The organism is Streptomyces sp. NPDC015125 (assembly GCF_043080045.1).
Taxonomy (GTDB): Bacteria; Actinomycetota; Actinomycetes; order Streptomycetales; family Streptomycetaceae; genus Streptomyces.
The window spans coordinates 1-105,626 of the sequence record NZ_JBIBVF010000032.1; the positions used below are offsets into that span (position 1 = coordinate 1).

Genomic DNA, 105,626 nt, shown 5'->3' on the forward strand with positions numbered 1-105,626 from the left:
CCCGCGGAGCGGGTACCACATCGCTGCGCGATGTGCAAGGGGGGCGGTCGCTGCGCTCCCGCTGCCCATGCGATGCGTGGGCCAACTCCCTTCGCTGCGCTCCGGGAGTTGAGGGGGCCGGCCGCTGCGCGCCCGGTGGGCCGCGCGATGCGCGGCCGGTCCGATCGGGTCCTGACGGTGCGGCTAGTCGGCTTCCTTGTGCGGGAGTTGAGGGAGTGTGGGATGCTCCCGGGCGGGTTCGCTGCGCTCCCCCGCCTGACGGTCCTTCCGACTGCGCCTCCAGGACCGTTGAAGGCCCGCTGCGCGGGCCGGGCTGACTATCGGGGGTGTGGGTCGCTCGTTCGTGTGGGTTCCAGTGTAGCGCATGCATCAGGCTGATGCAGCATGTACCGTTGGCGGAAACACGGGACACCCCCAACCATCAGGGAACCTCCCCGGAATTCCGAGAGGAACGACCGCAGATGACCGGTCACCACGAATCTACCGAACCCGATCCTGCGCTGAGCAGCGATTCTGTGCGCCGGGTGGGTCAGTATCAGACGGCGGGTACCAACGCCCGGCTGCGCGTGTTCGCGCTCCTCCAGGCGCAGGGCGTGCCCGCGAGCGAGGCGGACGATCTGGTGGCCGCGCTGCAGGCCGGAGCTGTCGCCGGGGCGCAGAGCGAGGTTGTGGAGCTGGAGGGCATGGCGTCGCGCTCGCGGGGCCCGGTGTTCGAGGACGGCTGGGACGACGGGGTGAGGACGGTGAGCGAGGCCCTGGTGGGCATTGCGGACCGGGACTGGTCCCGGCGCGGCGGCCGGTCTGCCGGGGCCGCTGAACTGACCGTACACATCGCGGACGTGAGGCAGCGTGAACGGGCCAGTCTTGCACGGCTGGAGAAGTTCGTCCGGGAGAGCGTGCTGCCGCGCACCCACCCGCACACCATGGTGCGGCGCCGGGCGCTGGAGGCGCTGGGTGAGGCCAGCGGTCTGTGCACCGCGCGCACGCGGAACGCAGACGGAGACGTCATCGTCTGCACGCTCGACGCCGGGCACTACGACCCGGACGACAAGCTGCCCTTCAAGGACGGAAAGCCCGGCGGCTGGCACAAGGCGGATTCGTCGATCTGGAACGACTCGGGCGCGGCCTGCATTCCGCACGCGGCCCTCTGAAAGACCACAGGAAATTAGCACTCGGGGAGGCATGGAAATGTCGGCGATTCCGCTGAAGGAACACCAGGTAGACCAGAAAATGAGCTTTGGTAAGTGGGTGGGATTCCCTGCAAGATCGTCCGTGCCGCCGGAGGGTGCCCGTGCCACAGGAGTGTCAGCGACCGGGTCGGGAAAGACGATCACGGCCGCCGCGAGCGCGCTGCAGTACTTCCCCGAAGGCCGGATCCTGGTCATGGTGCCCACGCTGGATCTGATCGTGCAGAGCGCGCAGTCCTGGCGCCGGGTGGGGCACCGGGCGCCGATGGTCGCGGTGTGCTCGGTGGACAACGACCCGGTGCTGAACGAGCTCGGGGTGCGTACCACCACCAACCCGATCCAGCTTGCCTTGTGGGCCGGGAGCGGCCCGGTGGTCGTGTTCGCCACGTACGCCTCCCTGGTGGACCGGGAGGACCCCACCGACCCCACGGGGCAGCGGAAGGTCCGCGGGCCCCTGGAGACGGCCCTGGCGGGCGGCGAGCGCCTCTACGGACAGTCGATGGCGGGGTTCGACCTCGCCGTCCTGGACGAAGGACACATGACCGCCGGCGACATCGGCCGGCCCTGGGCCGCGATCCACGACAACAGCCGGATCCCCGTCGACTTCCGCCTCTACCTCACCGCGACCCCCCGGATCCTGGCCGCGCCGCGACCGCAGCGCGTCCGGGACGGCCGGGAGCTGGTGATCGCCTCGATGGAAGCCGACTCGGCCACCTACGGCCCCAGGATTTTCGACCTCGGGCTGGCGGAGGCTGTGGAGCGCTCGATCCTTGCCGGTTTCGAGATCGACGTGCTGGAGATCCGCGACCCCGAGCCCATCCTGGGCCTGTCCGAGGACGCGTTGCGCGGGCGGCGCCTGGCGCTGCTGCAGGCCGCGCTGCTGGAGCACGCCGCCGCTCGAAATCTGCACACCGTGATGACCTTCCACCAGCGGGTGGAAGAGGCCCGCGCGTTCGCCGAGCAGATGCCGGCCACCGCCGCCGAGCTGCACACCGCTGAAGCCTCCGCGGCCGCTCTCGCCCATGCGGAGGAGCTGCCCGACTCCTCCCTCGACGCCGAGCTCTACGAGCTGGAGGACAACCGCCACGTCCCCCCGGACCGGGTATGGGCCGACTGGCTGTGCGGGGAGCACCCTGTCGCCCGCCGGCGGGAGGTGATCGGCCGGTTCGCCAACGGCATCAACGCCGCCGGCAAGCGGGTCCACCGCGCGTTCCTCGCCTCGGTGCGGGCTCTGGGCGTCGGGGTCGACATTACGGGGCTGCGCGGGGTGGAGGCGGTGTGCATCGTCGGCTCCCGCACCTCTCAGGTCGACATCGTCCAGAACATTGGCCGCGCCTTGCGGCCGAACCCTGACGGCAGTGTGAAGACGGCGCGGATCATCATCCCGATCTTCCTTGAGCCCGGTGAGGACCCCAAGGACATGGTGGCCTCGGCCAGTTACCAGCCGCTGGTCGACATCCTCCAGGGACTGCGCTCGCACTCGGTCCGGATGGTCGAGCAGCTCGCCTCCCGCGCCCTGACCCGCGGCGAGCCGCATGGGCGCCTCCACGTCCGACCCGCCCGCGGCGTAGCCGGCGCTGCGGGGGCAGAGGGCGGCGAGACGGAGGAGGCCGACAGCGAGGTGCAGCGGGAGGTGGACCGTGTCAACGCGGTGGTGGTGAACTTCGCCCGGCCGCGCGACGCCGCCGACATCGCAGCCCTGGCCCGGTGCCGCGTCATCCAGCCGGAGTCGCTGGTCTGGCTGGAGGGCTACCAAGCCCTGCGCCGCTGGCGGTCGGAGAACGAGATCACCGGCCTGCACGCGGTGCCCTACGACGTCGAGACCACGGCCGGCTCGACGGACGCCTTCCCGCTGGGCCGCTGGGTGCACCAGCAGCGCCGGGCCCTGCGGGACGGCGAACTCGACCCGCACCGCAAGGAGCTGCTCGACGAAGCCGGGATGGTGTGGGAGCCGGGCGAGGAAGCGTGGGAGGCCAAGCTCGCCGCGCTGCGGTCCTACCACCGGGCCACCGGGCATCTCGCGCCGCGCCAGGACGCGGTGTGGGGGGAGGGCGAGGAGATGGTGCCCATCGGGCAGCACCTGGCCAACCTCCGGCGTAAGGGCGGTCTCGGCAAGAACGCGGAACGGGCGCAGGAGCGCGCGGAGCAGCTCACCGCGATCGACCCGGACTGGAACTGCCCCTGGTCGTTGAACTGGCAGCGCCACTACCGGGTGCTCGCCAGCCTGGTCGACGCCGACGGTGTCCTGCCCTACATCGGGCCGGGCGTCGTCTTCGAGGGCGACGACATCGGCATCTGGCGGTGGCGGCAGCAGGAGCCGGGCACCTGGGCGCAGCTCATGCCCGAGCAACGGGAGCGGCTGTCCGCGCTGGGCGTGCGGGGCGTCTCGCTCGCCGCGGCTCCCGCCGCCCCGGCGGAAAGCGCTCCGGCGGCGGCCGACGCGACCAAGAGCGGCGCGGCGAAGGGTGGGAGCAAGGCGCAGCAGGCGTTCCAGCGCGGCTTGGCAGCCCTTGCGCAGTGGGTCGAGCAGGAAGGAGGCCAGCCACCGCGCAAGGCGGTGGTGATCCTGCCGGACGGGACCGAGGCCAAGGTCGGCATCTGGTACGCCAACCAGAAGCAGCGCCGCGACAAGCTCACCGAAGAGCAGCTGGACGCACTGCGAGAGCTGGGCATGGAGTGGGCATGACGCCAACCGTCGGTGTCGCACAGAAGTGGCCCCAGCTGGAATTTGTGGAGGTGCATCCCACAGCTGGTGCTCTTGGGGTTGAAGCGGGCAGCGTGGGGGGAGCGCTTCGCGAGACGATGTATCAGCCTGGAGGCATGCTTGCTCATCTTTGATACCAACGCGGTCCATCTTCTGCCGCCCGGCGGCCCACGGGCTGACATACTCCGCAAATTGCGGCAGTCGGGACACCACAGGGTCGCTGTGCCTTGGATGGTGATGGAGGAAATGGCTGCTCATCAGGCGAAGTTCTACCCCGATAAGCACCGGGCGGCGGTGAAGGCCCTGAAGGAGCTGCGTGGCGCTCTGCCCTGGGAGCTGGAGAGTGAGCTAGAGCCGCTTGACCTTGAGCGGCTCCTGGACCATTGGCGAAGCGTCTACGGCGAGATCTTCGAAGTCATCGAGACCAGTGGAGAGTCCGCCCGAAAGGCTCTTTCCCGCGAGGCGACGTCTCTGCCACCGGCTAAGCGAGCTAAAGATCACTCTGAGGGCGCCCGTGACGTTGCGATTTGGTTCTCCATCTTGGAGTTCCTTAGGGAGAACCCCGACGAGCACGTCTGCTTCGTCACGAACAACACCGCCGACTTCGGGGATGGGGCCGTCTACCCGTACCCGATGAACGAGGACGTGCGTGGTCTGGAGGACCGTCTTACCCGACTCGCGGACTTTTCCGAAGTCGTTTCCCAGTTCACCAAGGAGGTGTCGGGGGCGGACGCGGCGGCTGCCGCGGAGGAGTTGCTGAGGTCGCTGCCTGTTCGGGAACGGGTTGCTCAGACAGCTGTTGAGGTCCTCAACTCCCCCACCGGGTTCACCGGTCTGGGAGCCGCCGACGCTACAGAAGAGTGGCGTGAGTGGCTGGGTTCCCCCGAGGTGGAACTGCTCAGCGTCTCGGATGTCACGGGGCACGAGATCGAAGGCGACGTCTGGTACACGGCCAATGCACGTTGGGTGCTGTACGGGCTTGCCGTCAATGGCGACGAAGCGGGCGCCCGTTATGTTGCCTGTGTATGGCAGATGAAGATCCTTTTCTCTACAACCACGGCGGATGAAGCACCAACCCTGCTCGCGACGGCGGAGCCCTCTCCGCCGGATACCGACGACGAGCCCTGCATGACGATTCTGCGCGGCCTCAAGCAGAGGGTCGCGAGCCTAACAGCGAGTGCGAAAAAGGACCTTCTCGCTGCCTGTGCACCTGCGGAGCGCTTGCTGGCCGAACAGCTCTCGGCGTCCATGCCCAAGCTCGACGTGGCCACCAGCCCGATGCAACGATTCACCCTGCAACTGGCCGCGACGCAGGCCCAGCTCTACAACCACTCAGCTCAACAATTCGCCCGGCAAATGGCCGCGACCCAGGCGCAGCTGTACGACGGCCCGGTACAGAGGCTCGCTCAGCAGATCGCCGCGACCCAGGCACAGCTCTACGACAACCCAGCGCAACGACTCGCCCGGGAATTGGCCGCCTCCATCCCGAAACTTGATATCGCAACCGCGTTGCCCCAGATGGGCGCCATTGAGAGCATGGCCGCCTCCCTACCCAAAAGGGCCGCTGCCCCTGTTGCCCCGCCGGAAGATGAAAACGAGGACGTAGATACCGAGGGAGACGCTCAAGGGGAGTGACCTGAAGGCTCCGGGCCCGCTCTCCGATTCCTCGGAGACCGGGCCCGTGCCGTATGCCGACCCGTCGGCTGCTTACCAGTCCAGGCGCGGCCGGGGCCGCTGCGCCAGTTCGGCCTGCTCGGCGACGGCAACAAGGCGCTCGGCGGTCTCTTCGCCGACCGTCTCGATGAGCTGCTCGATGCTGGAGGCGATCAGGATCCAGGACCGCCGAGGTAGCAGGCTCAGGCGGGCGGCGGCATCCGCCAGCGCTCCCGCCTCCAACGCCATCAGCGCCTGCACATCGGCAGAGTCCGTCTCCAGCGGCGTCGTCGCCTCCCGCGCCAGGTCGGCGGAGATCGTCAGATCGTCGATCACCGTGACCCTGGTCGTGTTCTCGATCATGCCGGGCTCATAGATGCCTTTGAGTTCAAGGGCTTCGTGGACGGTGATGTCCGCCTCGGGGTAGCCGGCGGCCAGGAGGCGGCGCAGCGCGGCGTAGGCGGTGTGTGACTTGCCGGACCAGTGCGGCCCCAGGAGCAGCAGGCGGGCGGTGTCGCCGGCCAGGATGGTGGAGCACCACTGGGCGATGGCGGGTGGTCGGTCTCGGCATCGCGGAAAAGGGCGGGTATGACGGGCATCGGCTCAGCGTAGCTGGGCGCGACACACCGGTGCTCAGGGCAACGGCAAGGCGTACACCTGGTAGACCGCGGTGGTTCCGTCGTCGGTGCGCCGGTCGCAGGTGCCGGTGCGGGTGAAGCCGGTCTTGATCAGGACGCGGCCGGAGGCCGGATTGTCGGGGTGGTGCATGGCTTCCAAGCGCTCCAGGCCGGCGGTGGCGAAGGCGAAGTCGGCCACGTGCTGGGCGGCTTCGGTGGCGTAGCCGTTGCCCCAGGTGTCCTCGCGGAGGATGTAGCTGAGGGTGCCCATGGACGGGGTTCGTCGCCGCAGGGAGATCAGGCCGATCATCTCGCCGGTGGCGACGATGCCCCAGCTCCACTGCGCGCGGGGGGTCTCGGTGGCGCGGGCGAGGGCGGTGCGGATCTTCTCGTGGGCCTGGTCGAGGGTGAGGGGCTTGCCGGTGGTGTGCCGGATGGAGGCGCCGCTGTAGATGCGGGCAAGGGCGGGTGCGTCCTCGAGGGCCAGGGCGCGCAGGGTCACCATGCGGCGGTCAGCTCCTTCGCGGTGGGCCGGTCGGCGGGATCGGGTGCCAGGCACGCAGTGACGGCGTCCTCGAACTCGGGGAACGGCCACGGCCGGACGTCGCGCAGGGCGGTGGTGGTGCCCTTGGCGATGGCGGCCAGCTTCTCCAGCCGGTCGGTGGTGTCGTCGTAGGAGACGGGGCGGTGGCCGGTCCAGCACCAGAACAAGGAGGCGCCCAGGCTCCAGATGTCCGCGGCCGGCTGCGCCTGGATGTGGGCGTCGGCGGGGGTGGAGAGGATCGCGGTGGCGATCTCGGGAGCGGTGGTGTGGGTGAGCGCTCCCCGGTACGGCAGGCGCGGCGGGCCGTCGGGGCCGCAGGCGAGGGCGTAGTCGATGACCCCGGCGTGGCCGTCGTTGGTGATGAGGGTGTTGGTGGGCTGGACGTCGGCGTGGGCCCAGCCGGCTGTGTGCATGCGGGCGAGGTGTTCGGTCCAGGTGCGGGCGATGCCCGCGAGCCAGGGGCGGACCGCGGGTCGGTCTCCTTCGGGACCACGGGCGAGGGCGAGGGCCCTCCACAGGGGAACACCGTCGATCCAGTTGACGGCCAGCCACCGGCCGCCCTCCCATGTCCCCGCGCTCACCCGGTAGTCGGGGCCGATCGCGTCGGCGGCGGTGAGGCGAAGGAGGTGGTCGTCCTCCTGAGCCATCTCCGCGGCCTTGTCACGGGCGTCGTCGCCGTTGGGGTTGTTCGCCTTCACCGCGACAGCTCCCCTGGGGCCTTGGACCTTCCAGGCCCGGGAGCCGCGCCGGTCGCTCAGGAGCTGCGTGTGGGTGAGCTCGCCGATCTGTCCAGTGAGCAGGGCGACGGCTTCGCTGGGGGGAGAAGATGTCGGGCCCATGTGCGGATCTCCGTCCACTCGGTGGGGATGTGCTCGAACACGTCGCGACCGTCGTCGGCTGCTGCCGCGAGCGCGGCCGCCAGATCCGGGGTCGCCCGCAGGAAGCGCGGGTCGCGGAGTCGGACAGCGGCCCTCACGGGGAGGAACGAGGCGGGGGCGGCCGGGATCCGGTGGCCGGCCGCGGTGACTTCCTCTTGGCCCGCGTAGAACTTGCCGAACATCACCCCGACCGGTCCGTAGAGGTTCTTCAGCACCCAGTGCGGCCAGGCCAGCAGGTCACGGTGCCGGGAGCCGGGCACCTCGCCCAGCAGGACGATGTTCTCGCACCGCAGGAGGCCGTGCGGCCGGTTCAGCAAAGGCCGCAGCCACTCCGCGGCCTGGACGCCCGCGTGGAACAGCTCCGCCTGGACGGCTTCGGCGTCGCCGGCGGCGCGGTAGACCGTCCAGGTCGTCAGGCCCGCCCGCAGGGACGGAGCGAGGTAGGGGCAGTGGGCGGTCATCTGCCGCGCATAGTCGCTGAGATCCACCGTCGTCGGCCGGGTGGTGCTGGCCTCGATGAGGCGCAGCGCCCCGGCGGTGGGCCGGGGCGCTGCGCTGGTGCGGCCGGTGGTCACGGGCGGGCGGTCTCCGGCCGGTCGGGCGTGACGTCGCCGCCGCCGATCGGGGCGCAGTCCCACTCGGCGACCACGGTGCCGGTCTCCCGGTAGCGGGCGAGCGCGTCCTGGTCGACGTTGCCGTCGGCGTCGGTGAACCAGATCTGCGGCAGCGGTCCGTACGCCTCCTCGTAGGCGGTGACCCAGGAGATCGGGCCGTGGCCGCTGGTGGCGGTGTGGCCGATCGGCCGGCCGGCGCTCTCCTGGCAGAGGGCCGCGTATTGCGGGGTGTCGAGCAGTTCGTGCCAGGCCGCGTCCACGGCCGGGGAGAACATCTCGGGTGCGGGCTGGCCGTTGTTGAAGCGCTGGCCGGTGATGGTCAGGAGTCTGCGCAGTTCGGTCGTTGCGGTGCTCACGGTGGTGCCCCTCTCGGTGTCGAGTGGTGCTCGCCCGGCCCGGATTGGGCGGGGCGTGGTGCCGTGCACCGCGCACCCGGGGGTTGCGGTCGCGTCCGGGTGCGCGGGGTCTCAGGAGGCCGTGGTGGCTCGGGGTGCGAGGCCGGCGACACGGTCCAGGCGCTCGTAGAGGGCGCGTACGAGCCGGGCTCTGTTCTGGCAGCAGGCGAGGGTGCCCTGTGCCGGCATCGACAGGCGGCGGTCGGCCTCCGCGAGCACCACGTCGACGAGGACACGCCGTTTGCTGTCCTCGGGCAGTGCGGCGGCGCGGCGCCGTAGGTCGGCGGCGACGATCTGGGTGTGTCCGGTGAGTTGGAGGGCGATCTGGGCGAGGTCGCTTTCGCGGAGATCGGCGGTGTCCGTCCATGCGAGGACGGCCTTGACGAGCGAGAGGTGCGGTTCGCGGTCCAGGGGGAGCTGGGCCTCGGTCGTGCCGTCGGGGTCGGACGGGACCGTGCGCGTGCTGGGCGCATCCGTCATCAGGGCCTCGCTCAGGTCATGGGCCGCATGCCGGGAATCCGGCAGTTCGACGCTAGACAGGCGGGGATGGGCGCCTCAAGAAAGTTGCTGGAAGTTGCGCCGATTCACCCGAGAGCCTCGATCGCGGCGAGAATCCGGGCACGCGCTTTCGGGCCGAACACCGCGAGGTTCTGTAGTGCGGTGAACGCCTTGGTGTAGACGGCGATCTCCGAGGGCCGGGTGATGTTGATTTCGGCGGACAGCGTCTCGACCTGCACCCGGTCGGTGTCGAAGACCATGAAGGTCTCCAGCGGCCACATGGTCCGCTCGGCGGTGAAGGGGATGACACCGAAGGCGACCGACGGCAGCGACATGAGCTCCAGCAGCTTGCCGAGCTGGCCGGCCATCACCTCGGGCGCGCCGATGCGGTGGCGCAGCACGGTCTCCTCGATGAGGAGGACGAAGCGGTGGTTGCCCTCGTAGATGACGCGGGAGCGGTCCAGGCGGGCGGTTGCGGCGTCGGGGGCGTCGTTGGGGGTGCCCTGGAAGTCGCTGATGGTGGACAGCAGGGCCTCGGCGTAGCCGTGGGTTTGCAGCAGGCCGGGTACGACGTTGGAGCAGTAGACGCGGAAGAGGCGGGTGCGCTGGTAGAGCGGGACCACGGACTGCTGGAAGTGGCGGATGCCGGTGCGGTGCAGGCGTTTCCACTCGACGTACATCTCGTCGGCGCTGCGGCTTTCGGCGATGAGGTCGTCGATGTGCTGCTCGGCGGAGCAGGCTGTGCACCAGGCGCGGATGTCGGCGTCGGAGGGCAGGACGCGGCCGTTTTCGATCCGGGATGCCTTGGATTTGTGCCAGCCGCAGCGGGCCGCCACCTCGAACGCCTTGAGGCCGGCGTTCTTGCGGATGGCCACCAGGCGTCCGGCGAGGGCCGCTCGTGCCGCCTGCGCGGCGGAGGACGGGGAGGTGGTGGTCATGAAAGGTGGCGGCCTGTTCGGTGCTGTCAGATCGCGTACTGGTCGTGCGGGACGGCCCGCTCCCACACCGACTGGAAGGCGTCGGTGCAGAGCTTGATGACCTGGGGGTCGTCGCTGTGCTCGGGGTCCTGGGCCTCGCCGTCGCCGGAGAAGATGTTGAAGCGCACCAGGCGGTCGTCGATCAGCCAGAAGTCGTTGCCCGGCAGCGACAGGTCCGAGGCGCAGCGGCGGCCCAGCCAGCGCACTTCCTCGCCCGCGCGGAGGTTGCTCGCGGTGATGGCGTGCTCGAAGCGGACGTAGTCGGTGACCGGCTCCGAGACGATCCGGGCGCGCCGGACGGCGACCCCGCGGGCGACGGTCCGCTCCACCAGCGAGACCCACGGGCGCCAGAAGGCGGAGTCGTAGGCCGGCACGGCGCCGTCGGCGAGGAACGCGTCGTAGACACCGCGTTCGTCGCCGACGGCGTAGGTGTCGCGGAGTTCGAGGTGGAGGGCTTGGTGCTGGGCTGAGTCCAGCAGTTCGTCAAAGCTGGGGGGTGTTGGCACGCTCTGCGGCATCGCACGCCTTCCTGATCAGCGGCACCATCCGTGCCGGGATACGGATGACCGTCTCGTTCTCGGCCGGCGGGCTGTCCGCAGCGCACGTCGCGCGCATCGCCTCACCCGCCGTCCATCCCTGAAGCACGAGCTCCGGCTGTTCCATGTCGGTGTCGACCCAGACCGCCGGGCAGTTGCCACCGCCTGACTCCGGGTCCGTTCCAACGAAAAGTAGTGCCATGTCCGCCTCCTGAGTCCAGAGAGTTGCGCCATGTTGCGCTGACAGTTCCGTGAGGAGGCACGGAGGGTCAAGAGGACAGTCGGTCGAACAGAGGCAGGGCTGCTATGTCAGGCACTGCTCTGCACGGTCCAGAGAGAGAAAGGGCCTCTTCCTCCTTCTGAGGAAGAGGTGTCAGCGACGCGCACTGCTTACCCCTGCGCCCTGACCTGCACGAATGCGGCTGCGGTGCGCAGGCACCTGGTACGCAGGGCGGTACTCACGGTGGCACCTACGGTGGAATGCGCGGTGGTCCGCACGGTGGAACCCACGGTGGTACCGCGCGCAGGGGTTCCTGCGACAACAGCTGTCCTCGACGAATCGCTCACGGCGGTCCGAGCACTGCGCGGCCGGCGTCCAGCATCCAGCCGCCTCGAGGGCGCGCTGCCTAGAGGAGTACCTGGTACGAGCGGCTGCGGTGCGGGGCGTGGGTGACGATCCCGTGGCCTTCCAAGGCACGCAGGTGGTAGGCGACCGTGGACGCGGACAACCCGACCGCGCCCGCGATCTCCCGTATGGAGGGCGGGTAACCGGCATCGTCGGTGAGTTCCCGTAGCGCCCGCACGATCCGCATCTGGGCGTCAGTCATGAAGGCGGTCACCGCCGGGCCTCGGCCGGGCTCGGCTCCCAGGTGTGCTGCTTGAGCGCCATCCGGGCCGCCGGCGCCTGGCCGGGGATCGTTGCCCAGTAAGGGTGCGTGGCGATCCGGACAGAGAGCCGCTGCAAGGTGCGGCGCAGGACGGTGGTCTGGGAAGGGTTGGCTTCCTCGGCGAGCTGGCGGTAGGTGGCGTACCAGGCCCGCTGGGCGTGCAGGAGGTCGTCGGGGAAGTCGTAGGAGGGCATCACCCCTGGATTGCATCACATGTTCGAATTGCGGCGCAGCACACGCACGAGTGAATCGGGGCTTCGGCCTGGAGCTGGCCGACGACCGCCCCCGGTGAGCCGAACGCGATGCCATCGACCACCCGGATCAGCGCCGCTGTCCGGCGCCGGATATGTGGCGGTCCGGCCCTGGCCAATGTGAGGTAAGCAGCGGGGGAAGCGCTCGCCGCCGGAGGGATAAGCGGTCCTACCTGCCCGGGTAAGCGGTGCGCCCACCGTGCTGACCGGCGCGTACCCGAGGACCGCCCGAAGCAGCCGGGCCGGCCAGCACCGGCGGGTGGCCGATCGACCATTTTGGCCATCGGCCACCGGCGTGCGGTGGCACCGCCACGGCTGGCTGGCCATCGGCCATGGCCGATGGCCGACGCCGGTGGATCGGCCATCGGCCACCCCGCCCGGCCATCGGCCATCGGCCACCGGCGACGTGCTCCGCCAACCGACCGGCTTGGGCAGGCCACGGCCGCGCTGGGCCGGTCGCCTCTGCAAGCGGCCACCACGACGTCCACGGTCGTGAGAGAGCAGCGGCACGGATAACGACCCGCCTGGTCGCTGGCGGACGTCGATGAGCGGCGGACCGCGGATAGGGCCTCGCGCTCCGGGCGCGTGCTCGCGCTTACCCCGTGCCGGGCGGCGGTCAGCCCACTGCTTACCCGACTGGTTACCCCAGATGACCTGCGTCTTTCCATTTCCGGGACAAGCACTTTGGTAAGGGGCGCTGAGCAGAGTTCACGGCAGTTCGATCCGGAAGGAGCCTGCCGTGAACGCAGAACCGACGTTGATCACGCGTCTGAACACCGAGTGGGAGTGGCTGTGCGCTGCGCGCGGCAACGCCGACCGGGTGCGGTCCTGGATGCTCTGCGCCGGCGTGCTGGATGCGGGCCAGGCCCCTGCGGCGCTGGATGAGCTGTGTGTCGTGCTGCGGGAGCGGGCGGCCCATGGCGGGGCGGCGGTCAGCGATGTCTGGATGGGGGTCCTGCTGCGGCGGGTGGGCGCCGGCGACGAGCGGGATGCGGCCCTGGCCGCCCGCGTGCTGGTCCAGGCGATGCTCCCCTGCGCCCAGCGGATGATGCGCCGGTCGTTGCGGGACGGCGAATGCGTTGAGGACGTGGCTCAGCTGGTGGTCGCCTCCTTGTGGGAGGTGGTGCTCACCTACCCGATCGCGCGTCGGCCCCGGGGGGTCGCGAGGGGTCTGCGGCTGGAGCTGTGGCATCGGGTCTCTCGCGAGCTCGCTCGGGAGCTGGCGCCCTCCGAGCAACTGGACGCGGAAATGCTGGCGGCCCGTCCCAGCGATGTCGACCCTTCGCTCGCCGCCGAGGCGGCGCTGCTTGCCCGGGCCGTGACGAAGGCCGGCCTCCGTCCGACGGCGGCGGAGGAACTGGAGGGCACCCGCGGCGAGCTGGTCGAGATCTTGGTGTGGGCGCTGGAGCGCGAGGTGCTCACCTCGCAGGCGGCAGCCGGCATTTGCGATCACTACCGCGAGGGCGCGCCGCAGGATGCCGAGGCCGCGGCCGTGTTGGGGGTCAGTCCCGTGGCCTTGCGGCGCAGGCGCAGCCGGGCGGTGGCGCGGTTGCGCGAGGCGGTGCCGCAGTGGGTGGAGGCGGCGTGAGGAGCGCGCCGGAACTTTTTTGGCGGTGGGTGTCACATCAGGGCCGATCCGGCTCCCCTCTCTGTGGTGTGCGGGGGGATTCCACGCACCGAGCACAGCGGAGGGAGCCGTCGTGACCGAGGGGCTGGGACATGAGGGAGAAGCGGTGGAACTGAGGGACGAGGAACTACGGCTGGTGGCGATCCGCCGGCGGGCGACGCGGTTGGCGGTCGCATTGGTGACGGAGCCGTTCTCGGTCGACACCGATGCGCAGCTGCGGTCGTACGTGGAGCGGGACGCCGATGAGGCGCAGGTGCTCGTGCGGGAGGTGCTGGCGCTTTCGCCGGCGCGGCTGCGTGAGCGGATCGCCGAGTTGACCCGGTCCAAGACCGTGCAGGGCGGGGTGACGGCGTGAAGACGACGTTCGGACCTGCGGGCTACGGCAAGAGCCAGGCCCTGAAGGCGGCCATCAAGGACCAGGCAGCAGCTGCTTGCCGCGACGGTCGGCGCATCTGGGTTCTGGACCCGACGGGTACGTGGGGTCATCTGCTGCGGAAGGGGGCGCAGTCATGAAGTGGCGCCGCGAGGAAGAGCAGGCGCCGCCCGTGGAGGAGTCCGGTGTGCCGGACACCGGGTGGGCCACCACGTCGCTGTCGACGGGCGCCATGGCCAACTGGACGGCCGTTGTGCGGTGGAGTGCCTGGGGCCTGCTGCTGGCCGGTCCGCTGATGGGCGGCTGGGCGCTGGCCTCGGCCGCCCCGCCGGTGGCCGCGCCGGTCCAGGCAGAGGCGCCGCGGGCGCAGCCGGCGTCGTCGGATGCGGCGGTGGCCTCGGCCGGCTTCGCCGAGGTGTACGTCTCCGCCTACGTGCAGGCGGGCGCCGGAGACGCGGAGGCTGCCGAGTTCGCGGCGCTGTATCCGGCGGCCCGGTCGATGTCGTGGTCGGCGTCGGGCGGTGCGGAGCGGGCGACGTCGTCGGATGCGGTGCAGGTGCGGCAGGTCTCGGCCGGCTACTGGTCGGTGACCGTGGCCGCCCGGGTCGCCGGATCGGCGAAGGACAGCGGTCGTGTCCGGTACTTCCAGGTCCCGGTGAGGTCCACCGGCGGCCGCGGCGCCGAGGCGTGGACGGCGGCGGCGCTTCCCGCCGAAGTCGCAGCCCCGGCCAAGGAGGCGACGACTCCTGAGCTGTCGTACGGCGCGGCGCACGCGCCGCTGGCCTCCGATCCGGCGGCGCAGACGGTCAAGGGCTTCTTGACGGCGTACTTGACGGGCCGGGGCGAGCTGGACCGCTACCTCTCCCCCGGCACAGCGCTGCACGCGGTGCGGCCTGCTCCGTATACGGCGGTGACGGTCGTGCAGGTCGCTGAGCACGGCCGGGCTCCGGCTGAGGGCGCCGAGCGTCAGGTCCCGCCGGACGGTGTCCGGCGCCGGTTGTTGGTCGACGTCGAGGGCGACAAGCGCGCGGGCGGGCGGCCGATGTCGTACGCGATCGAGCTGCGGGCGCGGGACGGCCGGTGGGAGGTGGCGGCTTTGGAGGCCGCGCCGGCACTGGCATCGAACGGAACTCAGAACGAAGGAGAGGGCTCGTGAACGGGCTGCAGATGGCCGGGATCATCTCGGATGCCAACAGCCTCGCGGGACAGATCAAGCAGTTGCTGCTGGTCGGTGTCCTGGGCTGCATGTATGTCGGCTTCGTGGCGGTCGTGTGGGGCCAGACCAAGTCGGTGCTGAAGGCTGCTGTCGCGGCGATCGGCGGGGCGGTGGTCATGGCGATCGTCGCCAACATGACCGTGTTGAGGGACAAGGTCGGCGAAGACCTCAAGAACCCTGGGGGAACCGCTTCGTCGGCCGCGGTACGCGTCGTCGGGCACCTTGACCAGCTGAACGGCGGCCGGTGATGAGCGCGGCCGTCCCGACCGAGCCGCTCGTCGGCCGGTGCTACACCAGGGCCCGCCGTCACCAGAACGTCGTGGGTCGTCTGCCGGGCGGCGGCCGGATCTGGGGTGGCCCGTACACCGTGCCGCAGATCGTGATCGCCGTCGTCGCGCTGGCAGCGCTGGCACTCACCCGCGGGCTGTGGGCGCACCACGGGCTGCTGGATGTCGTGCCGCTGCTCGGGGTGCCCTACGGGCTGGCGTTGGTGGTGGGCCGGATCAACATCGACGGGCGCAATCCGTTCGCGGTCGCGGCCAGCGCGGCCGGCCTCCTTCTCGGGGCGTCTGCCGCCGGCCGGATCAACGGTCGGCCCCTGCGTATGCCGCGGCGGGGGGCGCTGGTGGGGGTGTGCACCGTCACCTGGCGGCCGGAGGCGGTAGTGGCCGCCGATGCTGCGTCGCCGATTTCCCCGGCGGGCCGGCTGGTGGCTCGCCCGGCCCCGTCGGCCGGGCCTGCGGGACCGCGGGTTGCTTCGGGTGTCGGGGCGCTTCTTGCCGCACGCGACGACCGTACGAACGAGAAGGGGCAGTGATGAGGATCCCGGTCCGGCATGTGGCCGGCAATGTGGTCTGGACGAGGCACGGCACGTGCTGGGCGTTGTGGCGGGTGCAGGGAAGCGGCCAGCCGCAGACCTCGCGCGGCGCCAAGGAGCAGCGGCTGCGCGCGATCGAGTCGCTGATCAAGCAGTTGCGCGGGGAGTCGATGCTGCTGTCGCTGTGCCCGCAGATCGACCCGTCCTCGGTCGTGCGGCGTATGACCGACGACGTCGACCTGGCGAACAGCGAGCGGTATGCGGCGCTGGCGCTGCGGGTGCTCGACCAGCTGGAGGGCCTGGAGCTGACGAGCCGCGCCGACTGGCTCGCCGTCCCGCTTCCGGCTGGCGGCACCGGCAAGGCGGCGCGGATGGCGATGGCGGCCGCGCGGGCGGAGGTGGCGCAGCAACTGGGCCTGTTGCCCGCCGCGGTCAGCGCGGTCGAGGAGGTCCGGCGGCTGGAGCAGGCCCGGGAGATGGCCGCGTCCTGGCCGTCAACGGTCCGGCTTCGGCCGGCGAGCGAGGCGGAAATCCTGTGGATCTACGGGCACAGCGCGCGCCGCGGCCTGGTGGAGCCGCTGCTTCCGGAGGTCGAGGAGAGCAGCCGCGTGCGGGGCCGGGGCCGCGGGGCGGCGGCGCTGGGCGAGGTCACCCTCGCCGAGGGCGCCCTTCCCGCATCCGGTGAGGCGGGCGAGAGCTCGAATCCGTTCACGCGGCGGTGGTTGCAGGTGGGCAGCGAGTGGGGCGAGTCCTACCAGACCTTTCTGACCTTGCAGGAGATGCCCGAGCGCTTCGTCTTTCCCGGCAGCGAGTACCTGGCCCGGCTGGACGAGTTCTCCTTCCCGGTGGACTGGACGGTCCGGCTCAAGGTCACCCCCGGCAGCGTCGCCGAACGTCAGGCCCGCCGCCAGGCCAGGGTGCTGGCGCACCAGCCGGATGAGTATGACGGCGAGCCGGCCGGGACGCCCGACCGTGTCCTGGAGGCCGCCGACAGCATCGGCGACTTCAGCGCCGCGCTCACCCGCTCCAAGGGCGAAGTGGAAGTGCAGGCCCTGGCCACCCTGTGCGTGTGGGGCGCCGCGCCGGACCAGGCCGAGGCCCGCGCGGCTGAGGTCAACACCTACTTCTCCGATACGGATTACACCTTCGCCCGCCCCGTCGGCGTGCAGGAGCAGCTCTTCTACGGGATGCTGCCCGGCGCCCGGACTCCGCAGGTCCGGGTGTCCTATGCCCAGTTCCTGCTGGCGAGGGATTTCGCGATGGCCGCCCCGTTCGCCGGAGGCGCCCTGGGCGATGGCCGCGGACCGCTGTTCGGCCTGCAGCTGGTTGGCGGCGGACTGCGGCCGGTGCACACCGACTGGCTGCTGGGCCCGAAGAAGAAGGCGAGTGCCTCGGCAGCCTTCATCGGTGAGCTCGGCAGCGGGAAGTCCACGGCGATGAAGGCCGCCGTCTACGCGATCCTGGCCGCCGGTCGCCGGCTCAGCCAGCGCAGCAGCCGGGGCCGGGCGGTCATCGTCGACCGGACCCCGCAGCAGGAGTGGGTGAAATTCGCCCGGGCCTGCCCCGGCACCACGCAGGTCATCACCGTCTCCGACAAGGCGCAGGTTTCCCTCGATCCGCTGCGGATGTTCGGTGACGCCGGCGAGGCACAGCGCCGCACCGAGTCGTTCCTCACCTTGTTGCTGGGCGTGGCGCCGATGGAGGACGCGGGGGTGGCGCTGTCGGAGGCCATCGAGGCCGTCCTGGCCGCGCCGGCGCCGTCGATGTCCGCGCTGATCGCCGAGCTTCAGCAGCGCGGGAAGCATGATGCGATCTCGCAGGCGTTGGCGCGCAAGTTGCTGGCCGCGGCCCGCAAGGATCTCGCTCGCATGATTTTCGATCCGACGCTGCCGGTAGCCGACACCGGTCAGGCCGACGCTCTGGTGTTCTCCGTCTCCGGCCTTGCTCTGCCCAAGGAGCACGAGCTGTCCGGGGACCGGCTGGGGAAGCTGGAGTTCGAAAAACTCTTCGGTCGTGCCGTGCTGTACCTGATCGCCGCGGTGTGCAGGGCGGTGTGCTTCGAGAACCCAGCGGAGTTCTGCGTAGCGGTGTGGGACGAGTGCTGGTGGCTGACGTCCAGTCCCGAGGGCGAGGCGCTGCTGCTGGAGTTGCTGCGCGACGGCCGCAAGCACAATGCGGCGGCCTTCGCCGGCAGTCACGACGCCGACGACATCGGGCGCAGCAACAGCGAGCTGGGCCGCATCCTTCAGGGGCTGTTCCGCCGCCGGTTCGTCTTCCGGCAGAGCGATGTCACCCTCGCCAAGCGGGCCCTGGCCTTCCTCGGGCTGGACCCGGACGACGAGGACCTCATCGAGCGGGTCACCCGTGGCCTGTCGCCGGTCGACGTGTCCGACGACGTACGCACTCAGCGGGCCGGTGAGTGCCTGCACGGTGATCTGTCCGGGCGGATCGGTGCCATGCAGGTGCTCTTGCCGGCCGATCCCGAGGCCGCGGCGGCGATCCACTCCGACCCGGTGCTCGCGGCATGAGGGGGCTGCGCTGGGCCGGGCTGACGGCGATATGGCGGGGCGGGTGGCGCCACGTGGTGGTGGTGTGCATCGCGGCCACCCTCACGGTGCTGGCGACGACGCACGCCTTCGCCGCTCCGGTGCCATCGCCGGCGGCCACCTCCAGCCCCGGCCCGGCTCCGGCCGTGCCCGGTCCGGGCGGGTCCAGCGCAGTGCCGTCGCCGGGAGCGACGTCCTCGCAGGCGTACGAGGACACCGCGCAGGGGAAGGCGGCCGCGCGCACGGCGCAGCGGGAGCAGAGGGAGAGCCTGCGCAAGAAGCTGAAGCGGATGCACGTGGGAGATGGGGACCTGCTCGATTCCTTCCACGTCACCGACTCCCACGGCATCCCGGTCAGTGCCTTCACCGTGGGGGCGGACAGCGGTGAGTGGTCCGACTGGGAGCTGAAGATCGAGTCCTGGTTGACGAACTTGCTGTTCGTCGGCATCAAGTGGCTGGTGGCTTTTGCCTGCTGGATTTTGGTCTGGGCGCTCGGCTTCAAGTTGGCGGCGATCTTGCTCAAGCCGGCTCTCGCGGTGTCGGACTCGCTGTATTCGAGTGTGCTGGTGCAGCTGGGTTTGCCCAGTCTGTTCCTGGTGTTCTCCGGGGTGACGGCCGCCTGGTACTGGTGGTTCGGGGATCGGTCCCGCGGCTGGGGCGAGATCACGGCGTCCTTGCTGATCTCCGCTCTCGCCGCCACCACCCTTGCCTCGCCGCCGCAGACGCTGCTGGGCACCCAGGACGGAGCCGTCGGCAAGGCCCGCGAACTGGGGATCGCCGCAGCCACCATCGTCATGGGGGAAGCCGACCCCGGCCCCAGCGAGAGCGGTGCCAACGCGGTCGCCGACGTGACCACCCCGATCACGGACAAGATCGTCGAAGCGTTCGTCGTCCAGCCGTCGATGGTGCTGACCTATGGGCAGGTCTTCACCGACGACAGCGGTAAGAAGTGCCGCTCACGCTTTATCAGCACCCGTATTAACCAGGCATTTTTCAACCAGATCGTCGCTGAGCAGTCTGAAAAGATCAAGGATCTCCCCTCGGCTGGCGACATCGTGTTGCCGGGCATCGGTGGCGAGATCGAAGACGTGGTCCGGGACAAGGCCATGCAGTGGGCCGTCGACACCCTGGGCACCCAGCCGGACGAGAAGTTCGAAAAGGAATGTGTCGGCGGGGATGCCAAGGAGCTGAAGAAGGCGTCGTCTGACAAGCTCGCCGGCGCCGTGTTCATGCTCATAGGCGCCGCGCTGGTCTGTGTGCTGATCATCGCGCTCGCCGGGTCCTACCTGGCCACCCAGGCATGGCTCGCCGCGGAGGCCATGCTGCTGCGCTGCGCAATGATCGTCGGGACCCTGCCCGGCCCCGGACGAGCGTGGCTGTGGTCACGGGGGACGTCGATCCTGCGCGGACTGGGCCTGCTGGTCGCCCTCGTCCTCGGCTTGGGCATCTTCGTCGTCGCCGTGACCACCGTGGTGGCCGCCGCCCCCGCCACCATTCCCGGCGGGATCGTCGTGCGCTTCGTGGTGATCGACATCCTCTGCGTCGGCGCACTGATGTGCCGCAAGCGCCTGATGCACGTCTCGCAGCGCATGGCGGCGCGCCTGCGGGGTCGCGTTGGGGCCTCCAAGCTCGGCGGCAGCAGCTCTTCCTCGGATCTCGGGCCGGTCGGTGGCCGCAGCGGTGGCTCGGTGCGCAAGGTCATCGGCGCCGGCCTGATGCTCGGTGCGATGGCGGCGACCGGCGGCGCGGCCGGCGCGATCGGCGGCGTCGGCCGCGCCAGCAGTTCCCGGGCCCTGGCCACCCGTCTGGCCAAAGGTGCCGGGCGGATGGCCCGTGGGGCCGAGCGTGCCGTGCGGGGCGGCGCCAGGGTGGGGCGGCGAGTGGGCCGGGTCGGGCTGCAGTCCACCGTCGGGCTGCCCGTCTACGGTCCTCGAGCCGCACGCCGTGCTGCGGCCACAGCTCAGGCTCTGCCCGGTCAGTTCACCGGTGCCGCCGCCCAGCTGCGCGAGCGCCTGGACGACGCCCGCGCCCAGCACGAGCCCCGGGCACGGGACTTCGCCGACGAATACTGGCGGGGCATCGGCGGCCGATGGGTCAGCAACCGCATCCGAGCCCACCGCGGCCTGCCGCCCACGCCGCCGCGCGCTGCGCGCCGTGCCGCAGGGCGGAACGGAACACGCCCCGCATCGAGGGCGGTTCGGCCTGCCGGCCGCCTCACCCCGTCGACGGTGCGCCCGACCGCGCCGAGCCGGCGGACGCAGATGGTGCCGCAGCGTCCGGCGAGCCCGCCGGCCTCCAGCCAGCAGGCCAGCCTCCAGCAGCGCCTGCACCGCATCCGTACGCGCGCGGCCACCCGCCAGCCCCTCACCCCGGCCGCGCCGCCGCGCCGTCCGGCTCCACCGGCGCGAGCCCCGCGACCGCAGGGGCGCCCGTGAAGCGCCGCCACCTGGCCGGCGTTGGGTTCGGCACCGGCGGTGTCGTGGCCCTGCTGGGTGTGCTGGTGCTGTTCGTCTCAGCCGTCGCCAACGGCGCCGCCGGCCACCAGCAGCGCACCATCCAGGCACAGGGCGCTGCTGGCGGTCAGGTCGGCGACATTCCGCCGCAGATGCTGGCCCTCTACCGGCAGGCGGCGCCGGCCGCCTGCCGTGGGCTGGACTGGAGCGTGCTCGCCGCGATCGGCAAGGTCGAGACCGACCACGCCCGCCACCCCACCATGCGCAGCTCGGCCGGCGCCGTCGGACCGATGCAGTTCCTGCCGAGCACCTTCGAGGGGTACGCCCACCCTGTCCCGCCGGGCGGTGCGAGCCCGCCCACGCCGTGGGATGCGACCGACGCGGTGTACGCCGCGGCGCGGATGCTGTGCGCCAACGGCGCCAAGACCGGGACCAGCCAGGGGGTATACAAGGCGATCTACTCGTACAACCACGCCGACTGGTACGTGAGGAAGGTGCTCTCGCAGGCCAAGGTCTACGCGGCCGCGCAGCCCAGCAGCCCCGGGCCGGACGTCGGCGGGGCCTCGAACCCCATCGTGCAGGCGGCACTGGGCAAACTTGGTGTCCCCTATGTATGGGGTGGTGGAACGGTCAACGGGCCTTCCAACGGGGGCTTCGATTGCAGCGGTTTGACGTCGTACGCCGTCTACCAGGGCACCGGCCATCGGGTGGCGCTCCCTCGCACCTCGCAGGAGCAACGCCACGTCGGTAGGCCCGTGTCCCGCAACGAGATGCAGCCGGGCGATCTGATCGTGTTCAACAAGGACGGCTGGGGTCACGTCGGGATCTACGCCGGCGGCGGCCGCATGGTCGACGCTCCCCGCCCGGGGAAGTCGGTGGAGGTCATCGGCCTATCCGGGTACTGGGAGAAATACGCCTGGGACATCCGCCGCGTGGCATAGGCGGACGGCGCCCGACTCCGACGCCGCACGAAATAGTTCGAGCGCCTGTGTCACATCAGGGCCGATCCGCCTCCCCTCTCTGTACTGAGACGGCAGGGTGCCGCTCTCGGTTCGAGGAGGGAGGCGCCGATGAGTCCGTACGGGATCAGCACGGCGGGTCCGGAGGCAGCGGTGACCGGCATTCTGCCGCGCGGCTCGGAAATCGGCAGCTGGGTGTGGACCCTGCTGGCGGGTGGGCTGGCGCATCTGTGGTGGATCGGCGGTGTCGCCCTTATTGCTGCGGCCGGCTGGTGTGCGGCCGCCGTGTGGTGGCGTCGTTGGGCGGTGCGCGAGCTGGCTGACCGTACGCGGGTGGAGCTTGTGCCAGCGACCACGTTCGACCCCGACATGGCTGAGGTGGGGCGCGTCGCCGGTCGGCTGGCCCGGGTGCGATCGGCGGGCGGACGCCTCCCCCGGCGGGCCGCCGCGGTGCGTATCAGGGTGGCGGCCGGTGCCGAGGGGCGGCTGCAGTATGGGTGGGAGGGGCCGGAGCGGTCTGCTGGAGTGCTCCGGCTTTCGGGGTACCGGCGGGTCGAGGTCGTCGCCCCGCGCGCTCGCGCCGAGCAGCAGCGCATCCGGTTCGCTGACGCTGCGCCGCTGGAGCGGGGTGGCTCGTGGTGAACGGCATCAACCTAACCAAGCCCTCCTCCGCGGCAGCTGCCGCCTCGGACGGACCGCGGCACGTAGCACGGGCCGAGCTGGTGCTGGCAGGTCCGGACCACCGTCCGCTGGGAATGGCCGGCCTGGACCCCGATCCGCTGGAGCACCTGGCCACGGTTTTCGCCCAGGTGCGTACCGAGGCTGGCGAAGAGGCCGAGCTGATCGTCGATCTGGTGCCGGTGCCCGGCAGCCAGGTAGCGCGTCGGCGTCGTGCTTTGATGCGGCGGGCTGCTCAGCGCGGGCCGTCTGCCTTCGGGGAGCAGCTCAGTACGGGAGGCGGTCGGCTCGGTGAAGTGCTTGATGTGCTGCGCGGTGGTCTGAGCGTCTCCGGCACCGGCGGCTCGCGTCCGGCGCGGATACCTCGGCAGAGCGACCTGTCCGAGGGGGTGGGCAAACTGACCCCGGGCGCGGAGGTGTTCGCCGTCCAGGTGCTGGTGCGGTGCGTGGCCCGGCATCCGCAGCAGGCGCAGGCTCGCCTGCATCAGGTGCTGGCCGCGATGGAGGCGTTCAGCGGCGAGAACCGCTTTGTTCCGCTGGGGCCGAAGAGTGCCTTGTGGCGCGGCTACTCGAATGTGTGGTGGCTGCGCTCTTCCTTCGATCGTCGGATGGAGCGGGGGGACTTCGCGCCGGCGCGGCGTCAGTGGGTGACGTGGCAGGAGGTCGCCGGGCTGCTCAAGCCGCCCACTGTGCGCTGCGAGGCACCGAATGTGGTGCGGTGCGGCGGAGTGGTCCCACCGGCGCCCGCCGCTCTGCCGACCTGGACGGGGCAGCGTGATGTCCTGCCGCTGGGGCGGGTGACCGGCCCGGACGGCACCGAGCGGCTGGCCGGCGCGCGGACCGCCGATGTGCTCTTCGGCGCGTTCTACGGCAAGTCGGGGTTCGGCAAAACCGAGATGGGCCTGGTGCAGTGCCTGGCCCGTGCGTACGCGGGCGACGGGGCCTGGTTCCTGGATCCGCACGGGTCGGCGTGGCAGCGGGTACGGCCCTACCTGGCCCACCCGGCGGTCGCTGGCCGGGTGTGGGAGATCAACTTGGCCAGGCCGGCCCTGGACGACCGGATGGCGTGCTGGAACCCGCTGTCGATGGAGGGCCGCTCCGTTGAAGAGGCGCAGGACGTTGTCGGCTCGGTGGTGGGCGCGGTCGCCTCCGCCCATTCCTGGGGGGAGAACGCCACCCGAGCGCGGACGCTCTTGTCCAGCGCCGCACGCACGCTTGCCCTGCTCTCCCACCGTCTGGTGACCACTGGGCACCCGGAGCTGCAGCCGACGGTCTTTCAGCTCCGCACCCTGCTGGAGGACGAGGAGTGGCGCGAGGCAGTGCTCGCGGTCCTGGACCCTGCGGAGACGACCTACTGGCGCAGGTCCTTTCCCGACCTGGAGGCCGCCGCGCGAAACCCCGTGACCAGCGCTCTCTACCGGATGGACAATTCGCTGTCTCTCAGGGCGTTCCTGGGCTCGCCGCGGTCGTCCTATGACGTGCGGCGGGCGATGGACGAGCGGCAGGTCGTCTTCGTGTGCCCGTCCGGCACCGGCGAGAGCGATGAGCTGGTCACCGCGTTGCTTCTGTTCGACCTGTTCCGGGCCGGGATGTCGCGCATCGACACCCCGGTGGAGGACCTGGCGACGTTCTGGACGTGGGCCGACGAGCTGACCGCCGTCGACGGCGCCTCCCACGGCCACGTCGCCAAAATCCTCGAGCAGCTGCGCAAGTTCGAGGTTCGGTTCATGGGGATGACGCAGATGGCGATGCGGCTGTCCAACGAGACCCGGGCCGCGCTGATGCAGAACCAGAGCCTGCTGTCGGCGACGGCCGCGGACTTCGACGAGGCCGGCTTCGTCGCCAAGCGGCTGCCCGGCATCGACCCGGAGACGGTGCTGGGCCTGGACAAATACGAGTACATCCAGTCGGTGATGCTCCGCGGCAAGCGCACCACGCCGTTCCGTGTGAAGGGCGTGCCCATCGATCAGGTCTTCGCCGACTACCGCAACGAGGCAGGTCTGCCGGCCTTGGACGAGGCCATCGACCAGAACCTCAACCGCCTCACTGTCGGCGAAATCCTCGAGACGCAGCGCGGCCTGGACGACGCGATCCTCGCCCACCTCACCAAGGGCCGAACGCCCTCGCCGCGTACGCCCGGCCCCGGATCCGACGACGTGGTCCGCACACTCCGCCCGGTCTGAGTCGCTACAGAAAGGCCCTTTCGATGCCACGCCCCCGCTTCATGGACCCCACCGACCGGGGCTTGTCCACGTTCGGCCAGGAAGCCCTGCCCGCCCTCTACCGCCACCGGCTGCTGACCGCCGGCCAGCTGACGCAGCTGCTGCGACCCGCCGCCACCTCCACCCGCTACATCCGTCGGCAGCTGGAAGTGATGTACGACCGCGGCCTGGTCGATGCATCGGTACGCCGCACCAGCCGCGCCGGCGAGCTCCTTTGGTACACAACCCCGCTGGGCTGCGAGGTCGTCGAAACCGGCGGGGAGCTCGCTCCGCGGGCGTACCGCATGACCTCGGAGGCGGCCGCCAGTCAGCTGCAGGAGCACACGCTCGCCGTCAACGAGCTGGGCCTTGCGTTCGTACGGCACGCCCGGCTCCTGGAGGACGAGTGCGGCCCGCTCGACTGGAATCCCGAGGTCGCCCACCGGGTCCGTGACGGCGACAGCCGGCTCGGTGACGAGGCGTTCTTGGTGCCCGATGCGGTGCTCCAGTACGTCCACACCACCCCGGCCGGCGACGGTCAGCAGCAGCGGATGCTGCTGACGTTCTTCTGCGAGATCGACCGGGCCACGATGAGCATCGCCCGCCTGGCGGCCAAGCTGCACGCCTACGCGCGCTACGCCCGCTACGTCCCCCAGCCGGCCCCGGGCCGCGGCCGGCCGAAGGCGGCAACGGGCTACCGGCGGGAGGCGTGGCGGGCCCGCTACCCGGCCTTCCCCCGGATCCTGCTCGTGCTGGACGGAGCCTCCCCCGCCCAGCTGGCGCGGCGGACGGACGATCTGCGGGCCCTTGCGGCCGCGGACACCCGCCTGCAACCGGCCGCCCAGGACCTGCGGGCCGGCGTCACCACCCTCGATCAGCTCCGTCGCCACGGGCCACTCGCGCCGATCGTCACGCCGGTCTTCGGCGACCCCACCCCGGCCGACGCTCTGCTGCGTCCGTCCCCCGCCGCCTCCGCGGCCTGAGCACCTGGAGAGATCATGTTCCGCTTCTTTCGCCGCACTCGCCGCGGCACGCATGCACCGTCGATAGGTGGTGTAGCCGTTGTCGATGTCACCGCCTTCCCCGACCGTCATACCGAGCGGTGCGCGCAATTCGCCACGGTGGCTCAGCCACTGGGGCCGTTGGTGACCGAGATGATCGCCCTGCACACGCACACGAGGCACCTGTCGTGGCTGTCCGAGCGGGAACACTGCCCGGACTCCTACCGGCTGCTGGCCCGCTCCATCGTCCGTGAGGTGCTGGCCGGCTGGCACCACCAGACCGACGGCCACGGCACGATCGAGGACCTTCTTACCAACGACACCCGCCACGCGCACCGTCCTCGCGTGCCGGAGCAGGAGGGTGCGCCGGCGTCGGAGGCGGCTTCCTCTCACCGCGGTCCGGAGGGTGAAGGCTCGGTGCAGCGGCAGCCGGCGCCTGCGAAGTGGTGGTCGCAGAAGACGTTCGAGGCAGAAGACGCGAGCAGCCTGCCGACACCGGCGGTGTCGGATTCCGGCCCCGTCTCCCGTGGACCTGATCTTGGAGCCTGTGAACTGGCAGAATCGGCGCCCCGTCAGGACGCGACGTCCTGGTGGTCGCACGCGAGGGGGCAGCAGTGAGGAAGGCCGGATGGACCGTGCTCGGCGCGGCGGTGGCGGGGCTGGTGACGGGGTGCACCGGAAACCCTCCCGCGAAGCAGCCTCCCGCCAGTGACAGCAAGCCCAAGGCATCGCAGAAGGTGAAGCGTGAGCTGCCCGAGGGCATGCACCGGCTCGGCCAGGGCGTGACTACGGAAGAGGGGACCTGGAAGCTGACTCCCTCCGCGCTGACCCAGGTGACGCCGACCTCGAGGGCCAAGGGCCTGCCGCAGGGGTGGCGTGCGGCGAAGATGACCTGGACGCTCACCAACAAGACCGGCGAGGTCCAGCAGCTGCTGGACCTCGCCCCCACGGTCCGGTACGGGGCGCTGGGGAAGCCCGCCGCCGCCTTCACCGACACCGGCATCGAGGGGATTCCCGATGCGATCAGCGATGATCCGCCGCGGGTCAAGCCCGGCGGGGCCTACACACTGACGGTGGGGGTCGCGGTGCCGGCCGACGCGGCCGGGGAGCCGGTCACGATCACCACGCGCCCGTCGACGCTGTTCGGGGACACCGGCGACGTCGCTTTCTTCGAGGGCCCGTTTCCCGGAGCAGCTGCTCGCAAGGATGCTGTCCTCCACCCCCGGCCGGCACCGGACACCGGCAAGGCTCTGGCGTTCGGGCAGTGGAAGGCGGATCCGCAGATGACCGTTGACCACGTCCGGCCGGAGGGCACCGACGGTGGCCGGGTGATGTTCTCCGGGGAGCTGACCGTGCGCAATACCGCGGCGGTGGCGGATCTGCCCTACACGCCGATGAAGAAGAGCGTGCGCGTCTCGTACGGCGACGAGCTGAAGGAAGCCGACCTGACCCCGGGTGGGGCCGGCGCCGCGGACACAGGTTTCATCGCTCCGCAGCGGGCCGCTACCCATACGTTCCATTTCGCATTGCCCAAGGGGGCTAAGGCGGAGTCGGTGACGGTCGAGGTGACCGACCTGGGGACCGCTGAGGCCACTTTTGAGGGCAAGATCGCTGACTAGGTGTCATAGCGGGATTCTCGTCACATCTCGCGGACCCGTCCTGGGAAGTCGGCTGCCACTCCGCACCGAATTGCCGGAGATGCCGCAACCGTCCCGCAAAAACAGACTTCGTGGTCTGCAAATTCGCAGGTATCGTGCAGGTCCGGCCACCCGTATGGCTCATTCCCGCCCTTGTGGCGAGTGATCAAGAAAATCGTCTCCACAGCGACAGAACCCAAAACTGCTTGTAGATCGCGCCCTAGGGGAGGGAGCACTGATGCGAACCGCTCGGAGCCGGAGCTGGTACCGCAGGCCGCTCAGGAACAGCATGCTCGCGCTGTTTACCGCGAGTTGCGCATTGGCGGTCACCTCGTGCAGCGGCGCCTCTGACACTCCGAAGGCATCTCCTACACCGTCGGCGGCCCAGCCGACCAAGTCGGCGGACCCCACCGAGGCCGCCAAGAAGGACGCCATCGCCACCTACCAGTCCTACTGGAAGGAGGTGGAGAAGCTCTACGCCGACCCCCACGGCAAGGGCGCGAAGCTCAAGCAGTACGCCGCATCCGCCGCGTTGGCGAACGTCGAACGGGACGCGAAGCGCGCCCACGGCCGTGGCCTCGTACTCACGGGCCAAGTCACCGTCCAGGACCCGAAGGCCACCAAGGTCGTCACGCACGGCAAGCTGGACTACGCGGTCATCTCCAGTTGCCTGGACATCTCGAAGTGGAAAACGGTCAAGGCCGACAGCAAGAAGCCGGTCACGCTGCCGTCGAACCGCCTGACCAAGTACGTCATCCAGTCCACGGTCGAGCGCTGGCCCGAAGGCTGGCGCGTCACCCGTGACGAGCCCCAGGACCGGCGATGCTGAGGCGGCGCGGCGCCGCCACAACCACAGCCCTCCTGATCGCTGCCACCGTCTCCGGGAACGCCCATGCCGCGGACAAGCCGCAGCCTGGTACCGGCGGTGCAGACTGCACCATGTTCTCCTGCCGGGTGGAAGCCAAGGAGCCGGGCAGTCCCGGCCGCGGCCACCAGACGAGCACGGGCGGAAGCAACAGCGGTGACGGCAAGGGCCGCACTTCACCGGTGACCTGCACCTACAAGAAGGCGTCCCCCCAGCCTCCGGCGGGAAGTCCGGACTGGGAAGGCCACAAGCCCGGTGACGGCGCCGTGTACGAACAGACCTGCCGCTACAAGAACAGCGCCGACTTCTCAATCTCGAGGAACGTGTGGGCGGCCGACCCGCCCAAGGGCGGCGTCGACCCCGCCGTCCTGGCCCAGCGGGCCGTGGACAAGATGCGGCTGCGCGGCCCGGACATCGGCATCGTGCCGAAGTCCGGCGGCAAGGGCCTGGTGGGGCTTCCGGTGTGGATGTGGACGGCGAAGACCGCAGAGACGTACGGGCCCAATTCCGCCACGGCGAGCGCAGGTGCGGTCACGGTCACCGCCACGGCGAAGGTCGATCAGATCGTGTGGGACATGGGCGACGGCAACACCGTCACTTGCACCACTGCCGGCACCCCCTACAAGTCCTCGTACGGAAAGCAGAGTTCGCCGGACTGCGGATACCGCTACCGCCACTCCTCCAAGGACGAGCCGGGCAAGAAGTACCCGGTCACCGCGACAACGACCTGGAGCATCGACTGGCGCGGCGCCGGCCAGACCGGGCAGCTCACCCAGACCCGCCAGTCCCAGACCCAGGTCAGCATCGGCCAGCTCAAGGTCCTCAACTAGTTCCGTGGACCAGCACGAAGGACCAGCACGAACGGAAAGTCGGGCGCGATGAAGAACCCCAGCACCCCCCAGATCCCTTCCCCCACCACCGCGCCCCCGCTGCGGCCCGAGACACCCATCGGCGCCAGCCCGGCACCCCGGCGCCGCAAACGCTCCACCATGGTGCTCGGCGTGCTGATCACGCTCGTCGGCGTGCTGGGCACCTCCATGCTCGTGCGCAGTGCCGGGGACCGGGTCGACGTGCTGGCCGTGGCCCGGGACGTCCCGGCCGGGCAGGAAATCACCGCTGAGGACCTGACCACCGCGGCGCTGCCCGAAGACCCTGCCCTGCAGCCGGTGAAGGCCAGCGAGAAGAACAGCGTGATCGGCCGGCGTGCCACGGCGCCGCTGCACCGCGGTGAGCTGCTGGCCAACTCGCAGATCCACGGCGGCAAGACCCTGCCCGCCGGCCAGGAGCTCGTGGCCGTCGAGGTCCAGCGCGGCGCTGCCCCGTCCGACGCGCTCGCCCCCGGCGACCAGATCAAGGTCATCTCGACGCCCGGCAAGGACTCGGCCGCCCCGGCCTCGGGCTCGAAGTCGGCCAGCCCGGAGGAGATCGAGGCGAAGGTCGTCAAGGTCGGCTCCCCCAACGCCGCCGGGGCCGTCGTCGTCCAGGTTGCCGTCGACTCCACCGACAGCGCGCAGCTCGCCGCCCGTGCCGCCACCGGCCGGGTTGCCATCGTGCTCTCGGCGAAGGACTGAGCACGATGTCCGTGATCGCGCTGACCTCAGCACACGCGAGCGGAGTGACCGTCTCCTCCCTGGCCATGGCGCTTGCCGGGCCTCGGCCGTCGCTGCTGGCGGAGGCGGACGCCAAGGGCGGCTCCATCCGTACCGGCTACCGCATGGGTGAGTGGGGCGGCGAAGTCGGCCTGTGGCACCTGGCCCAGGCCGACCGTGAAGGGGCGCTCGCCGAGGCGTTCGAGGCGCACCTGCGGCGTCTGGATGCGTCCGGCAGCCGGTTGTGGCTGCCGGGCCTGACCGATCCGTTGCAGGCCGCTGCTCTCGCCCAGACCTGGGAGCCGCTGAGTCTGCTGCTTCAGGCCATGGACCAGCACGCCGGGTACGACGTCGTCATCGACGCCGGCCGCGTCGTGCTCGAACCGGGAGGGGTGCACCCCTCCCTCTGCCCCCGTCCGCTGCTGCACCGCGCCGACCTGGTGCTGCTGGTGATGCGCAACACCATGACCAGCGTGGCGCAGACGCTGCCCGTTGCCCGGTCCCTCCAGCAGGAGTTGGCGGAGCGGGGGACGGGCGCCGATGCCCTGCGGCTGTTGCTGGTGCAGGAGGGCGATGTCTCGGCACACGACATCGCTCACCGGTTGCAGGTCCCGGTGATCGGCACGCTGCCGTGGGAGGAGAAGACGGCTCGCGTTCTGACGCACGGTACGACCCGGCAGGTGAAGCCGGCCGCGATGCGGCTGCTCAAGCACGCTCGCGAAGCGGCCCGGGCGGCCGAGGTCGATGCCAGCACGCGGCGCCTGCGCATGCGGCTGCCCCTGCCGCCCGTGACCTCGCCGGTGGTTGCTGGTGTGGTGCAGCGGCTGACCGCCCCGCGCCAGGAGGTACCGGCCAATGGCTAACCGCAACGGCACCCCGGTGAACGGGGGCACCCCGTTGTCCGGGCTGCTCAGGAATGCGCTTGCGCAGCAGGGCCCGCACAGCCAGTCCGCCGCACCGGCCCCCGGGCCGCAGCCTGCCGCCCCGCCGGTTCAGGTCGGCAAGGACGACGCTGTCGCTCCTGGCCGCCTGGCCGAGCTTCCCGGTGTGCTGCCTGTCTCCCGGGCCGTGATCCGGGAGCTGCAGGACGCGGTGTCGCAGGATCTGGTGGAAGCCGAGCGGAGCAGCGAGAGCCGGCTCAGTGCCGAGGACCAGCTGGAGTTGGCCCGTTCCCTGGTCGCCAAGCGCGTCTCGGCCTGGGCGGTGGAGGAGGCCCGCACCGCGCGGCCGCTGTCCGGCACCCAGCTGGAGACCGTCCGCCAAGCCATCATCAATGCGCTGTTCAAGGCGGGCCCGCTCCAGCAGTACCTGGAGGACGAGCGCGTCGAGAACATCGTCGTGGACGGTGACCGGGTCGAGGTCGACTACTTCGACCGGCCCACCCAGCGCGTCGACCCGGTGGCCGACGACGACGAGAGCCTGGTGGCGCTCATCAACCGGTTGGCATCGCGCTCCGGCCACGGCGACCGCGTCCTGAACCCGGCCACGCCCATGACCAACTTCCGGCTGCCGGACCGCTCCCGCGTCGCGGCGACGCTGCTGACCACCCGGCCCACCATGGCGATCCGCCGCCACCGCGTCATGAGCGCCTCCCTGGAAGACCTCGTCGAATGGGGCACGCTCAGCCCCGCGCTCAGCGCGTTCCTCCATGGCCTGGTGGCAGCGAAGCAGACGATGCTGATCGCCGGAGACATGGGCGTGGGCAAGACGTCGCTGCTGCGGGCGCTGGTGCGCAAGGTCGGCGCGGGCGAGCGGATCGTGACGCTGGAGACCGACCGCGAACTGTTCCTCGATGAGGACCCGGACGTCGCCGCGCATGTGATGGCGATGGAGGAGCGGGCCTCCAACGGCGAGGTCGGCAAGGACGGTCGGGAGACGGGGCGGATCACGATCGCCGACATGTACCCGCACACGCTGCGGATGCTGTCCACGCGCGTGGTCGTCGGGGAGGTCCGCAGCACCGAAGTGGTGCCGATGCTCGACGCGATGAGCTCCGGCGGCCGCGGATCGATGTGCACCCTGCACGCCGCCTACCCGCGCCTGGTCCTGCCCCGCCTGGTGCAGCTGTGCCAGAGCGCCGGCAAGGACGTCGACTCCACCCACCAGCTCGTCGCCAACGCCGTGAACTTCGTGGTCTTCATCCGGCAGACCGACCAGACGCAGATCGGCGGCCGCCGCCACCGCTACGTCTCCGACGTCCTCCAGGTCACCCCCGGCGAAGGCGGGCAGCCGGCCTTCAGCCGCATCTTCGCTCCGGCCGGTGACGGAGACCCACGCGGCGTCCCGAGGGACCTGCCGACCGGTGAAGTGATGCAGGAGCTGGAAGACAGCGGCTTCGACAAGCGATGGCTGACCGAGCCGGCGCAGTACGGACGCTGGCCGCGACCGATGGAGTTGGTGCGGCGATGAGTCTGGAACAGCTCGGAATGCTCGGTGCGCTGTGCGGCCTGCTCATGGTGGCCGGCATCGTCCTGGCCGTACGGAACCCGCCGGCCGAGGCAGAGCGGCCGCGGCCGCAGCGGGTATCGCTGTGGCAGCGGATCCTCGAGTCGCTGCCTGGTGCGTGGGCGGAGCGCTACCGGTGGATCGTGGTCGCCTCCGGCGTCGTTGCGGTCGGGGTGTGGCTCTGGTCGGCCCGTCCCGTGCAGGGTCTGCTGGCCGCTGCAGTGGTGGCCGGCTTCCCCTGGATCTGGCACCCGTCGGTCACCTCCACCCGCCGCATCGTGCGCCTGGAAGCGCTGTCGCGCTGGCTGCAACACCTGGCCGGCGCGCACGTCGTCGGTCACACCCTGGAGGCCGCGATCAGCGGCGCGATGCGCCAGGTCCCCGCCGACATCCACGACCCGGTCCGCACGCTGGAGGCCCGCCTGCGGATGGGCGTCGACCCGGAAGCGGCCTACCGCGCGTTCGCCGACGACTTCGAGGACGGCGCCGTCGACAACGTCGTGCTCGTCTTCATCACCCACATCCGCGACCGCGGCCGCGGCATGGTCGAAACCCTGCAGACCCTCTCCGACCTGACCGCTAGCGAGGCCGCGTCGCTGCGGACGACGGACGCAGACCGCCAGAAGACCCGCACACAGACCCGCTGGGTGGCCATCATTGTGCTGGCCATGGGCTTCACCATGGGCAGTTCCTTCGGGCCGGCCTACAACAGGCTGGACGGACAGATGTGGCTGCTGCTCATGGGCGGCGCATTTGTCGGGGCCATGGTGTGGTTGCGGCGGTTGTGTGTCGCCAAGCTCCCGCCGCGGCTGCTGCATCCGAAGCGGGCACAGCCGACCGAGCAGGCCGCGATGGCCAGTAATGGGAGTGCCTGATGATGTCGATGGCTGGCGCCGTGTATGGCGCGATGATCGGCGGCGGCGCCTTCCTGGTGGTCCGGGAATTGCTGCCGTCCCGCCCCGACCTCGGCTCGGTGCTGGACCGCCTGGAGAACACCACCGCGGCCCCGAAGACGGAGTATGCGCCGGGTACCTCCCGCAGCGCGATCTGGACCGAGCAGGTCGGCACGCGCGTCCTGGGGTCCTTCGGCGACCAGGTGGGCGTGCCGCGCAAGGACCTGGATCTGCTGGGGATTTCGCCGGCCAAGCACGTCGGGGACAAGGTCATCGGCGCCATAGGTGGCTTCGCGATGCCGCAGATGGCTCTGGCGATGGCCGCGCTGCTGGGCATGCCGCTGCCGTTCGTGGTGCCGCTGTTCGTCTCGGTGATGTTCGCGGCGATCATGTGGGTCTCCGCCGACACCAACGTGCGGTCCAAGGCGACCAAGCTGCGGCTGGAGTACCGCTACGCGGTGGCCTCGCTGATGGAGCGGGCCCGGCTGCAGCGCGGGGCGCACTCCGGCGCCGAGCGGGCCCTGTACGAGACGGCGGCGGTCGGCGACGGGCGGGTCTACGTCCGGATCCGGGCCGCGCTCGACCAGGCCCGGCTCTCGGGCACCCCGCCGTGGGATGCCCTCAAGGCCCTGTCCGAGCAGTTGGACGTCCCCGAACTGGCCGGTCCGGCCGATACGTTCGCGCATGCCGGCGGCGAGGGCGCCTCGATCGTCGCGGCGCTGGAGACGCAGGCCAAGGCCCTGCGCAAGCGGTTGCAGACCGACGTCCAGGCCGAGGCCAACGCGGACTCCGAGAAGAGCGTGGTGCCGGGCACGGTGCTGTTCGTCGTGCTGTTCGCGACCCTCGGCTATCCGCTGTTCCAGACCCTCATCAGCACCTGATCGCTCTATCGGCGACAGCACAGCAACCGTTCACCACACAAAAGAGGGGGAGATCCCATGAAGTACACCGCCCGCACCCTGCGCTCCCGGCTGGCCGACCGCTGGCTGACCGCCGTTGCCCGCATGACGAGCACCCGCAGCGACGCCGGCCTGGAGACCCTGGAAAAGCTCATCATCGGCGCCGTCCTCATCGTCGCCGCCACCGCCTTCGGCGTCGCCTTCAACGGCAAGTTCAACGAGCTGATGAACACCTTCAAGAGCTCGTTCTGACATGTGGCGGAGCTGGAGGCAGCAGTGGCGCATACGGCGCGCGGGCATGCGGGGCGATGAAGGGATGGGGACGCTGGAGTTCACCATCATCGCCCCGGTCATCATGCTGATCCTGTGCGCCGGATTGCAGCTGGGCATGTGGTACCTGGCCCAGGAAGCCGCGCTGACCGCTGCCCGCAAGGCCGCCACCGCCGGCGCCGCCTACCAGGCATCCCCCGCCGACGGCACCGCCCGCGCCCGCAACTGGCTCAACGGAGTCCACCTCATCAAAGGCACGAACGTCTCCTCGGCCGGCTCCACCGCCGACCGGGTCCGTGTGACCGTGACCGGCACCAGCCTCTCGCTGGTGCCGGGCTGGACCCCGCAGGTCACCAAGTCCGCCGAAGTGCCCGTGGAGCGCTGGGATGTGGGGCCGTGATGAGCATGCTGCGCCGCCTGCACTGGCGGGACGACCGGGGCACCTACACCCTGGAAAACATCATCTGCGTGTGCTTCCTGCTGCCCTTCCTGGGGCTGCTCGCCGCGTTCGGCCTGGCCGGAGTGTTCGACAGCTCCGTCGACAATGCCGCCAACAGCGCGGCCCGCGCTGCTTCGCAGGCCGCCGACGCGGACACCGCGCAGGCCCGCGGCCGCGCCGCCGCCACTGCGGCCCTGCGCCAGGACGATCGCAACTGCACCAGCCGGACCGTCACCATCGACACCAGTTCCTTCAACGCGCCGCTCGGTCAGGCCGCGAGCGTGACCGCCACCGTCACCTGCACCATCCCGCTCTCCCAGCTGACGGTCCCGGGCCTGCCCGGCTCCAAGACGCTCACCGCCACCGCCACGAGCGCGCTGGACCAGTACGCCGACCGCGCGGAGTGACCATGCTGCCCCTTCCCGCCGCCGCCCGCCGTTTCCTCAGCCGCCGCTGCCGCAGCGTGGACGGTGACCGCGGTTCGGCCACCTTGTTCTGGATCGTCATCGGCATGGTCTTCCTCGGCCTGCTGGCGCTCGTCGTGGACGGCGGCGGACAACTCAAGGCGTCCGCACACGCCGATGACATCGCCAACGCCGCAGCGAGGGCGGGCGGTCAGCAGATCGACGCCGGCAAGGCCATCCCCGGAGGCGAGGTCGTCGTCGACCCCGAAGCCGCCGTCTCCGTCGCCCGGGACTTCCTGCACCAGGCCGGCGTGGAAGGCACCGTCTCTGTCTCCGGCGGCGGCAAGCGCCTGGACGTGCGCGTGAACGATACGTACCACTGCCTCATGCTCGTCGGCGTCGGCCGCCCCACACTGCCCGTCACCGGGCACGGCACCGCCCAGCTCGTCCACCAGGTCGGAGACTGACTGACATGCCCCACCCCCACTCCCCCACGCCCCGCCCCTGGCCCCTGACCCTGGTACGCGTCACCGGCAGCCTGCTGGCCCTCGCCGCGCTCGTCGCCGGCCTGCCCCTCGCGCTGCTGCGCGTCGGCACGCTGCCCGACGGCGTGCCCACGGTGGGCGACATCGGGGATGCGCTGATGGCGCCGGACGACGGGCAGGTCCTGTTCACCGCCATCACCCTGGTGTGCTGGGCGCTGTGGGCCTGGTTCATCGCCTCCCTGGTCGTGGAAGCCGGCGCCCTCCTGCGCCACCGCACCGCGCCGCGCGTGCGGGGCCTGGCCGCACCACAGCGCCTTGCCGCCGTGCTGCTGGGCGGACTACTGGTGCTGCCATCGGCCACCGCCATCGCCGCCACCCCGGCCACCGCAGTTGCCCACAGCGCCACGCCAGCACCCGGCCCCTCCGCCGCGCATGCGCCGACCCCGCAGAAGGCGTCCCCGCACGCCAGCCCCCGGCACACCGTGGGCGCGACCGGCGAGACGCTGTGGGACCTGGCCGAGCACTACCTCGGCGACGGACGCCGCCACGCCGAAATCCGTGCCCTCAACCCCGGGTTGCCGCAGAGCGCGACGCTCCCCGCGGGCACCGTCGTCAACCTGCCGGCCGACGCGAGCGGCGTGCACACCGACCTCGCCACGGCCGCCCCGGCCTCCGCCGAGACGCCGCAGGACGCGAAGGACGAGACGTACACAGTGGCGTCGGGCGATTCGCTCTCCGGTATCGCGCAGAAGGAACTCGGCGACGGCGACCGGTGGCACGACATCTACGCCGAGAACAAGGACACGATCCACGACCCTGACCTGATCTACCCCGGCCAGCGATTCGACCTGCCCCAGCAAGAGGCAACACCCGCCCCGCCGGCCGAGGACCACAAGCACCACCAGGACGCGGCTCCGCAGCACGAACGGCACACGCCCAAGCCGGACGACGCACGCCCCGCGGCACCGCATCACGAGCACCAGCAGCAGGGCACCGGCGGCGAGAAGACCCAGCCCGCACCCGACGCCTCCGCGAAGAAGGCCGACCCCGGACAGCAGCAGGGTCACGCTGAGGCACCCCAGCGCGAGCCCGCGGCCCCCGAGACCGCCAAGCCGTCCGCACCGCACTCCCCCGGCGAAGCACCCCCGGCCCCGCACCAGCCCGCCCCCGCAGCGGACTCGACGCAGGCCAGCTCCGGCCAGATCGCCGCGATCGGCGGCGGCGTCCTGGCCGCCGCTCTCCTGTCCACCCTCGCTACCCGCCGCATCCTCCAGCAACGGCGACGGCACCGCGGCCGCCGCATCGCCCTCCCCGAGGACGGCGCGGCCGCCACCGAGCAGAACCTGCGCGCCGCCGAGGCTGCACTGGACACCACCATGCTCGACGGGGCGCTGCGTACGGCCGCGGTGCATCTCGCCGAGGCCGGCCGCGGCCTGCCGGCGCTGTCCGCAGCGGTGATCAGCCCCACCGAGATCGTGCTGCACCTGACCAGCCCGGCCGAGCCCGTGGCCCCGTTCACCGCGATCGACGATGCGCAGCTGTGCTGGACCTGTCCCACCCGCGGGGGTGACCTGCTGCCCCAGGAGCAGAGCGACGACGTCGACGCCCCGTTCCCGGCGCTGGCCTCCCTCGGCTGGGACGAGCAGGGCCACCTGATCCTCCTCGACCTCGAGGCCGTCGGCCACCTCCATCTGACCGGCCCTGACCGGCACCGCGTGCTGCGCACCTTGGCCCTGGAGCTGGCCGCCAGCGAGTTCGCCGACTGCCTCACCGTCTCCCCCACCGGAGACAGCGCGCCCGGCCTGCATGAGGAGTTGCCCGAGCGGGTCAGCGGCCACGCCGACTTCGCAGCGGCCGCGCATGCCCTGCGCACGCATCACGCCGAGCAGCAGCGGGCCCTGTCCGTCCTGGAGGCGGACAGCCTGCACCGCGCCCGGACCGGGGTGGACACCGCCGCCGCCTGGAACCCCCACATCGTGCTCGGGGACCTCGACGATGCCGACGACACCGACACTGCGCTGCTGCAGCAGGTCCTCGCGCAGCACCCTCGGTCCGCGACCGTCCTGGTGACCGCGGGCGACGAGGCAGCCGCCGCTCCGGCCGGCGCCTGGGTGGTGCACGCCGACACCGCAGCCGGGCCTGTTCCCCTGCTGCTGCCGGGTACGCAGGTGGAGGTGTGGTGCCGCGTGCAGGCGCTCAGCGATGAGGACTACGCCTACGCACTGGAGGTGCTGGCCACCACCCGCAGCGACGACGTCCCGGCCCCGCAGCCCATCGCCACTCCCCCGAAGGCCGTGCCCGAACCGCCCGCGCCGGAACTCGAGGAGACCGCACCCGTCTCTGCCCCCGCGGCTTCCGTGGCATCAGAGCCGGTGGGCCCGGCCCAGGTGCCGAGCCTGATGGCCCAGTTCGCCGCCTACGAAGACGACCAGGAAGTACCCGAAGAGCAACAGCCGGCAGCAGCTGCTCTTGAGGAACCGGCCGCATCCTCCAGCAGCGGCGGTACAGGCGGCGAGGAGGCCGAGGCATCACGTCCTTCTCCGCTGCCGGACGCGCAGCCTGCCGGCCACGCTGCCGGACAGGCGCCGGCGAGTGTGCCCGCCGACGGACCGGTGGTGCTGGTGCTGGGCCCCGTGGACATCGATGGCCCTCGAGGCACCGTCGAGTCCAAGCGGCGGCGCCTGTGCACGGAGCTGGCGGCTTGGCTGGTGCTGCGCCCCGGCCTGGACCACCACGCCCTGGACGAGGCGATGTGGCCCGGCCGTGAACCCACACGCAACTCCCGCAACACCCTCGTCAGCTATCTGCGGACCTGGCTGGGCTCCGACGACGACGGAAATCTCTACTTCCCGCGCATCGCCACCACAAACGACGCCCGCTACGCCCTGGCCCCCACCGTCGACTCCGACTGGCACCAGTTCCAGCGCCTGACCTCCGCAGCCGCCCAGAGCCCTGCCCCGCAGGCCGCCGCCCAGCTGCGTGCCGCGCTCGAACTCGTTCGCGGTCGGCCGTTCTCCAGCGTCAACCGCCGCCGCTATGCCTGGGCCGAGCACCAGGCCCAGGACATGATCTCCGCGATCGTGGATGCCGCCGCCGACCTGGCCGAGCACTGCTTGGTCCTTGGCGATGCCCGCGGCGCCCTGTGGGCTGCGACCAAGGGGCTGGACGCGGCGCCCGAGATGGAGAACCTCTACCGGATCCTGTTCCGCGCCTACGCCGCTCTCGGCGATTACGACGAGCTGGAGCGTGCCGCGCAGAAACTCGACACCCTCAACATGGAGCTGGAGGTCGATATGGAGGAGGCCACCGCCGCCCTCCTGGCCCAGCTCAGCAAGTCAGCCTGATGGTCAACGTGCTCCTGGCCGTGGTCGTGGGCGTCGCGGCTGGAGCTGCCCTGCGCCCGGTGGTCGTCGCGCTCGCCGTCCCGGCCGGCGGGCAGGCCGGCTGCCTGGCCTGCTCGCCCCGGCCTGCCGCGGGTCCGACGGTGCTGCGGCTGCTGCCCAGCGGTTGTGAGAACTGCCGTGACCGGATGCTGGGTGCACCGTGGTGGCTGCCGCCGGCTGTGACCGCTGCCGCGTTTGCTGCGGTCGCGTCCGGCGGCGCCACGGGCTGGTATGCCGCCGCGCAGTACTGGATCGCGTTCATGGGCGCCGCTCTGCTGTTGGTCGACAGCGCGGTGCAGCGGCTGCCCGATGTGCTGACGTTCCCGGCCGCCGTCGGGACGCTGGTGTTGCTGGCCGGTGCCGCGGCCGAGGGCGAGCCCGGCAGTCTGCCCCGCGCGGTGGCCGTCGCGGTCGCGGCCGGTGTCCTGTTCACCGCATTCGCTCTGGGCGGCATGGGGCTGGGCGACGCGAAGCTGTCCGTCTCCCTCGGTGCCCTTCTCGGGTGGCGCAGCTGGCAGGCCGCCTGGGCCGGGCTCGTACTGGCCTTCGCGTTCGGCGCCCTGTGCGCGCTCGTCCTCTTGGTGTTCCAGCGCAGGAGCCGCAAGAGCACCCTGGCGTTCGGCCCCGCCCTGATCATCGGCACCCTGGCCGTCCTCGCCACCGGTCCCTGACAGCCGCGCGTCGACCGGGGAAGCACATATCCAGATGCTTACCCTCGGCGGATACCCGCAGGTCGGCACGGGGTAAGCGGCGCCGCGGCATCGGCCAGTGCTTGGCCGGTGGCCGACGTCGGAGCCTGCGCATCGGCCATTGGCCAAGGTGGCCGACCATTGGCCAATCGGCCATCGGCCACCGGCCACCGGCCTTGGGAGGTTCGGCAAATGTGGCCGATCGGCCACCGGCGCCTAGTTGTGGGAGTCGACCGAGCGCAGCCGTGAGCGGGCGGTCTTCCGCTGCTCCTCCGCGTGCATCCCTTCGGCCTTGCGCAGCATCCGCAGCCCGGTGCGGGTCGGGATCTCCAGCCGCCGAGCGACCTCCGAACCACTGATCTTGCCTTCCGCGGTCAGCCACTCCACGATCTGCTGCAGCTGCTGCGCGCGCGGGTCCGTGGCCTCCCCAGACTGCTCTTCCGGGGCTGTGACAGCCAACGCGGTGGCCGTCCCAGCCTGCGCCGGCACAGGGGCCTTCGGCCCCGCCGTCGAGGGCGAGGAGTGCTGGGCCGGGACTCCCCCGGCAGAGGCGGAAGGCGCGGGTGCAGAGACCACGGACGGCTCTGCGGGGACGTCGACCGGCATCTGCTGGTGGCTGCGTTCTCCCTCTGGCGCCACTCGCTGAACCAAGTCGACCTCCTGGTCCACCTGCCCCTCCGACTCGATGCCTGCCGCCGGTTCCGCCTCGAGAAGGGTGGCCGATGCCGTGGCCTGGAGCAGTTCGTCCGTCGTGTGCTTGATGGCCGACTGGGGCATCTCGTCGGTCGGGGCCGCGGCCGGTGCCGGCACGAGCTGCGGCCCCACCTCCGGGGCGCCCTTGCCGAGCGGGCGCGTCCCGCCCGCGCCGTTCGGCACCGGCACCTGCTGCTCGGACTCTGGCGCGCGCGGCGCGGGTACCGCGACCTGCTCGCACGCCGGAACCTGGTGCTCGTCGTGCGCGGCCTCGTGCTCCTGGGCCCCGGCGGCGGGCGCGGCCGGCGCCTGCGTCGTCGGCTCCAGGGCGGGGGTGGCGGCGGACGGTCGGGGCGCCGGCAGCAGCTGCGGTTCGATGCCCGCGGCGGCCAGGCCCGCGGGAGCGGTCTCCGCCAGCGGCACGCCGTAGCGGGCGAGCCGCAGCGGCATCAGGGACTCCACGGGAGCCTTACGACGCCAGCCCCGGCCGAACCGCGAACGCAGACGTGCCTGGTACACGAGCCGTTCCTGCTCCAGCTTGATCACCGCGTCGTAGGACCGCAGCTCCCACAGCTTCATCCGCCGCCACAACAGGAACGTCGGGACGGGTGCCAGCAGCCAGCGCGTGATGCGCACACCCTCCATGTGCTTGTCCGCCGTGATGTCGGCGATCCGCCCGACGGCGTGCCGGGCGGCCTCGACGGTGACGACGAACAGCACCGGGATGACGGCATGCATGCCCATGCCCAGCGGATCGGTCGCCACGGCGGCATTGAACGCCACCGTCGCGACCGTCAGCAGCCACGCCGCCTGGCGCAGCAGCGGGAAGGGCATGCGGATCCACGTCAGCAGCAGATCCAGCGCGAGCAGGACACAGATGCCCGCGTCGATGCCGATCGGGAAGAAGTAGGCGAAGGAGCCGAAGCCCTTCTTGACGGCGAGTTCGCGCACGGCCGCGTAGGAGCCGGCGAAGCCGATGCCGGCGATGGCCACCGCGCCGACGATCACCACGCCGATGAGGATCCGGTGAGCCCGGCTGAGCTGTGGTGGCCTCCCCGTTCCCTCAGTCACGCTGGCCGCTCCCCTTCTTTCGTGCGTTATGCGAGCGGCCTTCACATTCTCACGGCCACTGGGCGGTGATCTCCTCCGGTGGGGTTGCACCAGGGATCGTCAACCAAAAGTGACCTTCGGTGGGTGCCTAGACGAACCTCAAAGCCGCTTCCTCAGACAGCATCGCGCCATCCGGCGGCACCATATTTCGCCTCCTGCCCCTACAAGGGGCCGTGCACGTGCTGCGCAGCAGTCAGCCACCCACGCCTCAACACCCCACAACGGACGACTCCACCGTCAACCCACACGCACCCACGCGTGACTCCTCCGCTGATCAGCCAAAGACGCCGTTCCCTGCACCACGTCACCGCCCCCTTCAACCCGATCGAAGCACCCACACCCCCGGCGTCCGCTGGGGGTTTCGTGCTCCCTGGAGGAGTTACTGAGCCGCAACCGGCTGTCCTGGCCTTGGGACGACGACCGCACAACGGTGGCGGCCCCCACCCGCAGAGGTGGGGGCCGCCACCGTTTCCAGTGGAAACGCTCAGGACGCCGGGTCGACGAAGCCGAGGTGCGTCATCACCTTCCGGTAGTCCACGGAGGGCACCGAGTTGGGCAGGAGGATCGGCAGCGGGACCTCGTCCTCGTAGAGCTTCTTGGCGTCGGCCGAGTACCGGATGTAGGGCAGCAGGACAGAGCTGTACTTCGCCTCGGCTGCTGCGGCGGCGCGGCGGGCCGCTGCCTCGTTGTAGGTCGGCGTCGGCGTGCCAGTGAGGAGCAGGTGGTTGAGCGTCGGCCTGCCGGGGACGGATCGACGGCCGCGGTTCTTGTCCCGGATGCGCTCCAGCTCGTCCGTGAGCCGCTTGACGAGCTTGACGTCCTTGGGGTCGGCCTTGATCGACGGGATGACGGAGTCTTCCTCGTCCAGCATGCGCAGCACGGAGTAGGGCATCTTGCCGTAGCTCGCTGGGAAGTCCAGGTAGAAGACGGTGTCGTCGCCCTCGTAGGAGCGCAGGATCTCGGCGAACCAGTCGTTGCGGTCCGCGTCTTCTGCGATGGCGAGGTCCGCGCCGGCCATGGCCGGGCTGCTGGGCACGACGCGCAGGTTCGGGATGGGCGCGAAGTCTTCTTCGGGGTCGTCGCCATCGCCGATGCGGTAGCGGGCGGGCAGCGCGACCTGGTCCAGGGTGGCCTTGCCGTAGAGCAGGTCGATCGCGGTCTTCTTGCCCTTGAGCGCGTCTTCGTTGTAGCCGAGGACGGTGGTGGACGACATGTTGCTGTCCAGGTCGAAGACGACGCCGGGATATCCGCGCAGGGCGGCTGTGACGGCCATGGATGTGGCGCTGGTGGACTTGGTGGACCCGCCGCATTCGATGATGTACGCCCAGATGAGGGGCCAGTTCCGACGCTTGGGTCGGAAGCGGGGGTCGACGACGCTGGTGGTGCTCATCGGGATCCTCCTGCGTCGACCAGTCCGAGTTCGGCCTTCTCCCACTCGGTCTGCGGCTCGTAGTCGGTGTGCTCCTGGAGGACGCGGACGTGGTTGCGTTCGCGGCTCCCCCAGGACTGCCGGCGGGCGGCGGTGCGGAGTTCGGCTGCCGCCAGGGCGGCGGCGAAGGCGGCGAGGCGTTGTGCGGTTTCGTCGTCCGAATCCTGTATGGCGGCGAAGTAGGCCGGAGCGTCGGTGGCGTCCAGGCTGTGGCGGCCACTCTCCTTCAGCCAGGCGAAGGCGCGCTGCTGCGCGGCGGATTGCTGCGGAGGCGCGAGCACCGCGGCCGTCAGCACGGACAGGATGAGGTCGCTGTTTGCGGGGTCGGCCACGTCGGTGGACCCCAGCAGGGCGCGGCAGGAGGCTTCTCGGGCGGCGGCTGCCGTGCGGCGGTCGGTGTCGTCCTTGTCGCGTGGCGAGGGCTGCTTGGCCTGCTTCGACTTGCGGGGGGCCGGTGGGGCAGCGGGCGTGCCGTTTCCAGTGGAAACGGTCTCGGCGTTATCGGCTGCCGACTCCGCGTCACCGTTTCCAGTGGAAACGGTGGTCTCGGGATCCGGGGCTTCGTTTTGTCGTTGCCGGGCGAGGATCTGGGCTTGTGCCTCTGCCGGGTGGGCGCCGCCGCGCACGAGACCGAGGTAGTGCTCCTGGTCGTCGTGGTCCATCTGCTGTGCCTTCTCGGCCGCGCTGACCTTGAGGGTGCCGTCCCTCAGCGCTTCCTGGACTGGGGGCGCGAGTTCGAGGAGCTTGATCCGCTTCCAGACGGTGCCCTTGGAGACCGCGCCATTGGCGGTCTCGCCGACCTTCTCCGCGATCTGTTCGTAGGAGAGGCCGGCCTCCCGCAGGGCCTGGTAGTGCTCGGCCTCTTCCAGGGGGCTGAGCTGGGCGCGGCGCAGATTCTCGATCAGGGTGATGAGGCGCGCGTCCTCCACCTTGTCGTCGCGCAGCACGCTGGGGATGGTCTCCCAGCCGAGTTCCTGGCAGGCGAGCCAGCGATGTTCGCCGAAGAGGATCACGTTCGGGGCGGTGATCTGGTCCCGGGTCTCCGGGTAGGTCTGCAGCCAGACGTCGGCCCTGATGTGGGCGATGTTCTGGAGCAGGCCGACTTCCTTGATGGTGGCGGCGAGTTCCGGCACGCCCTTCTTCGCCCGTTTGTTGAAGGGGTTGGGGCACAGGGACGAAAGCTCCAGGTCCAGGGTGTCCCCGCTGCGGTCCGTGTCGGTGTAGAGGACCTCTTCGGGAGCCACCTCGGGCTTGGACTTGGTGCTATTACGCTTGGGCCGCGGGAGCGCGCCTGCCATAGAATCTCCAGAGACTGCAGTCGGTACGGGGGCGAGACTAGCGTTTCCAGTGGAAACACCGCGCCTCCCTCGGCTGCAAAACCGGGTCAGTGGACAATGCGGACGGTGGCAACTCGGTGGCGCCGCGTTACTCAACCCGGCGCTCGGCGGCCTCCCGCACCTACTCCAGCCGGCTCTCGGCGCGGCGCTGGCACTGTGGTCCGTGAGCAGCGTGGCCCGTCGGACGGGGAGCGGCGGGACGTGATCCAGGCCGCCCGCGAGGACACGTCCTGGACGTCGCAAGTCGCCGTGGTTCTGGCGCAGCGGGTGCGTGCCGCGTACCGCGCAGGCGCGCTGGGCGGCTGCCCCCGTTCCGCGACATCCTCGAGCGCGACGCGGGGGAGTGGCACCGCCCCAACTGGTGTCGTGGATGTTGGGCCGCGCCCGCGATCAGCTGCGCGAACAGGGTCGGCCCAACGACGAGTGGGGCTCCTGGCAGGACATCGGCACGAACGGACTTCCCGGCGAGCTGACACAAGAGGAGTTCGTCGCCTCCAGCAGCAGCCACCGGCACCTACAGACGGCCAGGCCAGAGGCTGTCGGATCGTGGGACCGCTCAGCGTCCGATGCTCCAGGGCGCGGAAGGGGCTGCCACATCCGTGGCTGGGAGCGCCGGTGCGTGCCGGATCCACCAGCGGCGCAGCAGCAGCGGCGGATGGGTGCGCAGCGCAACCACCATGGAGACGTGGCGGAGCCGCGCAGGCAGGGCCCGGCGGTCGTCCAGGAAGTGCGTCACCGTGCGAACTGCGGCGGGCCGTCCGCACTGGCGGGCCGCGATTGTGTCGCAGGCCAGCTCTGTCCACCAGCGCACGGCGATACGCAGCGCGAGAAGCGCGGCGATCGCGATGGCGGCGTGGGGGAGCGGCAGGAGTCCGGCACAGGTCACGCTGCCCGCAGCGACGACCGTGGTCCAGAGCACGTGGCGGACGGAGTCGTTGCGCTGGATGTGCGCAAGCTCGTGCTCGAGGACATGCGGCAGGCTCGCCACGCCCTCGGGGAAGAACCAGAAGTGTCCCAGCTCGATGTGGCCGAGCGTCTTCGAGGTGCGCGCGGAGTCGGCGGCGCCCACCCAGCCGAGCCGGGCGCCGGTCACGGCGAGGGTGATGCGCATGCCGTGCGTGGCGGCGAAGTGCGTGACCCGGGCATGGACTCTGCGCATCTGTTCCGCCTCGGCCGCCAGTTCAGCCTCGTGCGGCTCCCACTCCCGATCCCGGTACACGTCCCACGTCATCTGCTGGCGCCACAATCCGGTGAGCCCCGAGTTACCCAGGGCGGTGAGCTCCAGCCCGGCGTACAGCCCGCCAGTGACGAGCGCGGACACCAGGACGAAGACCGGGGACGCATGCCCACGGCAATGGGCCACGGCTACGACACCAGTGGCAATGCTCGCCACGATCTCTTTGCCCCACCGGTTCAACACCCCGTCCGTGACCATGGAGTTCACCGTATCCGTGCCACCGCCTGGTGGGGGCTGCTTTGACCGTCGACAAAAACGGCCGGTCTACTCCGATTTCATCTTCTCTCCGATCTGTGGATCTGACGGGTACGGTCAGCGGCCCAGCTCGTCGTGGACTCGCAAAAAACTCGCAGAGTCAGTTCCCTGGGCTTCCGGGCAACGAGTTGACCGGTGAAAGGGGTTGGGCTGACTCCACGGGCCACGCGTTCAGCCCAAAGGCTCCCTTCCCCGTACAGGGAAGGGAGCCTTCCGAAGGGACGCCCACCACCTGTAGGAGCAACAGGACGTGACGGGTGGGGAGGGGGTTCGTTACGTGGGATGTTCACCCCCGCCCGCAACGAGAGGTGGAACCGGATGCTGGCTCAGACCGTGCTGACGAGTTTGCGTGCCCAGCTCGCCACCATCAACGATCTTGCCTACGAGCTGGGCCCGGGGTCTTCGCTGGCGGAGGCTGCTGAGCTGCGCCGCGTGCTGCTGCAGGCCGCGGATACCGTCGGCGCGATGGCTGGGGGGACCATCTCGGGAACAGGATGCGCACGGCATCCGAAGGGGCCGGTGGACCCTGTGGCGCCGGAGGGGTGGGGGCCGTGCCTGCTGTGTAACAGCAATCGGCGCCGCGGTCAGCGCTCCCAACCGCCCGCGCCGCGGACTCCCTTCTTTTCGTAGCCCGCGCCGGCATCATCCTCTTGCTTGATCAAGAGCGGCCTGCCAGATGCCGATCTCCCGGTCATGCGCCGCTCGTCACGCACGACTTTCCGTCCCGACCCAGCTTCTGCCTGGCCCCACGTCATCCATGATCACGAGGTGGGAAACCGGCCGCAAGACTGTCAGTACTGTGGATCTCCGCGTGTCTTCGTGGCGGGGGGTGTACGGCTGTGCGCCTCGTGTGGCTATCAGCAGAAGCCCTCGGACATTTGTCTCGCCTGTGGTTGTCAGCTCAATGTGCGGAGCCGGGAGATGTACATCGGCCTGTGTACCTCGTGCCGGGCGGATGCAGAGCGCGGTGAGCCTGGCGATCTCCACGAGAGCTCGCCCAGTTCCTGGGCGGAGGCGACCGCGGTGGCTGGCCCAGTACCGGGGGCGGCCGACTCCCGCCGTCCGTAGGATCCCGGCTCGGGGCATGGTGGGCGCGCCTTTTCACAGCCGTTGGAAGGCGTCACGGCACGTAGCAGCGGATGGGAATGTTCTTGTCACGGGCGAGACCGGCGAGCCGGATGGGTTCGTCGGGGTGTGCGGTGAACACCAGGCACAGATCGGGATGCTGTGCGATGAGTGCTTCGTCGCGCAGTCGGAAGGCGTCTGGACCATGGCGGTTCATGTCGGCTTTGCGGGAGAAGGTGTGCACCAGCAGGGGAACTGAAAGGGCCGGGGGATTGACACCGGAGGCCCACGTGTCCACGTGCCGGTCGGCGACTGTGTCGCCTGCATGCTCCAACCACAGGGCATGCTCGGGGCCGGCGATCTGGGTGGCGTCGTGCCAGGTGTCCATCAGGACTTGCTCCAGGCCCTGGAGGTCAGTGAAGTCGGGGGAGGTAGCTACCAGCACCGATACCGACCGCAGGGTGCTCGGAGACAGGCTGGTGATGTCACAGTCTGGCAGCGCGTCCTTCAAGCGGGCGAGGATCTGCGGTGCACGGAGGGCGAGTTCGTCACGGGCCTGGACTGTGGCGGCTTCGGTGGCCAGGGTCCGCCCCCAGTCCTGAAGCTGCGTGATCCGTACCTCCTCCGCGAGGACGGCGCCCACCAGGTGCGGCCACAGCTCCTTGAGCGCATCGGGGATCGTGTGGACGCGGACGACGATTCCCTGCAATACGGGGGCGCCGGTGGGCCGGCTGTCGTTGAGCATCTTCAGGAGACGGCCGCTGGCGAGCAGCCGCATATGCGTGCCGGAGGCGGCGCTCGCACAGCGGAAATGCAGGCGACCTTGCTGGTCGATGCCCAGTGGTTCGACGTTCCGGGCCAGCGTGGACCCAACGGTCGCCTTCCACCAGGATTCGGCCTGCACCATCCAGTCCGGCCGGGTGACCCCATCTCGGGGCGAGTCCAGGCTCATGCCGGCACTCTACGGGTGCGGCCTGCGGGATACGTGTCCTGCACTGCGCTGTGGTTGTCACGGCGTGTGTGGCCGGCGCGCTCGTCGGCCAGTCGCCTCAGGGCTCGGGCCCATGTGGCATCGGCCGAACTGGTCTTGGTGGCCTTGTTGCGCAGGGCCTGGGTTGCGGCCTGCCCGTCGCCGAACAGCTCTTCCGGTTCGCGTGCCTGCTGGCGGGTCTGCCGCTCGGCCGCCGCCTGGATCGTCGGGTCCACGGTCGTCGGCGTGCGGCTGGCACGGTGGGCGGCGAGCGCGCGCAGATAGCCGGCCGGCGGCGTCCGGCGCTCCACTGGCGCGGCCGGCGCCGCCGACTGCGCGGCTGGGCCAGCAGCCGCTGCGGCGGGACCTGCCTGCACGGGCGCGGGCGGCAGAACGCGCAGAGTGCGGACGTTCACCCCGGACACCTGCTCGTTGGCGGCCGCGATCAGCTTCGGCGTGCTCCAGCGCAGCTTCGTGCCGTATGCGGGGGCGTCGGGGGCGACGTCCAGGCGGCCGGTGTCCGCGTCGAACTTCACGGCCTGGACATGCCCGGCGAGCTCGGGCGCGGCCGCGGCAAGGATGTCGTCGAACCGGGCGAGGACGCTGCCGCCAGCGGCCGGGGCGGCCATGTCGCGCTCGGTCATCATCATGCCGATCGCCGCGCCGAGCCCGAGCGGTTCGCGACCGTCACGGCGTACGACCTGGCCCGTGCGTCGCTTCGGCTTCGCCGTGCGGGTGGCGCCCTTCTTCTTCGCCGCCTCCCGGGCCGCGACCAGGGCCTGGCGCGCAAGGTCGACCCCGCTCAGCTCGCCGGTCATACGAGCACCGCCCCGGCCGTGTCGCCGTCCAGCGGGCGCATCGCAAGGTCGGGCAGCCGGTCACTCCACGACGCGGTCGCAGTCGTCCCGGTGCGGGCGGCGGCCTGCATGTGCAGCTGCTCCAGGCGCTCGGCCAGCAGGTACTGCGCGGTGCGCTCCCGGGCGGCGTCGGCGGCCTTCGTCGCGGCGGCGATGGCATCCGCGCCGTTCGGATTGTGCTTGTGCCAGCGCCGGTTCTGCTCGGTCGCGTACGCCCGCCGGGCCTCGGCTTCGGCTTCCTCGGTCCGGCCAAGGCGGTTGAGGGCGCTGCTGCGGTACTCCGGCAGAGCCTGCTGCACCGCTTGGAGCGCGGCGAAGGCGGTCGCGGACGCCGCCAGGGCCGGGTCCTCGGCCAGCTCGCCCGGCTCCACCAGCTCCAGGAACTCGTGCCGGGCACGCTCGATGTCGGCCACCAGCGCCGCCCTCACGCGGGCGGCGACGGCGGCGACGTCACCCTGGTCGTCGAGGTCGGCGGAGCAGGTGGCCACGACCATGCCGGCTTCCACCGTCAGGGCCTCGGTCCGGCGCCGGTAGCCGCACGCCTCGCACAGCCCGGCCGACCGGTCCTGCCCACAGTCCTCACACGGCAGCGCCTGGCGGAGCTCGGCGTCGGCGGCCGCGGCCTGCCGCTCGCGCTGGTCCCGCTCCCGCGCAGCTGCACGAGCGGCATCCCGCCGGGCCTCCTCGGCTGCCGCCTGCTCCCGCCGCCGCACCAAGTCCTCCGCCTCGATGGCCGCCTGCGCACGCAACCGTTCTTCGAGGACCTGGCGGCGCTCGTCGTCCCCCAGGCCGGGCAGCTCCCGGTCGATCTCCGCCGCGACCTTCGCCCGCCGGGCACGCCGGAGGTGGATCACGTTGCCGCAGGCTCCGCAATCGCTGCCGGTGTCCAGCCGGATCCCGTCGTCGCAGCGCCAGTCCGAGCAGGCCGGCCGCTGCACCAGGCCCCGGTGGGTCAGCCAGCCGAACGGGCCGGTGACCAGGGCCTCGCCGCCGGTCTCTGCCAGCCGGTCGGTGAGCCGGTCGGCCAGCAGCTGCGGCGCTGTCTCCGGCCGCACCAGCATGCCCGCCAGCCGCTTCACCTGCGCCTTCGCCGCGGCCTCAATCCGGTCCTGCTGCCAGCCACTCAGCCGCTCCCACAATCCCGCGACCGGCCTCAGAGCCACCCGCAGACCAAGATCATCCGGAAGGCTCACCCTCCGCCGTTGCTGCGCCTTTCCACCCACCAGGGCCCGCGGCCGGCCGCCGGCCTCACGACCGGCAGCACGCTTCCCACTCTGCTCATCGACCGGGGAATCTGTGGGCTTTTCCCCGCGCAGCGGGCCGACCTCTGCCACCGGCGGCGCCGATTCGGCGACGGTGGTCTCGCCGCCGACGGCCTGGTCCTCACGCACGCACACGCGCTCCGGCCGACGGCCCTCACCCCCACGGCCTTCGCCGGAAAAGCCACCAGAGAGCTGCACAGGAACTACAGGATTAGCCACAGAAGCGTGGTCTGCGTGGAGCTCTGCACCACCGGGACGCTCCTGATCCGCCACCCCCACAGGGCCCTCAGCACCGCAGACCCCAGGCGTCCCAAGGGCACCAGCGGCACCGGTCGGAGCTTGATCTCCGACTGCACCAGCAGGACGCTGCGAAAACACGGCCTTGGCGCCCTGAGCAGCCTCCACAGGGGCCAGGGTGCGGCCGTACGCGCGAGCGACGGGCAGCATCATGACCCGGCCCCGGCCGTTCATCCGCGTCCCCGTCGCCTTGCGCTGCCGCGCCACGACCCCGGCCTCCGTCAACCGCGCCAGGACCTTGCGCGCCCCGGACGGCGAGCAGCCCAGCAACCGCGCCAGCGTCGCCGCACCACGCCCCTCCTTCGCCTTCACCGAGCCACCGCACAGCTGCAGCCAGCCCGACGCCCGCGTGCTCAGCACCATCAGCAGCAGCCCGAGCCGATCGGTCGCCGCCCCCCTGCCCCTACGGCCGGCCAGCAGCCCCGGCGGCGTCGGCTCCTTGTCCTTCGGCGCCCAACCGGGGCCGAACAGGGCCTCGATGAGGCGCAACAACACCGCGAGCTCCGCCTTCGACAGCGCCAGCGCGTGCCCCGCCCCCCCACTCTTGCGGGCGTGCCACAGCGGCATGACCAAGCAGTCCAGCCCGGTCGGGTGGCCCTTGGCATCTGTCACCACCCGGGTGCGCACCGCCCCCGAGCCACGCAGCGCCGGCAGCACCTTGTGGTGGACCGTCGACTCCTTCACGCCCAGCCAGCGGCCCAACTCCGCGCCCCAGGTCGAGGTCTGAAGGTCGGTCTTTTCGCCCTTGGGCGCCCGCGACTTCGCGTAGAGCACCACGGTCGCCAGCTTCGGTGCATCCTTCAGCCCGGCCACCGACGGGTCCGCCAGCAGAGCCCGCACCGCGGCGAGCAGCCGCAGTCGCATCCCCCGCCCCAGGCGCAGCGCGTCGCCCAGGCCGCCATCGCTCGGCTGTCCGGAGGCCGGCACCGACACCAGACGCCGCCCCGGCCGCCGCGGACCGGGCACTCGAACGCTCGGAGCGGCTGCCGCCGCGACGGCACTCACAGGTGCCCCCGGAACGAGGCGGCGGACATGGTCGGTGTGTGGAGAGGCGTTATGCCGCCGACAGCACCATCCAAACCGGACAGGTCGATCTGAGCGGACTGAGCAGGGGCGGCGTACGACGGGGTCACGTACAGAGAGGGGACCGTCGAACGGCGAGATGTGACAGCTGCGGAAAAAATCTTCATCCAGCACCCTGACCCGGATGTCCTGTGGACAGATTTCGCGCAGGCCGCAGCTCCCACCCGGCGAAACACCAACCTCATCCCACAGTCCGCAGGGCGGGACGCCAGGACGACACCGCCACCGTTGACTGGCTGGAATCCGGCAGGACGAGTGGCGAAAACCGACCGACGGGGAAAGATAGAACGCCCATTCCAGGCCAATCGGTCATGGTTGGGCTGGCAAAAGATAGACGGGTGCTGCAAAATGACAGCGCCTCCTGAGCTTCCAGCTGGAGGGCATGACGAAGCCCCTCGGGTGCTTTGTGGTTCTCCCGAACCAAGTTCGAACTGTTCGACCGGCTCCTACCGGGCGGACAATCCCTTCAGAGGGGCTGCCAAACCCCTCTGGTGACGGGGGACGCCAGCTGAGGTGCGCCAACACCTGGAGCTGAGCGTCCCGGGCGGCTCAGGCCGCCCCACTTCCTATGTCATCCCGCCCCCTCCAAAGAGGGCTGGTCGGGATGCGCCGTCCAGACAGCACGAACACCCCACCGAAGGGCCAGCGGCATACGGCTGCTGGCACCACGGCGGGGTGCTGTGATGAGTCTGGAGGGTACGGGTACCCTAATCACGTCGACGCCCTTTCAGTCGCATTAAAGGGTTCGGCAGGCTTCGGACCCCTCCTACAAGGTCCTTGGCCCCGTGGCCCCTCGACATCGTCGACGGGGCCACTTTCTTTGATCAGTGTCGGACACCCTATCGCGGGCCGTGTGCCCATACACCGGCGGCGCGACCAGCAGGTGTTCCAGCATCGGATTGGCTGTTTAGGTGTCGTGCCGGAGCCAATTGGCTCCTTGCTCGGCTGGTCGTGTCGTCGCTGGCGGCGCAGCGGACCTGGAGCATGTCCCGCTGAAGCGCGGTGGAGTAGTAGTGCGCCAGAGCTGCTTCAGCTCCCGAGCCCTGTGCCGTGGTGATGCGCTGAAACCGAACCGACCGCAGATCCCCGGCGATGAAAATCCGGAAGTGCTGCATTTCCGGCGGGCAGTATCCGGCCTCGTCCACCGCGAGTCCTTCGAGAGCCGCCGGCCGATTCCCGAGATTGCTCAGCACCGCTGTTGCGGCGTAGGTGCTGCGCTCTCCTCGGCGATTCTCGACCTCCACGATGAAGTCGGCTCCGTGAGGGGTCTGCGAAACGACGACGTGAGAAACCGGAACTACCCGAACACGATCGTCTCCTGACACTTCCGCCAGCTTGTAGTCGTCCGTCGGCGGGGCGAGGACGTGGAGCATGGCAGAGGACTGAGGATGAGCCCGCAGCCAGGTGCCGAGCGGCCTGTCGCCCCCAAGAACGTACGTCCGCGGCCCGAGCTGCTCGGGCTTTGCACGCCAGAGCGGAGGCGTAGACAACGAGGGAGCGGCGCTGACCCAGTCGGTGTCGGAGGGCGTCATCGTTGCCACGCCCGTGCTGACCACAACCGTCTGGGCGCTGAGCACTCGGGAGTCTGCAAGGAGAACTTCCGCTCGGTCGGCGTGCCCCTTGACACCCACGGCGCGAGAGCAGACCAGTGAGCATCGACCGGCCTGCTCGAGGCGTGCCAGATCTGCGGCCAGGGCCTTGGCCAGCTGGGGGCCCGTCGTCCAGTTGCCGGAGACGTTCTCCAGCGCACCGATGGTCCGGAGCTTACCGCCGACGCTGTCGGCCTCCACGACGAGCACCTTCATGTTGAGGCTGGTGGCCATAAGAGCGGCCGCCACGCCAGCGGGGCCTGCCCCCACCACCAGGACATCGGCGTCGAGCGAAGGTGTACTCACTGGATCCCCCCAGTTCCGCTGATTCGAGACAGAGCGACGTCGCTGGTGATGAGTTGATCGGCGCCCAGGTTCCGGGCCGCGAGTAGCAGGGCGGCCTCGTGGTACTGGGCGCCGCCGCTGGAGGCGCACGCGTCGGTGATGATCCACGGCCGGTAGCCCCGCTGGTAGGCAGCGGTGCCGGAGTCGTACACGCAGGCGTCGGTGTCAATACCGCACAGCACCAGGTCACTCCAGCCGAAGTCCTGGATGAGCTGCGATCCCTCAAGCGTGAAGACTGACGCCTGAGCTTTGTCGATGACTAGGGCCGAGTTGTCGATGAAGGGAGCCAGATCCTTCACGAACGCCTGCTCCTCGGCGGTGCGCAGCCGCTTCCAACCGGAAATCGTTTCGTAGGGCGAGCCTGGCGCGTTGTGAAACCGGGTGAAGACCACCGGAGCGCCGGCTGCTCGCCAGCCGTCCACCAGCCGCACGACCGTCGGGACAACATCGCGGCTGTGCTGGTTGACGAAGCCCTGCTGTACGTCGATAACCAGCAGCGCTGTTGATCGCGGATCCAACCCGTCCACCTTTCCCATGACCATCAAGGATTGCTGTCTCGGAGGGCGTCCTGAGCGGCGCGAAGCCGATCGGGGAGTTCGCTCGTGGTCAAGATTGCTTCGCGCATCACGCGGTGCTGAGCTGTCTCGGTGGGACGCGCGGTTGTGAGCCGGTAGTAGGCACTCCGGAGAAACCGCCAGCCGTACTCGGGAGGCATCACCGGGTCGTGGCCGTCCTCGATGGTGTGCAGAACGTGGGAGGACAGAGCCCACAACGCCTGGACATCCAGCTCCAGAGCGACGATCTGACTCGTCGTGAGGGCGCGCTCATCCGGCTGCGGGTGGTAGGAGACTCCGGACCATCCGGCGACACCCTGCGATACGCCGCCTCCGAAGGGGACAGCCTCGGCGTGCGACCAGCCTTCGCGGAACTTGGCGGCTTCGACGTCCGGCCCCAGCGAGATGACGTTCTCCGGGTCCTGGCGGTTGACCAGGACGGAGGGTGTAGCCAGGAGCTGCAGCGCGGTGTCCAGACCCGTGCCCATCCAGGAGTTCTGGCGGAGTTCGTAGACCGACAGCACATACTGCGGCGCGGGCACCTCGTGAGTGGGCGCTTCTACAGCATGGAGTTTCATGAGCTGCGTGATCTGCTTGCCCGCCCAGGCGGGTTCCTGCAGATACGTGCGGTACCGCCACACCGCCAGATCGGTCAGCGATTCGACACGGTGATGCTCTTCCAGGTGCACGACGGCGACGCCACACCCGTAGAGGTGGACCGCCGACGACTGGGCCGAGTGGTGTCCGGCCGGAAGCGTCCGTCGCTCCAAGCCTCCTGGGCCGGAAGGCGTGGGAGCGCCGACGGCGTACAGGGGAGCGATCTGCTCGCCTACGTAGGCCGGCAGGAACTTGTGGGAGACGACGGTGCAAGGCGTCGGCTGTGGAGTATCGGCGCCCGCGGGCGCGACGGCGGGGCGGCGGAGCGCTGCCAGGCGCAGGCGGAATGCCTCCTGCTCCTCGGGGGTGCACTGGATGAGTGCCGTATCGAGGATCTGCGCCATCTGCGGCCGACACACACTGGTCCTGTTCCTCTGCCAGTGCGAAACCGTCCGCGGGCTGATCCCGAGGTGAGCGGCGAATCCTCGCACCGACGCGCGCATTACCGATCGCAACAGCAGTGCCTCCTCGCCTGTCCACTGCTCAACTGCGATCACTACACACCCCTATGACGGCCTGTTGCCAGGCAGGAAGAGCCCTGCTGCGACGCTATTGCGACACCCCTTCCACGCCGGGACATCTCGCCGAGATGCCCGCGACCCCGAAGCTGATCTCCGTCGAAATGATGCCGATGACGAACGGGGGCGCCGTGCTTGCCACTACCGGAGAACGAGGCAGTACGGCGTCATGGTCGGGCTCAGGGCTGTGCCGACCCGCTGCCCTGCTTCTGCTCGACACGTTCGAGTCGTGCGATCAGATCGGCGACCTGCTCCTCGAGGCGCCTGATGGCCTGCGCAGTTGGGTCAGCAAGCGCGTCAAGGGCGTTCTCGCGAATGAAGCTCCCGCGACCCGTGTGGGAGTAGATGACTCCATCCCGTCGAAGCTCGGCGAAAGCGCGCTGCACTGTGCCGGGTGCGACGGCGTACTTGCTCGCCAGCACTCTGGTGCTCGGCAGTTTGTCGCTGGGCTTGAGCTGCCCGAGTCGAATCTGATCGCGCACATCCTGCGCGATGCGCTCAAAGGGTTGCATGGCCTCGTCCGTCATGAGCCACATCGTAGAGCCACCTCGCTCGGATAGATAGCCTGCCCAACCTGGTTGACACGGTAGTCAATGTACTGGTTAGGTTATCCACGTCGACACGGTTGGTCGCCGGTGAGGCGCCAACAGCGACGACGTAGGACCGCACCACCGCAAGACAGCAGGAGTCACTGCCTCTTCGGGGGTGGTCCACAACCGAAGAGCGCAGCACCGCATTGAGCTATGGGTGCCGAGTGACGAACAACGAGATCCTCGGCCGGCTCTCTGCGGGCGCAGCCCGACAGCAGTTGCGCTGCCCGTCCGCCACGGCCCTTGTAAGTCCGTGGTGGGCGGAGAACGCAACCGACGGAGGGGAAACCATGAAGGACAACGGCCGGAAGCCGCTGCTGGCGAGCAAGATCCGCCCCGACCTGATCAACCTGCGTGACGGCGAGCAGCGCACCATCGTGTGCGGTGACTGCGGCCGGTGGCGGGCGATCCGCCGCAGCATGGTGAAGCCGCACCGGATCACCATGGACAGCAACAAGCCCAAGAAGACCGGCTCCGGGGTCGAGGAGTATGTGCCCCGCTGCCTCGGCAGTGGCCAGCGCATCCAGTTCGACATCACCCCCGAGCAGTGGCAGGCCCGCTACGACAAGTTGGCCGACCGCCGCCAGGACCAGGGCATGAACCCGGGCTCCCGGCACACCACCCGCGTGAAGCGGATGACCACCGTGGTGGCGCCGCCCGCGGCGAAGGTGGTCCCGTCCTTGCCCACGCCCTCTTCGACGTTCGAGAAGTACGACGGGCACCGCAAGAGCTGCGTGATGTGCACCGGCCGCAGGCACTGCCCCGACGGCGCCCGCCTGGCCCGCGCTCACGTTCAGGCCGTGCGGGACGAGCCGAGGATGCGTCCGGTCCGCCGGGCGTACGAGCGGCTGCTCCAGGACGCCGAACAGCGTCGCTCCCAGGAACTGCCCGCCAAGCGGGCGGGGGAGTGGGACGCGGTCCTCCCTTCTACCCGGGCCGCTGACGCCCGGCGTACGCAGCTCCCCGACGGCGACGCCCCTACCGACGGCCCCGGCGTTCCGCTGGCGCCGCAGGACGTGGATGCGCACGACCGGCGTCAGGCCGAGCTGGGCAAGCGGTACGCGCGGAAGACTGCGGTCACGTCAGCCGCCTGACCTGCACACGGCGACGAACGACCACAGCGCCAGTGAACGGTGGCCCCGGCAATGTCCGGGGCCACGCGCTTCTACGAACTGCCCCGTGCGTCCTCCCATCCCCGTGGACGGGAGGACGCACGGGGCTGCTCGTCCGAGCAGCCACACGGCGACAGCCCCCGGGTGCGACCGGGGGCTGTCAGTACCAGGACCTTTCAAGGAGGACCTGATGGCACACAGCATCTCATCCGTGATCATCCGGCCGCGCAACGGCCTGCTCGACGAGATTGAGCGGACCCACAGCGACGACGAGGAACGCGGATACGAGCGTGACGAAACCGACGCTGCCTACCGGCGCCTGACCGCCTGGAAGGCCCACCGCGCCCAGCAGGCCGACCAGGTGCACCGCCTCAACACCCTCCTGTTGCGCCTGGTGGCCGAGGGCGACGCCCGTATCGCCGCCCGCGCTGACGCCGCCCGTGGCGGCGAGCAGACCTCGAGGACGGGGTGCGCGGCATGAGGAACCTGCTGAAGCTGCTCGACGACGCCTGCGGTCTGTGCGGTTACTGGCGCTGCCGGTGCTCGGAGGTGGCCCGATGAGCACACCCGCACCCGCTCGGTGCAGCTCCTGTGGGGGGACGGGGCAGGGCGAGACCGTCTGCACCGGCTCCGGTACCTACCGCGCGAGCTGCGGGTCCTGCGGCGGCTCCGGCCGCCAGTAGCGACCGCAGCCCTTTCCCGCGGCGCGGAAGGCCAGCCGCTCGGCGGCCGAGGTCACCGCGCTGCGGTCCGTACCACCCGGCAGGAGCCCGTGCCCGACCACCCGATACGCCGTGCCCGCGCCGCCCAGCAGCTGGCGGAGCGGGCCCTTATGCGTCACGGACTCGCTCACCCGCTGGCTCTCACACTGCTCGCCGCCGCAAGTTCGGCGGCGGCGGGCGCGTGGGAGGCCGGCCACTGGGTCCGCGACCTCCACCCACACGCACCTTCACAGGGACATCGCCATGGAAAACCCCAACCTCCCGCCCGCCCAGCCGACTTCGGCTCCGGCCGGGCAGACCCGTCTGTCCGCTGACGAGGCCCGCCAGGTCTTCGCCACCGCGGTCGGCCCGCGCGTGATCGGCGGGATCTACCACAACGCCTACTGGGACACCGTCTACCGCGTCGCCGGCATCCACTACGGACCGGCTGCGCTGGCCGTGATCGGCTGGGACGCCGGATGGGCGATCACCGTCCAGGACGGCCGGGGCGTGCAGACCCACTGCACCGCCTGGGAGCGGGAGGACACGACCGTCGCGCTCCCGGAGGTCACCGTCTACCGGCCCTCCCACGGGGCCCTGCCGCTGGGGCACTACAGCACTCCCGAGGCGGCCCGCGCCCACGTCAGCGACCTGCTCGGACGCGAGGAGCCCGGCGCGCTGCCGGTCTGGCTCGCCGACGAACTGGACGACTCGCTCAGCCCCGTCGAGGCGCACCTGTTCGGGCGGGGCGGGGTGCCGGAGCCCACCGGCTACGTCATTACCCCGCTGACCATCGCGGATCACTACGACCCGGCGGCCGACGAGTAGCTGGCCTGGCGGCTGCCTCCCCTGCCCGTCGGCGACGGGCAGGGCGGTGGGGAGCCGGACAGTCCGGACTCCGAAAGGAGCGCCATGAAGAAGGACCGCAGCACGGACAAGCCGGTCTCCCGGGTGCGCATCAACCTCGGTGAGCGCAGCCCGGCCAGCGACCAGCCCGCGAAGCCCGTTTCGCGGGTGCGTATCAACTTGCGCGGCAAGAGCTGACTGACCGCCCCGTCAGGCACCGCTGGCTGGACGATCACGCAGATCCAGATGGTCGCCGACGTCCCGCAGGCCATTCCGTCGCAGGCCGGCCGCCAGTAGAGCGAGCTAGCCGGACCGACCCTTCTGAACTGAAACGGAGCCACGATGACCTTTGACATGAGCCGCTTCGGTACGAGTCGTTGGGTGAAGAGCCACCCGAACGATGTCTACACCACCGGCTCGACCGAGCCGGTGCTCAGCGTGTTGGACCTGCGCGACTTCGAGCTGCGCGAGCTGTTCCTGATCGGCCTGAATGACTCGTGCGGCACGCTCATTTTTCCGTACGAGTCGCGGGCCGAGAACGCCGCTGCCGCGCTGGAGCCCGCCTTCGACACCACGGTCCGTCTGTTCGGCAACCGTGACGGCCATGACCTGTGGGCGGCCGATTTCACCCGGCGGGCGCTGGACGGCACCTCGCCGTCGTCCTTCGTCACCGACCTCACCCTCAAGGACGGCACCGTCCTCATCCGTGACGGCCGCTGGGTCCGCTGACGCCTCCCGCCTGCCGACTGCCTCCCCCTGCCCGCGTCGGTCCTCGTGACGGCACGGGCAGGGCGGTGGGGAGCCGGACAGTCCGGAGATCCACCGGCCCCGGTGCCGGTCCACTGACACGAGGAGATCACATGAGCCAGCAGCTCCAGGGAACGGCCACCCGGCCGCAGACCGCCTACGCCCACGGCGACTTCGTCCTCTACCGCGACGCCCACCGGTTCTGGCAGGGGCAGCCCAACCACACGTTCGTCGCCCAGGTGGAACGTAGCTGGCGGCACGCCGGCACCGGCAAGGTCCTGGTCGACCTGGTCGAACTGAGCGGCAACCGGTTCGTCGGCGGGGTCGACCCCGATTACCTGCGGCTGCTCCCGCCGGCCGACGCGATGGCCGACATCGACACCGCACCGCTTGCCGAGGCGGACGCCGGGGCGATGAGCCCGGCCGCCGTCGCCTGGCTGCGCCAGCACCTCCCGCAGAACGCCGCCGCGCTGCCCGCCCAGCGCAACTGACAACCACCGACCGCACTGCGTCTGACGGTTGCCTGCTCGGCCCCTCCCACCGCACGACCGGGAGGGGCCGAGCCATGGGAGCCGGACAGCCGTCCATCCGCTGCACGAAGAAAGGAAAGGGCATGGCCGCGCGCACCGCGACCCGCACCAAGAACAAGCCGCCCGCCAAGAAGACGGCGAAGAAGACGACCGCCGCAACAAAGAGGACGGCACCGGCATCGGCGCGGCGCCCGCCCGCACCGGCCGCCCTGCCGGTGGCGCCCGTCGTGTGGCCGGAGGCCGACGCGCAGGCCGCAGACCGCCGCGACCGCACCGCCGACCTCATCGACAGCGCCCGGCACACCGCTGCCGGCCTCATCGGCACGGCTGCCCAGCGTGACGCGGATGCCCACGACCGGGCCGCTGACATCGTGGACCTGGCGCACGAGACCGCCACCACCCTGCACGACGTCGCGTTCGAGAGCGCCGCCGATGTCCGGGACCGGGCCGCCGACGACTGCGACCTCGCCCGCGAGGCCGCCCGTCGCGAGGCCGCCCAGGCCGTGGGCCGGGGGCAGGTGCAGGCTGCGGAGGTGACCGGGACAGCCCGTGCCCAGGCCCGGCAGGTCCTGGCCGAGGTGTCCGAGGAGGCCGGCCGTCGGCTGCGCGAGGCCACCGCCGCTGCCGAGGGCACGCGAGCCGACGCCGTCCACGACGCCGAGGCGATCCACGACGCGGCTCTGCGCGGTGCGAAGGACACCACCGTCGCGGCCCGTGCGGCCGCCGCCGGGCACCGCAGCCGCGCCGAGCGGGCCGCGGCTGCGATCCAGCAGCACGCCACCGACCGGGCACAGGAGCTGGTCACCGGTGCCCGAACGCGCGCCGAGGAGTTGACCGAGCAGGCCCGCGCCCAGTCCCGGCGGGTGCGCCGGGATGCGAAGGCCCAGGCCCGGCAGCTCCTCGCGGAGGCCGCTGAGGAAGCCGGCCGCCGCCTGCGTACGGCCACCGAGGATGCGGGGCAGGAGGCGCAGGAGATCCGGGTGCAGGCCCGCCTCCAGGCGAAGGCCACCGTCACCGCCGCCCGTGCGGCCGCGGCCCGGCACCGCGCCCATGCTTCCCGTGCCGCGACGGCGATCGAGCAGCGCGGTGAGGATCAGGCGCAGAAGCTGATCTCTGACGCCCAGGAACATGCCGCTGCTGACCTGGCCCGTGCAGCTGAGGATGCCGGCCGTCTGCGGACCGAGGCGGAAGCGGAGCTGGAGCGCGCCCGCACCGAGGCCGAGCAGCATCTGGCCGCATCGCACAGCGAAGGCGACGCCGTCCGGGCTCAGGCGCAGAGCGAGGCCGACGAGCTGCGCGTCCAGGCGCGCGACGAGGTCGATCAGCTGCGGGCACAGGGCGAGAGCCAGGCCGGCGAGATCCGGTCGGCGGCCGACGCCGAGGCGCAGCGTCTGCGCACCGCCGGCCAGGCAGAAGCCGACCGCCTCACCGCCCAGGCCCGCACGGTTGTCGAGGACGCGCAGCGGGAGAAGGCAGCGGCCCAGGAATCGGCGCAGCGGCTGCGTCGCCTGGCCGAAGAGGACACCGAGCGGCAGCGCACCGAGGCGGCCGACGACGCTCAGCGCACCCGCGCGGCCGCGAAGGCCGAGGCCGAGCGGCTGCTCAAGGACGCCCAGCACAGCGCCGACGCCACCAAAACGCAGGCCGAGGATCTGCTGCAGCAGGCCCAGGCTCAGATGACGGAGGCGGCCGACCAGCAGCAGGAAGCCGACGCCGCCGCGACCCAGGCCGCTAAGGAGCTGCGCCGGGCGACGAACCGCACCGAGCAGCGCCTGGCCCGCAAGGAGCTCAAGCACACCGCCCGCACCCGGCGCCGTGACGCAGCCGCCGCGCGCAAGGCCCAGCAGCGCGAGGGCCGCTCGTCGTGGTCGGACCGGATGGGACGGCTGTCGGCCTGGTGCCGACGCCTGTCGGCCGATCAGGCCCGCCGGGTGCTGGTCACCGGGCCGATCCTGGCGCCGATGGCGGTGGCCTGGTGGTCGCAGATGGACTACGCGAAGACCGAGTTCAAGTGGGCCACCGTCTTCGCGGTCGGATTCGCGGCGGCGTGGGAGTTGACCACGGCTTTCACGGGCTGGATGTACCACCAGGCCCGCAAGGCCGGCGACGGCGGCCTGCTCTACCGGGTCTTCACGTGGATCTTCGCGGGCGGCGCGGCCGCGATGAATTACGCCCACCACTGCGCCAAGGACGGGACGCCCACACAGTCCGCGGTTTCCTTCGCGACGATGAGCATCGTCGGCATGGTGCTGTGGGAGCTGTACGCCTCCCTCCTGCACCGCAAGGCCCTGCGGGATGCGGGCAAGGCCGCCAAGGCCCGGCCGCGGATCGGGCTGATCCGCTGGGTGCGCTACTTCCGTCATTCGTTCACGGCGTGGTCCATGGCGATCACCGACTCCACGCTCACCACGCTGGACCGGGCATGGGCTGCGGCCGATACCGAGATCGCCCGCAAGGACACCCTGAAGGCGGCGCGCGGCGGTCAGCCCCTGCCGTCCTCGTACCGGGTGCTCCCGGTCTCCGGTTCGGCTGGCCCCGCGCACGTTCCAGCGTTCCGAGTGAGCCTGACCCGGTTCGTCGAACCGGTTCGTCGAACCGGTTCGCTGCTGGAGGAAGCCGCACCTTCCTCCCGGCAGGTTCGCGAACTGGCTATGAAGGGCGAACTGGAGGCCCCGCAGCGCGAACCGGTTCGCGAACCGGGCGGCGAACCCGGTTCACCCAGGTCCGCGAACCCCACGCCGAGGGAGCGCCAGCAGATGGAGCAGGAGGAGCAGGTTCGCGAAGTGCTCGCACTGATCGGCGAACTGGGCTACGACGAGGTTCGCCTGCCCGTCGTCATGGAGCGAACCGGAATGGCGAAGACCACCGCCCACGAACGACTGAAGGCGGCGCGTGAGCTGTACGCCAGCGCGTGAGCGGACCGGTTCGCGAACCTCGCACCCGGTTGCGCGAACCCGCGGTGCGGCGAACCCGCGAACCAGTTCGCCGAACCATTACGGACTGGGCGGGGTGAGGACGGGACGCCGGACCGGTTCGCGAACCGCGCCCCGTCTGCGTTGCCGGGCAGTCGGCCGAACCTGTTCGGCCGACGGGTTCGCGAACCTGTCGCTCGCCTCGCCTGAGACGGAACACACTCGCACCCTCGCCGCGAACTACGAACCGCGAACCACTGACCGGTTCGGCGAACCACCGAACTGCTCCTGCCGACCGATGTCGGCCCCAACCGCGCCCCGACGGTGCGGGTGTGGGGCCGGCCACGGCCGCCAGGCGGCCCCGCGTGCCCGGCCCGCTTTCCAGGGCCCGGCCGGGCACGCGGCCTTTTCCAACTGACCGTGCGGCGACCCGCTTTCCAGGGCCCGGCCGCCGCACGGTCTCTCCCATTCAGGAGCTGATTCAGCATGCCACTGCGCCCCATCCCCATCTCGCCCGGAAGCCGGCCCGACCCCCGCTTCGAGACGACCTACCAGCCCTCCCGCGGCGGCTACTACAAGACCGAGCCCAGGCCGGTCCCCGGCACCCCGAAGCCGAAGAAGAAGGGGGACAGCTGATGGCGTTCTTCGGCCTCATCGGCAACGACGAGAAGCTGGCGGCCACGACCTACAGCAACCGGGAGTCGGCCTCCGAGCGGGCTGCCCGCAGGCGCCGCGAGGGGCACCACCGCAGTGCGACCGCGGCCGACCGCGAGGGTCAGGCGTGGGAGAACGCCGAGCGGGCCCGCCACAACCGCGGGAGCTGGTGGCGGCGGTGAGCAAGGACCTCAAGACCGAGGCCGCGCGCCGCGACCGCCGCACACGGGCCGCGGTCGCCACCGTCACGCCCACCAGCACCGGTACGGCGGCCTGCCGGTCGGATGTGGCCCTGTTCGACCGGGCCGCCAGCGCCCGCGCGCCGCTGACCGACCGGATCGAGGCCGCCACCACCTGTGCGACCTGCCCCCTGACCGCGTCGTGCGGGTTCCGCATGGAGATGCCGAAGGCCAGTTCCCGTGCCAAAGCCCGCTCCCTGTCCCGCAACCGCGCCACCTGATCCACCCGACGCCGCTGCGGCCCCGCCTCGAGGAGGCGGGCCCGCCCCTTCCCCCTGCCCGGAGACGCCTTGTTTGCCTGCCTGCTGATCCGCCGTCCCCGTCGCCTGCAGCATCTGCGCCGCCTCGCCGCCACCGGCGGCCCGGCCACCCGCACTCGGCTGCCCGGCCCGCTCCTGTCCGCCCCGCAGCCCGAAGCTGTGCCTGCGGGGCTGCCCGCCGGGTTCCGGCCCGCCAGCCCCTCCCCGTCCGCGCCCGCCGGGCCGGCCGCCGTGGACGCCGCCGAGCTGAGTGTGCGGGCCAGGCTCCACCACTACGTACAGCACGGCGCCCCCAGCGCCGATGCCGCCCAGCACTCCTGCGAGGCCCCCCAGACCACGCAGGAGAAAACCGATGGCTGACCAGCCGATTGAGATCGACCCGCTCATGGTGGAGCTCTCCACGGAGCGCACCGACCGCGGAACGCAACCTCCGCCGCCGTCCAGCCCGCCCGGGCCGTTCCTGCCGCCGCAGTGGTCCGGCAACCCACCGCCTTCCAGCGGTCCGCCCACCGTCCCTCCGCCCCCTCCGCCCGCCGACGGTCCGGGCGGCGGCATAGCGACCACAGCGCCTCCCGCATCGGTCACCTATGTCACGAACCACTACTACCCGCTCGCCCCGTCGGCCCCCGCTGAGCAGGGGCGGTTCCGGATCGGCCGCCTGCACCCGGCGTGGAACGCCTCCGCCCTGGTGGCGGGCCTGTTCCTGGTTCCGGCGACCAGCACGGTCTTGAACACCGTTTTCGGCGACGAGTACGGCGTGATGATGGCCGCCCTGGCCGTGACCGGCCTCCTGGAGCTGCGCCACCGCGGCCGCTCGTGGCTGGTCCGGGCGCTGACCTGCAACCTGCTCGCCTCCAGCGTGGTCACGGGGGCCGGTCTGCACATGTACGGCTACATCGTCACGGGGGTGTGACGTGACGCCCGCTCAGCTGTCCCTCGGTGGCCTCGCCCTGGCCGTCGCGGTACTGGTGTTCACCCTCATCCGCTGGTGGTGCACCGGTCATCAGGCGCCCTCTGCAGCGGCCATCGGGGGCGGTCTGCTGATCGGCCTGCTCGGTGCCCTGTGCTCCGGCGGACTGCTCGGCTGGGCCGCCCGCCGCCTGGTCACCGGCGTCACCAACCCGCTCGGCAACGCCGCCTCCGGCGACACCGGCACCCAGCTATTGCCCCAGGCTGCGCCGTCCGGCATGACCGCCGGCGGCGGCGTCACCACGACGCTGCTCCTGGTCGTCGTCCTGCTCACCTGGCGCTGCTGCGACAACCAGATGCGCCGACAGATCGCCGCCGGCGCGCTCGTCGGCTCCAGCGTGGGGCTGATCGGCGGGGCCTCCGGCCTGGCCGCCCTCACGCTCATCCCGGCCGTCAACCACTTCGGCGACCGCATTCTCGCTTCCCTGCCCTTCCAGTACTCCTGACCGGAGGTCACCCCATCATGAACATCCCCGTCGGCTCGTTGACCATCGGCGGCCTGCTCGTCGGCATGGGAATCCCGACCTGGCACCTCGCCCGGTTCGCGGTCGCCCACATCAAGAAGCCCGGCGATATCCTCCAGGACGCCAAGGATCTGATCCCGCTGGCCGCCGGGGTCGGCTACGGCGGCCTGGCCACCGCCACCACCTCCGGTTTGATCGGCTTCACGACCGGCGCCATCACCTGGCTGGGCAACGGCGCCGGGTCACTGGCCATGTGGGGCGCCACCGGCGGTGAGACCGGCCTCGCCGCTCGCAGCAACACGGCCGCACTGACCGGCGAGGGCAACCTGATCCTGCTGCTGGTCACCGTGGCGATCCTCGGCGCCTGGAAGGCGATCCCGAAGAAGGCCAAGCCGCACATGCGCCAAGGAATCGTCTGCGGCGTCTTGCTTGGCTTGTCCGCCACCCTCGGCGGCTGGTTCGCCTCACTCGTCATCCCGGCCGCCAACTCCTGGGGCGCCGACCTCGTCGGCAGCATCGCCTAACTCCCGGTCCGGACGCCATCGGTCGCCCACGCCCACGACCGCACCCGCGCGGCCGCGGTCGTGGGCGGCCGTCACCGCCCGGCCCACCACACCCGCACTGCTTCGACTGGAGAGTCTCGTGACTGCCCACCTGCCCGACCGCGTCATCATCGACCTCGAATCCGAGGGCGAGTTCCTCACCGACGACCAGCCCGGGCCGGGCACCACCAACGACGGCCCGAAGCCGGGCGAGACCACTGACCAGGGGCACTCCCGGCCCGGCCTGGCCGCCCGTCTCGCCACCGGCACATGGGGCCTGGCCCGCCGCGAGGCCGCGGCCCTGCGCACCGGCGCCGGGGTGCTCAAGGGCGAGCGCGGCGCCTGGCTCAGCGCCGCCCAGGAAACGCCCGCCCACCTGCGCGCCGACCTCCTCAACCGCCGGTACAACACCTGGCTCGCCCGCCAGCGCGACGAGACCGAGCGCTTGCAGGAGAGGGTCACCGAGCTGGACAAGCAGGCCGACCGGCTCGACTCCGCCGCCCAGGACGACTCTGAGCACGCTCGCAAACGGGCCGCCGCCCTGCGTACGGAGTCCGCTTCCTGGCGCGAGCAGGCCCGCAAGGCCGAGCAACAGCTCTACGCCGGCCACCACGAGCCAACGGACGCTGAGCTGAAGCGTCACCGTCGCCGCACCGCCAACCGCCGCCGGATCGCCACGGCCGCCCTCGGCCTGGCCATCGGCTGGGCCGAGGTGAGCATCGGCGGCATGCTGCCCGTGCTCACCGCCGCCGGCATCGCCGCCGCTGCATGGGCCAAAGGCCGCTTTCCCGGCTGGCGTCGCGAACTGCCCGAAGTGCCGCCCCTGGCCTACGAACTGAGCACCGGCCGCCCGTCCGCAACCGGCACCGCACAGCAGACGGAGCCGGCCGCAGAGACCGCGGCGGACGCCCCGGCCGGTCCGACCTCGGACGCTCAGAACACGCCTGGGCAGGGCGCGGCCGGCACCGGCGGACTCTTCCCCGGCGACGACGGCAAGCCCTTCCCCATCCACGACGTGACCAGCACCGCGATGGCCACCGAGTGCTTCCGCAGGGCGCTGCGTGTCGAAGGCGTTCCACTCGCCCACGTCGGCGAAGCCGTGTCCTACCCGTGGGGCTGGGAGGTGGTGGTCCGGGTAGCAGAGGGCACCCCGGGCGCCATCGCCGACAAGCTCGGTGACCTGGAGACCCGGTTCGACGTCGGCGACGGCGACGTCATCGTCGAGCTCAACCGCAAGCGCACCGCCGAGGCCCTGCTGCGGCTGGTCACCGGTGACCTGTTCGGCGAGATGAAGCCCCCGCCCTACCGGGCGCCGCACTCGGTGGACATCAACGACGCCGGCGTGTTCGGGATGAGCGCGGACGGAAGCGACCTCAGCTTCTCCCTCGCCGAGCTGATGGGCGAGGTGATCGCCCGCTCCGGCGGCGGCAAGTCCACGATCATGCGGGACCTGCTCGACTGGACCACCGCCGCCCACAACGCGGTCACGGCGTTCCTGGACCCCTCCGGGGACGGCCCCGGCCAGTTCTCCGACGCGATCAAACTGAACGCGACGAACCCGATCCACATCGAGTTCGCCCTGCTATCGCTCTACCGGCTCGCCACTGGCCGTGCCCGCATCCGCCGCAAACTCGGCATGGGCGACACCTGGCGCTGCACCGCCGAGCATCCTGCGGTCATCGTCTACGTCGAGGAGTTCCCCAAACTCACCAAGCGCAGCAAGCAGATCATCGCCGAGCTGATGCTGGTCGGCCGGAAGGAAGGCATCTGGATCATCTTCGCCGCACAAGGCGCGACCAAGGAGCTCCTGGGCAGCAACATCGCCGAACACCCCGCCCTCAAAATCCTCGGCGCCTGCCGGGCGGTGGACACCACCCAGGCCCTGGGAGGCGGCGCGGCCGACTTCGGATACCTGCCGCACCGGCTACGCCCGAAATCCGGCCGCGAGCTCAATCACTGCGCCAGGACGTACATCGTGGGGGCGCCTGGCCTGTCCGAGGACCCGATGCTCCACAAGTGGCACTACATCCCCGACGACGAAGGAGGCCGACGCGCGGCCGAGCGGCTGGCCGCCGGCCTGGTCGACGTCGACCAGGCATCGGTCGACGCCGCACTCAACTCGCCGAACCCGCCCGGCCTGAAGTTCGGCGACGAGGAAGAGGAGTACCTCCACTACGTGCCGTGGCCCGAGCTGCTGAAGATGGTCGCCGAGCCGGACGACGAGGAGCCCGAGTCCGCCGGACTGGTCGATCTGCCGCCGATGCTGCGGGCGATTCGAGAGGCGTTCGAGGCCGCTGAAGATCCCGACTTCCTGCTCACCGATCAGGTCCTGGACCACCTCGCTCCCCTCGGCCCCGAGTGGCGTCAATGGGATGGCAGGGAGCCCGCAGACCGCCGCCGGGAAGGCGCCAAAAGGATCGCCCGGGAGCTGAAGAAGGACGGCATCAACACCCTCAAGACAGTCCGCCGAACCGACCTCGACAAGGACAACCCACCCTCCGGCTACCTCCTCGAGGACGTCGAAGCAGCCCTCGACTCCCTCGCCGAATAGCACACAGCGTCACCGACACCAGCACGCGCTGATCTGTCTGCTGACCTGTCCGCGACCTGTCGCTGATCCGTCGTGATCCGTCCCCCGGGACAGATCGGCGACGGGTCGGCCACAGGTCAAGGAACGGATAACCACCTGCGGAAACAGTTCAGACAGATCAAATCCTCACACCCCCTGAAACGGCCCCGCAGCCCCGCCGCTTGGGCCGTTCCACGCCCCCGGCGGAGATCAGCGTCGGCTGACCCCCGCTCGCTCGCCAGCCACCACGCATCGTGACCCCCGGCCACGCACCTGCCGGCCGCTGATCCCCCTTATCCGGCTCAACACCTGACCCAAGGACCGACATGTTCCGCTTCATCAGCACCACCCGGCTCCGCCAACTCCACCGCTCAATCCACGAACTCCACGACCGGGCCGCGGCCGAGAAGCGCCGCGCCGACACAACCGAATGCCGCCTCACAGAGGAGCTGGAGCAGCTGCGGCCCGCCGTCGACGTCTCCCGGCGCCAAAGCATTGAGATCCAGGCCGTCATCTCCCGCCTGGACATCCGCGCCAGCGCGGAAGCGTGGGACCTGGGCGCCCACGTCATCGCGCTCCTGGACGGCCCCCTCCCGCCCGGCCCGGCGCCTCGCTTCTGCCCCAGCTGCCAGATCGCCGACGTCGAGGACTTCGACCTGCCCATCCCTCACACCGACGACACCGCCCCCTGTGCCCGCTGCCGACGCTGCGGGCACAAGTGGGCGCTGGACCCGGGCGCAGACGGCTGCTGCGTCGCATGCGGCGGCAACGGCCATCTCGGCCGCCAGCGCCTGGACGACCCGCGCTGCCCCTGCGGCGACAACACCGATCCGGCAGACGCGGCACTGGCCTACCCCGGAAGCCTGCCGCAGACCGACCAGCTGCCCGCCCCGCCCAAGGGGGACCAGCTGTGACCACACACGTCATCGTCAGCCACGGATCGGACTTCTACGGCCAAGAACAGATCCCAGTCCGCCAGCTACGTGAACTCGGGCAGTACGTGCGCGGCGCGCTCCCCGCTGCCGACTCCCCGCCGCTGACCCGGCTCCTCGATGACGCCGGCGACAGCGAGCACACCCTCGCCACCGACCAGGCCGCGCTGCTCGCGAGCCTCCTGCGCCGCGCGGCTGCCCACCGCCACCTCACGAAGGCGTACGCCGAAGTAGCTGCCCGCCTCGGGCGAGCAGCCGCCTGCGCGGCCGCCGACCCCCAGCCCTGGACCTGGACCACCACCAACGAAGGAAACCAGTGACCGACATCGACACCCGCCTGGACGCCGCCACCACCACCGTCCTGGCGGAGATTTCCCGCACCGACGCCAAAAGCGGGGTACTGCTCACCGCCTTCAGCCTCCCGCTGGCCGCGCTGGTCGCCGCCGTCCCCGGCCACCCCTTACCCGGACTCTCCGCCGCCCTCGTCGGCATCGGTGCCATCGGCCTGGTCACCGCGATGCTCGTCGTCCTGGTCGTCGTCCGCCCACGCCTCTCAGGAGCCGCCCGCGGCTCCTACCTCTACTGGTCGCTGTGCGCGACCCCCGAAGCGGTGGTCGAAGATCTACGGAACCCAGGCGACCGGGCCAGGCACGTCATCCACCTCTCCCGGATCGCCAAGCGCAAGTACAGGGGCTTGAGGCTCGCCGGCGACGTCACTGGAGTCTCGCTCATCGCCCTCGCCGCTGCCCTGATCGCCGCCCTGCTATGACCAGGAGGGCGTCACCGCCATGAGGCCGGTCTAGCTGCCGCACGCTGAAGGCCCGTACCCCCGCCACGTCGTAGGGGTACGGGCCTTCTTGCGTTTCCGGGCCTTCAGACGGGCCACGACCCGACTCAGGCGACTGATAGGGCAGGGCTGATGGTGGGAAGAGGAAGACGAATCCGGGCGGCATCGAGGTGCGCGCTCCCCGCAGTTGACACTCAGTAAGGCCCGGAGGGGGAAGGGGGCCCGGACAGCTGGTCCGAGGGCCCCGTGCGTTCCTAGCTGTCCGGGTCTAGAAGTCGCCACCCGCGGGCCTTCCAAGCCCCGCTGTGGTCGCCGCTGCCCGGGAGGTTCACCACCGGCACGACGTGATCCGCATAGACGAGGAAGGCCGCCACAGGGCGCGCGGGACCGCCTACGGGCCCCGTGCCGTTCTGGGTGATCCGCCAGCCGTTGCCCGGCACGACGCCCAGCGGGTGCGTATCCAGAGCCTCCTCTACGGATTTGAACCCTTCTTGCTCCACTGCCGCCACCACGCGGCCGGTCTTCGCGTCCAGCACCATCGCGGCGCCATCCGACTCCCGCCACCCCACAACCCGCCGGCTGACTTCGTCGTCGGGATCGGCGTCCGGATCGGGGTCGGTGAACCACGCCTTGAACTGCAGCTGTGTATGCATCCCGCCATCCTCGCGGTGATCTTCGAGTCCTGTCTGGCGTACGCCGAAAGGGTGGCTACGGCTCCCGGCTGGCGCGCGCGGGACGATCAGTCGGCTGGTGCCGCCACCTTTTGTTCCACGAACGCCCACTGGCCTCCTGCTGCCGAGTACGGGGTGCCGGGGGGGATGGTCATCCACAGGGATCCGTCGTCCGCGACAAGGAGCGTGCCCTGCGCGTGCAGGGAGTGCAGCGATTCTCGGACGTCGTCTGCCGTAGAGCCGATCGACTCGGTGAGGTCGTCGGCGAGGTCAGTGTCCTCCAGGATCACGTCGAGATGGCCAGCAGCTGCGAGCGGGATGTGCGGGCCGTAGATCCCGCGGTACTCCAACAGGAGGCGCATGGTGGCTGCCTCGCCGGAGTCGGTCCCGAACGTCTCGATCACCTTGCCCATCACCTCCTCATCCGTACCGGTCGGCTTATTCCACTCCTGGTAGTAGAGGCCCGGTGGGTTGAGGCTGTAGAGGGTTCGCGGGCGGGGCGCCTTGATGCGGCGCGGGCCGATTCGCTCAGCTGCGGCGGCGCGGCGCGCGGCCTCGCGGGCTCGGCGGGCGGCGGGGTCCTTCTTGGCTGCCATATCCGTCCCAACGAACTGTGTGGCGGCAGGTTCCCCGTGCCGTCGGTGCGTCGTGATCGCGGCCGCCACCGCGAGGTCCCCGGCGCGACCGTCCACACCCTGCACGTCCTGCCGCCCGCCCCCGTGCAGACCGGACCCGCCACGGCGGCCGCCGGAGCTGCAGCCGGCGACGCCCAACGCTCCGGTGGAGCGCCGTGCGCCGCCGGACGGCTACCGCCGCGCGATCGAGGCGCACCGCGAAGCTGCGTCGCTGTCCCAGATGGACCCGGCCATCACCGCGGCGATAGCGCGGCAAAGCGCCGGCGACGGGATGGCCGCCCGCTCGGGCGCCCGCGTGAGCAGCGTCCCGGCAGGTTCTGCGGCGGTCGCGCCCGCCAGCGCTGTAGTGCCCCTATAGTCTACCTATGGCATCGACGACGATTCAGGTGCAGCGGGAGACCCGTGATCACCTTGCCGAGCTCGCCAAGGAGCGCGGCGTGAGCATCGGGCAGCTGGTGGAAGCGCTTGCCGCCGAGCAGCCGACCGCGGCCCAGCGGGCAGAGCGGCTGGCCGCGGATCGGGAGGTCGTCCGCCGCATGATGGGCGTGGACATCCCCGACGAAGAGTTCGAGCAAGCACCCGACGTGCTGGGCAACATCTACAAGATCGCCGCCGAGAAGGTCCGGGCCGCCGGGGGCACCGCAGCGTGATCATCCTGGACACCAGCGCCGTCAGCGCGCTCGCCGGCGGCCACAAAACGCTGAACCTCCTGGCCGGCAACATGGCCAAGACGCCCGGCGAACACCTCAACGTCCCCGCCCTGTGCCTGACCCAGGCCGAAGCCGGCGACGAGGACCTCTCACAGCGCGTTCTCGCCTTCTCCTCCGTCGTCGTCGACGCCCTCGACACCACAGCCGCGGTCAGTGTCGGCACCATGATCCGCGACGGCTACGGCAGCCCCGACACCTGCCACGCCCTGTACTGCGCCCTGCCGCGCCCCGAGTTCACCGGCATGTCGATCCTGCTGACCGGCAACGAGGACGCCTACCCGCCCGGCGTGGTCACCGTCGACATCGACTCACCCGGGATGCTGGGCTTCCACTGACAGCATCGAGCCCGCCAGCCGACGGTCACCGACGAGCGATAGAACCCGCCGGCGACCCACTCCGACACGGCGAAGACCTCGCCGAGCGGGCGAGGCGCTGCCACCACGCTCCTGCTGCCGCCCGCCGAGAAGAACACGGCGGCTACACGACGCCTCCTGCGCCGCGGCCGCTGCGGCCGAACAGGGCGAACACCCGCCCCAGCTGTGGAGCGGTACTGGAAGCCCTCGCGGACCAGCAATGGCGTCCTGGGCTGAATGAGTGAGTACGGGTCTTGGCGGGCGCGATACCGTGGAGAGCCTGATGACCGCTGATTCCTATGACCTGGCAGGAGCGCACCGCGTGGCTGAGGACCCCATCGCGCACAACGAGCTCGATGCGCTGACCCGCCGTGTCGTGGCGGTCGACGATCGCGTCGAAGCGCTGCAGGTACAGGCAGGTGGCAACTTCGCGGCCGTGATCGAGGGACAGGCCGCGCTCCGACGCGAGGTCCGGGACGGCTTCACCTCGGTCAACGCCCGCTTCGACGCCCTTGAAGCGAAGATGGACCGCAACCAGGCGCAGATCGTGGAGCTGCTGACCGCGCTGGTCGGCAAGAACCCGAACGAGAGCTGACCCCGACGGACATAGAGGGCTGCCCGGACCTGAATGCAGGTTCGGGCAGCTTTTTTGTTGTCGGTCAGACGGCACGGGCCGGCCGCGCCGGAGTCGTTGTGCGGGGGGAGGGCCTGGAGTGCAGCGAAGTGCCGCCGGGCGGCGAGGCCGGTGCCCAGGAACCGCCCGTCGGGCGTGAAGTGCGGTTCGCCCAGGTGCCGTTCGAGGAAGGACGGTAGTTCCAGCGCGCGCTGGGGTGGGCAAAGTGATGAAGGTCGCCGTAGGGGAGCCAGGTGGCCGCGGCGAGGAGGGCCAGGGCGCGGTTGCGGTAGTAGAGGCGCAGGCAGCGACCGGCCTCCAGCCAGCGGGCTACGGCCTCGAACCACCTGTGCTCCACCAGCATGGACATCCAGGCGAGTGCAGAGGTCCGGCCCGCCCCGGTCGCCCGCGAGGGAGTGGCGCAGGTTCGCGGCCACGCCAGCGACGGTGGTGCCGAGGCTGCGGTTGACCGACGGCCAGGCGTGTCCGGTCCCGCACACGCTGACCGGCACCCCGGTGAACCGCCCGTCAGACCGGCTATTGGCGGGGCCGGCGGGCGGCCTGGACGCTCTGTTCCAGAGCCTCCAGGAGGTCGACGGCTGGCTGTGGCGGCGTCGACAGTTCCGGGACTTCGCTTCCCACGGTCTTCGCTGCCACCAGTTGCTCCAGCGCGTGACCGTACTCGTCCTCCATCTGCTGCATCTCGATCCCGGTGAGCTCGGACAGGAGTATCTCGGCGAGCTGTAGTTCCCGGTCGGTGACCGGTGTCGAGGGCCCCAGGTCTCCGGGCTCGCGCACTTCGTCGCTCCACAGCAGGGTTTGCAGCACGATCACCCCGCGTCTGGGGCGGAGGACGGCCAGGCGTTCACGCTGGCGGAGGGCGATTTTGCAGAGGCCCACGTAGCCGGTGCCCGCGAGGGCCTCGGTCAGCAGCACGTACGGGCGGTCCGCGGCCGGCCCGTCGGGGGCCGCGTAGTAGGCGCGGTCGTAGCTGATCGGGTCGATATCGGCGCCCGGGACGAAGCCGAGAACCTCCGCCACGTGCCGCGTGGGCAGGGGGAGGCGTTCGAGGTCTTCGTCGGTAATCGGCACCAGCCGTCCGTCCGGCAGCTCCACCGCCCGCCCGACGTCCCCGTACGGGATCTCCTCGTGCGTGCCTTCCATCTCGCAGACGCGCTTGTGACGGATCCGGCCGCCGTCGCGGTGGTGGATCTCCCTGAACCGTCCGCGATGCGACTCGGTCGCAGACACCAGGCGTACGGGCAAGACCACCATTCCGAAGGTGACGGCGCCGCGCCAGACGGTCCGCATCGGCGGGTTGGTTTCCATGCCCCCACCCTCCGGCGGGCGCCGGCCGGCCGCACAGCGGACTACTCCACGACGCGCTCCGCCAGGGACCGCCCGCCAGGACTTCCGGCTCGCCCTCGTCGTCTGGCAGCGGCCATCAACCGCGTGCGCGGCGCATTCCCGGGTTGACGGCCCTTGATGCGATGGGTAGACCCATGGGGCTGACATCTCATCTGACCTGGGAGCCCTATGTTCTCCGCGCGCCGTCTGGCTGCTGTGGCCTGCCCGTTGCTGGTCTTGTCCGCGGCCGCGTGCACTCCCGGCGTTTCCCACCAGGATGCGAAGCCGTCGCCGGGGGATCCCACGGGCTCGCCGTCCGGCGGCACCGATGACGGCCTTCGGCTGACGGACGCGATCGGCCGGCTGAAGGTGGCCCGCGAGGTCCGCTCCGAATACGAGCGGGACAAGTTCCACCTGTGGACCGACGCCGACCACAACGGCTGCGACACCCGAAAGGAAGTACTCCTGGCCGAAGCGGTGAAGAAGCCACGGCAGGGCAAGAGCTGCAAGCTGACCGGCGGCAGCTGGCGCTCGTACTACGACGACAAGACCGTCACCGACACCCGCAAACTCGACATCGACCACGTCGTACCCCTCGCCGAAGCATGGGACTCCGGCGCCTCGAAGTGGACGCCGGACCGCCGAGAGCAGTACGCCAACGACCTGGACGGCGAGCGCAGTCTCGTCGCGGTCAGCCTGGGCCCGAACAGGACCAAGGGCGACAAGGATCCGGCCGAGTGGATGCCGCCGGCCAAGGACGCCACCTGCACCTACGCCACCGACTGGGTCACGGCGAAGCTGCGCTGGCAGCTGTCCGCCGACCGCGCCGAGATCAACGCCCTGCGCACAACCGCCGCGGGCTGCAAGGACGCGGCGGTGACGGTTACGCCGGCGCCGTAGCCCGCCGCTGGCAGGGATCGTCGCGGCGCTCTGCCGGCTCACGGTCAGCGGTCATGGTGATCGGATCGGGCTGCGTCGTGGAAGCGAACCCGATCATCATTTAGCAAGCAGGGGGAGGGGCCCGGCGGCGGCAGCATCGGCCGGACGCAGAATCCAGCCGCCGAGCTCACCCAGTTTCACCTACTGCACACCGCCGGAAACATCGGGACCCGGATCCGAACCGAGTCTGGGCCGCCTCCGGCTTAGTGGGACAGTCGTAGGTGCCAGCCCGCCGGGCTCTGCCCGTTGCCAGTGGGCATGAGGGTTGGAGTGTAGGTCTCAGGGGCCGGGCGGTCGGCGTTCTCCCAGGCCGTGAGCCAGTCCCGCAGGGCGAAAAGCGACGGTGAGTCGGGGCTGTCGGCGAGGATCACGCCGTCCTGCTGGATAACGGCGGCGCTCTCGGTCGTGGAGTGGCCGATGGCCCACAGGTCCGGTCGGAGCCCGGCCATCGTGAGCTGGGGATTGCCCAGGGCGGCGGCGAACGTGCGCCAGCTGGGCCAGTCGACATCGACGTCTCCGCCCTCGTACGGCTCGGTGTGCGCGGCGTTCAGAAGCCTGTCCAAGGCGGTGCGGGCGCCGGTGTGCAGCCGGTCGTCCTGTGCCCGCCAGGTGAGGGAGATCCAGGAGGGGCCGGGGACGCGGTTTTCCCAGTCCACCCACCGGCCGGGAAGGTCAAGGTCGCCCTTGGGGGAGGCAGTCGCCTCGATGTACCCGCCGGTGAACACCGCCTCCACCACGGGCTCGTCGTCGCGGACTCGGACCTTGGCGACGACCGTCATGTTGGGCACGTCCGCGATCGGCAGCGGCGCGACGATCAGCCCGCCGCCGACTACCTGGTCCGTCCACACCTTGGGCAGCAGCGGCGGGGTGCACCAGGCCACCATCCGGTCGTACGGGGCCCGCTCACGGAAGCCGGCCGTGCCGTCGGCGGTGAAGCAGCGGGTGTTTTCCAGGCCCCGTTCGGCCAGGATGATGTTGGCCCAGCGCGTCAGATAGGCGTCGATGTCGAGGCTGGTCACCTGCCCTTCGGGGCCCACGAGGCGGGCGATCAGCTCGGTGGAGTAGGCCGAGCCGGTGCCATATTCGGCGACTCGCATGTGCGGCCGCAGATCCAGGGTGGTCAGTTCGCGGTGGATCACCACGGGGTTGGAGCGGTGCGGCGTTGGGCCGCGGCCTTCGTGGTGGGTGTAGTGGCGCTCGGGGACTTGTTCGGCGGCCAGGGCGACGGCGCTCACGGCTCACTCCTTCGAGGTTGGGTACGCGTATGCGACAACTGCTCCGGGCGGGTGAAGGACACGGCGCCCAGAGGTCCGGGCGGGTCAGATCGTCAGGGCGGTGTGGTGGTGCCAGCCGGCCCAGGTGTACTCGCCCACCGGGCCGTCCTCGGGCAGTTCGGCCCAGGCGTGGTACTCCACCGGCGGCGGGGAGAACCGCACTCCCACACACCAGTGCAGGCGGCACCCGAGCAGGGCCGCGGCCAGGACCGCGCCGAGCGAGGTCTCCATGCAGGCGGCGCGGCCCGGCCACAGACGGCCGGTGTGCCGCACCGCTTCGACCAGCGCCTCCGCCCGTGCTGCGCTCAGCGGCCGGCGCCCGGCGCGCCGGGCGAAGCGGACTGCCCGGGTGGTGTGGCGGAACGGCAGCCGCAGCAGCACCAGGGCCAGCGCGAGGCCGGCCGCCGCCGCGCAGCGTTCGAGGAAAGTGCCGGTGCGGACGGTGGAGTACGCCTCCATGCTCGTCATCGCCACCACCCCCACCAGCGGCGGCCGCGGCGCACGGGTCCGGTGGCGGCGAGGCCCTGCACGGTAAGCGCTTCGGCGACGGTGCGGATGTCGAGGGCGGCCTGCTCGACGCCGATGCCATAACGGGTCGCATACTGCCCGGCAGCCTCTTCCTCCGTGCCGCCCGCCAGCAGGAGCATCACGGCAGCGGACGCGGTCGGAGTCAGCTGCGTCCACCGTCCGGTGCGCTCGTCCAGGAGGGCGCCGCCCTCGTCGGTGAGGACCGGATGGGTGCTCTCACGCAGTCGCCACATGGGAGTTCACCTCCCACCAGGCCGGGGCGGTCTCCAGCTGCCGCAGCCAGACTTCGGCGGCGACGGCGAGGTGCAGGGCGCCCTGGGCAGTGGGCTGTCCGGCCGCGGCCCGCTGAAGCACGGCGGCCACCGGCGCCTCGGTGACCAGGCCCGCGGCGGCCAGCCGAGAGGAAGGGCCGAGCAAATCCCGCAGCACCGGGGCGTGTTCGCGCAGGCCGGCGTAGGAGAGGGCGTTGAAGCCGCCCTTGGTCACCCGCGCCATAACAAACGGCGGCAGCACGCCGGTATGGGCGAATGCCTCGCCCAGCAGCGGTTTGTAGCGGCCCGGGGTGCCGCGCTGGTCGGCGGGTACGGCCAGGCAGGCCCGGATGACTTCGCTGTCCAGGAACGGGGCGGCGACCTCGATGCCGTGACCGGCGAGCGCGATCTCACGCCACCCGGCGGTGTTCGCCCCGACCCGCGCGAGGTCTTGGCGGTCTGCCCACGCCGCCAGCCGGACGGGTGCGCCGGCCAGTTCAGCGGCGACTTCAAGGGCGCTCGCAAGGCGGTCGCGTACGTCAGGGCTCATCCAGTCGGCGGTGGCCAGCAGCGGCGTCCAGGCCACCGGCCGCTCCGCCTGCGGCACCCACGGGCGCGCAGGACGCCGCAGTTCGGCCGCTGTCTGCCGCCAGGCCCCGGCCAGGCCCGTACGGGCTGCCGGGCGGGCCCGCCGTAGCAGGGTCAGGGCAGAGGTATGCCGCAGCCGGGCGTGGGCCTGTGCGTGCTGCCAGGCGCGACGGTGCTGCCGCTCGCGCAGGAGATCTGCCAGGTATGAGGAGGGCGCGGACAGCACTGCATCCCCGGCCGCCCCGGTCAGGTGCACGCCTGCGGGGTGGCGTGCGGCGAGGGTGTCCAGGACGGCGCGCATGATGGAGGCGGTCACCGCGTACGCGTTCGGGGCATCGGTGACCGGCAGCGTCGAGAGGTCCTCGAGGCCGGCGTAGTAGACGGTGTCCGGGTTCCCGGGCACCGTACGGTGGGCGAGGCCCGGCACCGTGGCCGCGGTGCGTACCGCGTAGGCCAGGTCGTCGTCCCGCAGGCGTGCGTCGGCGAAGGTCACCGCGGTCACCGGACTGCGCTGGGCGGCCAGGCAGGCCAGCGTGGTGGAGTCCAGCCCTGCCAGATCCGCGCTGACCGGCCGGCCGTCACATCTGACATCGACGGCCTCGGTGAGTGCGGCTCGCACCATCGGCGCGGCATCGCGCAGGTCCACGGGCTCGTAGTCGGCCGGCTCGTACCGCACGGTGCCCACACCGTCCGGGGTGAGCAGCAGCAGGTGCCCGGTCGGCACCCGGCTCACCGAGCGGAACAGGCTCCACTGCCCCAGGACGTCCGGCTGGGCCAGGGCAAGGTGGGCGGCCAGCACCGTCGGATCGGCCGGAGCCCCATCCAGCGCCGCCAGCGCGACGGCGGAAGTCGACCACCATGTCCCGGCGCCGTCGGTCCGCCAGTACACCGGGTGCTGACCGGCCAGGTCACCGATCACCGCCAGCGCTTCGCCGCTGCGGGCGATGGTCAGGTAGGAGCCGGGCCAGCGGGTCAGCGCTCGCCATCCTTTCGCCCGCACCACCGGCAGGGCACGCTTTAACTGCTCGTTGTCGGCGCCGCATTCGCCGATCACCGCGAGCGCGACGGGGCCCTGGCCCACGGCGCGGACCCGGGCCCCCGGCCACCCGACCGTCCATGTTTCCTCCAGGCCGGATACCGCCCGGCCTCCGGCGGGCAGCCGGTCGTGCCCGGTGCCGCCGTACCATCCCGCGCTCCACCTCATCGGCCTCTCCCCTCTATGCGTTCGTCGAAAGGCGAAGGCGCCGGGCCGCCCGTCCCGCGCCCCAGCACGAGAAAGAACAGGCCCGGCGCCTCCTAGTACCGGGGCCGGCCGTGGCGCTCATTGCCTGCCGGCCCCGGCAGTCCACGGACTCAGGCGTTCTTGTACTCGGTGTTGTCGGCGGTGTCGAAGTTGTTGGTGCCCAGCGTCACCGCGACGACGTCGCCGGCATCCAGGACGACCGGCGCGCTGTAGACGGGGGTGGTGGTCTGCTCCATGATCGAAACCTCCAGGTTCTTGCGTCCCCCGCGCTCTCCAATGGCGCGAGGCAGACGGCCGTACCGGGCCGAACGGCAGGGCCGGGGGAACCGCTTGGCCCCTGCCGCTCGGCCTGATGAACAGTCAACCCACGGCACGGGTAGGGCGGTACGGTGGCGGGCAGGGCAAGCGGTATATCGGGTATACGGGCAGGTGCTCCCATGGCCACGCGCACGCCAAACCAGCAGCTCAAAGAGCTCCTCGCCGAGTCCGGCCTGACCTACGCCGCAATGGCCAAGGCGGTGCGCGCGGTGGCCGCCGAATGCGGCACGTCCTTACGGACCAACAAGTCGACCGTCGAGCACTGGATCGCCGGCGTCACCCCCCAGGGCGATACCGGCCGCTACCTCGCCGTCGCGCTGTCCAGGCGGCTCGGCCGCCTGCTCACCCCGGCCGACCTCGGATTAGCCGAGCCGGAGGAGGATGACAGCATCGGGCTGGCCCTCGGGGACGACCCGATCGACGCCCTGCTGCCGATGTGGAGGTTCGAGTTGGACCGGCGCCACTTCCTCACGTCCTCCGCGTACTCGGTGGCCGCAGCCGCTCTGCCCCTGACCTACGTGGAGGAGATCGCTGACCGCACCGCTGCGGCCCGCTCCGGCCACACCGTCGGCATGGCCGAAGTCGCTGCCGTGCGCGACATGGTGCGCGTCTTCTCCGAGATGGACGAACGCCACGGCGGACAACACGGCCGCAGCGCACTCGTGCAGTACCTGCGCGACGACGTCGCCCCCCTGTGTCGAGGACGCTTCCGCACCGCGGAAATCCGCCAGCACATGCTCTCCGCCGCCTCCCGCGGCGTACACCTGCTCGGCTGGAAGTCCTACGACGCAGGCCAACAAGGGCTCGCGCAGCGCTACTACCTTCAGTCCTACGCACTCGCCGTCGAATCCGGCATCACCGGACACGACGGGTTCGTGATGCGCACGATGGCCATGCAAGGGCTCAAGCTGCACCGGCCCGAACACTGCCTCGGCCTGGCCGAGACAGGACTGAATCGCGCCAAGGGCAAGGTCGACGCCCAGACCGAATCCCTCTTCCGCGCCGTCCACGCCCACACCCTGGCCAAGGCCGGACAGCGCACTGCCGCCCTCGCCGAAGCCAAACGGGCAAGCGTCCTGCTGACAGCAGACCCCGGCGACGAAGTACCGTTCTGGGCCCTGGCCTGGGGACCTCCGGCCGCGTCGGTGTACTCGCGCAACGCCAAGGTCTACGAGACCCTCGGTGACCACCGGACCGCCGCCGAGCAATACGGCCGCGCCGCCGGGGCCCGCCCCGCCGGCACCTACGCCCGGATCGTCGCCCTGGACCTGGTCGCCGGCGCCGAAATGCAGCTCAAGCGCGGCCAGATCGAGCAAGCGTGCGCCACCTGGAACCGGGCCCTGGACCACATGGACGGCGTACGGTCCGTCCGCACGCGTAAGGCCATTACCTGCATGCGTGGAGACCTCGCCCGATTCCGCGCCCGCGGCGTACGTTGCGCGGCCGAACTGGACGAACGCGCCATCGACTTCCTCGCCAGCGCCTGACCGACGGGGCCTTTGCCCTGTCTGCCAGGACCGCGCCGGCGCATGGCACCGACCTGCTGTTTGCCGAAGCGCACCGCGACCAGCTGCATGCCCTGCGCCAGAGTGTCCGCGCCGCCACCGCCATCGTCGTTCCCGCCGCCGCGATGGCCGACCACCTTCTCAAGCTGGCCCACACCGACCGGAGCAGGATCGAGCACATCCCGGCGGGCGGCCATCTGCTGAGCCCGTGCCGAACCAGCAACCAACCCGGTCGCGTCACTACGCTGAACCGGCGGGACAGGCCACGACAGCAGGGAAACCATGATCGAGCGCATCGAAGCACTGCTGGACGAAGGCGTTCGCGACAAGGTCTATCCCGGCGCCGTCTGGGCCGTCGGCGACAGCGGCGGCATCCGAGCCAGCGGCGCCACCGGGGTCCTGGATCCGGACGAGCCCGAGGCCCGGATGCAGCCCGACACCGTCTTCGACGCCGCGAGCCTCACCAAGATCCTCGCGGTCTGGTCCTCCATCGGAGCCCTGTGGGAGGACAGCGTCCTCGACCTCGACCAGCCGCTGGGCGGCTTCTGGCCCGAAGTGGACGGCCGCCCGCTCGGGCAGGTCACCGCCCGGCAGCTGCTGACCCACACTGCCGGCGTCCCCCTGCGAGCCCAGCTGAAGAACCTCTACGGCACCGACCCGCAGGCCATCCGTCGCGGGGTACTGCACGAGGAACTGCACCGGCCGCCCGGCGAGGCCGTCGAGTACACCGACCGGGCAGCCCTCATCCTCGGCTACCTCGCCGAACACCTCTCGGGCCAGCCCCTGGACCAGGTCGCCGCCGACCGGATCTGGCAGCCGCTCGGCATGAGCTCCACCTGCTTCGGCCCGCTGCCCGCCCCGATCGCCGCCCGATGTGCGCCCACCGAACGCGACCCGGAGAGCGACACCCACCTCAAGGGCACAGCCCACGACTTCTCCGCCCGCCTGCTGGGCGGCGTGTGCGGCATCGCCGGCGCGTTCACCGTCCTCGACGACCTCACCCGCTTCCTGCGGTACATGCTGGACGCCTCCACAGGCCCAGCGGAGGCCGGTTTCGGGCCCGGGTGGACCGCCCGCTCCCTGACCGTGCAGACCGGTGGCCTGGAGCCCGCACGCGGCCTGTTCTGGCACCCCGCACCCGGGACGAGCGACGCACAGGGCGTCTGGGTGCACTACGGATTCACCGGCACCGGCATGTGGATCTCGCCCGCCAACGACCGCTGGGCAGTGCTGCTGACCAACAAGCTCTACTACACCCGCGACCGCCGGCCCCTGACGGACATCCGCAACACCTTCCGCGAACTGGCCTTCGCCTGAATCGACGAGGGCGCCCGGCGGCTGCCGGGCGCCCTCGTCGTCCAACTGCTGGAAAGGGCTTGAGCCAAGAACGGAACGGCGGCGGGGTCAGCAGCCGACGGCGGTCCGCCGTGCGATCTCGGCGCGGTAGGTGGCGATCTCGTCGTCGGTGAGCACCAGGCGCCCGGGGCCGGGCTGGTCGGACGGCAGAGAGGTGCCCTCGACCAGGGCATCGGCCATCGGTCCGGTCAGATTCAAAAGCAGCTGCCCCTGCTCCGCCGTCTCGACAACCACCCAGGCGTCCGGGCTGTCCTCGTCCTGCTGATCGGTGACCTCGATGGTGCTGACAGCGGTCAAGGTCAGGACCGGGGGTATTTCGCTCATCCACCCTCTCTACCAGGTGTGACCTGCGGCAGCGAAAGCCGGAGCGGCAGCCGGCCATGCTGCCGGGGCGTCGGTACCGTCTACACCGGAGCCGGCGTCTTGGCCCGCCGAGCTTCGACTACGGCGCGGCATGTCGGGCACAGCGGGTTGCCGCCGTGCCCGTAACGGTGGCAGGGCTGCTGGCATGTCGCGCACCGTCCGACGTCCTTGGGCGGGCAGGACAGCGTCACGGTGGTTGGTGCGGGGGCGGGTGTGGTCACGGCGGAACCTTTCTTCTCAGCGACATAATCCACCCACTGCCCGGCGCATTCCCGCGTCCGCGGCTCAGTCGATTTGGAGCTCACGCTCCGGTCGGCACAGCGCGCACGCTTCCACCCCTGCGGTCAGCGCCTCGATGGCCGCGCGGCGGGTGATCGGCCGCGTCCGGGGCTGCCCGATGGTGCACTGGCCGTGGTGGATGGCCACCGGACGCGGATCGGCGCCCACGGTCACCTGCACTGTCCAGTCCGGCGGTGGCACAGCGCGAGCGGCAGCCTGTAGGGCAGTCGCCTGCTTCTGCTCCCGTTGTTCGGCGCGTGCGATGCGGCGGTCAACGCGCTCCAGCTCCAGCCGGAGGTAGGTCGCGATCACTTTCAACCGCTCCACGTCGTCAGGCAGCGGCGAAGATTCGTTCACGCGTTCGACCCTACGCCGGTGGGCCCGATACCGGCTGATCGCACCCCGACCGCCAGGGGAGAACCGCTGTCACCGGGTGGTGGCCGTCCGAAGGTAGGAGCGAGCGAAGCAGCCGGCCGGCTCGACGAGCGGTGCCGCTCCCACGACGTCGCCGAGTTCCTCTGCCCGGTCCTGGAGCGATGCGGTGGTCTCCAGCCACACGGCGAGCAGTACCGCGGTCTGCGGGTCGAGCCCGGCCATGTGCGCAGCTGCCCCCAGGGCTTGCGCGTGGGTGCGTTGCTCGGGGTCGTCGGCGTAGGCGAACGAGGCGAGAGTGCTGCCGCTCACCGTCCCGTCCGGCTCGACGTCCTCGGGTGCGAAGCCGGCAAGGATCAGGGCGCCCGCCTCGTCCTGGTCCACCATCCACCGCTCGTCAGGTGAGCCGGTCGCCTCGGCTGCACGGCGCCGAAGAAGCGCCGCGGCCTGCCGCAGGAGTTTGCCCGTCATGCGTTCCTCCGCCGCGCCGGGCGATTCCATTTTCGCCCGGCTCCCGCCGGGTGGCCTGTTCAGCTGGCGCGATGGTGAAGGCCCGCCAGCACGAGGACGTCGACCCCGCACTTCTTGCCCGTCGCGGCCAGTGGCGATGAGCCGGCCCGACGCCGTACCGGGCGGGCGCGCCTGCTGCCATGCGGGGCCGGCCGGATCTTCTATGGCTCGGGTTCAGGGGCATTTTCCGCCAGCAGAGCGGCCAGCTTCGCGTCGAACAGCTCCTGGTTCCGTATCGGCTCGTGGTGCTCGGCGAGGAACCGCTGCCACATTCCCAGAAGATCCTCCTCAGGGGTACGCAGCTCGCACCAGGAGCGATCGATCTCGCCGCCCGAGCCGAGATCCCTCAGGTATCCGGATTCCTCGGCGATGCCAAGACAGGGCAGCACCGCTTCCCCGTTGAGTCCGACAGCCGCGGCAACGTCCCTGTCGACGCACTCAACCTGTGGGTATTCCGAAGGATTCACATCGAAGGATGCCCGCAACACCAGCTCGTACATGACCGCCTTGACGACCTCGGGGAGGCACGAGCGAACGAGGGCGTCGATGTATTCGGCACGCTCCACATCGAGGTAGTCGCCTGGCCCGACCGGCTGCGCACCCATTGCCTCTGTCCTCAGCCAGGCTCAGCGGGCTCAAGCATTTCGTTCGTCTCGTCCACCACGAACTCGTACAGCCGCTTGAGCGTGCGTAGCTGTTTGGCCTTGGACTTTCGGGAATGGGGGAGGATCGTTCCGGTGAGGACCCGGTAGCTGCGCGTCGCTTCGCCTCGCATCCGGAGGATCTCGTACATTTCTGCTACCTCCGGTATATATACGGTGCGATAGACGTTCTCCGCGGGGTCGTAGGTGTACACGGCGTCGCTGCCCTTCAGCTCAGGAATGCTCTCCCGCAGCAGGGAGATCCCGCGTCGGGTCTGGGACTCCGTGTAGCCGGTTTCCCCCATGATCTCTTCGAGGCTCAGCCCCCGGTTGCCCGCCCGCTCCAAGGCGTCGTAAACGGCCTGCGCCAGCACTTCCGGGCGTTGGTGCGCAGTCATGACCACCATCTCCTACCCCCTGAGTCGAGACGACGGCCACCGAGCGCACCAGCCTGCGTCTCACCCGCAAGCGCCGACGCTCCCTGGCGCGCAGCGAGAGCGTCAGCTCAGATCAATGGGACATCACCCCTCGGACAACAGCCGCTCCAGCCCGGCGTCCATATCGGTGCTGCCGGTCTGCAGTACGTGTTCTGTCCACTCGACGGCGGCGGTGACGCGCATCAGTCCTTCACGGATCGAGTCCTTGGCGTCATCGGACAGCTCGGCCAGGTGAAGGCCGGGCAGGGTCTTCCCTATCCCGTGTGAGAACGCACTGCACAGGCCCAGGACCATGAGCACTTCGCGGTTCTCGTCGAGCTTTCGGACTTCGGGCTGCTTCTTGGTCTCTTCCCTGGCGCGGCTGATCCTTGCGGACTGCGCCCGGTTGAACCTCTCGCGCACGTGCGGCTTGTCGGCCACCTTGTCGACCACCGACTGCTTGGTCATCGCGCGCTCCACGATCTCGACCGCGACCTCGTCGTCCTCCTCCATGAGGTCGGTAGCCTCGCGTACCTTCGCCCTGCCCGTTTCCGTCGTGACACGCGGCTTGCGCCCGAGCTCCCGACTGGCCAGTTCGCACGTCCAGATCCGCTGCCCCGTCCGGCGGTAGACCGGAGGATTCAAGATCAGCTCAAACCGGTCACTGCGGTGCGCGAAAAGCTGGTGAACGGTCCAGCAGACCTTCTTGGCTCGCTTCGCCTTCGGCCATGCAGCTGCAACCCGGCGGTACTCCTCGAATCGTTCGGCTTCGAGGCCGACCTCATCGGCGTAGTTCGCGAGCAGCTTGTACGCCTTCATCGGAGGTCGCTTGCCGTTCGGAGGCACCGGGACCATCTCAAGCGCTATGTCACCCAGCGAGAACTGGGCAGAACTCTCCGAGCTCACGAAACGCCGGCCACGGATGACCCGGTCTTCCCACTCATCGGTTACCAGGGTCGCAGTCATACAGCCTCCTGGAGCCCACACTCCCGAGGAGTCCATATTACCCTCTATACCCCTTTTGATCTGGGTGCTTCATTGAGGAGGCCGCCCCGGACAGGAGGCGCTGGCAAGGTGCACCCCACATCCGCTCAAGCCCCGCCGGCTGCGCCTGTCGCACCTGCGACAGGGCTGGACGGGCCTCATCCGCCTTCTGGAATAATCAGCGCGGTCAGCAGCTCGCCCACCCGCATGGAGTACGCCATGGCCGAAGACCCTCTCGCCCAGAGCGAGCTCGCTGCGCTGACCCGCCGGTTCGAGGAGAACGCGCAGAGGGCCGACCGGGAATTCGGCATCGTCAAGAGCGACCTGACCGCTCTGCGCCTGCAGGTCGGCAACCTCGACCAGAAGGTCGACCGCCTGGGCGAGAAGCTCGACGGCTTCATCGACGAGCAGCGGAGCATCAACGCCACGCTCGTGGAGCTGCTCTCCTCCCTCGCGGGCAAGGACCCCAACGCCAGCTGAACCCTCCCGTCACGTAACGCACCGGTAGCTCCCCTTCACACGTCCACCGCGGTTGTCGCTGTGATGAGCTCGGGGAACGCGGCTTCCCACACATCCCTGATCGGGCGGCTGATCAGCGTGCGCAGCACGGGCCACTGCGCGAGGAGCAGGTCCCGGTTCAGGAAGTCGATCAGGTCCTGGCGCTGCCCTTCGGCCAGGACGGTGCGGTACAGGCTCATCCGGGAGCGCGGCTGCTCCAGGCCGTAGGAACGGCGGCCCGACCAGACCACGTGCAGCGGCAGGTCGACCGCGCCGCGTGCGGGACCGGTCAGGTCCTCCAGCCGCGCGGGCAGCCGCTTTGCGTACCGCGCACACAGCAACTCGAACGCGTTCGGAACCGGCGCGGTCATGCCCCCAGTATCGGCCGGCGCGGCTGAGCTCAGGTGGGTGCGGGGGGCTGCCAGGATGGTGGGTATGGCGGATGCGACGGTGAGCACCTGCGAGGGGCGGGACCTGGACACGGAGATCGAGGCCCTGGCCGACGCCGTTGGTGCGCCGGGGGAGCGATCGATCGCCCAGCGGCTGGACACGATCGAACGTGCTCTGTCCGCTCTCGCCCATGCGCAGAGCCTCGGCCCCGACGCCGCCTCCTGACCCGGGCCGCCATCGAGCCGAGATGGCGGGTTCGGGCGCTACGGCTCTTCGCCAAGCATCTGTTCCAGACGGTCGGCGAACTCGGGATCGTACTCGCGGATTCGGCGAAACCGTTCGGCCCGCAGCACCGGCCAGTACGCCTGGCTTGCCGCCGTGGCCGCGGCGAGCCGCTCGGGCGTGACGCCGTACACCGGGGCAGCCCAGTCTTTCCAGAGCACCCAGCAGTCCAGGCGGTGCTGGAATCGTGCGGCGGCGCGGCCGAGCCGGCCGGTGGTCTCCAGCAGCCGGTAGGTCTCCTCCGCCATCCCCAACGCCTCGGCCATCGTGGCCCGGCTCCGGCCAGCCCACACCCGCAGATGCACCAGGCGCTCGTGTTCCACCGTGCACAGGTCGGCCGGGCCGACGCCGACGGCGGCCGCCAGGCGCGGCAGCACCTCCGGGCGGGGAACGCGCGACCCGGCGAGGTAGAGGCTCACCGCACGTTCGGACACCCGGGCCTGCCGGGCGATCCGCGGCACCGACGCCCCGGCGGCAGAGCGGGCCGCGCGAAGCTTCGCTGCGTCGAAGCCGTACGGAGTCTCGCTCACCCGCGTCTCCTACCCGACGTCGTATGCGGAGGTTCGTTCACCCTGAACAATCGGCAACCCGCGAAGAGCGGGAGAGGTCCGTTCAGGGTGAACGAACCGCCGGACCGGCGCCGCTCTGGCGGTTCGTTCACCCCAGCTTCCCTGCTGAAGCCCTCCGCGGCAGCGCGGCCAAGCCGGCTTCGCGCCGCCGAACCGGTAGCGCTGTCGGCTACTGCGTCCTGTGCAGGTGGTCCTGGCGGGCGATGACCAGACCGCGCCACCGCTGCCGGACGGTGTGCGCGTCGTCAATCCACTGGACGGCGCTGCCAGCGGGCTGGGGCAGGTCGCCCATGGCGGTGGCGATGTCGACGTAGTAGGCGAAGTCGCCGTCAGCGGTCACCTCGCGCAGGCGGTCGATGGTGGCGGTGAGGTCGTCGTCGGCGCCGCGGACGGCGTGGTGGAAGGCGACGGTGGTCTCGATGAGCGGGGTGAGCCAGGGCAGGCCGGCGCCGGTGCTCTCAGCGTGCAGGGCAGCGGCGCGGTCGGTGACGTCGCCGTCGGTGCCGGCGTCGCGCACCAGGGCCGCGACGGCGGCGTAGTAGGCGGTGGCGCGCTGGTCGAGAGGGGCGAGGTACTGGTGGGCGAGGGCGAGTTCGTCGTCGGCGCGCAGCGGGTCGGCGAAGGCGACCACGAGGGCGAGGAGGGTCTGGGCGATGGCCCGCTCGCCCGGGGCATCGTGCTGCTCGGCTTCGGCCCGTGCGGCCTCGAAGGCGGCGGTGGCCCGCTCGATGTCGCCGTGGGGGAACCAGATGTGGCCCAGGACGCGGTGGTGGCGGCCCTTCCATCCCAGGGCGGGGACGGCAGCCAGGGCAGTGGGGAAGGCACCGCGGATCCGGGCGAGTTGGGCCAGGCCGCGGCGGCCGCGCGGGGCGAGCCGGCCGCCGGACTCGGCGACCCGGCGGTATCCGTCAAGGGCGTCGTCGGTACGCCCGAGATCCTTGTACGCCTTGGCCCGGTAGTACAGCGCGAGTTCAGCGAGCTCTCCGGACAGCAGGCCGGTGTCCAGGACGGTGGTGAGGCGTTCAGCGGTGCGTTCGCGATGCTCGTGCTGGCGCCGGCCGATGGCTGCGAGGAGCTCGGCCAAGGCGTCGGCGGGCGTGTCCGGGCCCGGCTGCGGTCCGGGCGAGGTGGTCGGGGCGAGGGGCTCCCAGACGGAGTCGGCGATGTAGCCGTACGCGGCGTCGACGAGCCAGTCGAGGTCTTCGAGGTGGTGGTCGCGGGCCAGGCGCAGGCCCTGGCGCAGGCAGTCGATCAGCATGGCGCGGTCGCGCTGCGGCCCGTGGCGCCATTCGTGGCCCAGGGCGGCGAGTGCGCGTGTGGCTGCCCGGTGCCAGTCCTGTGGTGACCAGCGGTCGTCGGTGTGGTCTTCGGCGTGGCGGATCGCGGAGCGGACCACCTGGTGGAGGTGGAAAGGCCACAGTCCTTGGGGGTCTTCGCGGATGAAGGGGCGCTCGGTGAGCCGCAGCGCCGCGGCGTCGTGGGTGAGGCCGGCTACCTGGGTGGCCAGGGGAACGGAGAAGGCGTCCAGGAGGGACACCGAGCGCAGGACATGCCGCTCGTCGGTGGTCAGGTCGCTGACCGTGCGGGAGATCAGGGCGGGGAAGTCGCCGAAGTCGGCCGGCTGCGGATCCCGTCCGCTGCGCCGTATCTCCAAAAAGCGCATGACGGCCAGGTCGAGGTAGAGGGGCAGGCCGTGGGAGCGGGCGGCGATGGCGTGGCGCAGGTTGTCGTTGATGAGGGGGTGTCCGTCGCGGGACAGGCGCCGGGCGAGGTGGTCTTCGCAGTCCTCGGGGGAGAAGTCGCCGAGCAAGATCTGCCGCTGGGCGGCCGCGGTGTTGCCGTGGGAGGCGGGCGGGTGGTCGGCCAGGCCGGGCCAGGCGGCGGGGCCGGTCCAGTCGAGCTGCCCGTGCAGGCCGTCCTCGGCCCATTGCAGCCGGTTGCGGCCGGTGATCACGAAGAACGCCTGGGGCATCAGCCACACGATGCGCTGCAGCAGCCGTTCGAGATCCCGGTTCGTGCGGTCACCGACGTCTTCGAAGGTGTCGAACAGGATGACCGGGACGACTTGCTGGGCGGCGGGGAGCTGGGCCAGGTCCCACGAGAGCAGGTGGGTGGCGAAGCTCAGGGTCTCCAGGTCGGGCTCGGCCTCGAGGATGTCGGCCAGGCGCTCGCAGCCGGCCAGCGCGCGTACGCTCCGGCGTCGTTCGCGCAGGGCGCCGACCAGCGTGGTGGTCAGCTGACCGAGAGCGCCGCCGACGGTGCCGGGCAGGGCCAGGGCCTGGGCGACGTCGGCCAGCGTGGACTGCATTTGCTGCGGCAGGTTGACCGCGCCTGCGAACCGGCTGAACAGGCCGCCGCGCCGCAGGTACTCCTCGAGAGATTCGCCGGGGTGGTTGCGCTCCCAGTGCCGGCGCAGGGCCAGGTCGAAGGCGGGCATGGGACGGCCCAGGGCGGCGATCGCCAGGCGCAGGGAGAGCACCACGCGTTCGAAGTCAACGCCGGCAGAGCGGGCGAGGTCGATGCGCAGAGGCAGGATCCGCTCCATCGGCCAGGACGGGGCATCCCACTGTGCGGGACGACCGCCTTGGGGGGAGAGCGCGGCCTCGATCTTGCGGGAGAAGGTGGATTTGCCGATGCCGCCGACACCATGGCCGACCAGGATGTTGTGCCTCGGGCTCGCCAGATCCTCGACGTCGAAAGCGGGATCGGCGACCCGGTGCAGGTGATCGGCGAGCGCGGAGACGACGGCCTGCCACTGCGCCTGGCGGTTGGTGAACGCCTCTTCGGCCGCAACGGACCGGTCATTCACGCCGAACAGCATCCGTAGATCCCGCACCACGACACCCCCCGAGAAAGATCATCAGCGGTATCAACCTATGCGCCCCGGCCCCTGCCGCGCGATCCCTTGCCATAACCGACGTCGAGGGTCGCACGGTCTCGGCCAGGCACAATGTCGGCCCATGCGCCGATTCCCGAAGGAGACACCCCGCTTTGTCTGAGCATGTGACCCCCGAGGCCGCCGAGCAGCTGGTCGACGACGTGAGCTCCTTGTATGCGGAGCAGATCATCATCGAACGGCGGGCCGCAGTGCCCGACACCGAGCGGCTGAAGGCCCTGAAGGAGCAGTTGGCGGCGTGCGCCGCCGACCGGGAGGCGCTGCAGGACGCCGGCCCGGAGGAAGTGGCCGAGATCGCGGCCCGCTACGCGGCCCGCGCCAGGGAGCTGGGCGGCCGGTAGCCGGGCCCCTGGTGGAGGGGGAGGGGCAGCGGAGCCGAGGTGCGGGTGGAGGCGAGGGTGCGCGGTTGCAGGTGAGGCGGCATCAGCGGCCTGGCCAGCGCGGCGATCTCGACCAGATCCGACCGGTACTGCGGCAGCTCGCCCTGCACACGCTGAAGCGTGGCGAGGAACTGGCCGGCCTCCGCCGGGGTGTAGGGGAGCTGCTGGGCCGCCTCCAGGGCATCCCCGCTCTTGGGCGGCCGTGCCCAGGTCCCGTCCGGGGTGCGCTCATTGCGGTACACCGCGCTCAGGTCCCGCCGGATGACGGAGACGGAGCTGACGGCATGCGGCTCGCCTTCGGCTGCGCGTAGCGCGTCGGCAAGAATGCGGAAGGTCGCATCGCCGGCCGCGGCTGAGGTGAAGCGGGGGATGCCGCCGAGGCGGGCCACCTCGGCACACCGGGTCGCGGTGCCCAGCCGGCTGTCCGCGGCACGCGTCGCCAGGACGATCAGCTCCACGCGGTAACCCGCCCGGTGATCGCGACGCACGCTGTCGATCAGGTGGTCGACGCTGTCCGGGGCGATCTCGATCAGCAGGTCACCGCGGCGCGCACGCACGTACGCCTCAGCCTGCTTCTGCCAGGCTCGGTAGTCGGCCCTGATCCGGGCCGAGGCGGTACGCGGCTGCTCCTGAAGGAGGCGGCGGTAGTCGGGGTGCATCGCCTTGAACATCCCGCCTTCGATCCGCGTGGGCCGGCGCCGGTGCAGCGCACGGCGCAGCAGGCGCGACGTGCGGCTCTTCCCGGCCCCCTGGACACCCATCACGTACAGCACGACCGGCTTGTCCTGCGCGGTGATGTTGCTCAGGTAGCTGGGCACGATCAGCTCGTCGAAGACGAACGTGTGCTCGTCGGCCGACAGACGGTGGTAGTCGACCCCCGGCGGAACGGTGAGCGGCTGGGCGATGCGGCGCACCGGTTCGGCCAGCGCGCAGGCCCGCTCCAGACCACCGGCCACGGCAAGACGTCGCTCAGCGGTCGTCACCGCGGGGTGCAGCTGCTCTTGCACTCCGCAGACCTGGCGGCGAAAGCGCCAGCTCTCCGGCGCCGTCCACGGCCGCGCCCACTCCGCCACCAGTGCCTGGTGCGCGCCGGCCGGGGCCCGCCAACGGCCCTCATCGGTCAGCGCGTTGTCGTACAGCACATCCAGGTCACGCCGGACGACCATTGCCCGGTGGGCCAGCTGCTCGGCCTCGATGACCTCCACGGACTCACGCAGGCGCCGCGCGCACTCGTCGAGGTTGTCCCAGGAGATGTATCGGCCGACCTCCAGATAGCGGTCCAGCACACTCAGCTGCGTCACGGCCTGGGCCGTCGCCAGTACCACCAGCTCGACGCGATATCCGGCCGCCCGGTAGGCGCGAGCCTGTTCCGGGTCGGCCAGCGGGGTTTCCACCACCGCATCGAGCCGCCGGCGACGCACGTACTCCTCGACCTGCGCCTGCCACCGCAGGACATCCGGACGGACCTTGACCCCGGCCGTCCGCTCATCGCTGCGCAGGAGCTCGCTGTACGCGGGGTGAGCCGCCTTGTACAGATCACGGCCCACGCGCACCGCGCCGCCGCGCTGGTCAAGGACCGTGTGCAGGAGGTCGATGAGCGTGGACTTGCCGCTGCCCGGCCCGCCGGCGACGAGCACCACCACCGGCTCCTCCTGGGGGACCGCATCAGTGGTCCAGGCCGGGAGGATCCGGGACGCCAGGATCTCCTCGTGCTCCTGCTCGCTCAGCACGACCGGTGTGACGTCCGCGTCCTTCACCGCATTCCCCTTGCCCGTCCACTGCTCATACTGAGCGCGATCATACACATGTGTGAGCCAGAGAGTTACGTTCAGAGTGACGTTCGCAGTGATATTCAAGGTGATGTCCATGCCCGGCTTCCGGATAGCCTGGGGCAGGAGGTCGCCGTATGCCCACGGAAGAAGAACTGATCGCACGTGCTGAGGAGCTGCTGACCCGCGGTCCGCTGCTCCCGCCGCCGGCCGAGCGGAAGCGGCTGCGCGAAGCAGCCGGCCATACGCAGCAGGAGGTGGCCACCGCGCTGCAGACGAAACGGGAAACGGTCAACGGCTGGGAGACGGGCCGCACAACCCCCCGCCCGCCACGCCTGGCCGCGTACCAGCACCTGCTGAACGGCTGGACCGAGCAGTACCCGCCTCCCGCGCCGCTCGTGGGGTGACGAACACCGGGGAGCGGCGGCCCGTTGCGGCACGACCGCCCGGCGCCGCACCGCGTGCATGCGTCGCACGAACCGGAGAACCGCCAGGGTGTGCTCGTCGCCCAGCTGTGCCGGGAGTTCATCGGCCACCGGCGGTCAGTCGGGCAACGTGCTCGCGGTAGGCGCTGATCTCGGTCCTCGGTGAGCGCCAGGCGGCCGGGGCCGGGCTGGTCGGACGGCAGCGAGGTACCCTCCCCGGCGCGTCGGCCATCGGGCCGGGAAGGTGGCGGCCGTGTGCTCTCCGTCTGTCAGTGGGCTGTGGTAGGACGCGCCTCGCTGAATGCCCGCCAAGTTTCATGGCGTTATATGGCATTTGGCGGCCGGTTTGCACGTACAGGTGCAAGTGCATCCGGCCTCCGGGAGACTAGGGCGTGATCTTTACTGTCAGAATGTGAAGCGTTGGCCGTAGGTCTCAACGTCCGCCCGCTGCCGGGGAGTTGAATACCCCCACTTGGGTGTGATGTGCGTCACAGCGGGAGGGGATTTCAGCACGCGAGGGGCGTACTGCCAGTTAGGGCCCACGAGGGTGACCCAGTTAGGGCCCGCGAGAGTGACCCAGCACATGGCAATCCCCTTCGAACCGAGAGAAGATGGCAGAGTTTCCGGGGGCTAGTGACGCAGATCACAGTTCCCGTGTGTGCGTTCGCGTGCACAACCGACGTGCGGGACAAATGAAGGTAGCCCTACCCCGAGGCTTGGTAGGCACAGGGGCAGAGCTACCGGACCAACCGCAGACCGCGGCCTCGGCCGGCTACACCCGGCCGGGGCCCTGGGTCGTCAGAGCAGGTGGCGCGTTGCGAAGTCGTACAGCCGGATGACAGCCGAAACGACTGACCCCAGCGGTACCGCAACCTTCCCCACCTTGCGGGCGATCAGCACTGCCCGCACTCCAGCAACCTTGCGCCTGCGTCGGCCCGAGTGACGCTGATCCTTGTGGGACGTCATTCGGGCGTCCCTCCTTTCCGGACTCGCGCGTGGAGTCCCGGGGGCCCCGCGCACTTCCTGCATCCGGCTGGAGGATTGGTAAGCGGCATGTTACTCGGGGCTGTCGATACCTATGGCCACACATTGAGCAAACCCCGGTAGGAACCGACAGCCCGTCAGGGCACCGAGTGCCCAACGGACTTGGTGGTGCAGACCACCGCAGAGCTTCGGCCTGCACGAACGCCGCCGGCAGCCGAAGCGGAGGAGGGTACTCCGTGCCATCGGCTTAGCACGTGCAACGGGGATGCAGTGCACGTCACATCGGAGGCCGGCCGCGATCTGCCGCCGCCGGCCAGAGGGCGAAGGCGAAGGCTGTCCGTACGGTGCGCCGGGCCGTGCGGAGCACGCGTGGCGAGGGGCCCGGGGCGGCGACCGGGGCAGACTTCGAAGGCCCTCACCAGTTGGTGAGGGCCTTCTGCTTTGCTGCCACGCCCGCCAGGCGTCAACCGCGAGCCTTGCCGTCGCCCTTTCGCTTGGCTGGCCGCGCTGTCAGGTGCCGGGAACGTTGCGGTCAGACTGTCGCTCCAGGCGGCGGAGTAGCAGCTCTGCGCGGATGAGCGCGGCGATGCCGATGACTGTGGCGGCGAGCATGACCAGCCAGGCAGTGGCCTGCCACGTCGATTCGGTGCGCAACACGTACGGCGTGAACACCACCATCACAACGGCGAGCACGCTGATCGCGGCCAGCCAGACGAGTCTCATCATGTTCTCCTTCGGCGACGTCAGGACGGGTTTGCGGACGCCTTCGTCGGGCGCAGGGTGGTGAGCAGCCGCGGCGCCAGGGCCAGCGGCAGGAACCACAGGCCCACGAGGCCGATGATCGTGACCATCACGGTCAGCAGTACGGCGATGACGTCCTGATGTGCGGAGCCGAAGAAGCCAGCCATCAGGGACAGAGCGACGACGAAGACCATCATGAACCGCCAGTGCTTGCGGCCCAGGAGGAACGGACGGTCCTCGGTGCTCCACCACCAGGACGTGCTGGACATCGTGGTGAAGCTGAACGCGGCGAGCGGGACGACGATCGGCAGCCAGAAGCGCAGGTCGTCGTCGGCGGGCAGCTGCCGGCCCCAGCGATCGCCCGCGTGGTGAAGGAACCACAGGTACAGCGGGATGCTCACGAGCGCGTACAGCCACAGCAGCACCCGCATCGCCCAGTCGGCCGGGCTGGTCTTCACCTTCTCCATGGTCACGAAGGTAATGACCAGTGCCTCGGGCCGGTGCGCGTTCGTGAGAACCAGCCACTGATCCGGCCAGAACGGCCGACCCGACAGCCATTCGAACGAGATTCGTACGGTGTTTGTACGGTGAGTGGACGCGAAAGTTACGGTTGTGGGGTAGGGTGTGAGTCAGGAGGTGTTCCATGTCCGAGATGTTCGACGCGGTCGACGCGCTGGTCGCGTCCCGCTCTCCGCTGCCAACGGCACAGGAGCGCAAGCGGCTGCGCACCGCGCACGGCCTCACGCTGGACGACGTCGCCGGCGCACTGAAGGTGCGTCGGGCCACGGTGTCCGCCTGGGAGTCGACGAAGAAGCCGACCGAGCCGCGCGGCCCCGAGCGTGAGGCGTATGCGCGGCTGCTCACGCAGCTCGCGGAGCTCTACCCGGCCCCGGTGCCCGCCACGTTCACTGGCACGCCCGCCCCGGCGGAGGCACCGGCTCTGTCCACCGGCCCGGCGTCCGACGCTGCGGCCATGACGGCATCCGAGAACACCCAGGCCAGCCCCGCCCCCGCCCCCGTTGCTCCGGCGGCCGCGCCGCGTCCGGCGCGCACCACCAGGACCTCGCCGACGTCGCGCCGCCCGGGTGCGAAGAAGGCGGCCCCGGCCGGCAGCTCGGCGGTCGGCGCCGACCCGCGGTTCGAGAACGGCCCGTTGGCGGTCGTCGACGTCGAGGACGGGAAGGTGTTGGCGTACTGCACCGGCGGCCTGGTCCTGGACGTGCCCGCCAAGTCGATCCCGGCCCTGGTGGACTGGACGCTGCGCGAGGCGAAGCTCGGTCAGCCCAAGCTCGCCGGGCCGGGCAAGGACGCCGACCCGCTGCTCGTACTCACCGAGGCCGCCCTGGAGCGCTACGGCCTGCCGACGGCGCTCACGGAGGAGGAGCGGCTGGCCGGGCGCCTGCCGGAGGGCCACAAGGTCATCAAGCAGCTGACCCGCGCGGAGTGGAAGCTGACCAAGCGCGGCTTCGGCCCGTGGGCGCGGATCTACCGTCCCGCGACCGGTTCGGAACGCGCCTGCGTGCAGCTGTGCATCCCGTCGTGGCACGCGCTGGACACCCGGCACTGGGACACCGCCGGGCAGCTCCCGCCGGCCGAACTCGCCCGCGTCCTGGGCGTGTACGCATCCCGGGTGATGACGCCGCGCGGCTCCACGGCCGTCACGGGCCTGGAGCTGATGACGGCGCTGCACCCGGCGACCCGGGCCTCCGCGCCGGACGCCGACGGCAAGCGGCACTCCGAACACAACCCGGGCGGCCTTGGCAAGGACCCGGTCGACCCGGCGCCGTGCGAGGCCCCGGACGGGCACCCGGTCCTGAAGGACCTGCCCCGGTTCCACGTGCGCGGCCCGGCGGAAAAGCTGTTCGAGGAGGCGTACGACTGGGCGCGGCCGATGACCGATGCCGAGGGCACCACCCTGCAGCACCTGGTCGGCATCGACGTGAACATGGCCTTCGCCGCCGGCGCCAACGGGCTGATGGTCGGCCTCGGCGCACCGACGCACGTCACGAACCCGGCCTTCGACCCGAAGCTGCCCGGCTCCTGGCTGGTGGACCTCTCCCACGTCGACCTGTCGAAGGTGAAGGTCGGCAAGGAGTGGGTGGAGCTGGACGGCTCCCTGCTGCCCAGCCCGTTCACGCCGAAGGGCGAGCGCCCCGAAGGGCCGGCCTGGTACGCGACGCCCACCGTCGCCTACGCCCAGGAGCTCGGCTACGAGGTGCGCCCCACCGAGGCGTACGTCCGGTACGAGAACGGCCGGTACCTGGACGGCTGGTACAACCGGCTGCGCGACGCCTACCTCGCCACGATGGCCGACCTCGGCGTCGACGCCGACCTCGCCCCGGCCGACTTCCTCGCGGCGATGGACGGCTACAAGGCCCGCGACCCGGAGCTGGCGATCGTCGTCTCCGCAGTCAAGGCGACTGTCAAGGGCGGCCTGGGCAAGCTGCGCGAGCGCCCGCGCGGGGAGGGCTGGCGGCCGGGCGAGCCGTGGCGCGCCCTGTCCCGCCCGACGTGGCGTCCGGACATCCGGGCAGCGGTCATCTCCCGCACCCGGATCAACCTGCACCGCAAGATCGTGCGCCACGCGGCGTTCACCGGGCAGTACCCCATCGCGATCCTGTCCGACTGCGTCGTCTACGCCGCCAACGGCGAGAGCCCGCTGGACTTCCTGCCCTACCGGGAGGGCAAGCCGCTGCCCGGCGGCTTCAAGCTCGGCATCAACCCCGGCCTGGTCAAGCACGAGGGCACCCAGTCCGTCGTGTGGGGCGAGGAAGTCCGCGACCGGTTCAACGCCCCGGAGCTCAACCTCGCCCGGTACATCAAGGACGGCACCGTCACCGACGTCGACAACGGAGAATAGGAGAGGGCCACGATGAGCCTGTTCGGGGACGGCCTGGACGCCGCCGTGCAGAAAGCGTTCACGCGCCCGGCGCCCAAGAACGCGGGCCCGCAGATGCGGTACCTGGTCAAGCAGCTCGGCGGCACCAAGCCGGTCGCCCAGATGCTGCGGGTCTCCCAACGCACCGTCGAGCGGTACGTGAAAGACCAGATCAAGAAGCCGCGCGCCGACCTCGCCGCGCGCCTGGAGCGCGAGGTGAAGAAGCGCTGGCAGCCCCAGATCAGAGCCAAGGCCAGGGCCAAAGCGGCGAGCACGGGCGGCATCGTCATCGACGCCCGCGCCCGCATGGGCTACACCGCGCCAATCGGATCCACCGACCAGGACCGCATACGGCACCTGACCGTCGCCCTGCCGCCCCGCTACGCCGCCCGCCTCTTCGAGGCCCAGGAGGCCGGCGCCAGCGACGACCGCCTCCAGGAGATCGCGGCCGAAGCGCTCAAGGAGGTCTACTTCCAGGACGGCGGCCGCCGCGCCGGAAGCCTGGAAGAGGTCCGGTTCACCGACATCGAGCACCTCGAGTTCGACCTGTAGCCCGGCTCCTCGTACAAAAACGCCTGACCCTCGTGTGACTGAGCGCTTCAGCTGGCCAGTGAGTGCTCGATCTGGCCAGCTGAGCGGGGGTGCTCTTTCGAGTGGCAAATCCTGGAGAGTCCAGGACCGAGTCCGAGGCTTCGATACGGTGCTCAATAGGAGCCGTGGCAGCCATCCCGGGATCGTTGTCCGTGCCACCCCAACGCCGCGCGGAGGGTTATCAATATCCGCGGTACAGCGAGGCCCCCGTCATCGGCGGGAGCCTCGCTGCTCAACTGGCCACCTGAAGCGCTCAGTCACACCTCGGCAATCGAGCTGCCGAGGACCAGGCGTTTCGCATCCTGCGCGCTATGGCCTCGACCGGGTCGCGGCCCGGTAGTGCTCGACCAGGTTCTCCATGCCGGTCAGGCCGGCGTCCAGGCCGAGCTGGCGGAGCCAGTCGTCCACCTGCTCCTGGCGGTCAGCGGCGTCGCGCAGGTCCAGGGCCGGGTTGGCGCGGAAGACGCCGCCGGCCGACGCCCCGGCATCTGGGATCTCCTGCAAGCCGTCCGAGCGCAGGAGGTCCTTGACATGCCGGTCCGCGACGAGATGGAGCTCGCGCGGCTGCGCTGCCAGAGCGGGGTCGATGTCGGTGACGCGGGCGATCTCCTCGACGACCTTGGGGTCGGCGGTGGTCTTCAGGATTCCTTCGAGCAGGTCCAGCAGATTCGGTACCGGGTACCGGTACTCCTCCCCGGGCCGGCCCAAGCTGTCGAGGGTTTCGGCGTACCGCCGGACCCGGGAGATGACGTCGATGGTGACCGTCGCCGTCGCCGCCATGGAAGAGCCGTAGACCTCGGGCAGGGCGACCGTCACGACGGCCTCCACAGGGTTCGGCACTGCGGACGTGGTGAGGGCTCGATACACCAGCCGGGCCGTGCGCGACCTGTTGTACCCGTGCTGACGGAAGCCCGTGGACGCGGTGTACGACCCATGCCCGAGGGTCTCCAGGGCGGTAGGGAAGGCCGAGTTGTTCAGCGCCTGGGCGAGAGCGGCGACGGACCTCTCCGACAGCGGGCGCCAGGTGCCGGCCTCTCCCACGGGGAGGTTGATGCCGGTACGGAGGATGAAGTCCGCGGTGGGGTTGCCCTCGGCGTCTCGGCCCAGGTTCGGGGACATGACGTTCTGCCCCATGGGCAGCACCCCCGCGGACGGCTCCTCACGGGCGAGCTTGAGAAGCCGGTCGCGGTCGGCGGTGGAGTTCTGCCCGCTCAGCCGGATCGGCGCCTTCAGGTCTATCAGCAGGGGCCGGGGCGCGACGTTGGCATCGACCCGGATGGCCACCACGCTGCGCCCGGTCCCGTCGTCGAACGGTACGGGTATGAAGGTCGGCTCCCAGGGCGGGTCGAACTTCTCGCGGCACCCGCTGGCGATCTTGTCGATCGTGTCCTGGGCGTCGACACCGACGACACGCTCGGTGCCCGGCTCCACCTTGTCGTTGATGCCCACCAGGATCATGCCGCCGTAGGTGTTGGCCAGTGCCGCGATGGTCGTCAGCAGGCTCTTGGAGTACTCGCGCTTGAACTCCAGCGTGAGGCTCTCCACCTGCTCCGGCCGCGCGGCGAGGGCGCGAATCCGCTCGATCGTCAGGTCCGCCGCCGCCGCGGCGAACAGAGAGGTAGTCATCCGGTAATGATCCACCCACACCCGCACACTCCGGCAAGACCCAGGAGTCCCCCGCGCGGGCGGTCACCCGGCCCGCGCGAAATCGGCAAAGGCGCAGGTGAAATTCCTTCTCACGCGATGGAAGGGGGCCAACCCAGGCCCTGGAGGAGCGCCTGGGCGTCTCGCGCAGTACGTGGAGCGCTACCGCCGGGACGCTAACTGCCCGCAGAAGCGCCTGACGGCCGCCCTGGTGGAGGAGACCGAATCCGAGTGGCAACCGCAGGTCAGAGCAAGGCTCCTGAACAGGCGTCCGCCTCCGGTGGCGTACTTCGGATTCACCTGCACGGGCAGCTCGGACGACGCCGCGAAGGCACCATCACCACCCCGATCTTGTCCACCTACGTACGGCAGATCCTGGATCTGCAGGAGGCCGCAGCGACGGAGGATGACCTGCATTCGACCGTTGCGCAGGCCATCCCGGACTCGCATTTCACGGAATGGGGCACCCGAGCCGACGGCCTGCACGCTGATTTCATGCACGTTCAGGCCATCGAGTTCCTATTTCTACGCGGTCGAATTTCGGTCCTGCTATAAAGCAATCCGGCGGGCTGCCGAAGCAGCGCTCCGGCGACGGCCCGCTCCCGAATCCGCACCACGAATACGAGGCCGAAGATGACCAGGATGTGGCCGCCCGGCGGGGAGACCCGCCGACCGAGCACCCCGCGCGCGCCCCGCGAGCCGATCGACCCCGCCCGCATCGGCCGCCGCGTCGTACGCCGCCGGGCACAGGGCATGGACGCCGGCGCCGTCGCGGCGGCCCTCGAGGACGCCCGTTTCGACGCCCGGCAGAGGTCGCGGCACGAGGACCTGGCCGACGACGTCCGCGGCCCGGCGGAACTTGCGGAGTGGGAGCGCATCGACCAGCTACTCGCCGTCGCGCTGCCGGGCACCGTCTACGACCCGGACACCGACGGCGTCGTCCAGGCCGAGCTCGCCGCCGACGCCGCGGCCGCCGCCGCCCAGGAGGCCGAGCTGCGCGAAGCCGCCCGGGTCGCGGCCCGCGCTGACGAACTCCAAGCGCTGCGCGAACTCGGCACGCTGCAGCAGACCGAGCCCCGTACCGGGGACGAAGCCGTCCGGGACGAACTCGCCCGGCGCGCGGGCTGGTACGTCCAGGCCGACGTCGACGACTGGCTCGCACACGCCCTGGCCGGGCGCCGCGGGCACTACCGCGACCCGGGTGCCCGCAAGGAAGCAGCCAGCCTTCTGCCGCCGCCGGTCCTTGCGCACGCCGCACTCCTCGCCGAACTCGCCCGCCTGGTCCCCGGCGCCGACATCGACCAGCTGGCGTTCGTGGGCCGCCTCGCCACCGCCGAACCCGAAGCCGCCGGCGAGCTCGCCGCGCTCCTCACCCGCGCTCACCCCGAGGGCCGTTGACCCCGCTGGCACCGCCGGGAGCCGTGTCACGCTCCCTCTCCACAGCGCCCGTTGTGTCCGTTTCTCGCGTTCCGGGGGTCGCTGAGACCCCCTTCGGGGCTCAAAAAACGGGACTGGACGCGAGAGGGCCGGCGGTGCGGAAGAATCCCCGAGGTGACCACCGACAGCGCCGCCGCCGCGCTCTATGCCCAGGCTCTGCGGAGCACCGTCGCCGACCTGAGCCACTGCACCGTGCCGTGGGGCGTGTGCCCCGAGCACGGCGGCACCCTCAAGTCCCGCGCGTCCGGCTCGGGTGGATTCGACTCCTGGTGCACGAACTTCACGTGCTTCAACGTCTGGCCGTACGACCGGCTGGACGCGGCCTGCACCGAGCCGGCCACCCACACCATCCAGGCCGACAGCGGCGACCGCTATGTGGTGTGCGACGGCCACGCCCTGACCGCCCGCACCCAGATCACCGACGGCCAGGTTCTCCCCGGCCTGCCTGCCTGAGCACCCGGGAAGCGCGATGACGCAGCACGAGTACCAGGTCGTGGCACGGTGCACCGACCCGTCCCACCCGGGCGCCACCACCCTGATCTACACCACCCACGCCGCCTCGATCCAAGAGGCCACGGCGAAGGTCCAGAAGCTGCGCATCGACAAGATGACCCCGGGCCTCTACCGCATCACGCAGGTCACGGAGCGCGAGCCGGAGTGCACCTGCGCTGATCCCGGCCTCGGAGGGAAGTGCGCCGGCGAACCCTGGTGCGCCAAGGTCGAAGGAGCCGCGGCCGCGAGCCCCGTCCCGGAGTGAAGCGGAGCGGTCCCACGGCCGCCGTACGGCCGATACCGTGGTGGCACACGCCCGTTCGCGCCCTGGAGGCCCCGATGAGCGAACAGCCGGCCCCCGCCGACACCACCGTCCGGCAGCAGCTGGAGCCCGCCGCCGCCGACGGGTTGCGCGCGTACGCGGCCCGGACCCGCGAGAGTGCCGACCAGCTCGCCGCCGTCCTGGAGGACATCGCCGCCAACGGCCTCCCCTCGGTGGAGGACTGCACGCCGTGGGAGGAGCTGCGCGAGGCCCACCTCGCCCGGCTCGCCGCCCAGCGCCCGGCCGTCGCTTGATGCCCGCAGCGCACGGCCCGCGCCGCGCCCGGATCGCGTTCTCCGACTCTGCCGCCAAGCAGCTGGATGCCATCACCAGCGAAGCCGAGCTGCACGCCCTGGACCGCGCCCTGGTGGTCATCTCCGTCGACCCCGACGCCGGCGAACCACTGCCTGGTGACAGCACTGGCCCCCATCTGCGTCAGTACACCGACGACATGGAACACGTACGGCTTCTCTACTGGGTCACGGCGCTCCGCACCGTGGTCGTCGTCGCATACATCGAGGTCTGACCAGCGCCTCGGCCCCTGCTCCTCCCGGCGCAGTGCACCGCCGCTGCACCGGGAACAGCTACGCGCTTGCGGCTTCCACCGTCGGCCTGCTGCACGACTGGTCGCTGCTGCGCCCGCAGGCCCGCATGGCACAGTCGAGGAAGTCGTCGAAGTCGGGGCCGGCGTCTGGGCCGACTCCGACGTTGTGGTGGGCGATCTCGCGTGCAGCCTTCACCGCCTCCCACGCCACGGTCTCCTCGAGGGTCGGCAGATGGCCGTAGAAGTCCATCGCGTGTTCCAGGTAGGCAGCGAAGCCGAACTGGAAGGTCCGCGCCTGCTTCACCTCCTCCACGCGGCGTTCGGCGCGGCGGGCCGCCTCGAACCACGTGGTGGCCCGCTCCAGGCCCACGGCGTTGACGGCGATCGTGAAGAACGACGTGACGGGCGCCGTGCTTGGGGGCCAGTCATCGGTGGGGAGGCCGTACTGGTTGGCCCACTCCTGCGTGAGGTGGAAGCTGAAGTTGTGCGTCACGTCCCACTCGTACCGCGTCGGCCGGCAATCGGGGGCACGGCACGCGGCGACGCCTTCCGAGAACCGCCCGTGCGAGCTGTCCCACCTGCAGCTTTTTCGTGGAGGGGAACGATGTACGCGCGTCCCGGCAGTGCAGCCGACTCTTGTTCTGGAGAACCAGAACAAGACGGTTCCCCTAGTGGTACCGAAGCCCGTCCCGCACTTCTCTGAGCTGCGGTTTCCCCTGGAGGGGAACGATGTGCGCCCGCGTCCCGTGCACGGCGGTGCTGTGTTCTGGAGAACTGGAACACGACGGTATCCCTAGTGATACCGACAATCCGGGCGGAGGGGGGGACCTGCGGTTTTCCACTGGGCGGGAACGGTGTATCGCCTGGAGTCTCGAGGGTGCCCCTTCCAGGGGGATCGTGTGCGTCCCGGGCATACGAACGGCGCCGCACCCTGGGGTGTGGCGCCGTGGCGTCGGGAAGGGCCCTGTCGGGCCGCTCAGGCGCTTTGCGCGAGGTTGGCGACCTGGGCGGCGAAGCGGGTCCTCCGCTGCTCGGAGAAGTCCTCCGCGGGCGTCGCGTTGATCTCGGGGACGGCCATCGCGGCGCCGGCGACTCTGCCGCCGGTGAGGACAGGGTGGAGCTGGTAGTGGCCGCGGCGAAGGAGCCAGGCGAGGCCGGCCTGCTTCAGCTCCTTGAAGCCGCGGTTCACCGCGGGCTTCCCGGCTCCGAGTTCGGCGGCCATCTCCGCTTGGCTGATGCTGACCGCGCCGCTGTCGGGGTCCTGGAGGGCCAGGAGCACGTCGAGCACACGGCGGGCGGTCAGGGAGACGTCCACGAGGGCGAGCATCCGCAGAGCGTCGCGGCTGAGCACGATCGGCTCGTTGGACGGGGGGCCAGGTACGTAAGTGGTGCTCACGAGGGCCTCCTGGTCGTTGTCGTCTGGCTCTGAGGATAAGCCCGCGCGCATCACGCGCTCGCCTTCCGGGCGGGCAGGCGGCGGCGCGGCAGCGTCACGACCTTCTCGCGGCGGCGGGCGGCCTCGGCTTCCTTCTTCGCCCTCGCTCGCTCCGCGCGCCACTCGGCGGGGTACTCCGGGGCCGGGATGATGCAGGCCGGGCCCTTGGCGGCGTTCCACTGCTTCTGCCACTGCTCCTGCTCGGCGGAGGTGCCGGCCACCGTGAGCCAGGGGTTGAGCTGGAGCACGCCGGGCTTCGCGGTCCGCATCCAGCCGATGTGGTGGAAGAACTGCGCGGGCTCGCTGACCGAGGCCGCAGACAGGCTGCACAGCTTTTGGAGGTCGCGCTGGTTGATCCGGACGTACCCGCGCGGCGCCTTCGTCCGGTCCACGCCGTGGTACGCCGGGTCCTGAGCGGCCACCAGTTTGCACCACACCTGGAACCAGCTGCCCGGCATCTTGAGGCTGCCCAGCACGTCCATCAGCAGCCTGGCGTCCAGGACGTACCCCTTCACCTCCGCGCTGACCGCGAACTCGCGGCCCTGGATCTTCTCGACACTGACGACCATGCCGCCCTTGCCGTCCGACCGGGCGACAACGCGCTGGCCAGGCCGAACAACCGGCAGCTGCTCCATCAAAGCCTCCAGGAAGATCATTGCTGTGGGCCGAACGGTACCACTAGGGGAACCGTCTTGTTTCAGAGGGGTAGAACACGCCGCGTCTTCAACGGGCCGCTGCGCCCCTCCGACACGCCCGGAGTTTGTTCTAGATCTCCAGAACAAACTGACCCCCCTTTGTTCTGGAGATCTAGAACACGCGGTTTCGCGTTTGTGCAGGTCAGCGCGTTTTGGAGCCGGGAGCTCTCTTAGGTGTCTGTAAGACACCGTCCGGGCCCGTCCGGTGGGGTGCCGGCCTCCATCTCGCCGAGCGGGCAGCAGCGGGAAGCCGGGCGTGTCCTGCCTGGCTAGCGCCCGTCCCAGGGCTTGGGCGTGGTGGCTGAGGCGGCTTCGCGTGCGGCTCCGCGGCTCGGGTGCGGACCGTAGGCGGCACCAGCGGATCTGCGTCTCGGGTGGTACTGGCCGTAACGATCACAAGCAAGGAAGCGCGGCTGGGCCCGGTGGAGGGGTCCGCCGCCCGGCCCCAGGGGCCGGGCGGCTCAGGTACCTCCGCACGCCGGAATTCCACCATTCCTATATCCGAGGAAACGCTCTTCGGCTGAGGTCCGCAGCTTCCCAATTCAATGATTCCTCGCCTGCAGTGGGTTACTGAATGACGGGGCTGATGCACTCCAAAAAGTGCGCCCCGCCCGGGTGCTCGGGGGTGTCCCGTGTTTCCGCCAACGGTACATGCTGCATCAACCTGATGCATGCGCTACACTCAAACCCACCACGAACGAGCGACCCCCACCCCCGGCAGCCAGCCCGGCCCGCTTCAGCGGGCCCAACGGTTCCGGAGGCGCAGCCGGAGGGACCGTCAGGCGGGGAGTGCAGCGGACCCGCCGGGAGCGTCCCACGCTCCCTCAATCCCCTTACTGAAGACCCCGCTAGTCGCACCGTCAAAACCCGATCGGCCCGGCCGCGCATCGCGCGGCCCACCGGGCGCGCAGCGGCCGGCCCCACCCGTCCCCCGAAGCGCAGCGCAGGGGGACGGCCCCCGCATCGCGGGGGCAGCGGGAGCGCAGCGACCGCCCCGCTTGCACATCGCGCAGCGATGTGGTACCCGCTCCGCGGG

Annotated in this window: 114 protein-coding genes and 1 pseudogene; 67 read left to right on the forward strand and 48 right to left on the reverse strand. The window is 70.6% G+C overall.

Annotation, left to right across the window (positions count from 1 at the left end; all coding sequences use genetic code 11):
• Nucleotides 1-524 precede the first annotated feature (524 nt).
• From ACF088_RS38755 to ACF088_RS38765, 3 genes are all read left to right on the forward strand, one after another.
• The gene (locus ACF088_RS38755; RefSeq protein WP_392380677.1) at nt 525-1,151 is read left to right on the forward strand and encodes a hypothetical protein; all 627 of its coding nucleotides are present in this window, start codon (nt 525-527) and stop codon (nt 1,149-1,151) included.
• 37 nt (nt 1,152-1,188) lie between these two features.
• The gene (locus tag ACF088_RS38760) at nt 1,189-3,873 is read left to right on the forward strand and encodes a Helicase associated domain protein (protein ID WP_392380678.1); all 2,685 of its coding nucleotides are present in this window, start codon (nt 1,189-1,191) and stop codon (nt 3,871-3,873) included.
• A gap of 66 nt (nt 3,874-3,939) precedes the next feature.
• Nucleotides 3,940-5,526 carry a PIN domain-containing protein gene (locus ACF088_RS38765; protein ID WP_392380679.1) on the forward strand — a complete coding sequence of 529 codons (1,587 nt, stop codon included), beginning with the start codon at nt 3,940-3,942 and terminating at the stop codon, nt 5,524-5,526.
• Nucleotides 5,527-5,598: 72 nt separating this feature from the next.
• Here ACF088_RS38765 and ACF088_RS38770 read toward each other — a convergent pair whose 3' ends face one another.
• The 11 genes from ACF088_RS38770 to ACF088_RS38820 all read right to left on the reverse strand — a co-directional run bounded on the left by ACF088_RS38770 (nt 5,599) and on the right by ACF088_RS38820 (nt 11,684).
• Complete coding sequence (locus tag ACF088_RS38770; RefSeq protein WP_392380680.1) at nt 5,599-5,907, reverse strand: hypothetical protein; 309 nt, start codon at nt 5,905-5,907, stop codon at nt 5,599-5,601.
• Between the two features lie 270 nt (nt 5,908-6,177).
• Nucleotides 6,178-6,666 (reverse strand): GNAT family N-acetyltransferase, encoded by a 489-nt coding sequence (locus tag ACF088_RS38775; RefSeq protein WP_392380681.1) that lies wholly within the window; start codon nt 6,664-6,666, stop codon nt 6,178-6,180.
• Nucleotides 6,660-7,544, reverse strand: coding sequence for a hypothetical protein (locus tag ACF088_RS38780; RefSeq protein WP_392380682.1), 885 nt, complete (start codon nt 7,542-7,544; stop codon nt 6,660-6,662). The genes ACF088_RS38775 and ACF088_RS38780 overlap by 7 nt, the downstream gene beginning before the upstream one ends.
• Nucleotides 7,460-8,158 (reverse strand): DUF6875 domain-containing protein, encoded by a 699-nt coding sequence (locus tag ACF088_RS38785; protein ID WP_392380683.1) that lies wholly within the window; start codon nt 8,156-8,158, stop codon nt 7,460-7,462. The genes ACF088_RS38780 and ACF088_RS38785 overlap by 85 nt, the downstream gene beginning before the upstream one ends.
• On the reverse strand, nt 8,155-8,553 hold the full coding sequence (locus ACF088_RS38790) for a hypothetical protein (protein ID WP_392380684.1): 399 nt from the start codon (nt 8,551-8,553) through the stop codon (nt 8,155-8,157). Before ACF088_RS38790 ends, ACF088_RS38785 begins: the two co-directional genes overlap by 4 nt.
• 111 nt (nt 8,554-8,664) lie before the next feature.
• Nucleotides 8,665-9,072, reverse strand: a complete 408-nt coding sequence (locus tag ACF088_RS38795; RefSeq protein WP_392380685.1) for a DUF6415 family natural product biosynthesis protein — start codon at nt 9,070-9,072, stop codon at nt 8,665-8,667.
• A gap of 104 nt (nt 9,073-9,176) precedes the next feature.
• On the reverse strand, nt 9,177-10,028 hold the full coding sequence (locus ACF088_RS38800; RefSeq protein ID WP_392380686.1) for a helix-turn-helix domain-containing protein: 852 nt from the start codon (nt 10,026-10,028) through the stop codon (nt 9,177-9,179).
• Between the two features lie 26 nt (nt 10,029-10,054).
• A complete protein-coding gene (locus ACF088_RS38805) occupies nt 10,055-10,585 on the reverse strand; it encodes a DUF6879 family protein (protein WP_392380687.1) in 531 nt (176 codons plus the stop codon).
• Entirely contained in the window at nt 10,551-10,805 is a 255-nt protein-coding gene (locus tag ACF088_RS38810; protein WP_392380688.1) for a hypothetical protein, read from the reverse strand. The genes ACF088_RS38805 and ACF088_RS38810 overlap by 35 nt, the downstream gene beginning before the upstream one ends.
• Before the next feature lie 424 nt (nt 10,806-11,229).
• Nucleotides 11,230-11,430, reverse strand: coding sequence for a LexA family protein (locus ACF088_RS38815; RefSeq protein WP_392380689.1), 201 nt, complete (start codon nt 11,428-11,430; stop codon nt 11,230-11,232).
• 8 nt (nt 11,431-11,438) lie between these two features.
• On the reverse strand, nt 11,439-11,684 hold the full coding sequence (locus tag ACF088_RS38820; protein WP_392380690.1) for a hypothetical protein: 246 nt from the start codon (nt 11,682-11,684) through the stop codon (nt 11,439-11,441).
• Between the two features lie 796 nt (nt 11,685-12,480).
• On the opposite strand from ACF088_RS38820, the gene ACF088_RS38825 reads away from it, so the two are divergent.
• From ACF088_RS38825 to ACF088_RS38955, 27 genes are all read left to right on the forward strand, one after another.
• Entirely contained in the window at nt 12,481-13,329 is an 849-nt protein-coding gene (locus tag ACF088_RS38825) for a hypothetical protein (protein WP_392380691.1), read from the forward strand.
• 112 nt (nt 13,330-13,441) lie between these two features.
• Nucleotides 13,442-13,723, forward strand: coding sequence for a hypothetical protein (locus ACF088_RS38830; protein ID WP_392380692.1), 282 nt, complete (start codon nt 13,442-13,444; stop codon nt 13,721-13,723).
• Nucleotides 13,720-13,881, forward strand: coding sequence for a hypothetical protein (locus ACF088_RS38835; protein WP_392380693.1), 162 nt, complete (start codon nt 13,720-13,722; stop codon nt 13,879-13,881). The genes ACF088_RS38830 and ACF088_RS38835 overlap by 4 nt, the downstream gene beginning before the upstream one ends.
• Nucleotides 13,878-14,897 carry a conjugal transfer protein gene (locus tag ACF088_RS38840; RefSeq protein ID WP_392380694.1) on the forward strand — a complete coding sequence of 340 codons (1,020 nt, stop codon included), beginning with the start codon at nt 13,878-13,880 and terminating at the stop codon, nt 14,895-14,897. The genes ACF088_RS38835 and ACF088_RS38840 overlap by 4 nt, the downstream gene beginning before the upstream one ends.
• A complete protein-coding gene (locus tag ACF088_RS38845; protein ID WP_392380695.1) occupies nt 14,894-15,205 on the forward strand; it encodes a hypothetical protein in 312 nt (103 codons plus the stop codon). Before ACF088_RS38840 ends, ACF088_RS38845 begins: the two co-directional genes overlap by 4 nt.
• A complete protein-coding gene (locus ACF088_RS38850; protein WP_392380696.1) occupies nt 15,205-15,774 on the forward strand; it encodes a hypothetical protein in 570 nt (189 codons plus the stop codon). Before ACF088_RS38845 ends, ACF088_RS38850 begins: the two co-directional genes overlap by 1 nt.
• The gene (locus ACF088_RS38855; RefSeq protein ID WP_392380697.1) at nt 15,774-18,302 is read left to right on the forward strand and encodes an ATP-binding protein; all 2,529 of its coding nucleotides are present in this window, start codon (nt 15,774-15,776) and stop codon (nt 18,300-18,302) included. The genes ACF088_RS38850 and ACF088_RS38855 overlap by 1 nt, the downstream gene beginning before the upstream one ends.
• Nucleotides 18,299-20,755: a hypothetical protein gene (locus ACF088_RS38860; RefSeq protein ID WP_392380698.1), complete on the forward strand. Its 2,457-nt coding sequence runs from the start codon at nt 18,299-18,301 to the stop codon at nt 20,753-20,755. The genes ACF088_RS38855 and ACF088_RS38860 overlap by 4 nt, the downstream gene beginning before the upstream one ends.
• Nucleotides 20,752-21,714: an NlpC/P60 family protein gene (locus ACF088_RS38865; protein ID WP_392380699.1), complete on the forward strand. Its 963-nt coding sequence runs from the start codon at nt 20,752-20,754 to the stop codon at nt 21,712-21,714. Before ACF088_RS38860 ends, ACF088_RS38865 begins: the two co-directional genes overlap by 4 nt.
• A gap of 129 nt (nt 21,715-21,843) precedes the next feature.
• A complete protein-coding gene (locus ACF088_RS38870) occupies nt 21,844-22,374 on the forward strand; it encodes a hypothetical protein (protein ID WP_392380700.1) in 531 nt (176 codons plus the stop codon).
• Complete coding sequence (locus tag ACF088_RS38875; RefSeq protein ID WP_392380701.1) at nt 22,371-24,593, forward strand: ATP/GTP-binding protein; 2,223 nt, start codon at nt 22,371-22,373, stop codon at nt 24,591-24,593. The genes ACF088_RS38870 and ACF088_RS38875 overlap by 4 nt, the downstream gene beginning before the upstream one ends.
• 23 nt (nt 24,594-24,616) lie before the next feature.
• Nucleotides 24,617-25,594 carry a replication-relaxation family protein gene (locus tag ACF088_RS38880; protein WP_392380702.1) on the forward strand — a complete coding sequence of 326 codons (978 nt, stop codon included), beginning with the start codon at nt 24,617-24,619 and terminating at the stop codon, nt 25,592-25,594.
• 15 nt (nt 25,595-25,609) lie between these two features.
• Nucleotides 25,610-26,230: a hypothetical protein gene (locus ACF088_RS38885; protein ID WP_392380703.1), complete on the forward strand. Its 621-nt coding sequence runs from the start codon at nt 25,610-25,612 to the stop codon at nt 26,228-26,230.
• Nucleotides 26,227-27,231, forward strand: a complete 1,005-nt coding sequence (locus ACF088_RS38890) for a hypothetical protein (protein WP_392380704.1) — start codon at nt 26,227-26,229, stop codon at nt 27,229-27,231. The genes ACF088_RS38885 and ACF088_RS38890 overlap by 4 nt, the downstream gene beginning before the upstream one ends.
• Before the next feature lie 307 nt (nt 27,232-27,538).
• Nucleotides 27,539-28,078 (forward strand): hypothetical protein, encoded by a 540-nt coding sequence (locus ACF088_RS38895; protein ID WP_392380705.1) that lies wholly within the window; start codon nt 27,539-27,541, stop codon nt 28,076-28,078.
• The gene (locus ACF088_RS38900) at nt 28,072-28,944 is read left to right on the forward strand and encodes an ATP/GTP-binding protein (RefSeq protein WP_392380706.1); all 873 of its coding nucleotides are present in this window, start codon (nt 28,072-28,074) and stop codon (nt 28,942-28,944) included. The genes ACF088_RS38895 and ACF088_RS38900 overlap by 7 nt, the downstream gene beginning before the upstream one ends.
• Nucleotides 28,945-28,992: 48 nt before the next feature.
• Nucleotides 28,993-29,685 carry an SAF domain-containing protein gene (locus tag ACF088_RS38905; RefSeq protein ID WP_392380707.1) on the forward strand — a complete coding sequence of 231 codons (693 nt, stop codon included), beginning with the start codon at nt 28,993-28,995 and terminating at the stop codon, nt 29,683-29,685.
• Nucleotides 29,686-29,690: 5 nt separating this feature from the next.
• Nucleotides 29,691-30,566 (forward strand): hypothetical protein, encoded by an 876-nt coding sequence (locus ACF088_RS38910; protein WP_392380708.1) that lies wholly within the window; start codon nt 29,691-29,693, stop codon nt 30,564-30,566.
• On the forward strand, nt 30,559-32,112 hold the full coding sequence (locus ACF088_RS38915; RefSeq protein WP_392380709.1) for a CpaF family protein: 1,554 nt from the start codon (nt 30,559-30,561) through the stop codon (nt 32,110-32,112). Before ACF088_RS38910 ends, ACF088_RS38915 begins: the two co-directional genes overlap by 8 nt.
• On the forward strand, nt 32,109-33,023 hold the full coding sequence (locus ACF088_RS38920; protein ID WP_392380710.1) for a type II secretion system F family protein: 915 nt from the start codon (nt 32,109-32,111) through the stop codon (nt 33,021-33,023). Before ACF088_RS38915 ends, ACF088_RS38920 begins: the two co-directional genes overlap by 4 nt.
• Before the next feature lie 8 nt (nt 33,024-33,031).
• Nucleotides 33,032-33,922 (forward strand): hypothetical protein, encoded by an 891-nt coding sequence (locus ACF088_RS38925; RefSeq protein WP_392380711.1) that lies wholly within the window; start codon nt 33,032-33,034, stop codon nt 33,920-33,922.
• Between the two features lie 57 nt (nt 33,923-33,979).
• Nucleotides 33,980-34,192: a hypothetical protein gene (locus ACF088_RS38930; RefSeq protein ID WP_392380712.1), complete on the forward strand. Its 213-nt coding sequence runs from the start codon at nt 33,980-33,982 to the stop codon at nt 34,190-34,192.
• A 46-nt stretch (nt 34,193-34,238) separates the two neighbouring features.
• Nucleotides 34,239-34,610, forward strand: a complete 372-nt coding sequence (locus tag ACF088_RS38935; RefSeq protein ID WP_392380713.1) for a TadE family protein — start codon at nt 34,239-34,241, stop codon at nt 34,608-34,610.
• Complete coding sequence (locus ACF088_RS38940; RefSeq protein WP_392380714.1) at nt 34,610-35,056, forward strand: hypothetical protein; 447 nt, start codon at nt 34,610-34,612, stop codon at nt 35,054-35,056. Before ACF088_RS38935 ends, ACF088_RS38940 begins: the two co-directional genes overlap by 1 nt.
• 2 nt (nt 35,057-35,058) lie before the next feature.
• Nucleotides 35,059-35,520 carry a TadE/TadG family type IV pilus assembly protein gene (locus ACF088_RS38945; protein WP_392380715.1) on the forward strand — a complete coding sequence of 154 codons (462 nt, stop codon included), beginning with the start codon at nt 35,059-35,061 and terminating at the stop codon, nt 35,518-35,520.
• Between the two features lie 5 nt (nt 35,521-35,525).
• Entirely contained in the window at nt 35,526-38,882 is a 3,357-nt protein-coding gene (locus ACF088_RS38950; RefSeq protein ID WP_392380716.1) for a LysM peptidoglycan-binding domain-containing protein, read from the forward strand.
• Nucleotides 38,882-39,592, forward strand: coding sequence for a prepilin peptidase (locus tag ACF088_RS38955; RefSeq protein WP_392380717.1), 711 nt, complete (start codon nt 38,882-38,884; stop codon nt 39,590-39,592). Before ACF088_RS38950 ends, ACF088_RS38955 begins: the two co-directional genes overlap by 1 nt.
• A 234-nt stretch (nt 39,593-39,826) precedes the next feature.
• On the opposite strand, the gene ACF088_RS38960 is transcribed toward ACF088_RS38955, so the two are convergent.
• From ACF088_RS38960 to ACF088_RS39010, 11 genes are all read right to left on the reverse strand, one after another.
• On the reverse strand, nt 39,827-41,374 hold the full coding sequence (locus ACF088_RS38960; protein WP_392380718.1) for a DUF2637 domain-containing protein: 1,548 nt from the start codon (nt 41,372-41,374) through the stop codon (nt 39,827-39,829).
• Nucleotides 41,375-41,897: 523 nt separating this feature from the next.
• On the reverse strand, nt 41,898-42,803 hold the full coding sequence (locus tag ACF088_RS38965) for a ParA family protein (RefSeq protein ID WP_392380719.1): 906 nt from the start codon (nt 42,801-42,803) through the stop codon (nt 41,898-41,900).
• A complete protein-coding gene (locus ACF088_RS38970) occupies nt 42,800-44,140 on the reverse strand; it encodes a ParB/RepB/Spo0J family partition protein (protein ID WP_392380720.1) in 1,341 nt (446 codons plus the stop codon). Before ACF088_RS38970 ends, ACF088_RS38965 begins: the two co-directional genes overlap by 4 nt.
• A 595-nt stretch (nt 44,141-44,735) precedes the next feature.
• Entirely contained in the window at nt 44,736-45,614 is an 879-nt protein-coding gene (locus ACF088_RS38975) for a hypothetical protein (protein ID WP_392380721.1), read from the reverse strand.
• Nucleotides 45,615-46,791: 1,177 nt separating this feature from the next.
• On the reverse strand, nt 46,792-47,688 hold the full coding sequence (locus ACF088_RS38980; protein WP_392380722.1) for a hypothetical protein: 897 nt from the start codon (nt 47,686-47,688) through the stop codon (nt 46,792-46,794).
• A complete protein-coding gene (locus ACF088_RS38985) occupies nt 47,685-48,524 on the reverse strand; it encodes a DciA family protein (RefSeq protein WP_392380723.1) in 840 nt (279 codons plus the stop codon). Before ACF088_RS38985 ends, ACF088_RS38980 begins: the two co-directional genes overlap by 4 nt.
• Nucleotides 48,521-51,055: a hypothetical protein gene (locus ACF088_RS38990; protein WP_392380724.1), complete on the reverse strand. Its 2,535-nt coding sequence runs from the start codon at nt 51,053-51,055 to the stop codon at nt 48,521-48,523. Before ACF088_RS38990 ends, ACF088_RS38985 begins: the two co-directional genes overlap by 4 nt.
• A 989-nt stretch (nt 51,056-52,044) precedes the next feature.
• Nucleotides 52,045-53,100, reverse strand: a complete 1,056-nt coding sequence (locus ACF088_RS38995) for an FAD-dependent oxidoreductase (RefSeq protein ID WP_392380725.1) — start codon at nt 53,098-53,100, stop codon at nt 52,045-52,047.
• Complete coding sequence (locus ACF088_RS39000) at nt 53,097-53,675, reverse strand: isochorismatase family cysteine hydrolase (protein WP_392380726.1); 579 nt, start codon at nt 53,673-53,675, stop codon at nt 53,097-53,099. The genes ACF088_RS38995 and ACF088_RS39000 overlap by 4 nt, the downstream gene beginning before the upstream one ends.
• A gap of 5 nt (nt 53,676-53,680) precedes the next feature.
• A complete protein-coding gene (locus ACF088_RS39005) occupies nt 53,681-54,709 on the reverse strand; it encodes an XRE family transcriptional regulator (protein ID WP_392380727.1) in 1,029 nt (342 codons plus the stop codon).
• Between the two features lie 338 nt (nt 54,710-55,047).
• The gene (locus ACF088_RS39010; RefSeq protein ID WP_392380728.1) at nt 55,048-55,395 is read right to left on the reverse strand and encodes a GntR family transcriptional regulator; all 348 of its coding nucleotides are present in this window, start codon (nt 55,393-55,395) and stop codon (nt 55,048-55,050) included.
• Nucleotides 55,396-55,748: 353 nt separating this feature from the next.
• On the opposite strand from ACF088_RS39010, the gene ACF088_RS39015 reads away from it, so the two are divergent.
• Together ACF088_RS39015 and ACF088_RS39020 are read left to right on the forward strand one after the other, a co-directional pair.
• Nucleotides 55,749-56,552 carry a hypothetical protein gene (locus ACF088_RS39015; RefSeq protein WP_392380729.1) on the forward strand — a complete coding sequence of 268 codons (804 nt, stop codon included), beginning with the start codon at nt 55,749-55,751 and terminating at the stop codon, nt 56,550-56,552.
• 208 nt (nt 56,553-56,760) lie between these two features.
• A complete protein-coding gene (locus tag ACF088_RS39020; protein ID WP_392380730.1) occupies nt 56,761-57,051 on the forward strand; it encodes a hypothetical protein in 291 nt (96 codons plus the stop codon).
• Between the two features lie 156 nt (nt 57,052-57,207).
• Here the strand turns inward: ACF088_RS39020 and ACF088_RS39025 are convergent, their stop codons facing one another.
• Nucleotides 57,208-57,423: a hypothetical protein gene (locus tag ACF088_RS39025; RefSeq protein WP_392380731.1), complete on the reverse strand. Its 216-nt coding sequence runs from the start codon at nt 57,421-57,423 to the stop codon at nt 57,208-57,210.
• Between the two features lie 112 nt (nt 57,424-57,535).
• Between ACF088_RS39025 and ACF088_RS39030 the strand changes: the two genes are divergently transcribed.
• The 16 genes from ACF088_RS39030 (at nt 57,536) to ACF088_RS39105 (ending at nt 69,704) form a co-directional block, all read left to right on the forward strand.
• Entirely contained in the window at nt 57,536-58,099 is a 564-nt protein-coding gene (locus ACF088_RS39030) for a hypothetical protein (RefSeq protein ID WP_392380732.1), read from the forward strand.
• Nucleotides 58,100-58,183: 84 nt separating this feature from the next.
• On the forward strand, nt 58,184-58,315 hold the full coding sequence (locus tag ACF088_RS39035; protein ID WP_392380733.1) for a hypothetical protein: 132 nt from the start codon (nt 58,184-58,186) through the stop codon (nt 58,313-58,315).
• Between the two features lie 144 nt (nt 58,316-58,459).
• Nucleotides 58,460-58,846, forward strand: a complete 387-nt coding sequence (locus ACF088_RS39040; RefSeq protein ID WP_392380734.1) for a hypothetical protein — start codon at nt 58,460-58,462, stop codon at nt 58,844-58,846.
• A gap of 131 nt (nt 58,847-58,977) precedes the next feature.
• Nucleotides 58,978-59,355, forward strand: a complete 378-nt coding sequence (locus ACF088_RS39045; protein ID WP_392380735.1) for a hypothetical protein — start codon at nt 58,978-58,980, stop codon at nt 59,353-59,355.
• A 122-nt stretch (nt 59,356-59,477) separates the two neighbouring features.
• Nucleotides 59,478-62,309 (forward strand): hypothetical protein, encoded by a 2,832-nt coding sequence (locus ACF088_RS39050; RefSeq protein ID WP_392380736.1) that lies wholly within the window; start codon nt 59,478-59,480, stop codon nt 62,307-62,309.
• Between the two features lie 483 nt (nt 62,310-62,792).
• Nucleotides 62,793-62,942 carry a hypothetical protein gene (locus ACF088_RS39055; protein WP_392380737.1) on the forward strand — a complete coding sequence of 50 codons (150 nt, stop codon included), beginning with the start codon at nt 62,793-62,795 and terminating at the stop codon, nt 62,940-62,942.
• Nucleotides 62,942-63,142: a hypothetical protein gene (locus ACF088_RS39060; RefSeq protein ID WP_392380738.1), complete on the forward strand. Its 201-nt coding sequence runs from the start codon at nt 62,942-62,944 to the stop codon at nt 63,140-63,142. The genes ACF088_RS39055 and ACF088_RS39060 overlap by 1 nt, the downstream gene beginning before the upstream one ends.
• The gene (locus ACF088_RS39065; RefSeq protein ID WP_392380739.1) at nt 63,139-63,420 is read left to right on the forward strand and encodes a hypothetical protein; all 282 of its coding nucleotides are present in this window, start codon (nt 63,139-63,141) and stop codon (nt 63,418-63,420) included. Before ACF088_RS39060 ends, ACF088_RS39065 begins: the two co-directional genes overlap by 4 nt.
• A gap of 69 nt (nt 63,421-63,489) precedes the next feature.
• Entirely contained in the window at nt 63,490-63,819 is a 330-nt protein-coding gene (locus ACF088_RS39070) for a hypothetical protein (RefSeq protein WP_392380740.1), read from the forward strand.
• Nucleotides 63,812-64,372, forward strand: coding sequence for a hypothetical protein (locus tag ACF088_RS39075; RefSeq protein ID WP_392380741.1), 561 nt, complete (start codon nt 63,812-63,814; stop codon nt 64,370-64,372). The genes ACF088_RS39070 and ACF088_RS39075 overlap by 8 nt, the downstream gene beginning before the upstream one ends.
• A 1-nt stretch (nt 64,373) precedes the next feature.
• Nucleotides 64,374-64,874 (forward strand): hypothetical protein, encoded by a 501-nt coding sequence (locus ACF088_RS39080; protein ID WP_392380742.1) that lies wholly within the window; start codon nt 64,374-64,376, stop codon nt 64,872-64,874.
• Nucleotides 64,875-64,891: 17 nt separating this feature from the next.
• Nucleotides 64,892-65,416, forward strand: coding sequence for a hypothetical protein (locus ACF088_RS39085; protein WP_392380743.1), 525 nt, complete (start codon nt 64,892-64,894; stop codon nt 65,414-65,416).
• A gap of 118 nt (nt 65,417-65,534) precedes the next feature.
• Nucleotides 65,535-67,985 carry a hypothetical protein gene (locus ACF088_RS39090; RefSeq protein ID WP_392380744.1) on the forward strand — a complete coding sequence of 817 codons (2,451 nt, stop codon included), beginning with the start codon at nt 65,535-65,537 and terminating at the stop codon, nt 67,983-67,985.
• Nucleotides 67,986-68,329: 344 nt separating this feature from the next.
• Nucleotides 68,330-68,917: a hypothetical protein gene (locus ACF088_RS39095; RefSeq protein WP_392380745.1), complete on the forward strand. Its 588-nt coding sequence runs from the start codon at nt 68,330-68,332 to the stop codon at nt 68,915-68,917.
• Complete coding sequence (locus ACF088_RS39100; protein ID WP_392380746.1) at nt 68,914-69,255, forward strand: hypothetical protein; 342 nt, start codon at nt 68,914-68,916, stop codon at nt 69,253-69,255. Before ACF088_RS39095 ends, ACF088_RS39100 begins: the two co-directional genes overlap by 4 nt.
• On the forward strand, nt 69,252-69,704 hold the full coding sequence (locus tag ACF088_RS39105; protein ID WP_392380747.1) for a Pycsar system effector family protein: 453 nt from the start codon (nt 69,252-69,254) through the stop codon (nt 69,702-69,704). The genes ACF088_RS39100 and ACF088_RS39105 overlap by 4 nt, the downstream gene beginning before the upstream one ends.
• Before the next feature lie 272 nt (nt 69,705-69,976).
• Here ACF088_RS39105 and ACF088_RS39110 read toward each other — a convergent pair whose 3' ends face one another.
• Both ACF088_RS39110 and ACF088_RS39115 read right to left on the reverse strand, forming a co-directional pair.
• Nucleotides 69,977-70,375: a hypothetical protein gene (locus ACF088_RS39110; protein ID WP_392380748.1), complete on the reverse strand. Its 399-nt coding sequence runs from the start codon at nt 70,373-70,375 to the stop codon at nt 69,977-69,979.
• An 86-nt stretch (nt 70,376-70,461) separates the two neighbouring features.
• Nucleotides 70,462-70,989 carry a hypothetical protein gene (locus ACF088_RS39115; protein WP_392380749.1) on the reverse strand — a complete coding sequence of 176 codons (528 nt, stop codon included), beginning with the start codon at nt 70,987-70,989 and terminating at the stop codon, nt 70,462-70,464.
• A 404-nt stretch (nt 70,990-71,393) separates the two neighbouring features.
• Here ACF088_RS39115 and ACF088_RS39120 point away from each other — a divergent pair, with 404 nt between their 5' ends.
• From ACF088_RS39120 to ACF088_RS39130, 3 genes are all read left to right on the forward strand, one after another.
• Nucleotides 71,394-71,678 (forward strand): hypothetical protein, encoded by a 285-nt coding sequence (locus ACF088_RS39120; RefSeq protein ID WP_392380750.1) that lies wholly within the window; start codon nt 71,394-71,396, stop codon nt 71,676-71,678.
• The gene (locus tag ACF088_RS39125; protein WP_392380751.1) at nt 71,675-72,073 is read left to right on the forward strand and encodes a hypothetical protein; all 399 of its coding nucleotides are present in this window, start codon (nt 71,675-71,677) and stop codon (nt 72,071-72,073) included. Before ACF088_RS39120 ends, ACF088_RS39125 begins: the two co-directional genes overlap by 4 nt.
• 340 nt (nt 72,074-72,413) lie before the next feature.
• Nucleotides 72,414-72,686, forward strand: a complete 273-nt coding sequence (locus ACF088_RS39130) for a hypothetical protein (RefSeq protein WP_392380752.1) — start codon at nt 72,414-72,416, stop codon at nt 72,684-72,686.
• A gap of 64 nt (nt 72,687-72,750) precedes the next feature.
• Here the strand turns inward: ACF088_RS39130 and ACF088_RS39135 are convergent, their stop codons facing one another.
• Both ACF088_RS39135 and ACF088_RS39140 read right to left on the reverse strand, forming a co-directional pair.
• A complete protein-coding gene (locus ACF088_RS39135) occupies nt 72,751-73,074 on the reverse strand; it encodes a hypothetical protein (protein WP_392380753.1) in 324 nt (107 codons plus the stop codon).
• Between the two features lie 167 nt (nt 73,075-73,241).
• A complete protein-coding gene (locus ACF088_RS39140; protein WP_392380754.1) occupies nt 73,242-74,033 on the reverse strand; it encodes a Ku protein in 792 nt (263 codons plus the stop codon).
• A gap of 207 nt (nt 74,034-74,240) precedes the next feature.
• Between ACF088_RS39140 and ACF088_RS39145 the strand changes: the two genes are divergently transcribed.
• Nucleotides 74,241-74,951 (forward strand): HNH endonuclease family protein, encoded by a 711-nt coding sequence (locus ACF088_RS39145; protein ID WP_392380755.1) that lies wholly within the window; start codon nt 74,241-74,243, stop codon nt 74,949-74,951.
• 242 nt (nt 74,952-75,193) lie between these two features.
• Here ACF088_RS39145 and ACF088_RS39150 read toward each other — a convergent pair whose 3' ends face one another.
• The 5 genes from ACF088_RS39150 to ACF088_RS39170 all read right to left on the reverse strand — a co-directional run bounded on the left by ACF088_RS39150 (nt 75,194) and on the right by ACF088_RS39170 (nt 79,110).
• Nucleotides 75,194-76,225 carry a protein-L-isoaspartate O-methyltransferase gene (locus tag ACF088_RS39150; protein WP_392380756.1) on the reverse strand — a complete coding sequence of 344 codons (1,032 nt, stop codon included), beginning with the start codon at nt 76,223-76,225 and terminating at the stop codon, nt 75,194-75,196.
• Between the two features lie 84 nt (nt 76,226-76,309).
• Entirely contained in the window at nt 76,310-76,732 is a 423-nt protein-coding gene (locus tag ACF088_RS39155) for a lasso peptide biosynthesis B2 protein (protein ID WP_392380757.1), read from the reverse strand.
• Nucleotides 76,729-77,025, reverse strand: a complete 297-nt coding sequence (locus ACF088_RS39160; protein WP_392380758.1) for a PqqD family peptide modification chaperone — start codon at nt 77,023-77,025, stop codon at nt 76,729-76,731. Before ACF088_RS39160 ends, ACF088_RS39155 begins: the two co-directional genes overlap by 4 nt.
• On the reverse strand, nt 77,009-78,835 hold the full coding sequence (locus ACF088_RS39165; protein ID WP_392380759.1) for an albusnodin/ikarugamycin family macrolactam cyclase: 1,827 nt from the start codon (nt 78,833-78,835) through the stop codon (nt 77,009-77,011). Before ACF088_RS39165 ends, ACF088_RS39160 begins: the two co-directional genes overlap by 17 nt.
• Before the next feature lie 149 nt (nt 78,836-78,984).
• The gene (locus ACF088_RS39170) at nt 78,985-79,110 is read right to left on the reverse strand and encodes a lasso RiPP family leader peptide-containing protein (RefSeq protein WP_159476204.1); all 126 of its coding nucleotides are present in this window, start codon (nt 79,108-79,110) and stop codon (nt 78,985-78,987) included.
• 201 nt (nt 79,111-79,311) lie between these two features.
• Here ACF088_RS39170 and ACF088_RS39175 point away from each other — a divergent pair, with 201 nt between their 5' ends.
• The 3 genes and pseudogenes from ACF088_RS39175 (at nt 79,312) to ACF088_RS39185 (ending at nt 82,014) form a co-directional block, all read left to right on the forward strand.
• The gene (locus tag ACF088_RS39175; RefSeq protein WP_392380760.1) at nt 79,312-80,679 is read left to right on the forward strand and encodes a hypothetical protein; all 1,368 of its coding nucleotides are present in this window, start codon (nt 79,312-79,314) and stop codon (nt 80,677-80,679) included.
• A 26-nt stretch (nt 80,680-80,705) separates the two neighbouring features.
• Nucleotides 80,706-80,888: pseudogene (locus ACF088_RS39180) on the forward strand (glycosyltransferase); the annotation flags it as partial.
• A 91-nt stretch (nt 80,889-80,979) separates the two neighbouring features.
• Entirely contained in the window at nt 80,980-82,014 is a 1,035-nt protein-coding gene (locus ACF088_RS39185; protein ID WP_392380761.1) for a serine hydrolase domain-containing protein, read from the forward strand.
• A gap of 87 nt (nt 82,015-82,101) precedes the next feature.
• On the opposite strand, the gene ACF088_RS39190 is transcribed toward ACF088_RS39185, so the two are convergent.
• The 6 genes from ACF088_RS39190 to ACF088_RS39215 form a co-directional block, all read right to left on the reverse strand.
• On the reverse strand, nt 82,102-82,377 hold the full coding sequence (locus ACF088_RS39190) for a hypothetical protein (protein WP_392380762.1): 276 nt from the start codon (nt 82,375-82,377) through the stop codon (nt 82,102-82,104).
• A 324-nt stretch (nt 82,378-82,701) separates the two neighbouring features.
• Nucleotides 82,702-83,052 carry a DUF6233 domain-containing protein gene (locus ACF088_RS39195; RefSeq protein ID WP_392380763.1) on the reverse strand — a complete coding sequence of 117 codons (351 nt, stop codon included), beginning with the start codon at nt 83,050-83,052 and terminating at the stop codon, nt 82,702-82,704.
• A 69-nt stretch (nt 83,053-83,121) separates the two neighbouring features.
• Nucleotides 83,122-83,538, reverse strand: coding sequence for a hypothetical protein (locus ACF088_RS39200; protein WP_392380764.1), 417 nt, complete (start codon nt 83,536-83,538; stop codon nt 83,122-83,124).
• A gap of 200 nt (nt 83,539-83,738) precedes the next feature.
• Nucleotides 83,739-84,182 carry a hypothetical protein gene (locus ACF088_RS39205; protein WP_392380765.1) on the reverse strand — a complete coding sequence of 148 codons (444 nt, stop codon included), beginning with the start codon at nt 84,180-84,182 and terminating at the stop codon, nt 83,739-83,741.
• An 11-nt stretch (nt 84,183-84,193) separates the two neighbouring features.
• The gene (locus tag ACF088_RS39210; protein WP_392380766.1) at nt 84,194-84,616 is read right to left on the reverse strand and encodes a hypothetical protein; all 423 of its coding nucleotides are present in this window, start codon (nt 84,614-84,616) and stop codon (nt 84,194-84,196) included.
• 123 nt (nt 84,617-84,739) lie between these two features.
• Entirely contained in the window at nt 84,740-85,600 is an 861-nt protein-coding gene (locus tag ACF088_RS39215; RefSeq protein WP_392380767.1) for a DUF6192 family protein, read from the reverse strand.
• A gap of 237 nt (nt 85,601-85,837) precedes the next feature.
• Between ACF088_RS39215 and ACF088_RS39220 the strand changes: the two genes are divergently transcribed.
• Nucleotides 85,838-86,098: a hypothetical protein gene (locus tag ACF088_RS39220; protein WP_235466303.1), complete on the forward strand. Its 261-nt coding sequence runs from the start codon at nt 85,838-85,840 to the stop codon at nt 86,096-86,098.
• Between the two features lie 35 nt (nt 86,099-86,133).
• On the opposite strand, the gene ACF088_RS39225 is transcribed toward ACF088_RS39220, so the two are convergent.
• A complete protein-coding gene (locus tag ACF088_RS39225; protein ID WP_392380768.1) occupies nt 86,134-86,487 on the reverse strand; it encodes a hypothetical protein in 354 nt (117 codons plus the stop codon).
• A 64-nt stretch (nt 86,488-86,551) separates the two neighbouring features.
• Between ACF088_RS39225 and ACF088_RS39230 the strand changes: the two genes are divergently transcribed.
• Complete coding sequence (locus ACF088_RS39230; RefSeq protein WP_392380769.1) at nt 86,552-86,731, forward strand: hypothetical protein; 180 nt, start codon at nt 86,552-86,554, stop codon at nt 86,729-86,731.
• A gap of 38 nt (nt 86,732-86,769) precedes the next feature.
• On the opposite strand, the gene ACF088_RS39235 is transcribed toward ACF088_RS39230, so the two are convergent.
• Nucleotides 86,770-87,318 carry a helix-turn-helix domain-containing protein gene (locus tag ACF088_RS39235; protein ID WP_392380770.1) on the reverse strand — a complete coding sequence of 183 codons (549 nt, stop codon included), beginning with the start codon at nt 87,316-87,318 and terminating at the stop codon, nt 86,770-86,772.
• A gap of 208 nt (nt 87,319-87,526) precedes the next feature.
• Nucleotides 87,527-90,166 carry an ATP/GTP-binding protein gene (locus ACF088_RS39240; protein ID WP_392380771.1) on the reverse strand — a complete coding sequence of 880 codons (2,640 nt, stop codon included), beginning with the start codon at nt 90,164-90,166 and terminating at the stop codon, nt 87,527-87,529.
• Nucleotides 90,167-90,348: 182 nt separating this feature from the next.
• Here ACF088_RS39240 and ACF088_RS39245 point away from each other — a divergent pair, with 182 nt between their 5' ends.
• Entirely contained in the window at nt 90,349-90,594 is a 246-nt protein-coding gene (locus tag ACF088_RS39245; protein WP_392380772.1) for a hypothetical protein, read from the forward strand.
• Here ACF088_RS39245 and ACF088_RS39250 read toward each other — a convergent pair.
• Nucleotides 90,558-92,390, reverse strand: coding sequence for a zeta toxin family protein (locus ACF088_RS39250; RefSeq protein WP_392380773.1), 1,833 nt, complete (start codon nt 92,388-92,390; stop codon nt 90,558-90,560). The genes ACF088_RS39245 and ACF088_RS39250 overlap by 37 nt on opposite strands.
• A 149-nt stretch (nt 92,391-92,539) precedes the next feature.
• On the opposite strand from ACF088_RS39250, the gene ACF088_RS39255 reads away from it, so the two are divergent.
• Complete coding sequence (locus tag ACF088_RS39255) at nt 92,540-92,809, forward strand: helix-turn-helix domain-containing protein (protein ID WP_392380774.1); 270 nt, start codon at nt 92,540-92,542, stop codon at nt 92,807-92,809.
• Nucleotides 92,810-94,321: 1,512 nt separating this feature from the next.
• On the opposite strand, the gene ACF088_RS39260 is transcribed toward ACF088_RS39255, so the two are convergent.
• Entirely contained in the window at nt 94,322-94,534 is a 213-nt protein-coding gene (locus ACF088_RS39260) for a hypothetical protein (protein WP_392380775.1), read from the reverse strand.
• A 20-nt stretch (nt 94,535-94,554) separates the two neighbouring features.
• Nucleotides 94,555-95,019, reverse strand: coding sequence for a hypothetical protein (locus ACF088_RS39265; RefSeq protein ID WP_392380776.1), 465 nt, complete (start codon nt 95,017-95,019; stop codon nt 94,555-94,557).
• Between the two features lie 176 nt (nt 95,020-95,195).
• Between ACF088_RS39265 and tap the strand changes: the two genes are divergently transcribed.
• Nucleotides 95,196-97,412, forward strand: coding sequence for a telomere-associated protein Tap (gene tap, locus ACF088_RS39270; protein ID WP_392380777.1), 2,217 nt, complete (start codon nt 95,196-95,198; stop codon nt 97,410-97,412).
• 12 nt (nt 97,413-97,424) lie between these two features.
• Entirely contained in the window at nt 97,425-97,982 is a 558-nt protein-coding gene (gene tpg / locus ACF088_RS39275) for a telomere-protecting terminal protein Tpg (RefSeq protein ID WP_392380778.1), read from the forward strand.
• Between the two features lie 348 nt (nt 97,983-98,330).
• On the opposite strand, the gene ACF088_RS39280 is transcribed toward tpg, so the two are convergent.
• Nucleotides 98,331-99,647, reverse strand: coding sequence for a helix-turn-helix domain-containing protein (locus tag ACF088_RS39280; RefSeq protein ID WP_392380779.1), 1,317 nt, complete (start codon nt 99,645-99,647; stop codon nt 98,331-98,333).
• A gap of 249 nt (nt 99,648-99,896) precedes the next feature.
• On the opposite strand from ACF088_RS39280, the gene ACF088_RS39285 reads away from it, so the two are divergent.
• The 6 genes from ACF088_RS39285 to ACF088_RS39310 all read left to right on the forward strand — a co-directional run bounded on the left by ACF088_RS39285 (nt 99,897) and on the right by ACF088_RS39310 (nt 102,442).
• Nucleotides 99,897-100,220 (forward strand): hypothetical protein, encoded by a 324-nt coding sequence (locus ACF088_RS39285; protein WP_392380780.1) that lies wholly within the window; start codon nt 99,897-99,899, stop codon nt 100,218-100,220.
• 78 nt (nt 100,221-100,298) lie between these two features.
• Nucleotides 100,299-101,063, forward strand: a complete 765-nt coding sequence (locus tag ACF088_RS39290; protein ID WP_392380781.1) for a hypothetical protein — start codon at nt 100,299-100,301, stop codon at nt 101,061-101,063.
• A gap of 153 nt (nt 101,064-101,216) precedes the next feature.
• Complete coding sequence (locus ACF088_RS39295) at nt 101,217-101,555, forward strand: hypothetical protein (protein ID WP_392380782.1); 339 nt, start codon at nt 101,217-101,219, stop codon at nt 101,553-101,555.
• Nucleotides 101,556-101,571: 16 nt separating this feature from the next.
• Nucleotides 101,572-101,859 carry a hypothetical protein gene (locus ACF088_RS39300; protein ID WP_392380783.1) on the forward strand — a complete coding sequence of 96 codons (288 nt, stop codon included), beginning with the start codon at nt 101,572-101,574 and terminating at the stop codon, nt 101,857-101,859.
• Nucleotides 101,860-101,933: 74 nt separating this feature from the next.
• The gene (locus ACF088_RS39305) at nt 101,934-102,170 is read left to right on the forward strand and encodes a hypothetical protein (RefSeq protein WP_164379359.1); all 237 of its coding nucleotides are present in this window, start codon (nt 101,934-101,936) and stop codon (nt 102,168-102,170) included.
• Nucleotides 102,170-102,442 (forward strand): hypothetical protein, encoded by a 273-nt coding sequence (locus ACF088_RS39310; protein WP_392380784.1) that lies wholly within the window; start codon nt 102,170-102,172, stop codon nt 102,440-102,442. Before ACF088_RS39305 ends, ACF088_RS39310 begins: the two co-directional genes overlap by 1 nt.
• 58 nt (nt 102,443-102,500) lie before the next feature.
• Here the strand turns inward: ACF088_RS39310 and ACF088_RS39315 are convergent, their stop codons facing one another.
• The 3 genes from ACF088_RS39315 to ACF088_RS39325 all read right to left on the reverse strand — a co-directional run bounded on the left by ACF088_RS39315 (nt 102,501) and on the right by ACF088_RS39325 (nt 104,530).
• Nucleotides 102,501-102,953, reverse strand: a complete 453-nt coding sequence (locus ACF088_RS39315) for a hypothetical protein (RefSeq protein ID WP_392380785.1) — start codon at nt 102,951-102,953, stop codon at nt 102,501-102,503.
• A gap of 483 nt (nt 102,954-103,436) precedes the next feature.
• Nucleotides 103,437-103,856, reverse strand: a complete 420-nt coding sequence (locus tag ACF088_RS39320; RefSeq protein WP_392380786.1) for a helix-turn-helix domain-containing protein — start codon at nt 103,854-103,856, stop codon at nt 103,437-103,439.
• A 50-nt stretch (nt 103,857-103,906) separates the two neighbouring features.
• Nucleotides 103,907-104,530: a hypothetical protein gene (locus ACF088_RS39325; RefSeq protein WP_392380787.1), complete on the reverse strand. Its 624-nt coding sequence runs from the start codon at nt 104,528-104,530 to the stop codon at nt 103,907-103,909.
• Nucleotides 104,531-105,626 lie beyond the last annotated feature (1,096 nt).

Excerpts from the sequence above, each read along its gene's own strand:
- ACF088_RS38870 (WP_392380700.1), top strand. The coding sequence starts at position 21,844 with ATGAGTCCGTACGGGATCAGCACGGCGGGTCCGGAGGCAGCGGTGACC.
- ACF088_RS39060 (WP_392380738.1), top strand. The coding sequence starts at position 62,942 with ATGGCGTTCTTCGGCCTCATCGGCAACGACGAGAAGCTGGCGGCCACG.
- ACF088_RS39200 (WP_392380764.1), bottom strand. The coding sequence starts at position 83,538 with ATGACGGGCAAACTCCTGCGGCAGGCCGCGGCGCTTCTTCGGCGCCGT.
- ACF088_RS39075 (WP_392380741.1), top strand. The coding sequence starts at position 63,812 with ATGGCTGACCAGCCGATTGAGATCGACCCGCTCATGGTGGAGCTCTCC.
- ACF088_RS39300 (WP_392380783.1), top strand. The coding sequence starts at position 101,572 with ATGACGCAGCACGAGTACCAGGTCGTGGCACGGTGCACCGACCCGTCC.
- ACF088_RS38910 (WP_392380708.1), top strand. The coding sequence starts at position 29,691 with ATGTCCGTGATCGCGCTGACCTCAGCACACGCGAGCGGAGTGACCGTC.
- ACF088_RS39280 (WP_392380779.1), bottom strand. The coding sequence starts at position 99,647 with ATGACTACCTCTCTGTTCGCCGCGGCGGCGGCGGACCTGACGATCGAG.
- ACF088_RS38950 (WP_392380716.1), top strand. The coding sequence starts at position 35,526 with ATGCCCCACCCCCACTCCCCCACGCCCCGCCCCTGGCCCCTGACCCTG.
- ACF088_RS38780 (WP_392380682.1), bottom strand. The coding sequence starts at position 7,544 with ATGGGCCCGACATCTTCTCCCCCCAGCGAAGCCGTCGCCCTGCTCACT.
- ACF088_RS38970 (WP_392380720.1), bottom strand. The coding sequence starts at position 44,140 with ATGGCAGGCGCGCTCCCGCGGCCCAAGCGTAATAGCACCAAGTCCAAG.
- ACF088_RS38805 (WP_392380687.1), bottom strand. The coding sequence starts at position 10,585 with ATGCCGCAGAGCGTGCCAACACCCCCCAGCTTTGACGAACTGCTGGAC.
- ACF088_RS39085 (WP_392380743.1), top strand. The coding sequence starts at position 64,892 with ATGAACATCCCCGTCGGCTCGTTGACCATCGGCGGCCTGCTCGTCGGC.
- ACF088_RS39205 (WP_392380765.1), bottom strand. The coding sequence starts at position 84,182 with ATGGGTGCGCAGCCGGTCGGGCCAGGCGACTACCTCGATGTGGAGCGT.
- ACF088_RS38855 (WP_392380697.1), top strand. The coding sequence starts at position 15,774 with ATGAGGATCCCGGTCCGGCATGTGGCCGGCAATGTGGTCTGGACGAGG.
- ACF088_RS39045 (WP_392380735.1), top strand. The coding sequence starts at position 58,978 with ATGAGCCAGCAGCTCCAGGGAACGGCCACCCGGCCGCAGACCGCCTAC.
- ACF088_RS39135 (WP_392380753.1), bottom strand. The coding sequence starts at position 73,074 with ATGTCCATGCTGGTGGAGCACAGGTGGTTCGAGGCCGTAGCCCGCTGG.
- ACF088_RS38840 (WP_392380694.1), top strand. The coding sequence starts at position 13,878 with ATGAAGTGGCGCCGCGAGGAAGAGCAGGCGCCGCCCGTGGAGGAGTCC.
- ACF088_RS38935 (WP_392380713.1), top strand. The coding sequence starts at position 34,239 with ATGCGGGGCGATGAAGGGATGGGGACGCTGGAGTTCACCATCATCGCC.
- ACF088_RS38820 (WP_392380690.1), bottom strand. The coding sequence starts at position 11,684 with ATGCCCTCCTACGACTTCCCCGACGACCTCCTGCACGCCCAGCGGGCC.
- ACF088_RS39000 (WP_392380726.1), bottom strand. The coding sequence starts at position 53,675 with ATGGGAAAGGTGGACGGGTTGGATCCGCGATCAACAGCGCTGCTGGTT.
- ACF088_RS39325 (WP_392380787.1), bottom strand. The coding sequence starts at position 104,530 with ATGGAGCAGCTGCCGGTTGTTCGGCCTGGCCAGCGCGTTGTCGCCCGG.
- ACF088_RS39010 (WP_392380728.1), bottom strand. The coding sequence starts at position 55,395 with ATGACGGACGAGGCCATGCAACCCTTTGAGCGCATCGCGCAGGATGTG.
- ACF088_RS38980 (WP_392380722.1), bottom strand. The coding sequence starts at position 47,688 with ATGAGCCTGGACTCGCCCCGAGATGGGGTCACCCGGCCGGACTGGATG.
- ACF088_RS38815 (WP_392380689.1), bottom strand. The coding sequence starts at position 11,430 with ATGACTGACGCCCAGATGCGGATCGTGCGGGCGCTACGGGAACTCACC.
- ACF088_RS38880 (WP_392380702.1), top strand. The coding sequence starts at position 24,617 with ATGCCACGCCCCCGCTTCATGGACCCCACCGACCGGGGCTTGTCCACG.
- ACF088_RS39265 (WP_392380776.1), bottom strand. The coding sequence starts at position 95,019 with ATGGAGAAGGTGAAGACCAGCCCGGCCGACTGGGCGATGCGGGTGCTG.
- ACF088_RS38930 (WP_392380712.1), top strand. The coding sequence starts at position 33,980 with ATGAAGTACACCGCCCGCACCCTGCGCTCCCGGCTGGCCGACCGCTGG.
- ACF088_RS39160 (WP_392380758.1), bottom strand. The coding sequence starts at position 77,025 with ATGTGGCGACTGCGTGAGAGCACCCATCCGGTCCTCACCGACGAGGGC.
- ACF088_RS38985 (WP_392380723.1), bottom strand. The coding sequence starts at position 48,524 with ATGACCGGCGAGCTGAGCGGGGTCGACCTTGCGCGCCAGGCCCTGGTC.
- ACF088_RS39305 (WP_164379359.1), top strand. The coding sequence starts at position 101,934 with ATGAGCGAACAGCCGGCCCCCGCCGACACCACCGTCCGGCAGCAGCTG.
- ACF088_RS38920 (WP_392380710.1), top strand. The coding sequence starts at position 32,109 with ATGAGTCTGGAACAGCTCGGAATGCTCGGTGCGCTGTGCGGCCTGCTC.
- ACF088_RS39230 (WP_392380769.1), top strand. The coding sequence starts at position 86,552 with ATGGCGGATGCGACGGTGAGCACCTGCGAGGGGCGGGACCTGGACACG.
- ACF088_RS38795 (WP_392380685.1), bottom strand. The coding sequence starts at position 9,072 with ATGACGGATGCGCCCAGCACGCGCACGGTCCCGTCCGACCCCGACGGC.
- ACF088_RS39035 (WP_392380733.1), top strand. The coding sequence starts at position 58,184 with ATGAAGAAGGACCGCAGCACGGACAAGCCGGTCTCCCGGGTGCGCATC.
- ACF088_RS39140 (WP_392380754.1), bottom strand. The coding sequence starts at position 74,033 with ATGGAAACCAACCCGCCGATGCGGACCGTCTGGCGCGGCGCCGTCACC.
- ACF088_RS39165 (WP_392380759.1), bottom strand. The coding sequence starts at position 78,835 with ATGAGGTGGAGCGCGGGATGGTACGGCGGCACCGGGCACGACCGGCTG.
- ACF088_RS39115 (WP_392380749.1), bottom strand. The coding sequence starts at position 70,989 with ATGGCAGCCAAGAAGGACCCCGCCGCCCGCCGAGCCCGCGAGGCCGCG.
- ACF088_RS39040 (WP_392380734.1), top strand. The coding sequence starts at position 58,460 with ATGACCTTTGACATGAGCCGCTTCGGTACGAGTCGTTGGGTGAAGAGC.
- ACF088_RS38945 (WP_392380715.1), top strand. The coding sequence starts at position 35,059 with ATGCTGCCCCTTCCCGCCGCCGCCCGCCGTTTCCTCAGCCGCCGCTGC.
- ACF088_RS39225 (WP_392380768.1), bottom strand. The coding sequence starts at position 86,487 with ATGACCGCGCCGGTTCCGAACGCGTTCGAGTTGCTGTGTGCGCGGTAC.
- ACF088_RS38965 (WP_392380719.1), bottom strand. The coding sequence starts at position 42,803 with ATGAGCACCACCAGCGTCGTCGACCCCCGCTTCCGACCCAAGCGTCGG.
- ACF088_RS39155 (WP_392380757.1), bottom strand. The coding sequence starts at position 76,732 with ATGACGAGCATGGAGGCGTACTCCACCGTCCGCACCGGCACTTTCCTC.
- ACF088_RS38885 (WP_392380703.1), top strand. The coding sequence starts at position 25,610 with ATGTTCCGCTTCTTTCGCCGCACTCGCCGCGGCACGCATGCACCGTCG.
- ACF088_RS38760 (WP_392380678.1), top strand. The coding sequence starts at position 1,189 with ATGTCGGCGATTCCGCTGAAGGAACACCAGGTAGACCAGAAAATGAGC.
- ACF088_RS38770 (WP_392380680.1), bottom strand. The coding sequence starts at position 5,907 with ATGATCGAGAACACGACCAGGGTCACGGTGATCGACGATCTGACGATC.
- ACF088_RS38895 (WP_392380705.1), top strand. The coding sequence starts at position 27,539 with ATGCTCGCGCTGTTTACCGCGAGTTGCGCATTGGCGGTCACCTCGTGC.
- ACF088_RS39185 (WP_392380761.1), top strand. The coding sequence starts at position 80,980 with ATGATCGAGCGCATCGAAGCACTGCTGGACGAAGGCGTTCGCGACAAG.
- ACF088_RS38860 (WP_392380698.1), top strand. The coding sequence starts at position 18,299 with ATGAGGGGGCTGCGCTGGGCCGGGCTGACGGCGATATGGCGGGGCGGG.
- ACF088_RS39110 (WP_392380748.1), bottom strand. The coding sequence starts at position 70,375 with ATGCATACACAGCTGCAGTTCAAGGCGTGGTTCACCGACCCCGATCCG.
- ACF088_RS38900 (WP_392380706.1), top strand. The coding sequence starts at position 28,072 with ATGCTGAGGCGGCGCGGCGCCGCCACAACCACAGCCCTCCTGATCGCT.
- tap (WP_392380777.1), top strand. The coding sequence starts at position 95,196 with ATGTCCGAGATGTTCGACGCGGTCGACGCGCTGGTCGCGTCCCGCTCT.
- ACF088_RS39095 (WP_392380745.1), top strand. The coding sequence starts at position 68,330 with ATGTTCCGCTTCATCAGCACCACCCGGCTCCGCCAACTCCACCGCTCA.
- ACF088_RS39050 (WP_392380736.1), top strand. The coding sequence starts at position 59,478 with ATGGCCGCGCGCACCGCGACCCGCACCAAGAACAAGCCGCCCGCCAAG.
- ACF088_RS39030 (WP_392380732.1), top strand. The coding sequence starts at position 57,536 with ATGGAAAACCCCAACCTCCCGCCCGCCCAGCCGACTTCGGCTCCGGCC.
- ACF088_RS39120 (WP_392380750.1), top strand. The coding sequence starts at position 71,394 with ATGGCATCGACGACGATTCAGGTGCAGCGGGAGACCCGTGATCACCTT.
- ACF088_RS38955 (WP_392380717.1), top strand. The coding sequence starts at position 38,882 with ATGGTCAACGTGCTCCTGGCCGTGGTCGTGGGCGTCGCGGCTGGAGCT.
- ACF088_RS39170 (WP_159476204.1), bottom strand. The coding sequence starts at position 79,110 with ATGGAGCAGACCACCACCCCCGTCTACAGCGCGCCGGTCGTCCTGGAT.
- ACF088_RS38925 (WP_392380711.1), top strand. The coding sequence starts at position 33,032 with ATGGCTGGCGCCGTGTATGGCGCGATGATCGGCGGCGGCGCCTTCCTG.
- ACF088_RS39210 (WP_392380766.1), bottom strand. The coding sequence starts at position 84,616 with ATGACTGCGCACCAACGCCCGGAAGTGCTGGCGCAGGCCGTTTACGAC.
- ACF088_RS38915 (WP_392380709.1), top strand. The coding sequence starts at position 30,559 with ATGGCTAACCGCAACGGCACCCCGGTGAACGGGGGCACCCCGTTGTCC.
- ACF088_RS39145 (WP_392380755.1), top strand. The coding sequence starts at position 74,241 with ATGTTCTCCGCGCGCCGTCTGGCTGCTGTGGCCTGCCCGTTGCTGGTC.
- ACF088_RS39310 (WP_392380784.1), top strand. The coding sequence starts at position 102,170 with ATGCCCGCAGCGCACGGCCCGCGCCGCGCCCGGATCGCGTTCTCCGAC.
- ACF088_RS39190 (WP_392380762.1), bottom strand. The coding sequence starts at position 82,377 with ATGAGCGAAATACCCCCGGTCCTGACCTTGACCGCTGTCAGCACCATC.
- ACF088_RS39215 (WP_392380767.1), bottom strand. The coding sequence starts at position 85,600 with ATGACTGCGACCCTGGTAACCGATGAGTGGGAAGACCGGGTCATCCGT.
- ACF088_RS39055 (WP_392380737.1), top strand. The coding sequence starts at position 62,793 with ATGCCACTGCGCCCCATCCCCATCTCGCCCGGAAGCCGGCCCGACCCC.
- ACF088_RS39260 (WP_392380775.1), bottom strand. The coding sequence starts at position 94,534 with ATGAGACTCGTCTGGCTGGCCGCGATCAGCGTGCTCGCCGTTGTGATG.
- ACF088_RS39255 (WP_392380774.1), top strand. The coding sequence starts at position 92,540 with ATGCCCACGGAAGAAGAACTGATCGCACGTGCTGAGGAGCTGCTGACC.
- ACF088_RS39175 (WP_392380760.1), top strand. The coding sequence starts at position 79,312 with ATGGCCACGCGCACGCCAAACCAGCAGCTCAAAGAGCTCCTCGCCGAG.
- ACF088_RS38905 (WP_392380707.1), top strand. The coding sequence starts at position 28,993 with ATGAAGAACCCCAGCACCCCCCAGATCCCTTCCCCCACCACCGCGCCC.
- ACF088_RS38975 (WP_392380721.1), bottom strand. The coding sequence starts at position 45,614 with ATGGTCACGGACGGGGTGTTGAACCGGTGGGGCAAAGAGATCGTGGCG.
- ACF088_RS39015 (WP_392380729.1), top strand. The coding sequence starts at position 55,749 with ATGAAGGACAACGGCCGGAAGCCGCTGCTGGCGAGCAAGATCCGCCCC.
- ACF088_RS38800 (WP_392380686.1), bottom strand. The coding sequence starts at position 10,028 with ATGACCACCACCTCCCCGTCCTCCGCCGCGCAGGCGGCACGAGCGGCC.
- tpg (WP_392380778.1), top strand. The coding sequence starts at position 97,425 with ATGAGCCTGTTCGGGGACGGCCTGGACGCCGCCGTGCAGAAAGCGTTC.
- ACF088_RS39020 (WP_392380730.1), top strand. The coding sequence starts at position 56,761 with ATGGCACACAGCATCTCATCCGTGATCATCCGGCCGCGCAACGGCCTG.
- ACF088_RS38775 (WP_392380681.1), bottom strand. The coding sequence starts at position 6,666 with ATGGTGACCCTGCGCGCCCTGGCCCTCGAGGACGCACCCGCCCTTGCC.
- ACF088_RS38810 (WP_392380688.1), bottom strand. The coding sequence starts at position 10,805 with ATGGCACTACTTTTCGTTGGAACGGACCCGGAGTCAGGCGGTGGCAAC.
- ACF088_RS39290 (WP_392380781.1), top strand. The coding sequence starts at position 100,299 with ATGACCAGGATGTGGCCGCCCGGCGGGGAGACCCGCCGACCGAGCACC.
- ACF088_RS38850 (WP_392380696.1), top strand. The coding sequence starts at position 15,205 with ATGAGCGCGGCCGTCCCGACCGAGCCGCTCGTCGGCCGGTGCTACACC.
- ACF088_RS39220 (WP_235466303.1), top strand. The coding sequence starts at position 85,838 with ATGGCCGAAGACCCTCTCGCCCAGAGCGAGCTCGCTGCGCTGACCCGC.
- ACF088_RS38940 (WP_392380714.1), top strand. The coding sequence starts at position 34,610 with ATGAGCATGCTGCGCCGCCTGCACTGGCGGGACGACCGGGGCACCTAC.